Source organism: Phenylobacterium sp. RIFCSPHIGHO2_01_FULL_69_31 (genome assembly GCF_001824475.1).
Lineage (GTDB): Bacteria > Pseudomonadota > Alphaproteobacteria > Caulobacterales > Caulobacteraceae > Phenylobacterium.
This window is the reverse complement of the sequence record NZ_MHXN01000014.1, coordinates 1-108,692: the sequence shown is the minus strand read 5'-3', so window position 1 is coordinate 108,692 and position 108,692 is coordinate 1. Positions and strand designations below refer to the sequence as shown.

Annotated in this window: 118 protein-coding genes and 1 tRNA gene (1 of these 119 running past the window's edge); 66 read left to right on the top strand and 53 right to left on the bottom strand. The window is 69.2% G+C overall.

All coding sequences use genetic code 11. The features are described from left to right. From A2790_RS09775 to dnaJ, 3 genes are all read left to right on the top strand, one after another. Window positions 1–365, top strand: partial view of a hypothetical protein gene (locus A2790_RS09775; protein WP_293390611.1) — the 3' portion only. It extends 160 nt beyond the left edge of the window; 365 of the gene's 525 nt are visible here — the last part of the coding sequence; the start codon falls outside the window, past its left edge; its stop codon occupies window positions 363–365. Between the two features lie 207 nt (window positions 366–572). Then, the gene (gene dnaK / locus A2790_RS09770) at window positions 573–2,483 is read left to right on the top strand and encodes a molecular chaperone DnaK (protein WP_293390608.1); all 1,911 of its coding nucleotides are present in this window, start codon (window positions 573–575) and stop codon (window positions 2,481–2,483) included. A gap of 203 nt (window positions 2,484–2,686) precedes the next feature. Further along, complete coding sequence (gene dnaJ / locus A2790_RS09765) at window positions 2,687–3,850, top strand: molecular chaperone DnaJ (protein ID WP_293390605.1); 1,164 nt, start codon at window positions 2,687–2,689, stop codon at window positions 3,848–3,850. Window positions 3,851–3,856: 6 nt separating this feature from the next. On the opposite strand, the gene A2790_RS09760 is transcribed toward dnaJ, so the two are convergent. After that, window positions 3,857–5,788, bottom strand: coding sequence for a PQQ-binding-like beta-propeller repeat protein (locus tag A2790_RS09760; RefSeq protein WP_293390602.1), 1,932 nt, complete (start codon window positions 5,786–5,788; stop codon window positions 3,857–3,859). Between the two features lie 124 nt (window positions 5,789–5,912). On the opposite strand from A2790_RS09760, the gene A2790_RS09755 reads away from it, so the two are divergent. Then, window positions 5,913–5,989 (top strand) — tRNA-Arg (locus A2790_RS09755). A 14-nt stretch (window positions 5,990–6,003) separates the two neighbouring features. On the opposite strand, the gene A2790_RS09750 is transcribed toward A2790_RS09755, so the two are convergent. Then, window positions 6,004–6,420 carry a DUF6766 family protein gene (locus A2790_RS09750; protein ID WP_293390600.1) on the bottom strand — a complete coding sequence of 139 codons (417 nt, stop codon included), beginning with the start codon at window positions 6,418–6,420 and terminating at the stop codon, window positions 6,004–6,006. A gap of 337 nt (window positions 6,421–6,757) precedes the next feature. Here A2790_RS09750 and A2790_RS09745 point away from each other — a divergent pair, with 337 nt between their 5' ends. From A2790_RS09745 to A2790_RS09730, 4 genes are all read left to right on the top strand, one after another. After that, on the top strand, window positions 6,758–9,127 hold the full coding sequence (locus tag A2790_RS09745; RefSeq protein WP_293390597.1) for a TonB-dependent receptor: 2,370 nt from the start codon (window positions 6,758–6,760) through the stop codon (window positions 9,125–9,127). 63 nt (window positions 9,128–9,190) lie between these two features. After that, window positions 9,191–9,904 (top strand): HupE/UreJ family protein, encoded by a 714-nt coding sequence (locus tag A2790_RS09740; protein ID WP_293390594.1) that lies wholly within the window; start codon window positions 9,191–9,193, stop codon window positions 9,902–9,904. Then, window positions 9,901–10,566, top strand: coding sequence for a hypothetical protein (locus A2790_RS09735; protein WP_293390592.1), 666 nt, complete (start codon window positions 9,901–9,903; stop codon window positions 10,564–10,566). Before A2790_RS09740 ends, A2790_RS09735 begins: the two co-directional genes overlap by 4 nt. A 68-nt stretch (window positions 10,567–10,634) precedes the next feature. Continuing rightward, a complete protein-coding gene (locus A2790_RS09730) occupies window positions 10,635–11,171 on the top strand; it encodes a hypothetical protein (RefSeq protein WP_293390590.1) in 537 nt (178 codons plus the stop codon). Here the strand turns inward: A2790_RS09730 and A2790_RS09725 are convergent, their stop codons facing one another. Beyond that, window positions 11,172–11,699 (bottom strand): hypothetical protein, encoded by a 528-nt coding sequence (locus A2790_RS09725; protein ID WP_293390587.1) that lies wholly within the window; start codon window positions 11,697–11,699, stop codon window positions 11,172–11,174. Window positions 11,700–11,932: 233 nt separating this feature from the next. Between A2790_RS09725 and A2790_RS09720 the strand changes: the two genes are divergently transcribed. Together A2790_RS09720 and A2790_RS09715 are read left to right on the top strand one after the other, a co-directional pair. After that, window positions 11,933–13,315 carry a cystathionine beta-synthase gene (locus A2790_RS09720; RefSeq protein WP_293390585.1) on the top strand — a complete coding sequence of 461 codons (1,383 nt, stop codon included), beginning with the start codon at window positions 11,933–11,935 and terminating at the stop codon, window positions 13,313–13,315. After that, complete coding sequence (locus A2790_RS09715) at window positions 13,312–14,484, top strand: cystathionine gamma-synthase (protein WP_293390583.1); 1,173 nt, start codon at window positions 13,312–13,314, stop codon at window positions 14,482–14,484. Before A2790_RS09720 ends, A2790_RS09715 begins: the two co-directional genes overlap by 4 nt. A 61-nt stretch (window positions 14,485–14,545) precedes the next feature. On the opposite strand, the gene A2790_RS09710 is transcribed toward A2790_RS09715, so the two are convergent. After that, window positions 14,546–16,912 (bottom strand): transketolase, encoded by a 2,367-nt coding sequence (locus tag A2790_RS09710; RefSeq protein ID WP_293390580.1) that lies wholly within the window; start codon window positions 16,910–16,912, stop codon window positions 14,546–14,548. A gap of 232 nt (window positions 16,913–17,144) precedes the next feature. Here A2790_RS09710 and A2790_RS09705 point away from each other — a divergent pair, with 232 nt between their 5' ends. After that, on the top strand, window positions 17,145–18,659 hold the full coding sequence (locus A2790_RS09705; protein ID WP_293390577.1) for an MFS transporter: 1,515 nt from the start codon (window positions 17,145–17,147) through the stop codon (window positions 18,657–18,659). On the opposite strand, the gene A2790_RS09700 is transcribed toward A2790_RS09705, so the two are convergent. Beyond that, the gene (locus A2790_RS09700; RefSeq protein WP_293390574.1) at window positions 18,660–19,415 is read right to left on the bottom strand and encodes a hypothetical protein; all 756 of its coding nucleotides are present in this window, start codon (window positions 19,413–19,415) and stop codon (window positions 18,660–18,662) included. A 21-nt stretch (window positions 19,416–19,436) separates the two neighbouring features. Further along, complete coding sequence (locus A2790_RS09695) at window positions 19,437–19,808, bottom strand: VanZ family protein (RefSeq protein ID WP_293390571.1); 372 nt, start codon at window positions 19,806–19,808, stop codon at window positions 19,437–19,439. A 73-nt stretch (window positions 19,809–19,881) separates the two neighbouring features. Here A2790_RS09695 and A2790_RS09690 point away from each other — a divergent pair, with 73 nt between their 5' ends. From A2790_RS09690 to A2790_RS09680, 3 genes are read left to right on the top strand one after another with little or no spacing between them, the layout of a single operon-like run. Beyond that, a complete protein-coding gene (locus tag A2790_RS09690) occupies window positions 19,882–20,541 on the top strand; it encodes an HAD-IA family hydrolase (protein WP_293390568.1) in 660 nt (219 codons plus the stop codon). Further along, the gene (locus A2790_RS09685) at window positions 20,538–20,831 is read left to right on the top strand and encodes a 4a-hydroxytetrahydrobiopterin dehydratase (protein WP_293390565.1); all 294 of its coding nucleotides are present in this window, start codon (window positions 20,538–20,540) and stop codon (window positions 20,829–20,831) included. Before A2790_RS09690 ends, A2790_RS09685 begins: the two co-directional genes overlap by 4 nt. Window positions 20,832–20,843: 12 nt before the next feature. After that, window positions 20,844–21,620: an SDR family oxidoreductase gene (locus A2790_RS09680; protein ID WP_293390562.1), complete on the top strand. Its 777-nt coding sequence runs from the start codon at window positions 20,844–20,846 to the stop codon at window positions 21,618–21,620. Here A2790_RS09680 and A2790_RS09675 read toward each other — a convergent pair whose 3' ends face one another. Further along, a complete protein-coding gene (locus A2790_RS09675) occupies window positions 21,621–22,019 on the bottom strand; it encodes a hypothetical protein (protein WP_068876414.1) in 399 nt (132 codons plus the stop codon). 87 nt (window positions 22,020–22,106) lie between these two features. Between A2790_RS09675 and pseB the strand changes: the two genes are divergently transcribed. Together pseB and pseC are read left to right on the top strand one after the other, a co-directional pair. Then, window positions 22,107–23,156 (top strand): UDP-N-acetylglucosamine 4,6-dehydratase (inverting), encoded by a 1,050-nt coding sequence (gene pseB, locus A2790_RS09670; protein ID WP_293390556.1) that lies wholly within the window; start codon window positions 22,107–22,109, stop codon window positions 23,154–23,156. A gap of 13 nt (window positions 23,157–23,169) precedes the next feature. Further along, window positions 23,170–24,339, top strand: a complete 1,170-nt coding sequence (gene pseC, locus A2790_RS09665; protein ID WP_293390553.1) for a UDP-4-amino-4,6-dideoxy-N-acetyl-beta-L-altrosamine transaminase — start codon at window positions 23,170–23,172, stop codon at window positions 24,337–24,339. A 9-nt stretch (window positions 24,340–24,348) separates the two neighbouring features. Here pseC and A2790_RS09660 read toward each other — a convergent pair whose 3' ends face one another. Continuing rightward, window positions 24,349–25,206: a LysR substrate-binding domain-containing protein gene (locus A2790_RS09660; RefSeq protein WP_293390550.1), complete on the bottom strand. Its 858-nt coding sequence runs from the start codon at window positions 25,204–25,206 to the stop codon at window positions 24,349–24,351. Window positions 25,207–25,287: 81 nt separating this feature from the next. Between A2790_RS09660 and A2790_RS09655 the strand changes: the two genes are divergently transcribed. Then, window positions 25,288–26,166, top strand: a complete 879-nt coding sequence (locus A2790_RS09655; protein WP_293390547.1) for a hypothetical protein — start codon at window positions 25,288–25,290, stop codon at window positions 26,164–26,166. Between the two features lie 21 nt (window positions 26,167–26,187). Here the strand turns inward: A2790_RS09655 and A2790_RS09650 are convergent, their stop codons facing one another. Then, complete coding sequence (locus A2790_RS09650) at window positions 26,188–27,900, bottom strand: hypothetical protein (protein WP_293390545.1); 1,713 nt, start codon at window positions 27,898–27,900, stop codon at window positions 26,188–26,190. 146 nt (window positions 27,901–28,046) lie between these two features. Here A2790_RS09650 and A2790_RS09645 point away from each other — a divergent pair, with 146 nt between their 5' ends. The 5 genes from A2790_RS09645 to A2790_RS09625 are packed head-to-tail and all read left to right on the top strand — an operon-like array spanning window position 28,047 to window position 31,541. After that, window positions 28,047–28,769, top strand: coding sequence for a response regulator transcription factor (locus A2790_RS09645; protein WP_293390543.1), 723 nt, complete (start codon window positions 28,047–28,049; stop codon window positions 28,767–28,769). Next, on the top strand, window positions 28,738–30,369 hold the full coding sequence (locus A2790_RS09640) for a stimulus-sensing domain-containing protein (protein ID WP_293390541.1): 1,632 nt from the start codon (window positions 28,738–28,740) through the stop codon (window positions 30,367–30,369). The genes A2790_RS09645 and A2790_RS09640 overlap by 32 nt, the downstream gene beginning before the upstream one ends. Next, a complete protein-coding gene (locus A2790_RS09635) occupies window positions 30,366–30,800 on the top strand; it encodes an HPr kinase/phosphorylase (protein ID WP_293390539.1) in 435 nt (144 codons plus the stop codon). Before A2790_RS09640 ends, A2790_RS09635 begins: the two co-directional genes overlap by 4 nt. A gap of 60 nt (window positions 30,801–30,860) precedes the next feature. Continuing rightward, complete coding sequence (locus A2790_RS09630) at window positions 30,861–31,265, top strand: PTS sugar transporter subunit IIA (RefSeq protein WP_293390537.1); 405 nt, start codon at window positions 30,861–30,863, stop codon at window positions 31,263–31,265. Beyond that, window positions 31,266–31,541: an HPr family phosphocarrier protein gene (locus tag A2790_RS09625; protein ID WP_293391417.1), complete on the top strand. Its 276-nt coding sequence runs from the start codon at window positions 31,266–31,268 to the stop codon at window positions 31,539–31,541. It begins immediately after the preceding gene. A gap of 5 nt (window positions 31,542–31,546) precedes the next feature. On the opposite strand, the gene A2790_RS09620 is transcribed toward A2790_RS09625, so the two are convergent. From A2790_RS09620 to bioB, 4 genes are all read right to left on the bottom strand, one after another. Next, complete coding sequence (locus A2790_RS09620) at window positions 31,547–31,972, bottom strand: endonuclease domain-containing protein (protein ID WP_293390534.1); 426 nt, start codon at window positions 31,970–31,972, stop codon at window positions 31,547–31,549. A gap of 131 nt (window positions 31,973–32,103) precedes the next feature. Beyond that, complete coding sequence (locus A2790_RS09615) at window positions 32,104–32,865, bottom strand: ABC transporter permease (protein WP_293390532.1); 762 nt, start codon at window positions 32,863–32,865, stop codon at window positions 32,104–32,106. Next, window positions 32,862–33,788 carry an ABC transporter ATP-binding protein gene (locus A2790_RS09610; RefSeq protein WP_293390529.1) on the bottom strand — a complete coding sequence of 309 codons (927 nt, stop codon included), beginning with the start codon at window positions 33,786–33,788 and terminating at the stop codon, window positions 32,862–32,864. Before A2790_RS09610 ends, A2790_RS09615 begins: the two co-directional genes overlap by 4 nt. A 181-nt stretch (window positions 33,789–33,969) precedes the next feature. After that, complete coding sequence (gene bioB / locus A2790_RS09605) at window positions 33,970–34,956, bottom strand: biotin synthase BioB (RefSeq protein WP_293390526.1); 987 nt, start codon at window positions 34,954–34,956, stop codon at window positions 33,970–33,972. 154 nt (window positions 34,957–35,110) lie between these two features. On the opposite strand from bioB, the gene ahcY reads away from it, so the two are divergent. From ahcY to A2790_RS09590, 3 genes are all read left to right on the top strand, one after another. After that, window positions 35,111–36,502, top strand: coding sequence for an adenosylhomocysteinase (gene ahcY, locus A2790_RS09600; RefSeq protein ID WP_293390523.1), 1,392 nt, complete (start codon window positions 35,111–35,113; stop codon window positions 36,500–36,502). A gap of 74 nt (window positions 36,503–36,576) precedes the next feature. After that, complete coding sequence (locus A2790_RS09595; protein ID WP_293390520.1) at window positions 36,577–37,422, top strand: PfkB family carbohydrate kinase; 846 nt, start codon at window positions 36,577–36,579, stop codon at window positions 37,420–37,422. Next, entirely contained in the window at window positions 37,419–38,546 is a 1,128-nt protein-coding gene (locus tag A2790_RS09590; protein WP_293390517.1) for a serine hydrolase domain-containing protein, read from the top strand. Before A2790_RS09595 ends, A2790_RS09590 begins: the two co-directional genes overlap by 4 nt. Window positions 38,547–38,734: 188 nt before the next feature. On the opposite strand, the gene A2790_RS09585 is transcribed toward A2790_RS09590, so the two are convergent. The 3 genes from A2790_RS09585 to A2790_RS09575 form a co-directional block, all read right to left on the bottom strand. Beyond that, window positions 38,735–39,079 carry an outer membrane beta-barrel protein gene (locus A2790_RS09585; RefSeq protein WP_293390514.1) on the bottom strand — a complete coding sequence of 115 codons (345 nt, stop codon included), beginning with the start codon at window positions 39,077–39,079 and terminating at the stop codon, window positions 38,735–38,737. A 138-nt stretch (window positions 39,080–39,217) separates the two neighbouring features. Further along, complete coding sequence (rarD, locus tag A2790_RS09580; RefSeq protein WP_293390510.1) at window positions 39,218–40,156, bottom strand: EamA family transporter RarD; 939 nt, start codon at window positions 40,154–40,156, stop codon at window positions 39,218–39,220. Between the two features lies 1 nt (window position 40,157). Beyond that, window positions 40,158–41,189, bottom strand: coding sequence for an aspartate-semialdehyde dehydrogenase (locus tag A2790_RS09575; RefSeq protein WP_293390508.1), 1,032 nt, complete (start codon window positions 41,187–41,189; stop codon window positions 40,158–40,160). Window positions 41,190–41,371: 182 nt separating this feature from the next. On the opposite strand from A2790_RS09575, the gene A2790_RS09570 reads away from it, so the two are divergent. Then, window positions 41,372–41,770, top strand: a complete 399-nt coding sequence (locus A2790_RS09570; RefSeq protein WP_293390505.1) for a PaaI family thioesterase — start codon at window positions 41,372–41,374, stop codon at window positions 41,768–41,770. 4 nt (window positions 41,771–41,774) lie between these two features. Here the strand turns inward: A2790_RS09570 and A2790_RS09565 are convergent, their stop codons facing one another. Continuing rightward, complete coding sequence (locus tag A2790_RS09565) at window positions 41,775–42,539, bottom strand: DUF1080 domain-containing protein (RefSeq protein WP_293390502.1); 765 nt, start codon at window positions 42,537–42,539, stop codon at window positions 41,775–41,777. Further along, complete coding sequence (locus A2790_RS09560) at window positions 42,539–42,949, bottom strand: EVE domain-containing protein (RefSeq protein ID WP_293390499.1); 411 nt, start codon at window positions 42,947–42,949, stop codon at window positions 42,539–42,541. The genes A2790_RS09565 and A2790_RS09560 overlap by 1 nt, the downstream gene beginning before the upstream one ends. 117 nt (window positions 42,950–43,066) lie before the next feature. On the opposite strand from A2790_RS09560, the gene A2790_RS09555 reads away from it, so the two are divergent. After that, complete coding sequence (locus A2790_RS09555) at window positions 43,067–43,984, top strand: bifunctional helix-turn-helix transcriptional regulator/GNAT family N-acetyltransferase (RefSeq protein ID WP_293390496.1); 918 nt, start codon at window positions 43,067–43,069, stop codon at window positions 43,982–43,984. Between the two features lie 141 nt (window positions 43,985–44,125). On the opposite strand, the gene leuB is transcribed toward A2790_RS09555, so the two are convergent. Genes leuB through leuC form a run of 5 tightly spaced genes read right to left on the bottom strand, consistent with a single transcriptional unit; the run spans window position 44,126 to window position 48,364 of the window. Then, window positions 44,126–45,178, bottom strand: coding sequence for a 3-isopropylmalate dehydrogenase (gene leuB / locus A2790_RS09550; protein WP_293390493.1), 1,053 nt, complete (start codon window positions 45,176–45,178; stop codon window positions 44,126–44,128). A gap of 15 nt (window positions 45,179–45,193) precedes the next feature. After that, window positions 45,194–45,496, bottom strand: a complete 303-nt coding sequence (locus A2790_RS09545; protein WP_293390490.1) for a putative quinol monooxygenase — start codon at window positions 45,494–45,496, stop codon at window positions 45,194–45,196. Then, window positions 45,493–46,104: a 3-isopropylmalate dehydratase small subunit gene (gene leuD, locus A2790_RS09540; protein ID WP_293390487.1), complete on the bottom strand. Its 612-nt coding sequence runs from the start codon at window positions 46,102–46,104 to the stop codon at window positions 45,493–45,495. Before leuD ends, A2790_RS09545 begins: the two co-directional genes overlap by 4 nt. After that, on the bottom strand, window positions 46,104–46,958 hold the full coding sequence (locus tag A2790_RS09535; protein ID WP_293390484.1) for a VOC family protein: 855 nt from the start codon (window positions 46,956–46,958) through the stop codon (window positions 46,104–46,106). Before A2790_RS09535 ends, leuD begins: the two co-directional genes overlap by 1 nt. Continuing rightward, window positions 46,955–48,364, bottom strand: a complete 1,410-nt coding sequence (gene leuC, locus A2790_RS09530; protein WP_293390481.1) for a 3-isopropylmalate dehydratase large subunit — start codon at window positions 48,362–48,364, stop codon at window positions 46,955–46,957. Before leuC ends, A2790_RS09535 begins: the two co-directional genes overlap by 4 nt. Before the next feature lie 127 nt (window positions 48,365–48,491). On the opposite strand from leuC, the gene A2790_RS09525 reads away from it, so the two are divergent. Both A2790_RS09525 and A2790_RS09520 read left to right on the top strand, forming a co-directional pair. Continuing rightward, window positions 48,492–48,770, top strand: coding sequence for a hypothetical protein (locus tag A2790_RS09525; RefSeq protein WP_293390478.1), 279 nt, complete (start codon window positions 48,492–48,494; stop codon window positions 48,768–48,770). A 28-nt stretch (window positions 48,771–48,798) separates the two neighbouring features. Next, entirely contained in the window at window positions 48,799–49,701 is a 903-nt protein-coding gene (locus A2790_RS09520; RefSeq protein WP_293390475.1) for a LysR family transcriptional regulator, read from the top strand. A gap of 85 nt (window positions 49,702–49,786) precedes the next feature. On the opposite strand, the gene rplS is transcribed toward A2790_RS09520, so the two are convergent. From rplS to A2790_RS09505, 3 genes are read right to left on the bottom strand one after another with little or no spacing between them, the layout of a single operon-like run. Then, on the bottom strand, window positions 49,787–50,194 hold the full coding sequence (gene rplS, locus A2790_RS09515; RefSeq protein WP_293390472.1) for a 50S ribosomal protein L19: 408 nt from the start codon (window positions 50,192–50,194) through the stop codon (window positions 49,787–49,789). A gap of 21 nt (window positions 50,195–50,215) precedes the next feature. After that, complete coding sequence (gene trmD, locus A2790_RS09510; protein ID WP_293390469.1) at window positions 50,216–50,926, bottom strand: tRNA (guanosine(37)-N1)-methyltransferase TrmD; 711 nt, start codon at window positions 50,924–50,926, stop codon at window positions 50,216–50,218. A 39-nt stretch (window positions 50,927–50,965) separates the two neighbouring features. Next, window positions 50,966–51,568: a hypothetical protein gene (locus tag A2790_RS09505; protein ID WP_293390467.1), complete on the bottom strand. Its 603-nt coding sequence runs from the start codon at window positions 51,566–51,568 to the stop codon at window positions 50,966–50,968. An 84-nt stretch (window positions 51,569–51,652) separates the two neighbouring features. On the opposite strand from A2790_RS09505, the gene A2790_RS09500 reads away from it, so the two are divergent. Both A2790_RS09500 and A2790_RS09495 read left to right on the top strand, forming a co-directional pair. Next, window positions 51,653–52,540 carry an acyl-CoA thioesterase II gene (locus A2790_RS09500; protein WP_293390464.1) on the top strand — a complete coding sequence of 296 codons (888 nt, stop codon included), beginning with the start codon at window positions 51,653–51,655 and terminating at the stop codon, window positions 52,538–52,540. Window positions 52,541–52,606: 66 nt separating this feature from the next. Then, the gene (locus A2790_RS09495) at window positions 52,607–53,479 is read left to right on the top strand and encodes an acyl-CoA thioesterase II (RefSeq protein ID WP_293390461.1); all 873 of its coding nucleotides are present in this window, start codon (window positions 52,607–52,609) and stop codon (window positions 53,477–53,479) included. A 128-nt stretch (window positions 53,480–53,607) separates the two neighbouring features. Here A2790_RS09495 and rimM read toward each other — a convergent pair whose 3' ends face one another. From rimM to A2790_RS09475, 4 genes are all read right to left on the bottom strand, one after another. Next, window positions 53,608–54,114 (bottom strand): ribosome maturation factor RimM, encoded by a 507-nt coding sequence (gene rimM, locus A2790_RS09490; RefSeq protein ID WP_293390458.1) that lies wholly within the window; start codon window positions 54,112–54,114, stop codon window positions 53,608–53,610. A gap of 11 nt (window positions 54,115–54,125) precedes the next feature. Continuing rightward, complete coding sequence (gene rpsP / locus A2790_RS09485; protein ID WP_293390455.1) at window positions 54,126–54,671, bottom strand: 30S ribosomal protein S16; 546 nt, start codon at window positions 54,669–54,671, stop codon at window positions 54,126–54,128. Between the two features lie 24 nt (window positions 54,672–54,695). Next, a complete protein-coding gene (ffh, locus tag A2790_RS09480; protein ID WP_293390452.1) occupies window positions 54,696–56,210 on the bottom strand; it encodes a signal recognition particle protein in 1,515 nt (504 codons plus the stop codon). A gap of 165 nt (window positions 56,211–56,375) precedes the next feature. Then, on the bottom strand, window positions 56,376–56,633 hold the full coding sequence (locus A2790_RS09475) for a hypothetical protein (RefSeq protein WP_293390449.1): 258 nt from the start codon (window positions 56,631–56,633) through the stop codon (window positions 56,376–56,378). A 191-nt stretch (window positions 56,634–56,824) separates the two neighbouring features. Between A2790_RS09475 and A2790_RS09470 the strand changes: the two genes are divergently transcribed. From A2790_RS09470 to A2790_RS09460, 3 genes are read left to right on the top strand one after another with little or no spacing between them, the layout of a single operon-like run. Continuing rightward, on the top strand, window positions 56,825–58,003 hold the full coding sequence (locus A2790_RS09470; RefSeq protein WP_293390446.1) for a GAF domain-containing sensor histidine kinase: 1,179 nt from the start codon (window positions 56,825–56,827) through the stop codon (window positions 58,001–58,003). A gap of 59 nt (window positions 58,004–58,062) precedes the next feature. Further along, window positions 58,063–58,599: a methylated-DNA--[protein]-cysteine S-methyltransferase gene (locus A2790_RS09465; RefSeq protein WP_293390443.1), complete on the top strand. Its 537-nt coding sequence runs from the start codon at window positions 58,063–58,065 to the stop codon at window positions 58,597–58,599. Continuing rightward, window positions 58,596–58,991: a DUF4345 family protein gene (locus A2790_RS09460; RefSeq protein ID WP_293390441.1), complete on the top strand. Its 396-nt coding sequence runs from the start codon at window positions 58,596–58,598 to the stop codon at window positions 58,989–58,991. The genes A2790_RS09465 and A2790_RS09460 overlap by 4 nt, the downstream gene beginning before the upstream one ends. On the opposite strand, the gene A2790_RS09455 is transcribed toward A2790_RS09460, so the two are convergent. Continuing rightward, entirely contained in the window at window positions 58,955–60,343 is a 1,389-nt protein-coding gene (locus A2790_RS09455) for a hypothetical protein (protein ID WP_293390439.1), read from the bottom strand. The genes A2790_RS09460 and A2790_RS09455 overlap by 37 nt on opposite strands. A 136-nt stretch (window positions 60,344–60,479) precedes the next feature. Here A2790_RS09455 and A2790_RS09450 point away from each other — a divergent pair, with 136 nt between their 5' ends. Together A2790_RS09450 and A2790_RS09445 are read left to right on the top strand one after the other, a co-directional pair. After that, on the top strand, window positions 60,480–61,331 hold the full coding sequence (locus tag A2790_RS09450; protein WP_293390437.1) for an aspartate/glutamate racemase family protein: 852 nt from the start codon (window positions 60,480–60,482) through the stop codon (window positions 61,329–61,331). 20 nt (window positions 61,332–61,351) lie between these two features. After that, window positions 61,352–61,879, top strand: a complete 528-nt coding sequence (locus A2790_RS09445) for an SRPBCC family protein (protein ID WP_293390434.1) — start codon at window positions 61,352–61,354, stop codon at window positions 61,877–61,879. On the opposite strand, the gene A2790_RS09440 is transcribed toward A2790_RS09445, so the two are convergent. Then, window positions 61,855–62,580, bottom strand: coding sequence for a pyridoxamine 5'-phosphate oxidase family protein (locus tag A2790_RS09440; protein ID WP_293390431.1), 726 nt, complete (start codon window positions 62,578–62,580; stop codon window positions 61,855–61,857). The two genes, A2790_RS09445 and A2790_RS09440, sit on opposite strands and share 25 nt — an antisense overlap. Next, a complete protein-coding gene (locus A2790_RS09435) occupies window positions 62,577–62,783 on the bottom strand; it encodes a hypothetical protein (protein ID WP_293390428.1) in 207 nt (68 codons plus the stop codon). The genes A2790_RS09440 and A2790_RS09435 overlap by 4 nt, the downstream gene beginning before the upstream one ends. A 92-nt stretch (window positions 62,784–62,875) precedes the next feature. Here A2790_RS09435 and A2790_RS09430 point away from each other — a divergent pair, with 92 nt between their 5' ends. Continuing rightward, window positions 62,876–64,321 carry a PLP-dependent aminotransferase family protein gene (locus A2790_RS09430; protein WP_293390425.1) on the top strand — a complete coding sequence of 482 codons (1,446 nt, stop codon included), beginning with the start codon at window positions 62,876–62,878 and terminating at the stop codon, window positions 64,319–64,321. Window positions 64,322–64,330: 9 nt separating this feature from the next. Here the strand turns inward: A2790_RS09430 and A2790_RS09425 are convergent, their stop codons facing one another. Together A2790_RS09425 and A2790_RS09420 are read right to left on the bottom strand one after the other, a co-directional pair. After that, entirely contained in the window at window positions 64,331–64,867 is a 537-nt protein-coding gene (locus tag A2790_RS09425; RefSeq protein WP_293390422.1) for a carboxymuconolactone decarboxylase family protein, read from the bottom strand. 119 nt (window positions 64,868–64,986) lie between these two features. Next, window positions 64,987–65,544 carry a peroxiredoxin gene (locus A2790_RS09420; protein WP_293390420.1) on the bottom strand — a complete coding sequence of 186 codons (558 nt, stop codon included), beginning with the start codon at window positions 65,542–65,544 and terminating at the stop codon, window positions 64,987–64,989. Window positions 65,545–65,725: 181 nt separating this feature from the next. Here A2790_RS09420 and A2790_RS09415 point away from each other — a divergent pair, with 181 nt between their 5' ends. Continuing rightward, the gene (locus A2790_RS09415) at window positions 65,726–66,622 is read left to right on the top strand and encodes a hydrogen peroxide-inducible genes activator (RefSeq protein WP_293390417.1); all 897 of its coding nucleotides are present in this window, start codon (window positions 65,726–65,728) and stop codon (window positions 66,620–66,622) included. Between the two features lie 20 nt (window positions 66,623–66,642). On the opposite strand, the gene A2790_RS09410 is transcribed toward A2790_RS09415, so the two are convergent. Beyond that, window positions 66,643–67,077, bottom strand: coding sequence for a nuclear transport factor 2 family protein (locus tag A2790_RS09410; protein WP_293390414.1), 435 nt, complete (start codon window positions 67,075–67,077; stop codon window positions 66,643–66,645). A 32-nt stretch (window positions 67,078–67,109) separates the two neighbouring features. Further along, window positions 67,110–67,682, bottom strand: coding sequence for a VOC family protein (locus A2790_RS09405; protein ID WP_293390411.1), 573 nt, complete (start codon window positions 67,680–67,682; stop codon window positions 67,110–67,112). A gap of 209 nt (window positions 67,683–67,891) precedes the next feature. On the opposite strand from A2790_RS09405, the gene A2790_RS09400 reads away from it, so the two are divergent. The 5 genes from A2790_RS09400 to A2790_RS09380 all read left to right on the top strand — a co-directional run bounded on the left by A2790_RS09400 (window position 67,892) and on the right by A2790_RS09380 (window position 71,840). Then, on the top strand, window positions 67,892–68,347 hold the full coding sequence (locus tag A2790_RS09400) for a PadR family transcriptional regulator (protein ID WP_068878271.1): 456 nt from the start codon (window positions 67,892–67,894) through the stop codon (window positions 68,345–68,347). Between the two features lie 68 nt (window positions 68,348–68,415). After that, window positions 68,416–69,237 carry a diaminopimelate epimerase gene (dapF, locus tag A2790_RS09395; protein WP_293390406.1) on the top strand — a complete coding sequence of 274 codons (822 nt, stop codon included), beginning with the start codon at window positions 68,416–68,418 and terminating at the stop codon, window positions 69,235–69,237. Then, window positions 69,234–70,136, top strand: coding sequence for a signal peptidase I (lepB, locus tag A2790_RS09390; RefSeq protein WP_293390403.1), 903 nt, complete (start codon window positions 69,234–69,236; stop codon window positions 70,134–70,136). The genes dapF and lepB overlap by 4 nt, the downstream gene beginning before the upstream one ends. Continuing rightward, window positions 70,117–71,397 carry a tRNA (N(6)-L-threonylcarbamoyladenosine(37)-C(2))-methylthiotransferase MtaB gene (mtaB, locus tag A2790_RS09385; RefSeq protein ID WP_363080683.1) on the top strand — a complete coding sequence of 427 codons (1,281 nt, stop codon included), beginning with the start codon at window positions 70,117–70,119 and terminating at the stop codon, window positions 71,395–71,397. Before lepB ends, mtaB begins: the two co-directional genes overlap by 20 nt. After that, window positions 71,394–71,840: a GFA family protein gene (locus A2790_RS09380; RefSeq protein ID WP_293390400.1), complete on the top strand. Its 447-nt coding sequence runs from the start codon at window positions 71,394–71,396 to the stop codon at window positions 71,838–71,840. The genes mtaB and A2790_RS09380 overlap by 4 nt, the downstream gene beginning before the upstream one ends. Here the strand turns inward: A2790_RS09380 and A2790_RS09375 are convergent. Then, window positions 71,837–72,463, bottom strand: coding sequence for a trimeric intracellular cation channel family protein (locus A2790_RS09375; RefSeq protein ID WP_293390397.1), 627 nt, complete (start codon window positions 72,461–72,463; stop codon window positions 71,837–71,839). The genes A2790_RS09380 and A2790_RS09375 overlap by 4 nt on opposite strands. A 59-nt stretch (window positions 72,464–72,522) precedes the next feature. On the opposite strand from A2790_RS09375, the gene ftsY reads away from it, so the two are divergent. After that, window positions 72,523–73,467, top strand: a complete 945-nt coding sequence (gene ftsY / locus A2790_RS09370) for a signal recognition particle-docking protein FtsY (RefSeq protein ID WP_293390395.1) — start codon at window positions 72,523–72,525, stop codon at window positions 73,465–73,467. Beyond that, window positions 73,464–74,045 (top strand): inner membrane-spanning protein YciB, encoded by a 582-nt coding sequence (locus A2790_RS09365; protein ID WP_293390392.1) that lies wholly within the window; start codon window positions 73,464–73,466, stop codon window positions 74,043–74,045. Before ftsY ends, A2790_RS09365 begins: the two co-directional genes overlap by 4 nt. Here A2790_RS09365 and A2790_RS09360 read toward each other — a convergent pair whose 3' ends face one another. The 5 genes from A2790_RS09360 to A2790_RS09340 form a co-directional block, all read right to left on the bottom strand. Next, entirely contained in the window at window positions 74,046–74,234 is a 189-nt protein-coding gene (locus A2790_RS09360; RefSeq protein WP_293390390.1) for a hypothetical protein, read from the bottom strand. Window positions 74,235–74,688: 454 nt separating this feature from the next. After that, a complete protein-coding gene (locus tag A2790_RS09355) occupies window positions 74,689–75,207 on the bottom strand; it encodes a DsbE family thiol:disulfide interchange protein (RefSeq protein ID WP_293390387.1) in 519 nt (172 codons plus the stop codon). A gap of 63 nt (window positions 75,208–75,270) precedes the next feature. Further along, window positions 75,271–75,408, bottom strand: a complete 138-nt coding sequence (gene ccmD, locus A2790_RS09350; RefSeq protein ID WP_363080679.1) for a heme exporter protein CcmD — start codon at window positions 75,406–75,408, stop codon at window positions 75,271–75,273. Next, window positions 75,408–76,136: a heme ABC transporter permease CcmC gene (ccmC, locus tag A2790_RS09345; protein WP_293390385.1), complete on the bottom strand. Its 729-nt coding sequence runs from the start codon at window positions 76,134–76,136 to the stop codon at window positions 75,408–75,410. The genes ccmD and ccmC overlap by 1 nt, the downstream gene beginning before the upstream one ends. Window positions 76,137–76,177: 41 nt before the next feature. Beyond that, the gene (locus tag A2790_RS09340) at window positions 76,178–76,783 is read right to left on the bottom strand and encodes a Spy/CpxP family protein refolding chaperone (RefSeq protein ID WP_293390383.1); all 606 of its coding nucleotides are present in this window, start codon (window positions 76,781–76,783) and stop codon (window positions 76,178–76,180) included. Between the two features lie 152 nt (window positions 76,784–76,935). Between A2790_RS09340 and A2790_RS09335 the strand changes: the two genes are divergently transcribed. Then, entirely contained in the window at window positions 76,936–77,379 is a 444-nt protein-coding gene (locus A2790_RS09335) for a nuclear transport factor 2 family protein (protein WP_293390380.1), read from the top strand. Here A2790_RS09335 and ccmB read toward each other — a convergent pair. Further along, complete coding sequence (gene ccmB / locus A2790_RS09330) at window positions 77,376–78,041, bottom strand: heme exporter protein CcmB (protein ID WP_293390377.1); 666 nt, start codon at window positions 78,039–78,041, stop codon at window positions 77,376–77,378. The genes A2790_RS09335 and ccmB overlap by 4 nt on opposite strands. Then, the gene (gene ccmA / locus A2790_RS09325) at window positions 78,038–78,637 is read right to left on the bottom strand and encodes a heme ABC exporter ATP-binding protein CcmA (protein WP_293390373.1); all 600 of its coding nucleotides are present in this window, start codon (window positions 78,635–78,637) and stop codon (window positions 78,038–78,040) included. The genes ccmB and ccmA overlap by 4 nt, the downstream gene beginning before the upstream one ends. A gap of 198 nt (window positions 78,638–78,835) precedes the next feature. Here ccmA and acnA point away from each other — a divergent pair, with 198 nt between their 5' ends. Together acnA and A2790_RS09315 are read left to right on the top strand one after the other, a co-directional pair. Next, window positions 78,836–81,529, top strand: a complete 2,694-nt coding sequence (gene acnA, locus A2790_RS09320) for an aconitate hydratase AcnA (protein WP_293390370.1) — start codon at window positions 78,836–78,838, stop codon at window positions 81,527–81,529. A gap of 164 nt (window positions 81,530–81,693) precedes the next feature. Then, on the top strand, window positions 81,694–82,386 hold the full coding sequence (locus A2790_RS09315; protein WP_363080675.1) for a DUF1223 domain-containing protein: 693 nt from the start codon (window positions 81,694–81,696) through the stop codon (window positions 82,384–82,386). On the opposite strand, the gene A2790_RS09310 is transcribed toward A2790_RS09315, so the two are convergent. Further along, window positions 82,383–83,126: a hypothetical protein gene (locus A2790_RS09310; RefSeq protein ID WP_293390365.1), complete on the bottom strand. Its 744-nt coding sequence runs from the start codon at window positions 83,124–83,126 to the stop codon at window positions 82,383–82,385. The genes A2790_RS09315 and A2790_RS09310 overlap by 4 nt on opposite strands. A gap of 340 nt (window positions 83,127–83,466) precedes the next feature. Here A2790_RS09310 and A2790_RS09305 point away from each other — a divergent pair, with 340 nt between their 5' ends. Further along, window positions 83,467–83,802 carry a DUF2794 domain-containing protein gene (locus tag A2790_RS09305; RefSeq protein ID WP_293390362.1) on the top strand — a complete coding sequence of 112 codons (336 nt, stop codon included), beginning with the start codon at window positions 83,467–83,469 and terminating at the stop codon, window positions 83,800–83,802. A gap of 170 nt (window positions 83,803–83,972) precedes the next feature. Here A2790_RS09305 and A2790_RS09300 read toward each other — a convergent pair whose 3' ends face one another. After that, complete coding sequence (locus A2790_RS09300; RefSeq protein WP_293390359.1) at window positions 83,973–84,725, bottom strand: Bax inhibitor-1/YccA family protein; 753 nt, start codon at window positions 84,723–84,725, stop codon at window positions 83,973–83,975. Window positions 84,726–84,841: 116 nt separating this feature from the next. Between A2790_RS09300 and thpR the strand changes: the two genes are divergently transcribed. Both thpR and A2790_RS09290 read left to right on the top strand, forming a co-directional pair. Further along, on the top strand, window positions 84,842–85,378 hold the full coding sequence (thpR, locus tag A2790_RS09295) for an RNA 2',3'-cyclic phosphodiesterase (protein WP_293390356.1): 537 nt from the start codon (window positions 84,842–84,844) through the stop codon (window positions 85,376–85,378). A gap of 121 nt (window positions 85,379–85,499) precedes the next feature. Further along, complete coding sequence (locus A2790_RS09290) at window positions 85,500–86,660, top strand: hypothetical protein (protein ID WP_293390353.1); 1,161 nt, start codon at window positions 85,500–85,502, stop codon at window positions 86,658–86,660. Between the two features lie 6 nt (window positions 86,661–86,666). Here A2790_RS09290 and A2790_RS09285 read toward each other — a convergent pair whose 3' ends face one another. After that, on the bottom strand, window positions 86,667–87,893 hold the full coding sequence (locus tag A2790_RS09285) for a hypothetical protein (protein ID WP_293390351.1): 1,227 nt from the start codon (window positions 87,891–87,893) through the stop codon (window positions 86,667–86,669). 119 nt (window positions 87,894–88,012) lie between these two features. Between A2790_RS09285 and A2790_RS09280 the strand changes: the two genes are divergently transcribed. Continuing rightward, window positions 88,013–88,555 carry a GNAT family N-acetyltransferase gene (locus tag A2790_RS09280; protein ID WP_293391413.1) on the top strand — a complete coding sequence of 181 codons (543 nt, stop codon included), beginning with the start codon at window positions 88,013–88,015 and terminating at the stop codon, window positions 88,553–88,555. Window positions 88,556–88,559: 4 nt separating this feature from the next. Here the strand turns inward: A2790_RS09280 and A2790_RS09275 are convergent, their stop codons facing one another. Continuing rightward, complete coding sequence (locus A2790_RS09275) at window positions 88,560–89,327, bottom strand: LytTR family DNA-binding domain-containing protein (protein WP_293390349.1); 768 nt, start codon at window positions 89,325–89,327, stop codon at window positions 88,560–88,562. A 388-nt stretch (window positions 89,328–89,715) separates the two neighbouring features. Here A2790_RS09275 and sucC point away from each other — a divergent pair, with 388 nt between their 5' ends. The 10 genes from sucC (at window position 89,716) to A2790_RS09225 (ending at window position 99,715) form a co-directional block, all read left to right on the top strand. Then, window positions 89,716–90,915, top strand: a complete 1,200-nt coding sequence (gene sucC, locus A2790_RS09270; RefSeq protein ID WP_293390347.1) for an ADP-forming succinate--CoA ligase subunit beta — start codon at window positions 89,716–89,718, stop codon at window positions 90,913–90,915. Between the two features lie 3 nt (window positions 90,916–90,918). Further along, window positions 90,919–91,797 carry a succinate--CoA ligase subunit alpha gene (sucD, locus tag A2790_RS09265; RefSeq protein WP_068877916.1) on the top strand — a complete coding sequence of 293 codons (879 nt, stop codon included), beginning with the start codon at window positions 90,919–90,921 and terminating at the stop codon, window positions 91,795–91,797. 82 nt (window positions 91,798–91,879) lie between these two features. Continuing rightward, window positions 91,880–94,831: a 2-oxoglutarate dehydrogenase E1 component gene (locus A2790_RS09260; RefSeq protein ID WP_293390345.1), complete on the top strand. Its 2,952-nt coding sequence runs from the start codon at window positions 91,880–91,882 to the stop codon at window positions 94,829–94,831. 55 nt (window positions 94,832–94,886) lie between these two features. Continuing rightward, complete coding sequence (gene odhB, locus A2790_RS09255) at window positions 94,887–96,104, top strand: 2-oxoglutarate dehydrogenase complex dihydrolipoyllysine-residue succinyltransferase (RefSeq protein WP_293390343.1); 1,218 nt, start codon at window positions 94,887–94,889, stop codon at window positions 96,102–96,104. A gap of 152 nt (window positions 96,105–96,256) precedes the next feature. Further along, on the top strand, window positions 96,257–96,643 hold the full coding sequence (locus A2790_RS09250) for a hypothetical protein (protein ID WP_293390341.1): 387 nt from the start codon (window positions 96,257–96,259) through the stop codon (window positions 96,641–96,643). Between the two features lie 12 nt (window positions 96,644–96,655). After that, entirely contained in the window at window positions 96,656–97,087 is a 432-nt protein-coding gene (locus tag A2790_RS09245) for a response regulator (protein ID WP_293390339.1), read from the top strand. 165 nt (window positions 97,088–97,252) lie between these two features. Further along, complete coding sequence (lpdA, locus tag A2790_RS09240) at window positions 97,253–98,659, top strand: dihydrolipoyl dehydrogenase (protein WP_293390337.1); 1,407 nt, start codon at window positions 97,253–97,255, stop codon at window positions 98,657–98,659. Beyond that, window positions 98,641–99,081 carry a GNAT family N-acetyltransferase gene (locus A2790_RS09235; RefSeq protein WP_293390335.1) on the top strand — a complete coding sequence of 147 codons (441 nt, stop codon included), beginning with the start codon at window positions 98,641–98,643 and terminating at the stop codon, window positions 99,079–99,081. Before lpdA ends, A2790_RS09235 begins: the two co-directional genes overlap by 19 nt. Window positions 99,082–99,173: 92 nt before the next feature. Then, on the top strand, window positions 99,174–99,455 hold the full coding sequence (locus tag A2790_RS09230) for a hypothetical protein (protein WP_293390333.1): 282 nt from the start codon (window positions 99,174–99,176) through the stop codon (window positions 99,453–99,455). A 14-nt stretch (window positions 99,456–99,469) separates the two neighbouring features. Further along, a complete protein-coding gene (locus A2790_RS09225; RefSeq protein WP_293390331.1) occupies window positions 99,470–99,715 on the top strand; it encodes a hypothetical protein in 246 nt (81 codons plus the stop codon). Here the strand turns inward: A2790_RS09225 and A2790_RS09220 are convergent, their stop codons facing one another. Genes A2790_RS09220 through fsa form a run of 3 tightly spaced genes read right to left on the bottom strand, consistent with a single transcriptional unit; the run spans window position 99,716 to window position 101,979 of the window. Further along, entirely contained in the window at window positions 99,716–100,642 is a 927-nt protein-coding gene (locus A2790_RS09220; RefSeq protein WP_293390329.1) for a tyrosine recombinase XerC, read from the bottom strand. Further along, window positions 100,627–101,310: a DUF484 family protein gene (locus A2790_RS09215; protein WP_293390327.1), complete on the bottom strand. Its 684-nt coding sequence runs from the start codon at window positions 101,308–101,310 to the stop codon at window positions 100,627–100,629. Before A2790_RS09215 ends, A2790_RS09220 begins: the two co-directional genes overlap by 16 nt. 15 nt (window positions 101,311–101,325) lie before the next feature. Next, window positions 101,326–101,979, bottom strand: coding sequence for a fructose-6-phosphate aldolase (gene fsa, locus A2790_RS09210; protein WP_293390325.1), 654 nt, complete (start codon window positions 101,977–101,979; stop codon window positions 101,326–101,328). Between the two features lie 73 nt (window positions 101,980–102,052). Between fsa and A2790_RS09205 the strand changes: the two genes are divergently transcribed. Next, complete coding sequence (locus tag A2790_RS09205) at window positions 102,053–104,209, top strand: primosomal protein N' (RefSeq protein WP_293390323.1); 2,157 nt, start codon at window positions 102,053–102,055, stop codon at window positions 104,207–104,209. Window positions 104,210–104,239: 30 nt separating this feature from the next. Here the strand turns inward: A2790_RS09205 and A2790_RS09200 are convergent, their stop codons facing one another. Continuing rightward, window positions 104,240–105,031, bottom strand: a complete 792-nt coding sequence (locus A2790_RS09200) for a TerC family protein (RefSeq protein WP_293390321.1) — start codon at window positions 105,029–105,031, stop codon at window positions 104,240–104,242. Between the two features lie 504 nt (window positions 105,032–105,535). Between A2790_RS09200 and A2790_RS09195 the strand changes: the two genes are divergently transcribed. The 3 genes from A2790_RS09195 (at window position 105,536) to A2790_RS09185 (ending at window position 108,543) form a co-directional block, all read left to right on the top strand. Then, window positions 105,536–106,219 carry a CHAP domain-containing protein gene (locus tag A2790_RS09195; RefSeq protein ID WP_293390319.1) on the top strand — a complete coding sequence of 228 codons (684 nt, stop codon included), beginning with the start codon at window positions 105,536–105,538 and terminating at the stop codon, window positions 106,217–106,219. Between the two features lie 60 nt (window positions 106,220–106,279). After that, window positions 106,280–107,233, top strand: coding sequence for a magnesium transporter CorA family protein (locus A2790_RS09190; protein WP_293390317.1), 954 nt, complete (start codon window positions 106,280–106,282; stop codon window positions 107,231–107,233). Between the two features lie 95 nt (window positions 107,234–107,328). After that, complete coding sequence (locus A2790_RS09185; RefSeq protein WP_068876424.1) at window positions 107,329–108,543, top strand: pentapeptide repeat-containing protein; 1,215 nt, start codon at window positions 107,329–107,331, stop codon at window positions 108,541–108,543. The last annotated feature ends 149 nt before the right edge of the window (window positions 108,544–108,692 follow it).

The window sequence follows — 108,692 nt, the reverse complement described above, 5'->3', positions numbered from 1 at the left end:
CGGTCCCTTTCTGGAGCCGGGCTTTCGTCGCGGGTCCCAGCCTGGTGGTGTGGCCCGCCGCGACGCTTCCGCCGGACTTCTCCGCCCCGGGCGTCCCGCTCGGGCTTCAGGGGGTGTTCGTGCACGAACTGACCCACGTCTGGCAGGCCCAGAACGGGATTTCGCTGATTTTGGCAAAGATCAAGGCGGGCGACAGCGCCGCCGCCTATGCCTACGACCTTGCGGGCGACCGGGAGTTCGCGGCGATGAACATCGAGCAGCAGGCCATGGTGGTGGAGCACGCCTTCCTCGCCTCGCGGGGCGACCAGACGCCGCATCCGGCCGAGCTCTACGCCGCGGTCAGCGTCCACTGGAGGCAAAGCTGAGTCATGTCCCTGATCGTATTGGGGGCTTTCACACTTGCAGCCCCCGCAATTTCCCCCATATCGGCACTCGACGCTGGTCACCGCAAACCTAACGACGGTGACCGGACGGGAGACATAATCGAACCGGGGGCGTCGCAATCCCGCGGGCGCTTCATTAGAAGGCCCCACCGCGACGTTCGCCAAGCAAGGAGCGAGTAGACCTAGGCTATGAGCAAGATCATCGGCATCGACCTCGGCACGACCAACTCGTGCGTGGCCATCATGGACGGCAAGACGCCGAAAGTGATCGAGAACGCCGAAGGCGCGCGGACCACCCCTTCGGTGGTGGCCTTCATGGACGACGGCGAGAAGCTGGTGGGCCAGCCCGCCAAGCGTCAGGCCGTCACCAATCCGACCAACACCCTCTTTGCGATCAAGCGGCTGATCGGCCGCAACTTCTCCGACCCGATGGTCGAGAAGGACAAGGGCATGGTGCCCTATGAGATCGTCAAGGGCGGCAACGGCGACGCCTGGGTCCGCGCCCATGGGAAGGACTATTCCCCGCAGCAGGTGTCGGCCTTCATCCTTCAGAAGATGAAGGAAGCGGCCGAGCAGCACCTCGGCGAGAAGGTCGAAAAGGCGGTGATCACCGTCCCGGCCTACTTCAACGACGCCCAGCGCCAGGCCACCAAGGACGCCGGCAAGATCGCCGGCCTGGAAGTGCTGCGCATCATCAACGAGCCGACGGCCGCCGCGCTGGCCTACGGGCTCGAGAAGAACGACGGCAAGAAGATCGCGGTCTACGACCTGGGCGGCGGCACCTTCGACGTCTCGATCCTGGAGATCGGCGACGGCGTCTTCGAGGTGAAGTCGACCAACGGCGACACCTTCCTGGGCGGCGAGGACTTCGACCTGCGGATCGTCGACTATCTGGCTGACGAGTTCAAAAAGGAACAGGGCGTCGACCTGCGCAAGGACAAGCTCGCCCTGCAGCGCCTGAAGGAAGAGGCTGAAAAGGCCAAGAAGGAACTCTCCAGCGTCACCCAGTACGAGGTGAACCTGCCCTTCATCAGCATGAACGCGTCCGGCCCGCTGCACCTGAACGTGAAGCTGTCGCGCGCCAAGCTGGAAGCCCTGGTCGAGGACCTGATCAAGAAGACGGTCGGCCCCTGCGAGCAGGCGCTGAAGGATGCGGGCCTGAAGAAGTCCGACATCGACGAGGTGATCCTGGTCGGCGGCATGACCCGCATGCCCAAGGTCGTCGAGACCGTGAAGGAGTTCTTCGGCCGTGAGCCCCACAAAGGCGTGAACCCGGACGAGGTCGTGGCCCTGGGCGCCGCGGTCCAGGCCGGCGTGCTGGGCGGCGAGGTCAAGGACGTCCTGCTGCTGGACGTCACGCCGCTGACCCTGGGCATCGAGACCCTGGGTGGCGTGTTCACCCCGCTGATCGAGCGCAACACGACGATCCCGACCAAGCGGTCCCAGACCTTCTCGACCGCGGACGACAACCAGTCGGCCGTGACGATCCGGGTCTTCCAGGGCGAACGCCCGATGGCGGCCGACAACAAGATGCTGGGCCAGTTCGACCTGGTCGGCATCCCGCCGGCGCCGCGCGGCGTGCCGCAGGTCGAGGTGACCTTCGACATCGACGCCAACGGCATCGTGAACGTCTCGGCCCGCGACAAGGCTACCTCCAAGGAGCAGTCGATCCGCATCCAGGCCAATGGCGGCCTCTCCGACGCGGACATCGACGCCATGGTCAAGGAAGCCGAGTCCAACAAGGCCGACGACGAGAAGCGCAAGGCGGCGGTCGAGGCCAAGAACCAGGCCGACGCGATCATCCATTCGTCCGAGAAGGCCCTCGCCGAGCACGGCGACAAGGTCTCCGAGGCCGAGCGGACCGCCATTCAGACGGCGCTGGACGACCTGAAGGGGTCGCTGGAGTCGGGTGATGCGGAAGCGATCTCGGCGAAGACCCAGACCCTCATCCAGGCTTCGATGAAGCTTGGCGAGGCGATGTACAAGTCCCAGCAGGGCGACGCCGACGGCGCCTCGGCGTCGGACACGGGCGCCGCCTCGGACGACGTCGTCGACGCCGAATTCGAGGAAGTCGACGGCGACGGCAAGAAGTCGGCGTGACAACGCGCCCCATGGTTCCGGAGAACGTGAAATGCGATCACGGACCATGGGGACGTCGCCGCCGCCTTCGCGGGACGCAAGCGCCGAAAAGCGCTGTATCTTTGAAGGGATACCCCCCGGTCACTCGGCTGTGTTAAGCCTTGCAGACGGCCGGGGGGCCACCCACCTCAACTCACAACAGTTTCAGAGCTTCTGACGTTTCCATGCGGGACTATTACGAGATCCTGGGCGTCGAGCGCGGTTGCGACGAGAACGCGCTGAAGGCCGCCTTCCGCAAGCAGGCGATGGAGCACCATCCCGACCGCAATGGCGGCTGCGAGGAGGCGTCCGGCCGCTTCAAGGAAGTCAACGAGGCCTATTCCGTCCTCAGCGATCCGCAGAAGCGCGCGGCCTACGACCGCTTCGGCCATGCCGGCGTCAACGGCCAAGGCGGGTTCGGCGGCGGCAACGGCCAGTTCCACGACGTGCACGACATCTTCAACGAGGTGTTTGGCGACGTCTTCGGCGACATGTTCGGCGGCCGGGGCGGCCAGCGGCAGCGCGGCGGGCCCGCGCGCGGGTCGGACCTGCGCTACGACCTGGAGATCACCCTCGAGCAGGCCTATGCGGGCGCCGAGGTCGAGATCACCATTCCGATCACCATGGCCTGCGAGACCTGCGAGGGCTCGGGCGCCAAGCCCGGCACCGCGCCGACCCAGTGCACCACCTGCCATGGCGCCGGCCGCGTGCGGGCGAGCCAGGGCTTCTTCTCCATCGAACGCGCCTGCCCCCGATGCGGCGGCTCGGGCCAGATGGTCATGGACCCCTGCACGGACTGCCGGGGCGCCGGGCACGTGCGCAAGCAGAAGACCCTGGCCGTGCGCATCCCGGCGGGCGTCGACGACGGTGCGCGCATCCGGCTCGCCGGCGAGGGCGATGCGGGCCAGCGCGGCGGACCGCGCGGCGACCTCTACATCTTCGTCTCCGTGGCGCCGCACGAGCTCTTCGAGCGCGACGGCCTCGACCTGCTCTGCACGGTGCCGGTGCCGATGTGCGTCGCGGCCCTCGGCGGCGAGATCGAGGCGCCTTGCCTGCTGGGCGGCGAAACGTGCGACGGCGCCTGCAAGATCGAGGTCAAGGTCCCGGAAGGCGCCCAGACCGGCAAGACGGTGCGCGTAAAGGGCCGCGGCATGCCCTCGCTCCGCTCGCGCGAGCGCGGCGACCTGGTGGTCGAGCTGTTCGTCGAGACGCCCACCAAGCTGACGGCCCGCCAGAAGGAGCTGATGCGCGAGCTCGCCGACATCTGCAGCGAGCAGCAGCATCCCAAGGCCGCCGGCTTCCTGGGCAAGGCCAAGAAGTTCTGGAGCGCGGCCGCCGGGCAGGCGTAGCGTCGCCTACTTCTTCGGCCGGTACGCCACGAGCACATTGCCCGCCTGCTGCCCGAAGCTCGCGTAGCCCGAGCCGATGAACAGCAGGCCGCCGCCCGCGAACGGGCCTGCCGCATCGATCGACCCACCCGCACCGGCCACCTTGTTCACGCCCTGGAACGGGACCGCCGTGTCGTGCGTCGCCAGGAGCTTGCCGCTGGCCGCTTCGAACACATAGACGCGCCCGTCCAGCCCCCCGACCACGACGGCGCCGTCGATCACGACGGGCGGCGCCGAGATTCCGAACTTGCCCGCACAGCTGGGGACCCGGGCTTGGCGGCCGTTTGCGCAGTCAGGCGTCGCCTTCCACGACCAGGCGACCTTCCCCGTCGCCGCGTCCACGGCGTAGAGCCCCGCGGCATTATCTTTCTCCGGCACGTTCGGGTCGGCGATGGGCACGTAGACCCTCTTCTCATCGGCGGCGATGCCCCAGTGGACGCCGCCCAGCGCCGTGCCCTTGCCGAACTGCGTGTGCCAGACCTTCCGGCCCTGGGTGTCGAGGGCCCAGACGTCGCCCGATTTCTGCCCGCCCAGGATCAGGGTCTTGCCTCGCCCGCGCCAGATCACCGGGCCGCCGCCGAAGTCGTGGTCGCGCAGTACGCTGCCTTCAGCGGCGAAGAAGCAGTTCGGGCCCGGCGGCCGCCCGCCGGTCGGCGAGCCGATGGGGCACGACATGTTCCACACGTCGTTCTCCAGGGCCTGGAATACCCACTTCTGCCTGCCCGTCGCCAGGTCGATGGCGACCATGGCGTCGCTGGTGTTCGTCGCGGGCGGCGAGGTGTTCTCGCCGGTCGAGGCGTAGACGACGCCGGCCTTCAGATCCACCGACGGGCTAGACCAGATCGGCGCGCCGGAGGGGCCATAGGTTTCGACCCCTTGCGAGGTCTTGCGGCCCAGCGGCTTGGCGTCGGGCATGGTGTGCCAGGTCCACAGGACCTTGCCGTCGGCGGCGTTCAGCAGCGCCACGGCCCCGTGCGCCTTGCAGCATTCGAAGGTCGGCCGCATGGAGTTGGCCACGTCGATCGCCGAGATCGGCACGACGATCTTGTCGCCCGCGAAGATCGGCGAGCCCGAGAGCGGCACCGTCTTGTCGTGCCGGGGATCGACCTTCCAGGCGACCTTGCCCGTCTTGGCCTCGAAGGCGATCAGCTGGCCCAGCCCATCCCCCCCGACCACGGCCCAGGGTCCGTCCTTGCCCAGCCGGCCGTAGGCGAGACTGGCGCGCACGCCGCCTGGCGTCGCCCACTTCACGCAGCCGGTCTGGGTGTCCAGCGCCACGACATAGCCGGCCTGCCCGGCCGGATAGAAGAGGGTGTCGCCCACGACCACGCCCTGGCCGCGCAGGCCGGAGGTCCGGGGCATGACGAAGGACCACGCCACCTCCAGCTTGGCGAGGTCGCGGGTGTTGAGCCCGGCCTGGGCCGCGCTCATCCGGCGGGTGTTGTCCGTATCGACCCCGAAGCCCACCTGCGCCGGCCGCGCCGTCAGGTTCACCGCCTGGCGGTCGGCGGGGCAGCGGTTGTCGTCGATCCACCCGGTCCCCTGCGGGCCCTCGGGCGCGGCCAGGTAGCTCACCACGTCGCGGATCTGCCGCCGGTCCATGCCATCGCCGATCGGCTTCATGACGCCGGTGGTCAGGGCTGCCGTCAGCGTCTGGGCGCTCATCTTGCGCAGCGAGGCCACGGCGGCTGCCCGGCTGCCCGCCTCGGGCGCGCTGTGGCAGCCCGCGCAGAACTGGTCGTAGACGGCCTTGCCGGGGTGCTCGACGACGTCCGTGGCCTGCGCCTGGGCGAGGTTCGCGACGCCAATCCCGGTCAGGGCCGTCGCGACGGTCAGCGCGCCCACGCTTGCGAATGGCTTCCAGACGCCCATGAGTTTCCCCCAAAACATACCGGTCATTCGACCGCATTCTGAGGGCGGAAGCTACTCCTGGCGCGCTCCGGGCGAATTGCCCCGCTGAAATCCGACGCGAGCGGTTTGCGGCGGCGCGCCCTTTCGGCTAGAGACACCCTCCGCTGAAGACGCACCCGTAGCTCAGCTGGATAGAGCGTTGCCCTCCGAAGGCAAAGGTCACACGTTCGAATCGTGTCGGGTGCGCCACTCCTCCCTATCCTCTAGCCGCCCTTGCCTTCCGGGTAGACGGCGTCGTGAGCGTGCGGCTGGGCGTGCCCGTGGGTGCGGAGGTAGCGTTCGTCTAGTTCCGCGATGATCTGCTCGCCGCGCTCCTTGCCCACCAGCGTCAGCAGCGCGTCGATCTTCGCCTCCGTCCGGTCGTCGTTCTCCTTGGAGGAGGGCGACCCGACGTAGAGGAAGTAGGCCAGGCCCACGACCTGCCAGAGCAGTTGCAGGAACTCCGACTGCCAATTCTCGAAGGTGTCGCGTCCCATCTCCATCAGGTAGGGACCGAGCTGTGCGACTTCGCCGTGCGCCTTCTGTTCGTCGACGAAGGCGAACCAGCCGAACAGCCAGTGCAGCAGGAACGACCCGAGGAAGAACCCGGCGGTCAGCCAGGCATAGGCATAGCGCTTCATCGAAGATCCTCCGTTCTGGTGCGCGCAACACCACCGGGCGAAGCCGGTTCCGCGGTTGACGGGCGCACCGCGGCGTATCCCCAGTGCTCCCGCCGAGAAGAGGGCCGCCTTCGAGCGGAAGGTTACCGCTGGCGGCGTCGACCGGCGGTCCTGGGTGGGGGCCCTGAAGGACCTCTCCACCGAAGCGGGGCTGCCCCAGGCCTGTTGCCCGGCCGCAACAACTCGCCCCACAAGCGTGGCCACTCGCGCAAGCCGGCTGCCATTACGACGTTTTTTTGACTACGCCTGCGCCACAAACAGGCAGCGACACAAGCTGCAGTTGCGGAAGGACGTCGTCATGAATAACCGGAAGTTTGCATTGAGCGTGCGCGCCAGCGCCCTCGCCCTCCTGATTGGCCTGCCCGCCGGTCAAGCCGTGGGCGCCGAGGCCGAGACCGAGGTGCAGGAACTGGTCGTCACCGCGCGGAAGCGGGACGAGCAACTGATCGACGTGCCGTTCTCGGTGGCCGCCCAGAGCGAAGCCGTGATGCGCAGCCGCGGCATCACCAACGTGGAAGAGCTGTCGCGCACCGTGGCGAGCTTCTCGGTCCAGAACCTCGGCCCCGGCCAGAGCCAGGTCGCCATCCGCGGCATCTCCGCCGGCCAGATCGTTCGCGACCAGCCGGGCGTGAAGGAACAGGTGGGCGTCTACCTGGACGAATCCGTGATCTCGATGTCGCTGTTCACGCCGGACCTCGACCTGTTCGACCTGAACCGGGTTGAGGTGCTGCGCGGTCCCCAGGGCACGCTGTTCGGATCCGGCTCGCTCTCGGGCACGGTCCGCTACATCACCAATCAGCCGGACCTCGGCGCGTTCTCGGGCACGATCGAGGCGACCGCGTCGACGGTCACCGGCGGCTCGACGGGGGGCAACCTCAAGGGCTCGGTGAACATGCCGCTGAGCGAGCAGGCGGCGCTTCGCCTGACCGCCTATGTGGAGAAGTTCCCGGGCTTCATCGACGCCGTCCAGCCCGACGGCAGCGTGGACAAGGACGTCAACGACGGCGAGCGCTACGGCTTCCGCGCCGCCCTGCTGTTCAAGCCGACCGAGAACCTGTCGATCACCCCGCGGGTGCTCTACCAAAAGATCGACGTCGACGGATTCAACCGCGTCGACATCTTCAACATCCTCGGCAACGAGTTCACCACCACCCGCCCGCGCGTGCAGTTGGGCGGCACCAAGCAGTTCACCCAGCTCAAGGAGAAGTTCGAGGACGAGTTCCTGCTGGGCGACCTGACCGTCCAGTACGACATGGGCGACCTGCGCTTCACCTCGGTGACCAGCTACAGCGACCGCGACGTCCTGGTCTTGCGTGACGCCGGCGCCCTGACGAGCTCGATCACGGGCGGGTCCATCGGCCTGCCCCCGGCGGTCTACACGATCGACTCGCCGCTGTCGGACACCACCGACGCCAAGACCTTCACCCAGGAGGCCCGCGTCGCCTCGACCGGCGAAGGCCCGCTGCAGTGGGTGCTGGGCGCGTTCTACTCGCACATCGACCGCGACTACGCGCAGGACCTGTTCGTGCAGGGCTTCAGCGCCGCCAGCGGCATCCCCAGCGCCAGCGACGTGGCGCCCACGGACCACCTCTACTTCTCGACCGTGCCCTACAAGCAGAAGCAGTTCGCGGTCTTCGGGGAAGCGACTTTCTCGGTCACCGACCGGCTGGACATCACCGGCGGCCTGCGCTGGGCGGACTACAAGGAAACCCGCACCCTCACCTTCGACGGGATCTTCGCCGACAAGACCATCGCGGTGCCCGGCAAGACCAAGGCCGACGCCTTCGCGCCCCGCGTGATCGTGGCCTATGAGGCGACGGACGACGTCACCTTCAACGCCCAGGTGTCGAAGGGCTTCCGGCTGGGCGGGATCAACGACCCGCTGAACCGCCCGCTCTGCACTCCGGCCGACTTCGCCACCTTCGACGCGCTCTCCTCGCCGAGCTTCAAGAACGAGACGGTGTGGAACTACGAGGCCGGCATGAAGGCCCGCCTGGGCGGCGGCCGCGGCTCGCTGACGCTGGCCGGCTTCTACGCCGACATCAATAACCTGCAGGCCACCATCGACGCCGGTTCGTGCTCGTCGCGGATCATCGCCAATGTGAAGAGCGCCAAGTCGGTCGGCTTCGACGCCGAGTTCGCCTATCGCATCACGGACAACTTCGATATCGCGGCGACGGCCTCCTACAACGACGCCGAACTCACCTCGAGCCTGAACGACGCCGCCGGCAATCCCATCCAGGGCCTGCGCGACGGCAATCGCCTGCCCACCGTGCCCAAGTTCCAGGGCTCGGTCAGCGTGGGCTACGAGCGCGAGATGGCCTCCGGCCTGGACGTGTTCTCGAACCTGACGTGGCAGCACGTCGGGAAGCGCTACACCCAGGTCTCCGACCAGGAGAACAACCCCCGCACCGTGGCGCTCTTCCCGAACGTGGGCGCGACCACCGCCACCTCGCTGATCTTCCCGCTGGAGCTGCCGTCCTACGACGTGCTGAACCTGCGGATCGGCGTGCGCGGCGAGGGCTGGGAGGCGGCGGCCTTCGTCAACAACCTGGGCGACGAGCGCGCCAAGCTCTCCATCGACCGCGAGCGCGGCCTGCGCGCCCGCTACGGCTTCCTGACCAACCCGCCGCGCACCTACGGCGCCACGGTCCGCAAGTCGTTCTAAGGCTTGGGCGGGGCGAGGCGGAAACGCCTCGCCCCGTTCTCGAACGTGCGGTATCCCCGGGGCATGGGGAGAGGCCTGTCCGCAACACGCGCCGCCGCCGCGGCCCTCGGCCTGCTGGCGCTGGGATGGGCCGGCGCCGCCTTGGCTCACAATATCGGCGGGACCGACGCAGCCTTCGTGGCGGCCACCCGGGGCCCCGACCCGATCCCCTTCATGTACCTCGGCGCCAAGCACATGGTGACCGGCTACGACCACCTCCTGTTCCTGGTCGGGGTGATCTTCTTCCTGTGCCGGCTTTCGCAGGTGGCGCTCTACGTCAGCCTGTTCTCGCTGGGTCATTCCATCACCCTGCTGGCCGGGGTGTTCTTCGACATCCACGCCGATCCCCACCTTGTGGACGCGGTGATCGGCCTTTCGGTGGCCTACAAGGCGTTCGAGAACCTGGGCGGCTTTCGCATCGTGTTCGGCGTCCAGCCCGACCCGCGGGCGGCGGTGCTGGGCTTCGGCCTCATCCACGGCTTCGGCCTGGCCACCAAGCTGCAGGCCCTGAACCTCAATCCCGAGGGCCTGCTGGCCAACCTCATCGCGTTCAACGTCGGGGTCGAGATCGGACAGTTCCTGGCGCTGGCCTTGATCCTCGCCGCCATGTCCCTGTGGCGCCGCACGTCGATGTTTGGGTCCACGGCGGCCGGCGCGAACGTGATGCTGATGCTGGCTGGCTTCGTTCTCGCCGGACACCAGCTGGCAGGCTACATCTTTGGCGGAGCGGCCTCATGAGCGAACCCAACCGATCTTCGCCGCCGAACGCCCCGATGCGCCGGGGCCGGTTGGTTGCCGCGACCCTGGGCAGCCTGGCCCTCGCAGCGCTGATCGTGCTCGGCGCGATCCTGCCGGCCGAATTCAACCGCGACCCCCTGGGCCTGGGGCGGCTGTCTGGCCTGTCGCGCCTGTGGGCGCCCGAGGATCGGTTGGTGGGCGGCGAGGCCGCCGGCGTGGCGAGGGCCCGCGAGTACGACGCTCCGTTCCGCACCGACGTGATCGAGATCCCGCTGGGCGACTTCCTGGCGGGCGCCGACCGGTCCGAGCTTGAGTACAAGGTGCGGATGAGGAAGGACGCCACGCTGATCTATTCGTGGGAGGTCGTCGGGACGGACGAGCCGCGCGATTTCCACTTCGACCAGCACGGCCACACGACACCGAAGCCGGGGGAGGCGATGACCGTCGCCACCCACCGGCAGGCCTTCGGCCTCAAGCAGCACGGAGCCCTGACGGCGCCGTTCGACGGCATCCAGGGCTGGCAGTTCTCGAACTCCAGCGAGAAGCCCGTGGTGGTGAAGCTGCGCCTCGCCGGCTTCTACGAACTGATCCCGCCCGGCCAGGCGGGCAACGAGGCGGGCGTCATCGCCAATGTGCCGGCCGACCGGGCCCGCCCGCGATAGGCGCCCGACGGCTCTGCAATACGTTCGCCGCAATTGCAGGGCTGAGTGGCGGCGAAGGAGACCAGCGTATGCGTATCCGCCCTGCCCTGCTCGCGGCCTTGATCGCCGCGCCGGCCATTGTCGCCGCTCCGGCCTGGGCGCAAGAGACCGACGCGCGGGAAGCCGACGCGCCGGTAGCCACCGCCTCCCAGGCGCCGCCGCCCATGAGCACCGCCGAGCAGATCGACGCCTTCATCAAGAGCTCGTCCCTGCCGGACCCGCGTCGTGACGAGGCCCTGGACGGCGTCGTGGCCAGCGACGACCGCAGGCCACACGGTGAAGTGGGCGTGGCGGTCGGCACCGGCGGCTACCGCAGCGTCTACGGCCGCACCGACATCCCGGTGGGCGAGAACGGGCGGGTCAGCTTGGCCTTCGAGGACACCCGGAACGGCTACAGCTATGGCGGCTACGGTCGCGACTGGTACGGCGGCCCCTATGGCGGCGGGCTGGGCCTGGGTGGCCTGGAGCGCCAGCGATGCGACCTGGAATCGATGAGTCCCGCCCGGCCTCTGGACGCCACGGGCGGGCCGAACGGCCGCTGCGTGCGAGCCACGCCGGGCTGGTGACTACTTCGCCTTTGCGTCCGGGATCGGGGGCAGGGGATCGCCCTCGGCCGGCCCGTTGGCCTTGAGTTCGGGCTGGACGATGAACTGTTCGTGGCAGGCGACGCAGACCTCGTAGAGCCGGCCCCCCTCGTCGAACACCGCCTGCTTGTCGTGCCTCTCGGCCGCGGCGCGGGCGATCAGGGCCCGCTCGCTCAGCATCTGGGCGTACTTGTTCCAGTCGGCCTCCGGCGCCCGTGTGCGGCCGGGCAGCTGCATGATGTTCCCGGCTTCGACCAGCATGGTCGCCCCGGTGACCAGCACGTCCCAGCCCTCGTCGGTGGTGGGCGACAGGTCGCGCTCTCCCGCCTCGGTGATCTCCGTGCCGGAGCCCTTCCAGTACATGAAGGCGGCCGGGTCCACGAAGTGGCCCATGAACTCGGTCATCGGCACGCTGTTGTTGAACTTGGCTCCGCCGGTGGCCGCATCGGTCTTGGGTTGGCAGGCGCTCAAAAGGGCGGCGCTGGCCGCAAGGACGAGGAAGCGTTTCAAGGGGCCGGACTCCTGGTGTCGTCTGCAGAATGCAGGCCGCGACCTTAACCGCCGCTTGCCGGGTCACCACCGTACGGAACCGTTACATTGCCGCGGGACGGCGCGGCCTGCGGGCGTCGCAGCTAGACTGTTCTTGCCGTCGGGGATGGAAACTCGGGTCGAGCGTTTCCCTTTTTGTACATCGTGCGCAATATGCGCCCACCGATCTCCCTGACTCGATCCGGATGCCGCCTTTGACCGACCAGCCTTTGCCGCCGCCCGCGGCCACCGCCCTCGACCTGATCGGCCGCACGCCGATGCTGGAGCTGACGGGCTTCGACACCGGGCCGTGCCGCCTGTTCGTGAAGCTGGAGAGCGCCAATCCCGGCGGCTCGATCAAGGACCGCGTCGCCCGCTCGATGATCGAGGCGGCCGAGAAGGACGGATCGCTGAGGCCCGGCGGCACGATCGTCGAGGCGACGGCCGGCAACACCGGCCTGGGCCTGGCTCAGGTGGGCCTGCTGAAGGGCTACAAGCTGCTGCTCGTGGTGCCCGACAAGATGGCGCGGGAGAAGATCCAGCACCTGCGCGCCATGGGCGTCGACGTGCGCATCACCCGATCGGACGTCGGCAAAGGTCATCCCGAGTACTACCAGGACATGGCCAAAGCGATCGCCGCCAAGCTGAACGACGCCGTCTACATCAACCAGTTCTCGAACCCCGCGAACCCCAAGGCGCACGAGACAACCACCGGCCCGGAGATCCTGGAGCAGATGGAGGGCGACGTTGACGCCGTCGTGGTGGGGGTGGGGTCCGGCGGCACGCTGACGGGCCTGGGCCGCTTCTTCGCCAAGGCCTCGCCGAAGACAAAGATGGTGCTGGCCGACCCGGTGGGTTCGATCCTGGCGCCGCTGATCGAGCGCGGGGAGAAGGTCGAACCCGGCGCCTGGGTCGTCGAAGGCATCGGCGAGGACTTCATCCCCGACAACTGCGACCTGGACCTGGTGGCCAAGGCCTATGAGATCTCCGATACGGAGAGCATCGCCACGGCCCGCCTGCTGTTGACCAAGGCCGGCATCCTGGGCGGCTCGTCGTCCGGCACCCTGCTGGCGGGCGCCCTGCGCTACTGCCGCGACCAGACCGAGCCCAAGCGCGTGGTGACGCTCGTCTGCGATACGGGCTCGCGCTACCTCTCCAAGGTCTACAACGACAGCTGGGTCGCCGAGCAGGGGCTGGTCGACCGGCAGCTTCACGGCGACCTGCGCGACCTGATCGCGCGCACGCCGGGCGATGCGGTCACGGTGGGCCCGGGCGACACCCTGCTCACCGCCTATAACCGCATGCGTCAGGCCGACGTCAGCCAGTTGCCGGTGATCGACGATGGCCGCCTGATCGGCCTTATCGACGAGAGCGACCTCCTGGAGGCCGTCGAGGATCGCCGCCAGGACGCCCGCTTCCGCCAGCCGGTCTCGACGGCCATGACCGCGAAGCTGCACACCCTGCAGGCCGGCGAGCAGCTGGACTCGCTGCTTCCGATCTTCGAGCGTGACGAGGTGGCGATCGTGATGGAGGGCAAGGAGTTCCTCGGCCTCATCACACGCATCGACCTGATCAACTATCTGAGGAAAGCCGCTTGAGCTCCGACCCCCATGGCAGGAACCGCCTGGATTTCGCCACCCGCGCCATCCACGGCGGTCAGGAGCACGATCCGACCACCGGGGCGGTGATGCCCCCGATCTACGCAACCTCGACCTATGCGCAGTCGAGCCCCGGCGTTCACACGGGCTTCGAATATTCGCGCAGCCAGAACCCCACCCGCTTCGCCCTGGAGCGCGGCCTGGCGGACCTGGAAAGCGGGACCAAGGGCTATGCCTTCGCCTCGGGCCTGGCGGCCATCGCCACCCTGCTGGAGGCGTTCGATGCGGGCGACCACATCATCGCCAGCGAGGACCTTTACGGCGGCTCGTTCCGGCTGTTCGACAAGGTGCGGCGCCGGTCTTCGGGGCTGGAATTCAGCTTCGTGGACCTGGCCGACGTGAGCGCCATCGAGGCGGCGATCACGCCCCGGACGCGCATGGTCTGGGTGGAGACGCCCACCAACCCCCTCCTGCGCCTGGCGGACCTCGAAGCCATCGCGGCCCTGTGCAAGCGCCGCGGCCTGATCGCCGCAGCGGATAACACCTTCGCCAGTCCGTACGTCCAGCGGCCGCTGGAATTCGGCTTCGACGCGGTGATGCATTCCACCACCAAGTACATCGGCGGCCATTCGGACGTGGTCGGCGGGGCGCTGGTGGTGGGCGAGAACGCCGAGCTGCGGGACCAGATCACCTTCCTGCAGAACGCCATCGGCTCGGTGGCTTCGCCGTTCGACAGCTTCCTGACCCTGCGCGGCATGAAGACCCTGGCGCTCCGCATGCAGCGGCATTGCGAGAACGGCCAGGCGATCGCCGAATGGCTTGAGGCGCGGAGCGACGTGGCCAAGGTCATCTACCCCGGCCTGCCGAGCCATCCGCAGCATGACCTGGCCAAGCGCCAGATGTCCGGCTTCGGCGGCATGATCACCGCCGTGCTGGACCGCGACCTGGAGGGGACGAAGCGGATGCTGGAGCGGACCGAGCTGTTCACCCTCGCCGAGAGCCTGGGCGGCGTGGAGAGCCTGATCGAGCATCCGGCGATCATGACCCACGCCTCAATCCCGGCCGAGACGCGCGAGCGGATCGGCATCTCCGACGGGCTGATCCGGCTCAGTGTCGGCGTTGAGAACGTCGACGACCTGATCGCGGACCTGGAACGGGCGCTGACCTGATCGGCCATGATTCCATATATGTGGAAGAAAGCGCCATATATGTGGTGCGGCCGACTACATATCAGAGAAACAGGTCGGCCGCGGCTTCGAGGATAGCGTCCACGTCCAGGCGGTAGTGGCGATAGAGGTCGGGCAGGTCGCCCACCTGGCCGAAGCTGTCGAGGCCCAGCGAGCTGACCCTCTGGCCCCGGACGCCGCCCAACCAGGACAGCGTCGCGGGCGAGGCGTCGACCACGGTGACGAGGCCCGCGCCCGGTCCGAGCTGCGAAAGCAGGGCCTCGGCATGACTTTGGCGGCGGCCCTCGGCTTGCCAGCGGCTGCGGCGGCAGGACATCCAGTCGCGGTGCAGGAGGCCGGGCGAGACCACGTTCAGCACCCCCAGGCCCGGGATGTCGTCCGCCAGCTCCTCGGCCGCCGCCAGCACCTCCGGCGCCACGGCGCCGCAGAACACGATGGCCGCCTCCGCGCCGGACCCGGGAGCCTTCAGCCAGTAGGCGCCCTTCAGCGCATCCTCTCGCCAGGCGTCGTCTGCCCGCGCCACCTGGGTGAGCTGACGGGTGGTCAGGCGCAGATAGACCGAGCCGCCGTCCTCGGCCTGCATGTGCTGGAACGACCAGCGCATAACCTCGGCCAGCTCGTCGACGAAGGCGGGCTCGAAATAGGTCAGCCCCGGCTGGCCGATGCCGATCAGCGGCGTGTAGATCGACTGGTGCGCCCCGCCTTCCGGGCCCAGGGTCAGGCCGCTGGGCGTGGCGACCAGCATGAACCGGGCGTCCTGGTAGCAGGCGTAGTTCAGGGCATCGAGGCCCCGGCTGATGAAGGGATCGTAGACCGTCCCGATCGGCAGCAGCCGCTCGCCGAAGAGCGGCGCCGAGAGGCCGAAGGCGGCCAGGTTCAGGAACAGGTTGTGCTCGGCGATGCCCAGTTCCACGTGCTGGCCGGCCGTCTTGCCCGCCCATTTCTGCGGGGAGGGAATCTTGGCGTCGCGGAACACGTCGGCCGTCTCGCGCCGGCGGAACAGGCCGCGCTGGTTCACGAAGCCGCCAAGGTTGGTGGAGACGGTCACGTCGGGCGAGGTGGTGACGATCCGGTCGGCCAGCGGATGGCCGCTCTTGGCGAGGTCCAGCAGGATCCGTCCGAATGCCTGTTGCGTGGACTGTTCGGCGCCGTCCGGACTGGGGAACTCGGCGCGGCTCGGCACCGGCACCGGCTCGGCCGCGAAGCGGCGTGTGGCCGGCTGGGCGAAAGGCGCGGCGGCGACGAACGCCTGCACCTCCGCAGCCGCCTCCGGCGTCAGCCCGGCCAGCGGCTCCCACTCCTGGCCCTCCGTCACCCCCATGGATTGGCGCAGGGCCTCGACCTGCGCCGGCGTCATCAGGCCGGCATGGTTGTCCTTGTGGCCCTGCAGCGGTAGGCCGAAGCCCTTGACCGTGTAGGCGATGAACAGGGTCGGCGTGTCGTCCTGCGCCGCGTCGAAGGCTTCGGTCAGGGTCTCGATGCAATGGCCGCCCAGGCCGATCATCAGCTGGTGCAGGGCCTCGTCGTCGAAACTCTCCAGCAGGGCACGCACCCCCGCCTGGCGGCCGATGTCGGCCATCAGCCGCGCGCGCCAGGCCGATCCGCCCTGATAGGTGAGGGCCGCGAAGTCCGCATTGGGACAGCTCTCGATCCAGGCCTGGAGCGCCTTGCCCCCCGGCCGGGCGAAGGCGCGCATCTGGGCCTTGCCCCACTTCAGCGTCACCACCCGCCAACCGGCGGTCTCGAAGATGTCGTCGAAGCGGTCGAACATCCGATCGGCCGTGGTGGCGTCGAGGCTTTGCCGGTTGTAGTCCACGATCCACCAGCAGTTCCGGATGTCGTGCTTGTAGGCCTCGATCAGGCACTCGTAGATGTTGCCCTCGTCCAGTTCGGCGTCGCCCAGGGTGGCGACGAAACGGCCCCCCTGCCCCGGCTTCAGCAGCCCGTGGCCCTTCAGATAGTCCTGCATCAGCGAGGCGAAGGCGGTGATCGCCACACCCAGGCCGACCGAACCGGTGGAGAAGTCGACGTCGTCCTTGTCCTTGGTGCGCGAGGGATATGACTGGGCGCCGCCGAAGCTGCGGAAGTCCTCGAGCTGCTGCCGGCTCTGGCGGCCCATCAGGTATTGCGCGGCGTGGAACACCGGGCTGGCGTGCGGCTTCACCGCCACCCGATCCTCCGGGCGCAGGGCGTGGAAGTAGAGCGCCGTCATGATGGTGGTCATCGAGGCGCAGGACGCCTGGTGGCCGCCCACCTTCAGCCCGTCGCGGCTCGCGCGCAGGTGATTGGCGTTGTGGATCGTCCAGGTGGCGAGCCAGCGCAGCCGCTCGTCGATGCGCTTCAGCAGCTCGACCTCGCGCTCGGCGCCGCGATTGTGACCGGTGGGGGCGGCGGGTCGGGTCTGGGGCATGGAAAGCGCGGCCGTCCGTCGTTCGTGGAAAGGAACTTGCGCCACATCCAGATCTCGGGGCGCATCATCATCGCCAGTAGCAGACTTCAGGGTCGAATGTGAGGGCCTTGCGCCGACCGGTGACGGGGGCGTCATGTTTCGAAGACCGGGTACGCAGCGATTGACGATGCCGCCACGTTAGGGTTCGCTGGTCCGGAACGCGCCTTCAGAGCGCGGCGGAGGACCAAAGCGCATGACCCAGGCCGCGCCGGCGACGACCGACCGTCTTTCGCTGAAGACGAAGCTGGGCTTCGGGCTCGGCGGAGCGGCCGAGACCGTCGCCCTCTATTCGGTCTCCAGCTTCGCGCTTCTCTTCTACAGTCAGGTCAAGGGCGTCGACGCCCATCTTGTTGGCCTGGCGATCTCCATCAGCCTGATCCTCGACGCCTTCTCCGACCCGATCATCGGGTCGCTATCGGATCGGACCCATTCCCGGTGGGGGCGGCGCCACCCCTATCTGTTCGCCTCTGCCATTCCAGTCGGGTTATCCGTCTGGGCGATCTTCAGCCCCCCCGCCGGCCTCAGCGAGATGGGCATGGTCATCTGGCTGGGTGTGGCGGTCGTCCTGATGCGCCAAGCGATGACGTTCTTCTACGTGCCGCATCTGGCGCTGGGGGGCGAGCTGTCCGGCCACTACACCGAACGCTCGAAGGTCATGGCCTACTACAGCTTCTTCAACTGGGCTGGCGGGTCGCTGACCACCATCCTGGCGCTCCGCCTCTTCTTCCCGACGACGCCGGAGTTCCCGCGCGGTCTGCTCAACCCCGTTCCCTGGTCCGCCTATGCCGTGACGATCGGGATCATCACCACGGTCGCATTGACCGCGTCCGCCTGGCTCACCCGGGACCGGATCCCCTTCCTGCCCAAGCCGGCGCCGGACACGCCGAAGTTCAGCGTCCTCGAGTTTGGCCGCGACCTCGGTAAGGCGCTCTCCAACATCAATTACGTCTGGCTTCTGGCGGCCTATTTCTTCGTGGCCTTGATGATCGGCCTGCGCGAAGGACTGCGCCTCTACGCCGCCACCTTCTACTGGGACCTGAGCAGTGAGACCTTGAGCTGGTTCGTACTCGGCAGCCTCGCCGGTTACCTGACCGCCTTCGTCTTCGCGCCGCGGCTGCACGGCCGGATCGACAAGAAGCGCACGATCATCTACGCGGCCCTGGCCTATTCCCTCGTGCCGCCGATCCCGCTGGTCCTCGGCATGATGGGCATCCTTTCGCCCTCCACGCCCGGTCTGGCGCCGCTCCTGATCGCCTTCGCTGCGGTGCAGTACGGCGCCATCAGCATTCTCCAGATCAGCGTCATGTCCGCCCTTGCAGACATCGCGGACCAGAACGAGCTGAAGTTCGGCGTGCGTCAGGAGGGGGTCCTCTACGCCACCCGCACAATGGCCGGTAAGATCGACCTGGCCGTCGGGACCGCCGTCGCGGGCGTGGTCATCACCCTCATCCAGTTGCCCAAGACCGCCAAGAGCGCCGCCGATGTGCCGCCCGACGTGCTGTTCAACCTGGCGCTCTGGGACAGCGTGATGGCCGCCATCCCGGGCCTGATCGCGGTGGGCTTCTACTCGCTCTACGGCATCAACCGCCAGAGCTACGAGGCGACCCGGGCCGCGCTCATGGAGAAGCGGGCTGCGCTCCAGACGGCGGCGCCGCCCGAGCCGCCGCCCAAGGGGGGACTGGCGCCCTCGCCTGTCCCCGCCGAGTGATCAGCCGCCGCGCAGCGCCTGCATGAGGCTGCCGGTATAGGCCGCGTGGCCGACGTGGGTCAGGCGGGCCTCGAAATCGGCCCAGATCTCGCCGCCCAGGTCGCGCCAGCGGCGGCAGAAGGCGTAGTCTTCCGAGAGGTATTGGCCTGTTTCGGGCTCGATCATGGTGTCGAACACCATCACGGCCTCGGGCGCCTGGTTGTCGGCCATATCGCCCATCTTGGCGCGCAGCTCGGGGTGGGCGTCGACGATCCGCTGCATCGCCCCGCGGCTGATCATCAGGAAGCCGGTGCCGCCATAGGCGACGCGCGCAAACCCGTCGTTGACCTCGACGCTTTTGTCCGGCGTCGGCAGGAAGCGGACGACGTAGCCGATGCCCGCCGCCTGCAGGTCGGACGCCCCGGCCTTCGCGGCGGTGCGCACCTTCTCCCAGTCGATCTTCTTCAGCGGACAGACCGCCGCGATCACGTCCTTGTCGGCGTCCAGCAGCCGGAAGACGTTCTCGGGCCGGAAGCCGATGTCGGCGTCGATGTAGAGGATGTGGGTGGCTTGCGGGTGGCTCAGGAACTGGGCCGCCAGGCGCGAGCGGCCACGGGTGATCAGGGCCTCGCCGCCCATCATGTCCACGTGCAGCCCGACCCCGCGCTCGCGGCAGGCCTCCTGGAGTTTCAGCAGCGAGCTGACGAAGTGGAGAGTGAGCTGGCCGCCGTAGCAGGGCACGGCGAGATAGATGTACGGCTGGGGCGCGTCGGACATGACCCCCTCATAGAGGCCGCGTCAGGCGGCGTCGATGATCCGCGGCGCGAGGCGGCGGAGCACCAGCCAGGCGACGCAGGCCAAGGCTACGCCGATGGCGTCGGCCAGCAGGTCCTTCGGGTCGCCGTGACGCCCGAACGGCATTGCCGCCTGCAGCACCTCGATCACCACGCCGTAGGCCAGGGCGAACGCCGGAATCGCCAACCGCCGCCGGGGGGCCAGCACGAAGCCGCTCAAGGTCAGGACGAACCAGGCGGCCATGTGCTCGAACCGGTCGCCCGTGCCCGGGTCCGGCAGGTCCTGAGACGGGGTCACGCAGAGGACGAGGAGGATGAGGGCGGCCAGGGCGTACAGCCCGAGCCGGACGCGCCTGGGAAACCGGGACGGAAGCATCGGCCCTTACTTGCACGTCCGCCGCCCGCTCTCTAGCGTCCGGCCGCTCAAGAATTGGCTGAGGAACGGTGCAGTGGCGGTCGAGGCGGTGATCTGGGACTTCGGGGGGGTGTTCACCACCTCGCCCTTCGAGGCGTTCAACCGCATGGAGGCCGAGCGGGGCCTGCCCAAGGACCTGGTCCGGCGCGTGAACTCGACGAACCCCGACAGCAACGCCTGGGCCCTGTTCGAACGCAACGAGATCGATGCGGCGCGCTTCGACACCCTGTTCCTCGAGGAATCCACGGCCCTGGGCCATCCCCTCCGCGGCGCGGACGTGCTGCCGCTCCTGAACGGCCAGCTTCGGCCGCGGATGGTGGCGGCGCTCCAGGCGTGCAAGCAGCGCTTCAAGGTGGGTTGCATCACCAACAACGTGGTCTCGATGCACAGCCCCGGCCAGGACACCACCCAGCGTTCCGCCGGCGCCATGGCCCAGGTGATGCCGCTGTTCGACGCCATCATCGAGAGCTCGAAGGCCGGCGTCCGCAAGCCGGACCCGAAGATCTACCTGATGATGTGCGACCTCCTGGCCGTGAAGCCCGAGGCCTGCGTCTACCTCGACGACCTGGGCATCAACTGCAAGCCGGCGGCCGGCCTGGGCATGACCGCGATCAAGGTGGTCGACGTGGACCAGACCCTGGCCGAGCTGTCCGCCGCCACGGGTCTGGCCTTCGGTGCGGAGCAACCGGCGTGACGCGGCCGACGAAGATCGGGGCGACTGCGGCGCTGGCCCGGCTGGACGGCTGGGCGAAGGTTGAGGGCGACCGCGACGCGATCCGGAAGACCTATCGGTTCGACGACTTCAACCAGGCGTTCGGCTTCATGACCCGCGTGGCCCTGATGGCCGACAAGCTCGACCACCACCCCGAATGGTTCAACGTCTACAACCGCGTGGACGTGCTGCTGGCCACTCACGACGTGGATGGGGTGAGCGAGCTGGACGTCAAGATGGCCGCCTTCATGGACGAGGCGGCGAAGGCGTAAGGGAAAAAGAACATGGCGGGACGCGTCGCGGGCAAGAAGGCCTTCATCACCGGCGGGGCGCAGGGGCTGGGCGCCGCCTTCGCCCGCAAGCTGGCGTCGGAGGGCGCCAAGGTGTCGGTGGCCGACATCAATGCCGAGGGCGCAAAGGCCGTGGCCGCGGCGATCGACGCCGAGTTCGGGGCCGGCACGGCCTTCGCCTTCCCGCTGGACGTCACCAAGGAAGAACAGTGGATCTTCGCGCTGGAAGAGGCCGACGAGGCCATGGGCGGCATCAGCGTCCTGGTGAACAACGCCGGCATCAGCCGGGGCGGCAATATCGAGGAGCTGAGCTACGAGGACTGGAAGCTCGTGATGAGCGTGAACGTGGACTCGGTGTTCCTCGGGACCAAGCACGCGCTGAAGTACCTACGCCAGAACCAGCCTGGGTCGATCATCAACATCTCCTCGATCGCCGGCGTCATCGCGGGCCACAACACGCCCGTCTACAACGCCTCCAAGGCGGCGGTCTGGCTGCTCTCCAAGGGGATCGGCCTGCACTGCGCCAAGCAGGGGCTCAACGTCCGCTCGAATTCGATCCATCCGACCTTCATCGACACGCCGATCCTGGATCCGCTGCGCCAGCGGTTCGGCAAGGAGGAGGCGGAGGCCAAGCTCGCGCGCCAGGTGCCGCTGGGCCGCATCGGCCAGCCCGAGGACATCGCCAACGCGGTGCTCTACCTGGCCTCGGACGAGAGCGGCTTCATGACCGGCGCCGAGCTTCGCCTGGACGGCGGCATCAGCGCGATGTGATCAATTGACGACGATGGCGCCCAGCAGGACGCGGGCGCCGGGCCGGCCCAGGATGGCGTCGGTCTGCCGCTGCAGGGCCTGGCCGATGTAGTCGGCGCTCGGCGGGACGCCGGGGCCGAGGCCGGCGGCGTAGGATTGGATGGTCTGGACATAGGCGGCCCGCAGCCGCGGCGTGGACTGCTCCACCCGCGTGCGCAGGGCCTCGTCCGGCACGTCGAGGCCGCAATCCACCGACAGCACGCCGCGTCGGCCGCTGGCGCGCAGGGTGGTGCCGAGCAGGGGCTGGACCGGCACGTATGAGCCGCCGCCCGACTTCTTCTTCTCGCCCCCGCTGGACGCGCGCGCGGCCGCCGGAAGGGCGGCGAGGGCGGCAAGGCTGAGGAACAGGCGGCGATCCATGGCCTCGGATATCGCCGATCATGGTTAGCGGTCTCTTTACGCGGCGCGGTCATGGTGCCGGCAGACAGGCTGCCTGCGGAGCGCCCCTTGGGCCGATTTGCGCCGACCAAACTCGACCTCGACGGCAAGGTCATCCTCGTCACCGGCGGCACGGGCTCGTTCGGGCGCCGGTTCATCGAGACCGTGCTGGAACGCGCCAGCCCGCGAAAGCTGATCGTCTATTCGCGCGACGAACTGAAGCAGAGCGAGATGCAGATCGACCTCGCCGAGCGGTTCGGGCCGGAGAAGATGTCGGTGATGCGCTTCTTCCTGGGCGATGTGCGCGATCGCGAGCGCCTGGCGCTGGCGTTCCGCGGCGTCGACGTCGTGATCCACGCGGCGGCGCTGAAGCAGGTGCCGGCGGCCGAGTACAATCCGTCCGAGTGCATCCACACCAACATCATGGGCGCCGAGAACGTGGTCCGCGCCTGCCTCGCCAACGGGGTGAAGAAGGTGGTGGCGCTGTCCACCGACAAGGCCTGCAACCCGGTGAACCTGTACGGCGCCACCAAGCTGGCCTCGGACAAGACCTTCGTGGCGGCCAACAACCTTTCCGGCGATATCGGGACGCGCTTCTCGGTGGTCCGTTACGGCAACGTCGTGGGCTCCCGCGGCTCGGTGATCCCCTTCTTCCAGCGCCTGATCCAGCGCGGCGCGACCGAGCTGCCGATCACCGACCCGCGCATGACCCGGTTCCTGATCACCCTGGAGGAGGGCGTCGACTTCGTGCTGTCGTCCCTGGACCGGATGCACGGCGGCGAGGTGTTCGTGCCCAAGATCCCGTCCATGAAGATCACCGACATCGCCACCGTCATGGCCCCGGGCCTCGCCACCAAGGTCATCGGCATCCGCCCCGGCGAGAAGCTGCACGAGATGATGATCTCGGCGGACGATGCGCGGAACACGGTCGACCTGGGCGACCGCTACGCTATCGAGCCCGCCTTCGTGGAGTACACCCGCAAGCCCCTGGAAGGTGGTCGGCTGCCGGACGAGTTCAGCTACGCCAGCGACACGAACGACGACTGGCTGGACGGCCCCGGCCTGCTGGCCATGCTCGACGACGGCAAGCCGCGCCGCCGCCGGCGCGCCGACGACTGAGCCTGCGACCCACATGGCCGACCCCATGCTGCCCTACGGCCGCCAGACCATCGAGGACGACGACATCGCGGCGGTGGCCGAGGCGCTGCGCGGCGACTTCCTGACCACCGGCCCGACGGTCGAGGCTTTCGAACGCGCCTTCGCCGAGACGGTGGGGGCCAGGCATGCGGTGGCCTGCGCCAACGGGACCGCGGCTCTTCACCTGGCCATGCTGGCGCTGGACGTGAAGGCGGGCGAGGCGATCGTTGCGCCGTCCATCACCTTCCTCGCCACCGCCAACTGCGCGCGATACGTAGGCGCGGACGTCGTCTTCGCCGACGTGGATCCCGATAGCGGGCTGATGACGCCCGCGACCCTGGCCGAGGCTATCGGACGTCTGCAGGGCCGCAGGCTGCGCGCGGTCCTGCCCGTGCACCTGCGTGGCGACGCCGTCGACCTTCCCACCCTCGCCGGTCTCGCCGAAGCCGCCGGGGCCGTCCTGGTGGAGGACGCGCCGCATGCCGTCGGAACGACGATGCACTTCGGCAATACGACGGAAACAGTCGGCGATGTGCGCAATTCCGCCATGGCCACCTTCTCGTTTCACCCCGTGAAGACGATCGCCACAGGCGAAGGTGGCATGGTCACCACCAACGACCCGGCCCTGGCCGAGCGCCTGAGGATCATGCGGTCGCACGGCATGGTGCGGCCGGAAGGCGCGGACCCGTGGTGGTACGAGATGCCCGAGCCGGGGTTCAACTACCGTCTGCCCGACATCCTTTGCGCCCTCGGTCTGTCGCAGCTGAAGAAGCTGCCGCGCTTCGCCGCCCGCCGCCGCGCCCTGGCCGCGGCCTACCGAGAAGCCCTGGCCCCGCTCGCCCCGCTGGTGCGGCCGGCGGCGCAGCCCGCCTGGAGCGACCCGGTCCTGCATCTCATGACCGTGCTGATCGACTTCGACGCGGCCGGGCGCTCGCGCCGCGACGTGGTGGAGGCGCTGAAGGCCCGCGGGATCGGCAGCCAGGTCCATTACATCCCGGTCCATCGCCAGCCCTACTACCGCGAGCTCTATGGCGATCTCGACCTTCCCGGAGCCGAGGCCTGGTACGCCCGCTGCCTGTCCCTGCCGCTCTACCCCGGCATGGCGGACAGTGACGTGGCGAAGGTCGTCGGCGCCTTGCACGAGGCGCTGGGCGGGCGCGCCTAGGAGCGATCTTCAGGCTGGGCGGTCGACGTCCCCGAGCAGCCATTCGACAAAATCGCGCACGGCCGCCCGCGCGTCGCCCTCGCGCCACGCGACATGGAAGGCCTCGGGCCCCTCCACGCACCCGGCGAAGGGCTGGACGAGGGCGCCGTCGCGCAGGGCGGCCGCGAACATCCGCGGCGCCAGCAGGGCGACGCCGTGCCCCTGCATGACCGCCGAGGCCATCAACTCCTGGGTGGCGAACTTCATCGGCAGGACATTGAGGCGCGGCGCCTCTACGCCCATGAGCGAAAACCAGCGCGGCCAGCGGTCGTCCGGCAACAACGGGAAGCCGGCGAGGTCCTGAGGGCCCGCCAGGCGCCGCCCGGCCACAAGGGCCGGGCTCATCATCGGGCTGCCCTCGACGGGGAACAGGGGCCGGGCCTCGAGCCCCGGCCAGGCGCCCGCGCCCGCGCGGATGGCCACGTCGAACCGGGTGGAGGGCAGGAGGAGGGTCGAGGCCTCCACCGTCACGGCCGGTCCCCTGATCCGGTCGCCAAGCCGTGGCGCTAGCCATCGGACCGCGAAGGTTGGCGGGGCCGTGACCCGCAGGAGGCCAGCTTCGGCGCGGCAGGCCTCCACGGCGCTGGCGACGGCTCCGAACGCCTCGCCCAGGGCTCGGGTCAGCGCTGTGCAGGCCTCCGTCGCGATCACCCGCGGCCCCCGCCGATGGAACAGCGTCACCCCGAGGTCGGCTTCGAGGTCCCGGATCCGGAGGCTAACGGCCGCGGGGCTCACGTGCAGCTCCCTCGCGGCGCGGCTGAAACTCTCAAGCCGGCCGCTGGCCTCCAGGAAGCGGAGAGACTCGAGTGAAGGGGTGCGGGCGGTCACCGGGCCATGTTAAGCACCGCTTGAAATAGGCGCCCAGACGTTTGTTTTGAGATCGTCCGCGGGCGTCCGACATTGGCCCGCATGAGGTCACGTTCCCATCTGGGCCTGAAAGCCTGCGCGCTCGTCGTCGCCACGCTGCTGACCGGCGCCTCCCGGGCCACGCCCGCCCTGTGGGCGCCCGAGGCGCTCTCCAGCGCGGAGTATGACGCGACGCCAACCTTCAGCGCCGACGGTGCGGAGGTGTTTTTCATGCGGGCGGACGCGGGGTTCCGCACCTATCGCCTGATGCACGCGCGGTGCGAGGCGGGGCGATGGACGCCGCCGCAACCCGTCGCCTTCGCCGCAAGGCCGCCGGCCATGGACGCCGACCCCTTTCTCACTGCGGACGGGCGGCGCCTCTACTTCATCTCCACGCGTCAGGCGCCCGAAAAGGAGGCGTTCGACATCTGGTATGTCGACCGGAGCCCAAGCGGGAGGTGGGGCGAGCCGGTCCGAATGCCGGAGCCCATCAACGCCGAGGGCTCGGAACTGCTCCCCCGCATGGATGCGGCCGGCGCGCTGTACTTCGGGTCCGACCGCCCCGGCGGCCTGGGAGGCGGCGACATCTACGTAGCCCGCCAGGGGCAAGACGGGGCGTGGACCGTCCGCAACGTCGGCGCCCCGGTCAGCACGCCGCATTTCGACTACGAGGCCGAGGTCTCGCAGGACGGAAAGACCCTGGTCACGGTCTCGGATCGCGGCGATCGCTCACACCTCTACGTCTACGTCCGCCGCGGCGAGGCGTGGGTCGAGACCGGACGCGTCCCGGCGCGGAACGACGTTTTCCAGGTGGGGCCGGCGCTCTCGCCCGACGGCGCCACGCTCATGTTCGCCCAGGCGCACGGGGCGCGCTCCGGGGAGTTCTTTACGTACGTCTTGAAGCCGGGCGGCAAGCCCTGGCCGGTCACCTGCGGCCGATGACGCCCTCGCCGGCCGCGACTCCTAGGCCGCCAGCCCGGCGGCCTGGATGAGGTCGCGGACCTGGCGCATCTGGTCGGGCGCGTTGGCAAGTTCGACGCGCGTCTCGTCCAGCTTGAACAGCCTCAGCGCCTCGGCCCGGGCTCGGTTGGCGGCGGGTCCCAGCGGGGCGTTCTCGCCCGAAGCCAGCCGGAGGAGCAGCGTCAGGCGGTGGAGCAGCGGGGCGTTGGCCCGGGCGACCGTCTGCGACAGGCGCGCATGGGCCTCCACGTGGCCACCGATGTCGCCCAGCTTTTCCTGGATCGGCTCGAAGTCCTCGGCGACCAGGCCGCAACGGCCGACGGCGCGGTGCAGCGCGGCCAGCTGGCCGAGCCGCGCGCCGGGGTTCTCGTCGCTGGCGGTCATTTCCTTCTCGAAGCGCAGCGAGCCGATGACGGCCTTGAGCCAGCCGCCGGCCTGACGCTTGTTGGCGGCGCCGATGACATTCTCGGTCAGCCAGATCAGCGCCTCCACCTCCTGCTGGGACGTCATGCCCGAGCCGAGGTAGGCCTCCACGAAGTCGCCGGTGACCAGCATCTTGGAGCGGGCGATGAAGGCGGACTGCACCTCTTCCAGCGGCAGCAGCTTGCCGGCCGACGCGGTCAGCGACATGGCCAGCGCGCGCAGCACGTCGATCTCCCGCGCCGCCTCGCCCGGGCAAAGCCGCCGGGGTCCGGTGAGCTCGCGCAGGATGCGCCGGCCGATGGCGGCCCGCGTGTCCTGGAAATTCTCGCCGCCCAACCATTGGGCCAGGCGCACGGCCAGCGGCGACAGCGGCGGCATCACCTTGGCCACCGAGGCCTCGACCTGGATGAGCCGCTCGACCGAGTCGTAGGCGGCCAGCCGGGTCATGGCGGCCAGATTGGCGCCCAGGTCGCGGCCCTTGCCGAGGATGTCGGTGATGCCAGGCTTGGCCTCGAGGATCTCGGCCAACGGCTGCTGGACGATGCTGAGGGCCAGGCCGCGGGCGAGGCCCTTGGCCGGAGCGGCGTCAGCCAGGTCGATCAGGCGCGTGACCTTGTCCGACCAGTTGGTGGCGGGGGCGATGGAGGCGGCGACGCCCGCGCCCAGCAGGTAGCCCCGCTCGGGGTCCTGGGCGAGGCGCTCGGCGGCGGCGCTGAAGCCTTCCTTGTCGACGTCGGGCAGCGTGCCCTTGCGCGCGTCCTTCAGCAGGCGGTCGACGGCGCGCTCGATCAGGCTGTGGAAGATGCGGATCAGCTCGTGCACCGACATCGATCGGGCATGGGCCTCCGGAATGGCGATCTTCTGGACGGCGTGCTGCAGGTCGACGCCCGAGGCTTCCAGCTTCTCGACCAGGTCCGGGCGGTGCAACAGCTCGAACGGCGTGGCGTTGTTACGCTCGAGCCAGGTCTCCAGCAGGCGGCCGATGCGTTCCCGCGCATGCAGGGTATAGAGGTCCTGCGGCGTGACGCAGAGCGGTTGCGGCTCGGCCTGCGGCTTGACCTTACCCTGGGTGTCGGCCGCCCCCAGCTTCTGGATGACGACCGATTGGAACTCCCGGCTCTCCTCGTCGAAGACCTCCTTGGTCACCTTCACGGCGGCCACGCGGCCTTCGGACATGAGCTCCTGGGCGGTCGACAGGGCGGCGGCGCGATTCTCGGTGGCCAGGTCGAGCGTCCACGGCGCGCCGGGCGTCTTCCGTATGAAGACCTCGAAATGCACTCTCGAACCACCCATCTACGCATCCCCCCACGAGGGAATCACGTTCTCTCAAACAGCTTAAGGCCGCGTTGACTTTGTTTGCCTTTTGCCGTGGCCCCATTGAGGCCACGGTGAAGGCTCAATACCTTCCCGCACTTCGGTTAAGGAGAAGTCCACCTCAGATGGCGAAGATCACCTTGGTCGACGATGACGAAAACATCGTCACGTCCGTCAGCCTGGCGCTCGAAAGCCACGGCCACGCCGTGAAAGCCTACTACGACGGGGCGTCCGGCCTGGCGGCGCTGGAAAACGATCCGCCGGATGTGGCCATCCTCGACGTGAAGATGCCGCGCATGGACGGCATGGAGGTCCTGCGCCGCCTGCGCCGGACCCAGGACACGCCCGTGATCATCCTGACGTCGAAGGACGAGGAGATCGACGAGATCCTCGGCTTCAACCTCGGGGCCGACGACTACATCCACAAGCCGTTCAGCCAGCGCCTGCTGATCGAGCGCGTGAAGGCGGTCCTGCGCCGGTCTGGCCGGGGCGAGGGCGACGATGCCGCTGGCCCGGCCTCGGCCTCGGCCGCAGAGGTGGCGGCCCGAGCGCTCAAGCGCGGCAAGCTCACCCTGGACCCGGCCCGCCACGAGAGCCTGTGGGACGGCAAGCCGGTGAAGCTGACGGTCACCGAGTTCCTGCTGCTCCAGTCGCTGGCCCAGCGGCCCGGCTTCGTGAAGAGCCGCGACAACCTGATGGACGCGGCCTACGACGATCAGGTCTATGTCGATGACCGCACCATCGACAGCCACATCAAGCGCATGCGGAAGAAGTTCCGCGAGGTGGATCCTGAGTTCGACGCGATCGAAACCCTCTATGGCGTCGGCTACCGCTACCGGGAATCCTGAGCCGACGGCGGGCGAGGCGGCGGCTGGCGCCAGCGCGCCCCGGGTCCGCCGCGCGCGGTTCCGCGGGCTGCCGGGGTCGCGCCTCGGCCGGCTGATCCTGGCGCTCAACCTGCTGGGCCTGGCGGTGCTTATCGTCGGGGCGCTGGTGCTGAACGAGCTTCGCCAGGGGCTGGTGAACGCGCGCATCGACAGCCTCTCGACCCAGGGCGAACTGATCGCCAGCATCCTCAACCAGGCCGCCACGGTGGGCGAGCCCGAGCCCGCCATGGACGCGGCCCTCGCCACCGAACTGCTGCAGACCCTGTCCAACCCGAGGGCCCAGCGCGCCCGGCTGTTCGACAGCCAAGGCCGCCTGGTGGCCGATAGCGACTGGATGGCCGACGCCGTCGAGCGGCGCGAACTGCCGCCGGCGCGCGGAAGCGAGAACGAGGAGCGGGGCTTCAGCCTGATGCCCCGGCCGGCGCGCCCGACCACCAGTCAGGTCGAGGCGACCCTGGCCCGCGAGGTGGGCGTGGCGCTGCAGGGCCGGCGCTGGGCCGGCATGCGCCAGAGCGACACCGGCCAGCGGGTGGTCTCGGTCTCGATCCCGATCCAGCACGTCCGCGCGGTGCTGGGCGTGGTGACGCTGGAGGCCAGCGACGTCGACGCCATCATCGCCCAGGAGCGCCGGGCGCTGATCCCCTTCATTCTGATCGCCATCTCCGTGACCGTGGCCTCGTCGCTGCTGCTGAACAGCCTGGTGGCCCAGCCGGTGCTGCGGATGGCGCGGGCCGCCGACCGGGTGCGTCAGGCCCGGGCGCGGGCGATCTCGCTGCCCGACCTGGCCAAGCGGGACGACGAGGTGGGCGACCTGACCCGCAGCCTTGAGGCCATGACGCACTCGCTCAGCGAGCGCATGGACGCCATCGAGAGCTTCGCCGCCGACGTGGCGCACGAGATCCGCAACCCGCTCACGTCGCTCCGCTCGGCGGTGGAGACCCTGGACCTGGTCAGCGATCCGGCGGCGCGCGAACGGCTGCTGAACGTGCTGAAGAACGACGTCCAGCGGCTGGACCGGCTGGTCACGGACATCTCGAACGCCTCGCGCCTCGACGCCGAGCTCTCCCGGGATCAGCCACGGATCATCGACCTCGGCCGCCTCATCGGCGACATCGTGGCGCTGTACCAGGCGACGGCGAAGCCCGGCGACGTCCAGGTCCGATTCACCCCGCACCAGGGCATGGAGGCCGTGACCGTCATGGGCCGGGAGGGCCCACTCGGCCAGATCGTGCGCAACCTGATCGACAACGCCCGCTCGTTCAGCCCCCCGGGCGATGCCGTGAGCGTCGGCATGTTGCGGGTGAAGGGCGAAGCGATCGTCACCGTCTCGGACAACGGGCCGGGCATCCCGCCGGAGAACCTGGAGACGGTCTTCGAGCGCTTCTACACCTCGCGTCCCAAGGGCGCCGCGTTCGGCGGAAACTCGGGCCTCGGTCTCTCCATCGCCCGCCAGATCGCCACGGCCCACGGCGGCACGCTGCGCGCCGAGAACCGCACGGGGGCCGAGGGCCGCGTCCTGGGCGCCATGTTCGTGCTGACCCTGCCCGAGGCCGCGCCTTGATCCGCCATGCGGGCCTGGTCGCGCGCCGGGTCGGGGGGCTCTGGCGGGGGGTGCTGATCGAGGGACCGTCGGGTTCCGGTAAGAGCGACCTGGCGCTGCGGGCCCTGGACCAGGGGTTTCGCCTCGTAGCCGACGACCGGGTGCTGACCTGGGCTTCGGATGGGCGGCTGTGGGGTCGGGCTCCGGATGCGTTGCGCGGCCTGATCGAGGTGCGGGGCGTCGATGTGATAGCGATCGAGCCCTTGGGCTTCTGCGAGATCGCGGGACTCGTCCGCCTGGAAGCGCCGGAGCGGATGCCCGATCCCGCAACCGAGACGATCCTTGGAATTCCAATTCCACTTCTGGCGGTTGCGCCGTTCGAAACCTCGGCTCCTGCGAAACTAAGCCGCGCGATGCAGGCCTTTGACGCGGCGCACAAGAGGCGTATCTAGCTCGGCTCGCGCCTCTCCTCGGGCGCCGTCACGGGTGGGGATACCCTTGGATTGTCGGGCATGATCGGCCTCGTGATCGTCACTCACGGCCGGCTGGCGCAAGAGTTCATCTACGCCATGGAGCACGTGGTCGGCCCGCAGGCCGCCGTGGAGGCCATCTGCATCGGTCCCGAGGACGATATGGAGCGTCGCCGGCAGGACATCCTGGCCGCCTGCGGGCGGGTCGAGTCTGGCACGGGCGTGATCCTGCTCACCGACATGTTCGGCGGCACGCCGTCGAACCTGGCCATCTCGGTGATGGAACAGACAAAGGCCGAGGTCATCGCCGGCCTCAATCTTCCCATGCTGATCAAGCTCGCCAGCCTCCGGACCCGGGTGAGCCTCGAAGATGCTGTTGCCGCGGCGCAGGAAGCCGGGCGAAAGTACATCTCCGTGGCGTCTTACGTCCTGGCCGGAGAGAAGTAACTGAGCGAAGCAGGTCGCACCGTCGAGATCGTCAACAAGCGGGGGCTGCACGCCCGCGCGTCGGCGAAATTCGTGAAGCTGGCCGCGGCGTTCGACGCCGAGGTCAAGGTCTCCAAGGACGGCCAGACCGTCGACGCCCGCTCCATCATGGGCCTGATGATGCTGGCCGCCGCCCCCGGCTGCTGCATCGACATCGCGGCCGAAGGCCACCAGGCGGAGGAGGCCGTAAAGGCCCTGGCCGATCTCGTCGCCGCCCGCTTCGAGGAAGACGAGTAGGGGGGCTATCTCAGTTCCTCCCCCTTCGGGGGAGGTGTCGCCGAAGGCGACGGAGGGGGCTTCCACTCAGAACCCGGATCATCACCCTCCGCAGCGGACACAATCATCTGCACGGCGTCATCGACGTCGTCGAGGATGCAGGAGGCGGGAATTCGGAGTGTTCGAATGCCCTTCTCCGCAACCCATCCGTCACGTCGCTCGTCCTTCCGAGCTTGTCGGCCCATTCCGTGCGATGCGCCGTCGATCTCCACGCAAAGACGAACCTCGTGGCAGTAAAAGTCGAGCACATAGGGCCCGAGCGGATGCTGTTTTCTGAAGTGAAATCCGCCAGCCTTCCTGCCTTTGATCGCGCGCCAGAGCAGTCCTTCTGGGAGGCTGAGCCGCCTGCGGAGGGTCCGGGCGAAGTCGCGGGTATCGTGTCGCGCCTGCATGTCGCAAGGCTAGATGTTCTTTAATTGTTCTTCAAGATGCGTGGCTCTGAATACGCGTTCTGCGTGGAAGCCCCCTCAGTCAGCTCCGCTGACAGCTCCCCCGGAGGGGGAGCAATTGGAGCGACGCGATCTCAAGTCTTCAGCCGCCACCCCGTCCGGAAGATCCAGGTCACCGCCGCCAGGCACAACGCCAGGAAGCCCAGCGTCGCCGCAAGGCTGACGCCGACGCCGACGTCCGAGACGCCGTAGAAGCTCCAGCGGAAGCCGCTGACCAGGTAGACCACGGGGTTGAAGAGGGCGATCGTCTTCCAGACGCCCGGCAGCATGTCGATGGAATAGAAGCTACCGCCCAGGAACGTCAGCGGCGTGATCACCAGCGTCGGGATGATCGACAGCTTCTCCCATCCATCGGCCCAGATGCCGGTCAGGAAGCCGAACAGGCTGAAGGTCACCGACGTCAGCACCAGGAAGGCCAGCATGACGAAGGGGTGGTTGATTTCGTACGGCACGAAGATCCGCGCCGTGGCCAGGATCACCAGGCCCAGCACGACGGACTTGGTCGCCGCCGCGCCCACATATCCCAGCACCACCTCGGCGGCCGAGACGGGCGCTGACAGCACCTCGTAGATCGTGCCGGCGAACTTCGGCATGTAGATCCCAAACGAGCCGTTGGAGATGCTCTCGGTCAGGATCGACAGCATCAGAAGGCCCGGCACGATGAAGGCGCCGTAGCTGACGCCGTCGATGGAAGGCATGCGGCTGCCGATCGCGGCGCCGAAGACGATGAAATACAGCGACGTCGTGATCACCGGGGCGGCGACGCTCTGGACGATGGTCCGGACCCACCGGTGCATCTCGAAGAGGTAGATGGCGCGGACGGCGTGGGGGTTCATGCGCGGGCCCTCACGAGGCTGACGAAAATATCCTCGAGCGAACTCTCCTGGGTCCGGAGGTCCTTGAAGTCGACGCCGCGCTCGGCGAGCCGCTTCATCAGCTCGGCGATGCCGGTGGTCTCGGCCTGGGCGTCGAAGGTGTAGACCAGCTCCGATCCCTCGGCGGCCAGTTCAAGCGCATAGGTTTCGAGCCCCGCCGGCAGCGCCTGCAACGGCTCCTGCAGGTGCAACGTGAGCTGCTTCTTGCCGAGCTTGCGCATGAGGACGTCCTTGTCCTCCACCAGGATCAGCTCGCCGCGGCTGATGACGCCGATCCGGTCGGCCATCTCCTCGGCTTCCTCGATGTAGTGGGTGGTCAGGATGATGGTCACGCCCTGCTCCCGCAGGCCCCGGACCATCTCCCACATGTCGCGGCGCAGCTCGACATCCACGCCGGCGGTGGGCTCGTCCAGGAACAGGATCGAGGGCTCGTGGCTGAGCGCCTTGGCGATCATCACCCGCCGCTTCATGCCGCCCGAGAGCGCCATGATCTTGGTGTCCTTCTTGTCCCAGAGGCTGAGGTCCTTCAGGACTTTCTCCAGGTAGGCGTCGTTCGGTGGGCGGCCGAACAGGCCGCGGCTGAACTTCACCGTGTCCCACACCTTCTCGAAGGCGTCGGTGGAGATCTCCTGCGGCACGAGGCCGATCTTGGTCCGCGCGGCGCGAAAATCCTTGAGGATGTCGTGACCGTCGGCGGTGACGGTCCCTGCGGTCATCCGCACCAAGCCACAAACGATGCCGATCAAGGTGGTCTTGCCGGCGCCGTTCGGACCCAGCAGGGCGAAAATCTCGCCCTTGCGGATCTCGAGGTCGACGCCCTTCAGGGCCTGGAACCCGCCGGCGTAGGTCTTCGCCAGGCCCTGGATGGATATGATCGGCTGCACGCGCTCTCCTCGAAGCCACCCAGATAGGAGCCGGAGGACGGCTGAGCTAGGGCCGTCCCGACAACTCCTGTTCGGCACACCCGTGGACCCAAACCCCCGCTCGCTTCGCGAGCTCCCCCAAGGGGGAGGGGGTTGAAACCCCGGGAGTCTCCGCGCCCCACGGGAGCTGGCTGGGCGGCTCTTAAGCCGCCGCGCTGCCCATCGGACGCATCTTGAGATCCGCCAGCAGGACGTCGTCGTTGTCGCGCCCGGGGTTGTTTGTCGTCAGCAGGCGGGCGCCCACGAAGATCGAATTGGCGCCGGCCAGGAAGCAGAGGGCCTGCAGTTCCTTCGACATGTGCTCGCGGCCGGCGGCGATGCGGACCATAGACTTCGGACAGACGATCCGCGCCACGGCGATCATGCGCACGAACTCCAAAGGTTCCACCGCCTTGGAGTCCCCCAGGGGCGTGCCGGGGATCGGCATCAGGTCGTTGATCGGCAGGCTGTCCGGATGCGCGGGCAGGGTGGCGAGCTGGTGTAGCAGCCCCGCCCGGTCGCGGCGCGTCTCGCCCATGCCCACGATGCCGCCGCAGCAGGTGGCCATGCCGGCGTCGCGGACGGCCGCCAGGGTGTCCAGCCGGTCCTGGTAGGTCCGGGTGGTGACGACCTTGTCGTAATAGTCCGGGCCGGTGTCGAGGTTGTGGTTGTAGTAGTCGAGGCCGGCGTCCTTCAGCGCCTTCGCCTGGTCGGGCGTCAGCATCCCAAGGGTCGCGCAGGTCTCCAGGCCCAGCGCCTTCACGCCTGAGATCATCGCGGCCACCTTGGGCAGGTCGCGGTCCTTCACGTCGCGCCACGCCGCGCCCATGCAGAAGCGCTGGGCGCCGCCCGCCTTGGCGTCCCTGGCTGCGGCGATCACGGTCTCGGCGTCCAGCAGCTTCGAGGCTGCCACCCCCGTCTTGAACTTCTGGCTCTGTGCGCAGTAGCCGCAGTCCTCCGGACAGCCGCCGGTCTTGACCGACAGGAGCTGCGAGAGCTGCAGTTCGGTCGGGTCGAACCAGCGGCGGTGGACCTCGGCGGCCCGGAACACCAGCTCGGTGAACGGCAGCTCGAACAGCGCCTCAACCTCCTCCAGCGTCCAGTCGTGGCGGGGCTGGGCGGGATCGGCGATACGCACCGGCGCATTCATGGTCTTTACTCCACGGAAGGAGGCGCCCGGATAGACCGGTCACGCTGCGGCGGGCAACGGCGGTCGTATAAAGAGTTCTTTATATGAAAGTTGATCCCTCGCGGGCGCACGGCTATAGGGGCCGTCAACGCTGCCATTCCGATCAGGATCGAAGATGACCGACTATGTCGTGAAGGACCTGTCGCTTGCCGACTGGGGCCGCAAGGAAATCGAAATCGCCGAAACCGAGATGCCGGGCCTGATGGCCACGCGCGCCGAGTTCGGCAAGTCGCAGCCGCTGAAGGGCGCCCGCATCGCCGGCTCGCTGCACATGACGATCCAGACCGCGGTCCTGATCGAGACGCTGCAGGCCCTGGGCGCCGAGGTCCGCTGGGCCTCGTGCAACATCTTCTCCACCCAGGACCACGCGGCCGCTGCCATCGCGGCCAAGGGCACGCCGGTGTTCGCCATCAAGGGCGAGACGCTGGTCGAGTACTGGGAATACGCCCACAAGATCTTCGAGTGGCACGACGGCGGCTATCCGAACCTGATCCTGGACGACGGCGGCGACGCCACCCTGCTCTGCGTCCTGGGTCCCAAGGCCGAGAAGGATCCCAGCCTCCTCAACAATCCGACCAACGAGGAGGAGGAAGCCCTCTTCGCCGTGATGAAGCGGTACCTGAAGGAGAAGCCGGGCTTCTACAGCGCCATCCGCGACGCCTGCCGCGGCGTGTCGGAAGAGACCACCACGGGCGTGCACCGCCTGTACCAGATGCACGAGCGTGGCGAGCTGCCGTTCACGGCCATCAACGTCAACGACAGCGTCACCAAGTCGAAGTTCGACAACCTGTACGGCTGCCGCGAGAGCCTGGTGGACGCCATCCGCCGCGGCACCGACGTGATGCTGGCCGGCAAGGTGGCGGTGGTCCTGGGTTACGGCGACGTGGGCAAGGGCTCGGCCGCTTCGCTGCGCAACGGCGGCGCCCGGGTCATGGTCACCGAAGTCGATCCGATCTGCGCCCTGCAGGCGGCGATGGAGGGCTACGAGGTCGTCACCATGGAAGACGCCGCCGACAAGGGCGACATCTTCTGCACGGCCACGGGCAACAAGGACGTGCTGACCGTCGACCACATGCGGAAGATGAAAAACAACGCCATCGTCTGCAACATCGGTCACTTCGACTCCGAGATTCAGATCGCCGGCCTGCGCAACTTCAAGTGGGACGAGATCAAGCCGCAGGTCCACCACGTGGAATTCCCCGACGGCAAGAAGATCATCGTCCTGTCGGAAGGGCGCCTCGTGAACCTGGGCAACGCCACCGGCCACCCCAGCTTCGTCATGAGCGCCTCCTTTACCAACCAGACCCTGGCCCAGATCGAGCTGTGGGTGAATGGCGCGAAGTACGAGAAGAAGGTCTACACCCTGCCCAAGCACCTGGATGAGAAGGTGGCGATGCTCCACCTCGACAAGCTGGGCGCCAAGCTGACCAAGCTTAGCCAGGAACAGGCTGACTATATCGGCGTCACGCCGGAGGGGCCGTTCAAGCCCGAGCACTACCGCTACTAGTTTTCGCCAGGCCTTTACCGTCTCGGTAGAAAGAAGGCTGGTTCAGCTTTGCTGTTTGGGCTAGGGGCATCGATGTGCCTCTAGCCCTTATCCTTTCGTCCTTCGTCGCGGCCTCCCGCATCGGCGGGGCGGCGCAGCAGTACGTGCTCGCGGCGCACAAGATCGACCCGGTGCTGGCGCCCACGGTCATGTTCGGCCGCACGCCCGCGCGCGGCGGCCAGGGCGAAGTGACCTCTCCGGAGGTGTTCCGCCGCATGCTGGGCGACATCGAGGCCGACGCCCTGTTCGGCCTCGTGGATCTGATCATCACCGGCCATTTCTCGGATCCGGAACAGGTGGAGATCGCCGCCGGCGTGATCGAGAGGGTGCGCGGCGCCGAGCGGAGCGACGCCTGGGGCGCGCGGCCCCTGGTGTTGGTGGACCCCATCCTCGGCGATGCTCCGCGCGGCCTCTATGTGAAGTACGAGGTGGCCGAAGCGGTCGAGAAGCGCCTTGTGCCGCAGGCGGACTGGATTACGCCCAATCTCTGGGAGCTTGGATTTCTCGCCGACCGCGAGATCGCCACGGCCGCCGATGCGCGCGACGCCGTTCGCGCGGTCGGCAAGCCGGCCCTGGTGACCTCGGCGCCGGCCGGTCCGGGCGAGATTGGCCTGCTCTACGTGGACAAGGAAGAGGCCGTGCTGTTCGCCCATCCCAAGCGGGAAACCGCGCCCAATGGGACCGGCGACCTGGTCACCGCCAGCTTCGGCGCAGGCCTCGTGGAGGGACGCGACCCCCGTGACGCCGCCGAACGCGCCGCCCGGGCGGCCGCCGAGGTTGTGGCCATGGCCGAGGCGTGGAAGTCGAACGAGCTTCCCATCGTCGCCATGGCCGATCGGATCGTGAATCCCACCGCGGAAGTGCGTATTGAACGCCTATGAGCGTTGAGATTTCCGGCTTCGCGCCGGCGCGGTTCGCCGGGGTCAAGGACGTGTTCGCCGCAAGCTTCGCGGCCGGCGAAGAACTGGGCGCGCGCTTCACCCTGGTGGAGGCGGGCGAGGTGGTCCTGGACATCTGGGGCGGCTTCGCCGACCGCAAGCGCACGCTGGCGTGGGACCAGCGCACCCTGGCCCCGGTCTTCTCCACCACCAAGGCTGTCGCGGCCCTGATGATCGCCCGGCTGGTAGACGCCGGGAAGCTGGACTACGGCCAGACCGTCGCCAGCGTCTGGCCCGCGTTCGCCCAGGCCGGCAAGGACCAGGTCACCATCGAACAGGCCATCTCGCACCAGGACGGCCTGCCCGGGTTCGCCGAGCCCATGGACCCCGGCCTGTGGACGGACTGGTACGCCATCTGCGCGCGGCTCGCCGCCATGGCGCCCATGTGGCCGCCCGGCACAGCCAGTGGCTACCACCCGGTGACGGTCGGCTATGTGGTGGGCGAGATCTTCCGCCGGGTGGATGGCCGCACCATCGGGACCGCCTTCCGCGAGGACATCGGCGCCCCCTTTGGCCTCGATCTATGGATCGGGCTTCCGGACGGCGCCGACGCGCGGCTTGCCGAGCTCCAGCGGCCCACCGCGGTTCCCGAGTTTGGCGAGATCAATGAGCCCACCCGCGCGGCCTTCCTGGCCCCCTGGTCGTCCGCCGCCGGCAAGGCGGGCGCCGACTACCGCCGCATGGAGGTGCCCTCCACCAACGGCTACGCCACCGCCGAGGCGTTCGCGAAGCTGATGGGCGCCCTGGCCAACGACGGCTGGCTGGACGGCGGCGAGATCCTGTCGCCCCCCCTCATCGCCGAGGCCGCCCGCGAACGCATCCGCGGCCAGGACCTGGTGTTGCCCTTCGTGATGAGCTGGGCTGCGGGCTTCATGCGCAACGAGCCGAACTTCCCGTGGGGCCCGGGACGCGAAGCCTTCGGCCATTCCGGCTGGGGTGGCTCCTGCGCCTTCGCCGACCCCGAGCGGAAGCTCGGCGGCGCCTACGTCATGAACAAGCAGGGCGTCGCCCTGATGGGCGACGCCCGTCCCAGGCGCCTGATCGAGGCAGCCTGTACCGCGCTCTAGAAGCGGCGCGTGTAGGCGACGGCCCAGACGTCCTGAGCGCGGCCGTCGTTGTAGTCCTGGCGCACATAGTCGAACCGGACCCCGTTCTTCTCATCGAAGACGTACTGGCCGCCGACGCCGATATTGAACGACGTATCGTCGTGCTTGTAGCGCAGCGCGGTGGTCGCAGACCGGCTGTCGACGCCATATCAAGTCTGGCCATACCCTACCCTCGCGAAGAGGTCGGCCTTCGGGGACAGCGGCAGGTAGCCCACCGCGTAGGCCGCGATCTCGTGCCGAAGCGTCGTCTTGACCGTGGAGGGCGCCTGTGTGTTCAGCGAATTGTCGGTACGGGATTTCACGCCGTTGGCGAACTCGCCCTCGACACCGAAATTCGGCCCGAAGCGTGCGCCCAACCGAAGCTGCACGGCCCCCAGATCGCTCTGGTTCTTCTCTGTGTAGCCGATCGATCCATAGATCTGCGGGCTGTTGAGGGTTTGCGCCTGGGCGGCGCCGGCGGCGGCCGCCAGTGCGGCGACGAGGATGAGCTTCACGGACATGCTCCTGACTGGCCGGAACATCCGGCGCAGGTCAGATCGGCGGCGAATGGCTCAGCTTTGGGACCGGAAGCGGGCGCTCCTGAGGCGGGTTGAAACGCGTGTTGCGCCGAGCCTTCGCGGCGCGGCCCCGCCCTACTCGGCCGCCGCCGCCTCCGCGGCCTGGCGGGTGGCGAGCGCAATCGCGCGCGAGCGGCGCCAGGCTCCGTAGAGGAACACAGCCGCGCCGCACCAGATGAAGGCGAACGAGATCGCCCGGGCCGGCGTGAAGGCTTCGCCCTGGGTCAGGCCGATGACGAAGCTGATCGTCGGGGCCAGGAACTGCAGAAAGCCCATCGCCGACAGCGGGATGCGCCGGGCGGCCCACGAAAACAGCACCAGCGGAACCGCCGTGATCGGCCCGGAGGCGATGAGCCACAGGGCGGTCGGGACATCCTGGGTGAAGTGGCCCTGACCCTGCATTTCCAGCCAGGCGATGAAGACCACACTGGGCAGGCCCAGCACCAGGCATTCGACCAGCAAGCCCGTCTGGGCGTCGGCGGCGACCTGTTTGCGGACCACGCCGTAGCCGGCGAAACTGAACGCCAGGATCAGCGACACCCAGGGCAGGTGTCCCAGCGCCACCGCCTGGAAGACCACGCCGACCAGAGCCAGGCCGATAGCCAGGAAGCCGATCCGGTCGATCCGCTCGCGGAAGATCAGGGCGCCCGCGGCCATGTTGACCAGGGGGTTGATGTAGTAGCCCAGGCTGGTCTCCAGCAGCCGGCCGCTGGTCACCGCGCCGATGAACACCACCCAGTTGATGGCGATCAGGACGGACGAGAGGCCCAGCCAGGCCAGCACCCGCGGCTGGCGCAGCACGTTCGCCACCTGCCGCGCCTGTCCGGCCAGCAGCACGAAGATGGCGGCGGCCGGCACGCTCCAGACGATCCGCTGGGCCAGGGTCTCCCACGGACCGACCCCCAGCTTGCCGATGGCCTGGAACGCCAGGGGCACGAAGCCCCAGATGAAGTAGCAGAGGATCCCGGCCGAAAGCGCCAGGCGAGCCTCGCCGGACGCCTTCGGCGAGGTCATCCTAGGCCAGCGCCTTGGTGCGGATCAGGCCGCGCTCATGGAGCAGTTCGGCGATCTGCACGGCGTTGAGCGCCGCGCCCTTCCGCAGGTTGTCGGCCACGACCCACATGTTGAGGCCGTTCTCGACCGTCGGGTCGTTGCGGATCCGGCTGACGAAGACCGGGAATTCGCCCTGGGCCTCCTTCGGCGTGATGTAGCCGGTGGAGTCGCGCTTATCGATCACGATCAGGCCGGGGCTCTCGCGCAGCAGGTCGCGGGCCTCGTCCTCGTCGAGCGGCTCGTGGAACTCGATGTTCACGGCCTCGGAGTGGCCCACCATGACGGGCACGCGAACGCAGGTGACCGTCAGCTTGATGGCCGGATCGATCATCTTGTGGGTCTCGTTCCACATCTTGGCTTCTTCGTCGGTGTAGCCGTCGTCCTGGAAGGCGCCGATGAAGGGGATCACGTTGAACGCGATCTGCTTGGGGAATTTCTTGGGCGGGGTCGCGCCCAGGACATAGACGTTCTTCGTCTGGTCGAAGAGCTCGTCCATGCCTTCCTTGCCGGCGCCGGAGACCGACTGGTAGGTCGAGACCACGACGCGCTTGATCCTGGCCCGGTCGTGCAGCGGCTTCAGGGCCACCACCAGCTGGGCGGTCGAGCAGTTGGGGTTGGCGATGATGTTCTTGCGGTTCGCCCACTCCACGTCGTCGGGGTTCACCTCCGGCACGACCAGCGGCACGTCCGGGTCCATGCGGAAGGCGGACGAATTGTCGATCACGATCGGGCCGGCGGCGCCGATCTTCGGCGACCATTCCTTCGAGAAGCTGCCGGACACGCTCATCAGCACCAGGTCGACGGTGGAGAAGTCGAACTGCTCCACGTCCTCGCACTTGACGATCTTCTCGCCGAACGAGACTTCCACGCCGATGGATTTGCGCGAGGCGATCGCGTGAATCTTCTCCACGGGGAATTTCACTTCCTCGAGGATGTTCAGCATCTCGCGACCCACGTTGCCCGTGGCGCCGACGACGGCGACCCGGTAACCCATTGGCGTCTTCCTTATGAACTTGAGGGAGCGTCCCGTTACGCCTTGCCGCCCCTCAAGGCAACCAAGCGAACCTGACGCATCATTCAGATAGGCTCACGCCCGTCGGATGGAAGATGCCTGCCGGTCATGACGTGCGAGGTCATGGTCCTGTGCAGGTCCGGCGGCTAAGCCGAGATCAAATCGTGGAGGAGACCGCCTTGGGCGACACCGGCATGCCTTTCGCCAACCTCATGGGCGTCGAGATCGTGGAGCGGACCAAGGAGCGGGTGCGCGGCCGGCTCGTCGTGCGCGAGGACCTCTGCACCGCCGGCGGCATCCTGCACGGGGGCGCCTTCATGGCCTTCGCCGACGCCCTGGGCGCCATCGGCGGCGTGCTGAACCTGCCCGAGGGCGCCCGCACGACCACGCTGGAGAGCAAGACGAACTTTCTGGGCGGCGCCCCCGTCGGCTCGACCGTGGAAGGCGAGGCGACGCCCCTGCACGTTGGCCGCCGCTCCTCGGTCTGGCAGACCCGCATCACCAACGGCGAGGGCAAGCTGCTCGCCCTGGTGATCCAGACCCAGATGACGATCCAGGCCTGAACTCTCAGTCCAGCGGCCGCACCCAGATGTTCCGAAAGCTCACCGGCCCGCCGCCGGCGTGGGCCTGCAGCTTGATGGGCGCGCGGCCGTGCGGCGCGTACGCCGGCTTGCCGATGAAGCGGGTGGGGCCGGCCAGGGCGACGTCGTTCTGCACCAGCACGCCGTTGTGGAAGGCGGTGACCTTGGCGGGCGTCTTCAGCATTCCGTCGGGCGCGAAGGTGGGCGCGGTCCAGACCACGTCGTAGACCTGCCATTCGCCGGGCGGCCGCATGGCGTTCGCGAGCGGCGGGGCCTGCTTGTAGAGGCTGGCCGCCTGGCCGTTCACGTAGGTCGCGTTGCGGTAGGAATCGAGGATCTGCAGCTCATAGCCCGCATCGCCCGGGCCGGTGGAGGCCAGGAAGACCCCACTGTTGCCGCGCAGCTGGCCCGACCCCGCGACGCCGGCCGGGACCCGCCACTCGATGTGGAGCTGATAGCTGCCGAAGGTCCGCTTGGTTTCGACGTTGCCGGCGGCCAGCTTCACGACCATGGCGCCGTCCTCGACGCTCCAGCCGGCCGGGCCCTTGTCCTTCACGGCGACCCATTCGCTGAGGTCCCGGCCGTCGAACAGCACGATCGCGTCGGAGGGCGGCGCGCCGGCCTCCGCGCCGGGCGTGACCACGGGCGGGACGGGGCTGTGCGCCTCGGTGTCCTCCGGCTTCTGGGCGCAGGCAGGTCCCGCCAGCCCGACCGCCGCGGCGATGGCCGCCAGCCGCATCCAGCCGGCCATCAGCCTTCCGCCATCTTCAGGATCGCCGCCCATTCGTCCGGCCGGACCGGCGAGACGGACAGGCGCCCCTGCCGGATCATCTCCAGGGATGCGAGGGCCGGGTTGGCCTTCATCGCCTGCAGCGTCACCGGCCGCTTCAGCTCGCGCACCGGCGCCAGCTCGACGGCCACGAACCGGCCGGCGGGATCGGTCTCGTCCGGAAAAGCCTCCTTCACCACCTTGGCCACGCCGACGACGGCCAGCCCCTCCTGCGAGTGGTAGTAGAGCACTTCGTCGCCGACCTTCATGGCCTTCAGGTGCAGGGCGGCGGCGTTGTTGCGCACGCCGTCCCAGACGGTCTTCCCGTCGCGCACCAGGTCCGCATAGGCGTATTTCGCCGGCTCCGACTTCACCAGCCAATAGGCTCCCATGGCGTCCCTCGCTGCTTCCGGGACGGGACCATGGCATGGCCGATGTGATGGCGACTAGGCCCGAAACGGCCCGCAAAGATACTTGACTAAGTCAAGCAACTGCGACCCCAATGGGCCATGGCCCAGATCGACACCGTGGCGGCGGTCCGCCGCTTCAACCGCTTCTACACCCGCGCCATCGGCGTCCTGGAACGCAGCTACATGGGCGGCCCCTACACCCTGGCCGAGAACCGGGTGCTGTATGAGATCGCCCACGGCGCCGGGGTCACCCCCAGCGCGATCGCCCAGGCCCTGGACCTGGACGCGGGGTATCTCAGCCGCATGCTGGGGCGGTTGGAGCGCGACGGACTGGTGGCGCGGGCCCGCTCCCCCAGCGACGGCCGCAGCGTGACCCTGAACCTTACGCCGCAGGGCGAGGCGTTCTTCGCCAGCCTGAACGCCCGCACCGTCGAGCGGGTCGAGGCCATGATCGGCGACCTGTCCTCGCCACAGAAGGCGGAGCTGGCCGGCGCCCTGGACACCGCCCAGGCCCTGCTGGCGCCCCAGGCCGCCAAGCCGCCCATCGTGCTCCGCCCCCACGCCGTCGGCGACATGGGCTGGGTGACCGAGCGCCACGGGGTGTTCTACGGCCAGGCCTATGGCTGGGCGCCGAAGATCGAGGCCGTGACCGCCCGCATCTGCGCCGATTTCCTCGACAACTTCGATCCCGACTGGGAGCGCTGCTGGATCGCCGAGCGCGGGGGCGAGCGGGTGGGCTCGGTGTTCATGGTCCGCGAAAGCGAGGGCGTGGCCCGCCTGCGGCTGCTGCTCCTGGAACCGTCGGCCCGGGGCGAGGGCCTCGGCAAACGGCTGGTGGACGAGTGCATCGCGTTCGCCCGCGAGAAGGGCTACCGCGAGATCGTGCTCTGGACGCATGAGGTCCTGACCGCGGCCCGCGCCATCTATGCCGCCGCGGGCTTCCAGCTCGTCGACAACTACGTTCACGACGACTTCGGCAAGCCCGAGGTGTCGGAGACGTGGAGGCTGCGGCTGTAGGATTGAGCCGGCCCAACGCCCCCTCCACCACTTCGTGGTCCCCCTCCCCCGCTGCGCAGGGGAGGAGCGAGACGTGGCCCACCCGCGCCTCCCCGTGCAAACGGGGGAGGTGGCAGCGAAGCTGACGGAGGGAGCGCTGGCCTAAAGCGCCGCCAGCACAGCATCGCCCATCTGCGCGGTGGAGAGCGTGCCCCCCAGGTCGCGGGTACGGGCGCCGCTCTCCAGCGCCTTCTCGACCGCGGCGAACAGGCGGTCGGCCTCGGCCGGGCGGTCCAGCGACCAGCGCAGGGCCATCTCGAACGACAGGATCGCCGCCAGCGGATTGGCCACGCCCTGGCCGGCGATGTCGGGCGCGGAGCCGTGGATCGGCTCGTAGAGGCCCGGCGTGCCCGGCAGGCCCAGGGCCGCCGAGGGCAGCATGCCCAGCGATCCCGTCAGCTGGGCCGCCGCGTCCGACAGGATGTCGCCGAACAGGTTGTCGGTGACCATGACATCGAACTGCTTGGGATTCTTGACGATCTGCATGGCCGCGTTGTCGGCCAGGATGTGCTCCAGCTCGACGTCGGCGTACTCGCGCTTGTGCAGCTCGGTGACCACCCGCCGCCACAGCAGGCCGGAATCCATGACGTTGGACTTCTCGGCGCTATGGACCTTGTTGCGGCGGCCGCGGGCGAGCTCGAAGGCCACCCGGGCCACCCGCTCGATCTCGGCGGTGGTGTAGACCTGGGTGTCCACGGCGCGCTGGCCGCCGCCGGGCAGGTCCTCGATGAAGCGGGGCTCGCCGAAGTAGATGCCGCCGGTCAGCTCGCGAACGATCATGAAGTCCAGGCCCTCGACCAGTTCGCGCTTCAGGCTGGAGGCGTCGGCCAGCGGCTGGAAGCAGAGCGCCGGGCGCAGGTTGGCGAAGACGTTCATGCCGGCGCGCAGGTTCAGGAGGCCCGCCTCGGGGCGCTTGTCGCGCGGCGCGTCCACCCACTTCGGCCCGCCGACGGCGCCCATCAGCACGGCCTTGGCGGTCTTGGCGGCGGCCAGGGTCTCGTCGGTCAGCGGCACGCCGTGGGCGTCGTAGCTGCAGCCGCCGAACAGCCGCTCCTCGATGGCGAGGTCGGGCGTGAGCTTCTCCGCCACGCGGCGCACCTGCGCCGTCACTTCGGGCCCGATCCCGTCGCCGGGCAGGAGCAGCAGGTCGGTCATGGATATCCCCGAAAGCTAGAGCGCGCGTTCCGCGGCGACCTCGTAGAGCGAGAGGCGGCGATCGGAAACCCCGAACTGCGGCCAGGCCGCGCGCCAGGCGGCCATGTGCGGCTGCTGAAAATGCGCCTGGAGGGCCGCTTCGTCGCGCCAGGCTTCGAATACCCGGATGAGGCCGGGATCCTGGACATCGACGGCGTAGGAATAGGTCAGGCACCCGTCCTCGGCGCGGCTGGCGGCCAGCATCGCCTCCATGTGCGGACGGAAGGCCTCGATGTTCTCCGGCGGCACGCGCACCGTGCCGGCGATCAGGATGCTCACGCGCGCTCCAGCCAGGGCCGGTCCAGGGCGCGCTTCTGCTCATAGAGGTCGATCGCGGGCGCCGCCTGCAGCGTCTCGCCGATGGCGTCCAGGCCCTGCAGCATCTTGGCCTTGCGCTGGGCGTCGATATCGAAGCGGAAGACCGCGCCCGACGGGGAGGTCACCGTCTGGGCCTCCAGGTCGATGCTGGTGACGTGATTGCCGCCGCGGGCCTCGTCCATCAGCTGCTGCACCTCGTGGGCCTTGAGCACCACCGGCAGCAGGCCGTTCTGGAAGCAGTTGTTGTAGAAGATGTCCGCGAAGCTGGTGGAGATCACGCACTTGATCCCGAAGTCCATCAGCGCCCAGGGGGCGTGCTCGCGCGAGCTGCCGCAGCCGAAGTTGTCGCCGGCGATCAGGACGCCCGCGGCTTTGTAGGCCGGCTGGTTCAGGACGAAGTCGGGCTTCTCCTTCCCCTGCTCGTCGAAGCGGTACTCATAGAACAGGCCCTTCGCGAGTCCCTTGCGCTCCACCGTCTTCAGGAACTGCTTGGGGATGATCTGGTCGGTGTCAATGTTGGCCAGCGGCAGGGGCGCGGCCTTGGCGTCGAGGCGGGTGAAGGCTTCCATCAGGCGGTTTCCAGCTGGGGCTCGGCGCTGAGCAGGATCGTCGGCACGCCCGCGGGGGCGTTGCGGATGGTGAAGACGTGGGTGCCCGGCTTGCGGCCCGTCCGGACCTCCGAGACGTCGAAGCCGGCGGTCGCAATGCGTGCCTGGGCCGCGTGCGGCTCGGCCACGCGCCAGGCCAGGCCTCCCGAGCGGTCGGGCTCGTCGGTCGGCGGCGCGCCGATGCGGGCGCCCATCTCGATGACGGTCCGGCCGACCTTGAAGAACAGCTGGCGCGCATTCCACTTGGGGTTCTCGCGGTCCAGCCGCAGGTCGAGGCCGAGCTTGGCGCCATAGATAGCCAGGGCGCGGTCGACGTTCGGCGTCATCACCACGACGTGGTCGAGCTCGGTGACCGGCGCCTCATCCGCCGGCGTCGCCTGGGGCCAGGGCTGGGCGGGTTCGGCCATCAGCAGGATTCGCATGCCGCCCGTGGCGGCCAGGTCGAGACGGGAGCCGACCCACTCGCGGACTCGGCCGTCATCTGCGGTCGTGCTCACGGGCGCGGGGTCGGTCGTCGGGATGCCCCGGCGGTTCAGCAGCTTCACGTCGGCGGCGAGGTCGTCGCTGGCGAAGGCCAGGGCCCAGACGCCCTCGCCGGAGGCGTCCAGGTGCGCCCGCACCCCGTCCGCAAAGGCGCCCCCGCCCTCGGGCGCGATCAGGTCCAGGGCCATGTTGGGGAACTGGAACCAGGCTTGGCGCACCCCGCCGCCCCGGCCGATCCACTCGGGCGTGACGCCGAAGAGGCGCCCATAGCCGTCGACCGCTGCGTCCAGGTCGCGGACCGCGAGGGCGACGTGGTCGAGACCCGTAATCACAGGAAGTCCCGCACGTCGGCGATATGGCCGGCGATGGCGGCGGCCGCGGCCATGGCGGGGCTCATCAGGTGGGTGCGGCCCCCGCGGCCCTGGCGGCCCTCGAAGTTGCGGTTCGAGGTGGAGGCGCAGCGCTGGCCGCTGGTCAGGCGGTCGGGGTTCATGCCGAGGCACATCGAGCAGCCGGGTTCGCGCCATTCGAAGCCGGCGGCCTTGAAGATCTCGTCCAGGCCCTCTTCCTCGGCCTGGGCGCTGACCAGGCCCGACCCCGGAACGATCATGGCGCGGACGCCGGGGGCGACCTTGCGGCCCTCCGCGATCTTGGCCGCGCTGCGCAGGTCCTCGATCCGGCTGTTGGTGCAGGAGCCGATGAACACTACGTCGACCTTGGCCTCGGTGATTGGCTGGCCGGCGGACAGGCCCATGTATTCCAGCGCCCGTTCCGCCGAGGCCCGCTTGTCCGGGGTGTCGAAGCTGTCGGGCGAGGGCACGGTTCCGGTGACCGGGATCACGTCTTCCGGGCTGGTGCCCCAGGTGACGGTCGGCGCGATCTTGGCCGCGTCCAGCACGATCTCGCGGTCGAAGACGGCGTCTTCGTCGGTGAAGAAGGTCTTCCAGTAGGACAGGGCCATCTCCCAGGCCCCGCCCTTCGGCGTGGACGGTCGGCCCTTCAGATAGGCGAAGGTGGTCTCGTCGGGCGCCACGAGGCCAGCGCGGGCGCCGCCCTCGATGGTCAGGTTGCAGAGGGTCATGCGGCCCTCCATCGACAGGGCCTGCACGGCCGAGCCGGCGTATTCGATCACATAGCCGGTGCCGCCGGCGGTGCCGATCTCGCCGATGACCGCCAGGGCGTAGTCCTTGGCGCCGACGCCGGGGGCCGGCTCGCCCTCGATGCGGACGCGGAAGTTCTTGGCCTTCTTCTGGCGCAGCGTCTGGGTGGCCAGGACGTGCTCGACCTCGGAGGTGCCGATGCCGTGCGCCAGGGCGCCGAACGCGCCGTGGGTGGAGGTGTGGCTGTCGCCGCAGACGATGGTCATGCCGGGCTGGGTGCGGCCCTGCTCGGGTCCGACCACGTGGACGATCCCGTTCCGGATGTCGCCCATGGGGAAATATTCGATCCCGTAGTCCGCGACGTTCTTGCCCAGGGTCTGGAGCTGCAGCCGCGCCTCCTCGTCGGCGACGGCGTCGACGCCCAGGGCTTGGCCCTCGGTCGGGACGTTGTGGTCGGCGACGGCCAGGGTGCGGTCCGGCCGGCGCACCGCGCGGCGGTTGGCGCGAAGGCCCGCGAAGGCCTGGGGCGTGGTCACCTCGTGGATGAGGTGCAGGTCGATGTAGAGGATCGCCTCGCCGTCCTGCGTGTCGACGACGTGGGCGTCCCAGATCTTGTCGTAGAGGGTCTTGCCGGCCATGGCCGTGCATGTAGGTCCGCCGAGGCGGGGTCGTCTAGTGCTGCAACGCCGCATTTCATTAGATTGCTAATCAATAAGAAGGTGATCCGGGCTTTGGCCGGAGGCCGGATCGCGGGATACAGCCCTCATGGATGAGACGCCGGTCGGGGTGTTCGTGGTGACGCTGGAGGGGGTGGAGAACGGCGTCCCGCCGCCCCTGACCATACTGGCCTTCGTTGCTGTGTATGACGCGGCCGCGGCCGAGACGGTCGCCGTGCGGGAGGCGGAACGCGACGGCTTCGCCCAGGTCCGCGCCCTGCGCACCGCCGAGGTGATCGACGCTGCCGCCATGCCCGAGGACTTCCGCGAGGCCCTAGCCAATGCCCGGCGCTACGGCAGCTGGCTGATCGTTTACGAGCAACCCTGACGTTTTGCCGCGGGCGCCGGAAACCAGTATGCATACGGGTATGCCGAACACGCCCGACTGGGACCTGATGCAGAGCCTTCACGCGGTGCTGGAGGCCGGCAGCTTCTCGGCCGCGGCGCGCCTGCGACGCCTGACGCAGCCGACGCTCGGACGGCACATCGACCAGCTGGAGCGCCAGCTCGGGGCGCCCCTGTTCCTGCGCAGCCCCCGCGGCCTGCAGCCCACCGACCTGGCCCTGGCGTTCCGCCCGCACCTGGCCGACATGGCCGCCGCCGCGGAGGCGGCGGGTCGGGATGCGTCCGGCGTGGCCAGCGGGGAGGGGGGCGTGGTCCGCCTGGCGGCCAGCGAGATCGTGGGTATCGAGGTGCTGCCCGAGATCCTGGCCCGTTTCCGCCGCGCCCATCCCGGCGTCGACGTCGAGCTGACCTTGTCCAATAAGAACGAGGACCTGAACCGCCGCGACGCCGACGTGGCGGTGCGCATGTCCCGCCCCACCCAGAACAGCCTGGTGGCGAAGAAGGTGGGGGAGCTCAGCCTCGGCTTCTACGCGACACCGGACTACATCGAGCGCCACGGTCTGCCGGCCGACTTCGACGAGCTGGCCGGCCACACCCTGATCGGCTTCGACCGGGAGTTTCCCGAGATGGTCAGTGAAATGTCCATCGGCCGGCCGATCACCCGCGACCTCTTCGCCCTGCGCACCGACAACCACGTGGCCCAGCTGGCGGCGCTGCGGGCGGGCTTCGGCATCGGGACCTGCCAGCGGCAGATCGGCGAACGCTTCGGCCTGGTGCCCGTGATGCCCGACGCCTTCTCGTTCGGCCTGGATATCTGGATCTGCATGCACGAGACCCTGCGGGGAAGCCCGCGCATGCGCTTGATGTTCGACCACCTCGCCAAGGAACTCGGCGCCTACGTGGCGAAGGCGTAGGCGGGAAGGGCCTGGCGGCGGACATGGAAACGGCGGCCGGATCGCTCCGGCCGCCGTCCTGTCGTTCCGATGCTCGAAGCGGCTCTTAGGCCTCTTCGGTCTCCGGCGCGGCTTCGGTCGTCTTGGCGGCCATCTGGCGCTCGGCGATCCGGGCCGACTTACCGCGGCGGTCGCGCAGGTAGTACAGCTTGGCGCGACGGACGACGCCGCGACGCTTCACCTCGATGGAGTCGATGTTCGGCGACAGGATCGGGAACACGCGTTCCACGCCTTCGCCGAAGGAGATCTTGCGGACGGTGAAGTTCTCGTCGACGCCCTGGCCGGCCCGGGCGATGCAGACGCCCTCGTAGGCCTGGACGCGCTCGCGCTCGCCTTCCTTGATCTTCACGTTCACGCGGACGGTGTCGCCCGGGCGGAATTCAGGGATCTTGCGCGTCGCCAGCAGGCGGTCGGCTTCTTCCTTGCGGAGGGTTTCGATGATGTTGGCAGCCATTGTCGTCATCCTTACCGGGCTTCAATCGCCCTTTGCCTGTTGATTGGCAGGTCGCTGCGCCCACAAGTCCGGCCGCCGCTCCTGCGTGGTCTCTTCCCGCTTCGCCTGCCGCCACTTGCGGATGTCGCCGTGGTGGCCGCTCAGCAGGACCTCGGGGATGTCCAGCCCTTCGAACGTCCGCGGCCTCGTGTACTGCGGATGTTCGAGGAGCCCGTCCTCGAAGCTTTCTTCACTAAGGCTCATCGCCTGTCCCAGGACCCCCGGAACCAGCCGTACGCAAGCCTCGATCGCCACCATCGCCGCCGCCTCGCCACCGGCGAGGACCGCGTCTCCGACGGAGACCTCCTCGAACCCGCGGGCGTCGAGCACCCGCTGGTCCACCCCCTCGAACCGCCCGCACAGGACGATCAGTCCCGGACCGGCGGCCCATTCCTTCACGCGCGCCTGGGTGAGAGGGCGACCCCGTGCGCTCATGTACAAAAGCGGCCGTTCCCGCCGCTCCACGCTGTCGAGCGCAGAGGCGATCACGTCCGCCCGCATCACTTGTCCCGGACCGCCACCCGCAGGGGTGTCGTCGAGGAAGCCGCGCTTATCTGTGGAAAAGCCCCGAATGTCCACCGTTTCCAACGTCCAGAGCGCGGCCTCTCGCCACGCCGTCCCGATCAGGGAGACGCCCAGCGGGCCCGGAAACGCGTCCGGAAACATGGTCAGGACTGTGCAGTCGAACGACATGGCGGGTGAAGGCGCTGTTCAGGGCCGCGCCGTCAAGCCTCAGAAGAACCGGGCGTAGTAGGTATAGCGCTCGGCCAGGCGCTCGCCGCGGTCGATGCAGAGGGCGCCGCGCCGGCTGACGCAGGGGGTGTCGTCGTAGCGGACGCCGGCCTTCAGGCCGTAGGCCTCGGCCCAGGTGAAGTCGATCACGCCCCGTTCCGCCGGCCGAAAGCGGAAGCGCACGCCGTCCCGCTCGCCCGAGATCCAGCCCCGGCGGTTGGGAAGGCCGCCGATCCGGCCGTCGCGCACCTCGGCGGCGATCGCCTCGTAGGCCGGGCGGCGCGCCTGGAAGTTCAGCCGCACCCCGAGATCGTAGATTGGCGGGGACAGCGGGATCAGCGCGCCGCAGAAGGTCATCAGGACAGTCGGCGCCAGCCAGCCAGTCACGGGCTCACGCATCATGTGCCAGAAGCTCCAGGCCAGCAGCGCAGGCGGCGGAACCACATAGAGCGCCAGCAGCAGCATCGGCGCCACGGACGGAGGCGTGACCTCCATCAGTCGCGCGGCCGCCAGCATCACGGAGACGGCGAGCACCATCCACGCCACCAGCACGGCGGCGAGCCGTGTGCGCCACACGGGTCGGATGTAGGGGCTCTCTCCCATCACCTCAGGATGACGGTGCTCGCCGCGCCCGCGCAAGGGCGGCTGCGCCTTGCCGCCGGGCGCCCCGCAGCGTAATCGGCCCGCATGAGCGAGCCCCAGACGCCGGAAACCGAAGGCCAGGACGAGACCCTGGTCGAGACCCTGCAGCTCGAGCGGATCGAGATGAACCTGTTCCGGGGCACGACGCCGGACAACTCACCCGGCCGGATCTTCGGCGGCCAGGTGATCGCCCAGTCGCTGCTGGCGGCCTACGAGACCGTCGAGGGCCGGGTCTGCCACTCGTTGCATTGCTATTTCATCCGCCCCGGCGATCCGACCGTGCCGATCGTCTTCGAGGTGGACCGCAGCCGTGACGGCGGCAGCTTCACCACCCGGCGCGTGGTGGCGGTCCAGCACGGCAAGCAGATCTTCAATCTCGCGGCCTCCTTCAAGGATCCGGAGGAAGGCTTCCATCACCAGGCGCCCATGCCGGCCGGCCCGCACTGGAGCGAGCTGAAGGACCAGATGGAGGTCATGCGCGAGCTGATGAAGGACGCGCCCGAGCAGGCGAAGCGTTGGCTCTCGCGGCCCATGCCCATCGAGATGCGATCCAAGGACGCGCGCACCTACTGGATGGATGGTCCCAAGGAGCCGGTGGCGCAGAACTGGTTCCGCTGCCGCTCGCCCATCGGCGACGACGCCCACATGCACCAGGTGATCCTGGCCTACGCCTCCGACATGAACCTGCTGTCGACCGCCATGCGGCCGCACGGGGTCCATTGGCAGACGCCGGGCTTCCAGTCGGCCAGCCTGGACCACGCCATGTGGTTCCACGCCCAGGCCGACTTCAACCAGTGGCATCTCTACGTCCACGACAGCCCCTCGGCGTCGGACGGCCGGGGCCTGATCCGGGGCCAGATCTTCGCCGAGGACGGGACCCTGGTGGCGTCGGTGGCCCAGGAGGGCCTGCTGCGGATGAAGACGGCGAAGTAGAGCTTCACACCCGCCCGCTCGGAGCGTAAGGCACGCGCCTTCGCGACTGCAGCAATCGGGAACGCCATGACCGGCCAGACGCTCGCCGAAACGCTCAAGCTGGAGCGGCTGGAAGTGAACCTGTTCCGGGGCACGACGCCCGACGAGGAACAGCGCCAGAGGATTTATGGCGGCCAGGTGATCGCCCAGTCGCTGCTGGCGGCTTACGAGACGGTCGAGGATCGGGTCTGCCACTCGCTGCACTGCTATTTCATCCGCCCGGGCGACCCGTCGATCCCCATCGTCTTCGAGGTGGACCGCTCGCGCGATGGCGGCAGCTTCACCACCCGGCGGGTCATCGCCGTCCAGCACGGCCAGCAGATCTTCAACCTGGCCGCCTCGTTCCAGGTGGCCGAGGACGGCTACGAGCATCAGGCCGACATGCCGGACGCGCCGGGCTGGGACGACGTCGAGGGCGACGCCGAGATGCGCAAGCGGCTGCGCGCCGAGGCTCCCCCCGAGGACCAAGATTGGATCGACCGCGAGCAGCCGATCGAGATGCGCACCGTGGGCGGCCGGTTCGACATCGCCGCGCCTGAGCCGCGCGAGCCGAACCAGCAGGTCTGGTTCCGCGCTCGCCACCCGATCGGCGGCGACCCGCACATGCACCAGGTGATCCTGGCCTACGCCTCGGACATGAGCCTGCTGGGCACCGCGGTCCGCCCCCACGGGGTGAGTTGGCGCACGCCGGGCTTCCAGTCGGCGAGCCTGGACCACGCCATGTGGTTCCACCGGCCGACCGATTTCAACCAGTGGCACCTCTATGTTCAGGAGAGCCCCTCCGCCTCCGGCGGCCGGGGCTTCAACCTGGGCTACATCTACCGCGCCTCGGATGGCGCCCTGGTGGCGAGCTGCGCCCAGGAAGGCCTGATGCGGATGCGCAAGCCGAGGGCGAAGTGACTCAGAGCAATTGCTCCCCGTCGGGGGAGCTGTCGGCGACTGCCGACTGAGGGGGTCCGCTCAAAAGCTCGGGATGACCCCCTCCACCGCTTCGCGGTCCCCTCCCCAACGGGGGAGGAATTGGGGTGCTACTCCACCTCGTCCGGCTTTACGCCCACGACCACGCCGTCGGCGACGCGCACTTCGGGGACGGCTTCGCGGGTGAAAGGTAGGTACCAGGTGGCGCCGCCTTCGACGGGCGAGACCTCCAGCAGGTCGCCGGCGCCGAAGTCCTGGACGGCCTTGATGCGGCCCAGGGGCTCGCCCGCGGCATCGACCACCGACAGGCCGACCAGGTCCGTGACGTAGAACTCGTCCTCGTCAGGCTCGGGCAGCTTGTTCCGGGAGATGTAGAGCTTGAGGCCGCGCAGGGCTTCGGCCTGTTCGCGGGTCTCGATTTCCGTCGCGCGGGCGACGATCCCGCCCTTGGCGGGGCGCCCGGAGGTGAGCGTGAGGCCGACCGAGCCGTCCTGACGCTTCAGATCCCTGTAGTCCAACAGCGCCAGCGGCTCGGCCGTGAAGCTGGTGATGCGGACCTCGCCGCGGACGCCGAAGGCGCCCGCAACGCGGCCCACCTGGATGAGATCATCGCTCATCCAGACGCGCCTCAGGCCTTGTCTTCGCCTTCGGCCGCAGCGGCCGGAGCCTCTTCGGCGGGAGCTTCGGCGGCCGGAGCTTCTTCAGCGGCGGCTTCAGCCGCGGGCGCTTCTTCGGCAGCAGCTTCCGGAGCGGCTTCGGCGGTGGCCGGAGCTTCCTCGGCGACCGGCTCTTCCACCGGCGGCGGGTTGGCGGCGGCTTCGGCGGCGGCCGCGGCGCGGTCGGCTTCCTTCTGGGCCTTCTCCTCGGCGCGTTCGGTGGCCTTCTTGCCCGGCTTGCCCTTGTTCGGGTTGTTGCCGGCTTCCCACTTGGTCACGCCGATCTTGCCCAGCTCGCGGGCGACGCGGTCGGTCGGCTGGGCGCCCTTGGCCATCCACTCCTGGATGCGCTCGACCTTCAGCACGACGCGGTTCGGATCGTCCTTCTTGAGCAGAGGGTTGTAGGAGCCGACCTTCTCGATGAAGCGGCCGTCGCGGGGCGAGTGGCTGTCGGCGACGACGATCGAGTAGTAGGGGCGCTTCTTGGCGCCGCCACGGGCGAGACGGATCTTCAGCATTGTCGTAAGTCCTTGGTCTGAAATCTATTTCTTGAACGGATTGAAGCCCGGCGGCAGGCCGCCACCGAGGCCGGGAAGTTTCGGCATGCCGCCGGGCATGTTCTTGAGCTTGGCGGCCATTTCCTCGAGCTGTTCGGGCGTGGGCTGCTGGCCGCCGGCGGCCATCTGGCCCAGCTTGCCCATGTCCATGCCGCCCGCGCCGAGCATCTTGGCCATCTGGCCGAAGCCCTTGCCGCCGTTCTTGCTCAGCGACTTGAAGGCGTCCGCCATCTGGCGATGCTGTTTCAAGAGGCGGTTCACCTCGGCCACGTCCACCCCGGCGCCGGCGGCGATCCGGCGCTTCCGGGAGGCGGCCAGGATGTCGGGCTTCTTCCGCTCCTGTTTGGTCATCGACGAGATGATGGCCACCTGGCGGTCGAAGGTCTTGTCGGTCAGACCGCTCTCGGCGATCTGCTTCTTCATGTTCCGCACGCCGGGCAGGAGGCCCATCATGCCTTCCATGCCGCCCATGCGCTTCATCTGGGCGAGCTGGTCGGCCATCATGTCGAGGTCGAACTGACCCTTGGCGAGTTTCTTGGCCGTGGCTTCCGCCTTGGCCATGTCCAGTTCCTGGGCGGCCTTCTCGACCAGAGCGACCACGTCGCCGCGTCCCAGGATCCGGCCGGCCACGCGGGCCGCGTCGAACGCGTCCAGGCCGTCGATCTTTTCCGATACGCCGAGGAACTTGATCGGCAGTCCGGTGACGGCGCGCATCGACAGCGCGGCGCCCCCGCGGCCGTCGCCGTCGGCCCTCGTCAGCACCAGGCCGGTGAGCGGCAGGCGTTCGTGGAAGGCCTTGGCGGTGCGGACGGCGTCCTGGCCGGTCAGGGCGTCGGCGACCAGCAGGGTCTCGGAGGGGCTGGAGATCTTCGCGATCTCGGCCGCCTCGCTCATCATCGCCTCGTCGATGGTGGTGCGGCCGGCGGTGTCGAGGATCAGGATGTCGAAGCCCTGGAGCTTCGCGGCCTGCATGGCGCGGCGGGCGATGTCGGGAGCCGACTGTCCGGCGACGATCGGCAGGAAGTTCGCGCCAGCCTGTTCGGCCAGCATGCCCAGCTGCTCCATGGCGGCGGGGCGGCGGGTGTCCAGCGAGGCCAGCAGGACCTTCTTGCGTTCCTTGACGAGGCGCAGCGCCAGCTTGCCGGCGGTGGTGGTCTTGCCCGAGCCCTGGAGACCGGCCATCAGGATCACGGTGGGCGGGTTCAGCGAGAGGTTCAGCCCCTCGGGCTCGCCCTCTCCGCCCAGCATCTCCACCAGGCCGTCATAGGTGATCTTGACCACCTGGTCGGCGGGGCGGACCGAACGGATCACCGCCTCGCCGGTGGCGCGTTCCTTAGCCTTTGCGATGAAGTCGCGCACGACCGGCAGGGCGACGTCGGCCTCGAGCAGGGCCACGCGCACCTCGCGCATCGCCTCGTCGATATCCTTTTCGGACAGCACGCCACGGCCGGAGAGCCGGTCGAAAACCCCTGTCAGCCGATCTGTCAGCGCGTCGAACAAGTCGAACTCCTATGGCCCAAACGCAGTCGACCCCCGTGCACGATTGCGTGGACGGGGGGCCTCGCCGCCCTCGTCCCAGATAAGACCTGGGGGTCGTGGCGGTAGAGGGCGCTGACCGAGGTTGCGCCGGAAGGGGCGGCTTATGCGCTCAAAGCGAGGAAAAGGTCAAGGAACGGGGTCATCCGGTCGCGGCGACAGGCTCTCGACCCGCTCGCCGGAGATCGACACGATGTTCACGCCCAGCCCGATCTCGATCTCGCCCCCGGCCCGGTGGGTGACGACGATCTCCGGCTTTTCCACACCCGTGGATTCGAACCGGATATCGACCCGCCCACCCGTCAGCACCTTCGCCGCGTAGTCCCATGGCCGGATCACCACGATGCTCTCCTGTGGCTGTTCGTTGACGTAGGAAAAGCTGGGCATGCGGTCCTTCCGGTGAGGCTTGCCAGTTGCCGCCCGCGGCTCCCGCCCTGTCAAGGACGCCTGCGCTCCTCTGTCGCATAGCCGACAAATACGAGGAATTTCAGTGACTCCCGGGGCCGCGCAAGCCTACGGTTCGACGGGGCCGCGACAGGCCAGGGAGACCCGACATACCGCCCTCGATCGAAGATGATGTGGCGGCGATTGTCCGGATCGACGCCGTCCCCAGGATCCTCGAGGTGATCTGCCGCACCACCGGCATGGGCTTCGCCGCAGTGGCGCGTGTCACCGAGGATCGCTGGGTCGCCTGCGCCTTGCGCGACGAGATCGACTTCGGCCTCCAGCCCGGCGGCGAACTCAAGGTCGAGACCACCATCTGCAACGAGATCCGCGCGTCGGGCGAGGCGGTGGTCATCGACCATGTGGCCGACGACGCGATCTTCCGCGGCCACCCAACGCCGGCGCTGTACGGCTTCGAAAGCTATATCTCGGTCCCGATCCGGGTGCGAGGCGAGTTCTTCGGCACCCTCTGCGCCATCGATCCCCGCCCCGCGCGCCTGAAGGACAGCCAGGCGCGGGCGATGTTCGACCTTTTCGCCGAGCTGATTGCGAGCCAGCTCGACGCCGAGCGGCGGCTGGCCCAGAGCGAGGCGGCGCTTCTGGACCAGCGCGAAGCGGCCGAACTGCGCGAGCAGTTCATCGCCGTGCTGGGTCACGACCTGCGCAACCCCCTGGCGTCCATCGACGCGGCGGGCCGCCTGCTGCGCAAGACGCCGCTGGATTCCCGCGCCCAATCTCTGGTGTCGGCGATGCAGGGCAGCGTGCAGCGGATGGCGGGCCTGATAGACAATGTGCTCGACCTGGCCCGAGGCCGCCTGGGCGGAGGTTTCGTCGCCGAGCGTCGGCCGGAGCCGGAACTGGCCCGGACGCTGGAGCAGGTGGTGGCCGAACTGCGCCTCGCCCATCCGGAGCGCCGCATCGAGGCGGACATCCGGCTGGACCGCACGGTCAACGCCGACGGCCGGCGCCTGGCGCAGTTGCTGTCGAACCTGATCGCCAACGCCATCACCCACGGACACGAGGCGGCGCCGATCCGCGTCCAGGCGCTCGTCACGGGCGAAGCCCTGGAGGTATCGGTGGCCAACAACGGCGACCCGATCCCGGAGGCGGCGAGAAACCAGCTCTTCCAGCCCTTCACCCGGGCCATCTACCGGCCGAACCAGCAGGGGCTGGGGCTCGGCCTGTGGATCGCCTCCGAGATCGCCCGCGCCCATGCCGGCACGCTGGAGGTGACCTCGGACGCCGCCGAGACCCGGTTCACGCTGCGCATGCCGTTGGAGCCGGTGGCGGCGGTCGCGGAGTCCGCAGTCTAGCGGCGATCCATGTCCGAAAGCCGCGAGCGGTTATCGGCGAACGCGACTATCTTTGCAGCATGATCCAGTACGCCCTCTTCGACACGGCCATCGGCCACGCGGGCATCGCCTGGGGCGAACAAGGCCTGGTCGGCGTCCACCTGCCCGAGCGGGATCCGGAGACGGCCCGACGGTCGTTCCTGCGGCGGTTTCCCGAAGCGGTCGAGGCCACCGTCCCGGCCGGGCTCGACAAGACGGTCGGGGACATCCGCGCCCTGATGCGCGGCGAGAAGCCCGACCTCCTCGATGCGCCCATCGACCTGTCGCGGGCGCCCGAATTCCACGCCCGGGTCTACGAGATCGCCCGGGCGATCCCGCCGGGGGAGACCTTGACCTACGGCGAGATCGCCGCGCGGCTGGGCGACAAGCTGCTGGCGCGGGACGTCGGCCAGGCCCTTGGCAAGAACCCCTGGCCGATCGTCGTGCCCTGTCATCGGGTGACGGCGGCGGGCGGCAAGCCGGGCGGATTCTCGGCGCGGGGCGGGGTGAACACCAAGCTGAAGCTGCTGGGTATCGAGGGCGCCAAGGCGGCGGCGCAGGCGGACCTGTTCGCTTGAGCCCCGCCATCGAGCGTCGCCTGCTGCAGGCTTCTGTCGCGGTCGCCGGGATCGTGCCGGTGGGCGGCGGCCTGTGGGGGGTGCTGGGCGGCATGAACACCGTCGGCGTCACCGCCGCCAGCCATGGGCGCTACCTCTCCGGCCTGCTCCTGGGCATCGGCCTTGTGTTCTGGTGCTCGGTCCCGGCCATCGAGCGCCGCGGCGCGGTCGTTCGGACGCTGGCCGTCGTCGTGTTCGTCGGCGGCCTCGCGCGGCTGGCGGGCGTGCTGGAAACGGGCGCGCCGGGCGCGGTGGCGTTTCCGCTGGTCATGGAACTGGGCGTGACGCCGGCGCTGGCCCTGTGGCGGGAGCGGGTTCAGCGGGGGCTCGGCCCGCCCCTGACGCCCTCGTAGCGCCCCGCCGCCTCGGCGACGTCGCCCGGCTCGCCCTTGAGCGGGCCGCGCAGGAAGGCGTCCAGGATATCCACAGCCGCCCGCTGGGTCGCCGCGGCGCCACGTTCGCCACCCATGACCTGGGCGACTGCCCAGCGCCCCGGCGGGCTGAAGAAGTGGTCGGCGTCGGTGAAGCTGAAATGGTTCGCGCCGCCGATCGCATAGCGCCAGCCGCCGGCCGGGACCTGCGACAGGACGGCCTCGGTGGCCTCGACGTAGCGGGCGCGAAAGCCGGTTCCATCATGGTCGCTTTCCAGCAGCAGCAGCGGTCCCTGCAAGGCCTCGCCCCGCACCGCGCCATAGAGCATGCCGTCGATATCGGCGACGGCCTTGATCCGCGGGTCGTCGCTCGCGGCCAGGACGGCGGTGGCGCCGCCGAACGAGTGGCCGGCCGCGGCGACGCGGTTGGCGTCCAGCCGTCCTGCGAGGCGCGGACCCATCGCCCCGGGTCGGGCCAACTGGTCGAGCACGAAGCGCAGGTCGGCGGCGCGGACCGGGATCTGGCGCTCCATGTAGGCGATGCGTTCGGTCCCGCGGCCGTAATACTGGGCCGGCCCCGCGGCGCGGCCGTCGGCGAGCTGGGTGACGGCAGCTTCGTAAGGATGGTCCACCGCCAGCACGACGTAACCCCGGCTCGCCAGGCCCGCGGCGAGGCCGGTGTAGAACGCCCGCGGCGCTCCGTAGCCCGGCGAGAAGATCACCACCGGCCAGGTTCGGCGGGCGTTGGAAACGGGTGCGTTGGGCGTGGCGTGGGTGTCGGTCTCGCCGAACCGCCGGAACACGAAGCTGGGGAACGCCATGATGGGACCGGGCAGGCGACCCAGGCCGTCCAGATAGGGTGTCCCGCCGCCACGTGGATTGCCCGCCGGGCCGGGGTCGGCCGGGTACCAGGCCTGGACCACCACATTCCGGCGGTCCGCCGGGTCCGGCGTCGTCGCCTCCTCGCGGCTGGCGTCCACCCAGCGAAAGACCTGCTCACCAATGGGGTGCGGCCCTCGGGGCTGCGGCAGCACGGGCGCCGGCAGCAGCGCCCACGAGGCGAGGGCGGCGCCGATCAGGATCGCCAATCCCACGCCGCCCGCCCAACGCGACACAACGCCCGCCCGGCGGACGGGCAGGGCGGTGGCGGCGAGCAGCAGGTAGCCGGGGACGAACTGCCAGGTGAACCCCTTCAGGGCGTACTGCGCGCCGGCTACCAGGACGAGGCCCACGCACAGCACCGCTCGCGCCTGGCGGCCGCGGTTCGGCGCGGCCAGCCGCCAGACGGCCGCGGCGATCAGGCCCGCGAGCAGGATGGCGTCGATCGGCAGCATGGACGTTCGCTCCGGGCCCAAGGGGTCCGCCACACTCCGGGCCGACCGTGCAGTTCTGAACCGGAAGGTGTCATGGTCCGGCGCCGCGCGTCACGCCGTCGGTGACACCCTCGCCGACGCCCGCTAACACCGGATCATGAGCATCGGCGTGTTCGATTCCGGGGTCGGCGGCCTGACCGTCCATCACCGGCTGGTGGAGCGGTTCCCCGAGGCGGACTTCATCTACCTGGCCGACCAGGCCAACGCGCCGTATGGCGGGCGGTCCGGCGAGGAGATCGTCGAGCTGACCAGGGCCGGCTGCGTGCGCCTGTTCGAAGAGGGCTGCGACCTGGTGGTCCTGGCCTGCAACACCGCCGCCAGCGTGGCGCTGCGCCGCCTGCAGCAGACCTGGCTGCCCGGCTATCGCCGCGACCTCGGCCGGCCGGTCAACGTCCTGGGCATCGTGGTGCCGACCATCGAGGCGGCCACGGGCCTGCCCTGGGAGCATGAGGCCCAATGGCGCGAGGAGAAGGCCGAGAAGCTGGAGATCCTCGGCGTCTTCTCCACCCCGGCCACCACGAGGAGCCGGGTCTACGAGATCGAGATCGACAAGCGCCGGCAGGACGTGGCGGTCTTCTCCGAGCCCTGCCCCGAGCTGGCGCGGATGATCGAGGCCAACGCGCCCCGGGACGAGCTCGCCGCCACGATCCAGGGCCACGTGAGGGCGCTGGCCACCCGGATCGGCCGCAATCCCGACCGCGCGATCCTGGGCTGCACCCACTACGAGATCGTGGCCGACCTGTTCCAGGCCGCCCTGCCGCCCGGCACGCCCCTGATCCGACAGCCGGACGCCACGGCCGATGCGCTGGAGCGCTACTTCGCCCGCCATCCGGAATTCCAGCCGGGCACGGGCGCCGTTCGTCGCTTCCTGACCACCGGCGAGCCGGGCGCCCAGAACAGCCTGGTTGAGACATTCTGGGGAGGACCGCTAAGCTTCGAGCCGGCCTGAGGCAGGCCGGGGGCGAAACGATGCGATCGATGGTTCTGGCGGCGCTGGCCGCCGTGGCGTTCACCGGCGCGGCGCGCGCCGAGGTGGTCGAGACCGGAGCACAGGGCTTCCGCCTGAAGAGCGTGGTGCAGATCGAGGCTCCGCCGGCCCGCGTCTACCAGGCGATCGGCGAGATCGGGCGCTGGTGGGATGGCGCGCACAGCTATTCCGGCAAGGCGGAGAACATCACCCTGCCGCTGCAGGCCAACGCCTGCTGGTGCGAGACCATTCCAGGGGGCGGCAGCGTCCGGCACGGCGTGGTCGTCCTAGCCTGGCCCGAGCAGGGGATGATCCGGGCGGACGCGGCCCTGGGGCCGCTGCAGGACGAGGGGGTCAACGGCGCCCTCTTCTTCCGGATGAAGCCGAAGGACGGCGGGACGGAGCTCACGATCACCTACAACGTGGGCGGCGCGCGCGACTTCGTCCTCAAGGCGGCGCCCCAGGTCGACGGCGTCCTGACGGGAGGCTGGGCCCGGCTGAAGCGCTACGTCGAGACCGGCAAGCCGTAGGCCTGGGCCGCGGCCGTCAGCGCCGAGTCCAGCCGGGTCCCCTCCGCATACGGCGCCAGGTCCGCGGTCGGCGGCCCGCCGCTGCCCATGCCGGGCTCGGGCAGGGGCGCGCCGATCCGCGTCTCCACCGGAAACACGCCGCACCAGGCCGCCCAGGCGTCGTCGGCGGGCAGGTCGGTCACGCCGGTGTCCTTGATCTTCGCCGAGGCCTCCTCGATCTCCATCTCCACGAGGGCGATACGGCGCAGGTCGTCGTCGGTGGTGGGGCGCAGCTTCAGCGGCCGGCCCGCGTAGAGGCGGCCGATGAAGGCGTCCATCGCCGCCCGCACCTCCGCGAGGTCGCTCACCAGTCGGGCCCGGCCGAAGGCCATCACGGACCGGTAGTTCAGCGAATGGGTGATGCCGGAGCGGCCGACCACGAAGCCGTCCAGGAAGCTGACGGTCACGCAGACCGGCGCGCCCTCGGCCACCGTCGCCAGCATCCGGCTCGCGGCCGCGCCGTGCCAGTAGAGCTTGCGGTCTTCGCGCCAATAGGCGGTGGGGGTCACGAACGGCTGGCCGTCGATGACGTAGCCCACATGCGCCATGATCCCGGCGTCGAGCACGCCGTAGACCGCGGCCTCGTCGTAGTGGCCGCGCTGGGGCCGCCGCCGGACCTGCGAGCGCGCCGTGGGCGTGAAGGAACCGTCGGGCGGGCTCATGGCGCGGGTTCCGCGGGCGGGGTGGCCGCAGGAACCCGCGCCACGACGGGCGGCGGCTCGGGGAGAAGCGCCGCCACCGGCAGGGGCGTCAGTAGGCGAGGCAGGGCCAGGGCGACGAGGCCCACTGCAAGGGCGTAGGCCAGCGTCGTCATCGCGAGGCGGCGCAGCGCGTCGATTATCGGGTGGTCGTGGGTCGTCGGCATGGCCGCCTCCTTTCGGATTGGCGGGCTAAGCCGTATGTGGTCTGCTGGATAGGTCCACTTCCAACGATCTGGACAGACCATTCGGAGAGTCAATGAGCTGGGCTGACGTCTATCCCTGGGCCGCGCCGGAGACGGGGCGGCCGGTGATCCGGCAAGTCTACGACCAGGTGCGGAGCGCCATTCACACCGGCGCGCTCCGGCCGGGCGGCCGCCTGCCGTCCAGCCGCGACCTGGCTTCGCGGCTGGGTGTCGCCCGGGCGTCGGTGGTCGCGGCCTACGACCAACTCCTCGCCGAGGGCTATGCGGAGGGGCGGACCGGCTCGGGCACCTACGTCTCGCAGGACCTCTCGGGGGTGCTGGACCTGAAGGCCTCGCCGCAGGCTGCAGCCCCGCCGGTCCCGCCCGAGCGCATTCCGGACGTGGCGGGTTTCCCGGCGCCGCGCTCCACCGAGCCGATGACGTTTTCGAACGGCCGCACTCTGATGGACGCCCGCGCGCTGGACGCCTGGGCCGCCTCGACCCGGCGCGCGCTACGCACCCTTGGGCCGGATCACTTCGGCTATTCCGAGCCGGCCGGCGATCGGCGGCTGCGCGCGGCGGTGGCGGACTATCTGCGCGCCGCCCGCGGCGTGGTGTGCGAGCCCGATCAGGTGATCGTCACCTCGGGCGCGCAACACGCGGTCGACCTGACCTCGCGCCTGCTGCTGAAGCCGGGAGATAAGGTCTGGCTCGAGGATCCTGGCTATCCGCAGACCTGGCATGCCCTCACCTCCGGCGGCGCCCAGGGCGTGCCTGTGCCGGTGGACCGTTCGGGACTGGTCGTTCAGTCGGGGATCGCGTTCGCGCCGGACGCCCGCGCCGCCTTCGTGACCCCCTCGCACCAGTTCCCGTTGGGTGTGGCGATGTCGATGGGCCGGCGGCTGGAATTGATCGCCTGGGCGCGCGCCGCGGGCGCCTGGATCGTGGAGGACGATTACGCCTCGGAGTTCCGCTACGCCGGCGCGCCGCTGGCGTCGCTGCAGGGCCTCGATGGCGGCGAGCGGGTGATCTACGTGGGCACCCTGAACAAGTCGCTCTTCCCAGGGCTGCGGCTGGGTTACTTGGTGGCGCCCAAGGCGCTGGTGGAGCCGTTGTCGGCGCTGCGCCGCCTGGCCGACCGCCAGCCGCCCAGCCTGACCCAGGCCGTGACGCTGGACTTCATGGAAAGCGGCCAGTTCGCCGCCCACATTCGCCGCCGACGGCTAGCGTACAAGGCCCAGCGCGATGCGCTGGCCGAGGCGCTCGCCAGGCGGATGGGGGATGTCCTGGAGCCGGACGTTCCCGACCAGGGCATGCACCTGATCGCCTACCTGAAGGACGGCCGTTCGGACCTGGAGGCCGAGGCCCAGGCGGCGGCCCGGGGGGTGCTGACCCGGGCCATCAGTCCGCTGCACCACGCCGCCACGCCGCGCCATGGCCTGCTCCTCGGCTTCACCGGCTTCCCGGCCAAGGCGATGGACGCCGGCGTGGCGCGGCTGGCGGCGGCGCTAGGCGCCTGACGTCCTGGTTCAGGCCGCCAGGGCGGCCTCGGCGGCGATCACGCGGCTCGCGGCGTTGACCACGGCGGCGATGCGGAGCGCGGCCTGGATGCTCTGGGTCGGCACGCCGTGCTTCTTCAGCTCGGCCTCGTGCGAGTCCAGGCACATGCCGCAGCCGTTCACGGCCGAGACGGCGGTGGACCACAGCTCGAAGTCGGCCTTGTCGACGCCCGGGTTGGCCAGGATGTTCATCCGCAGGCGAGCGGGCAGGGTCTTGTATTCGCTGTTCGAGAGCAGGTGCAGCGAGCGGTAGTAGACGTTGTTCATGCCCATGATGGCGGCCGCGGCCTTGGCGGCGCTCTTGGCTTCGGACGAAAGGCCGGCGGCGTCGGCGGCGGCTTCGATGGCCTGGACCACGGTCGGCACGCCGAGGGCGTGGGCGGAGGCGACGAAGGTGCCCCACTTCTGCTGGTCGGTCAGCACGGTCTCGGAGGCCAGGCTGCCGAGATTCAGGCTGATGTCCTTGGCATAGGCGGGCAAGCCGTCGCGCAGGGCGTCGAGGGACATGGTGGTCTCCGGAAATGTCTGGGAGGCGCGCATCGGCGCGCGGGGCAGAAAATCCGGGGGCGCTCTGGGGGGAGAAGGGCGAGCGCCCCCGGACAGGCTAAAGGCTGCGCGGTGTGTGCTTACGCGGCCTTCAGGGTCTCGCCGCCAACCGAACGGTTGCACGGGCAGAGCTCATCGGTTTGCAGCGCGTCGAGGACGCGGAGCGTGTCCTGCGGGTTGCGGCCCACGTTCAGGTTCGTGACGTAGACGTGCTGTACGACATTGTCGGGGTCGACGATGTAGGTGGCGCGCAGGGCGACGCCCTCTTCCTCGTTCAGGACGCCCAGGTCGCGGGCGAACTTCCCGGAGTTGTCGGCGAAGTTCCAGATCGGCAGCTCGTTGAGATCCGGATGCTCGCGGCGCCAGCCGAGCTTGGAGTGCTCGTTGTCGGTCGAGCCGCCCAGGACCACGGCGTCGCGGTCGGCGAACTCACGGTTCAGGCGGGCGAACTCGGCGATCTCGGTCGGGCAGACGAAGGTGAAGTCCTTGGGGTAGAAGAAGATGACCTTCCACTTGCCGGGGAAGCTTTCCTTGGTGACGGTCTCGAACGCGCTCTCGCCGTTCTCCTCGTGGCGCATGAACTTGGGCTTCACACCCACGATCTTGAAGTCGGGCAGCGTCTGGCCAACACCCAGCATATGACTCTCCTTGAAATGCGTCGGCGGCCACAAGGGGAGGAGGGCCGCCGTGGCGGTGAGATAGGGGGCGTCGGCCGACAATTCCAATCGATAGTTTTTGGATATGGAATAGGTTGTGTCTATACTGAGCCGGACCCGCTGATGCGCGCGAGCGATCGCGCGGCCGGGACGAGGTTCGCGAATGCTCCCGACGATCCGTCAGCTCCAGTACCTCAAGCTGCTCGCCGAGCACGGCGCGTTCGGCAAGGCGGCCGAGGCGGCGCACGTCACCCAGCCCACCCTGTCAGCGGGGATCCAGGAGCTGGAGCGGACGCTGGGCGCGCCGGTGGTGGACCGGGCCCGCACGGGCGTGATCCTGACTCCGGTGGGCGAAGAGGCCCTGCGCCGGGCCACGGTGATCCTCAATGAGGCCGAGGAACTGGTCGAGGCGGCCAAGAACGCCGGCCAGCCGCTGACCGGCCGGTTCAGGCTGGGCGTCATCCCGACGATCGCCCCGTTCCTGCTGCCGGGAGCCCTGCCGCTGCTGCGCCAGAAGTTTCCCAAGCTGCGCCTGTTCCTCCGCGAGGACCTGACCCAGCGCCTGATCGTCGAGCTCAAGGCCGGCCGGCTGGATGCGGCGCTGATCGCCCTGCCCTTCGACATGGCGGGACTGGAATGGGCGCACGTCGCCGACGACGAGCTGCTGGCGGCGCTGCCGGCCGATCACCCTCTGGCCAAGCTGAAGACGGCGTCTCCGGAGGCGCTGGAGCAGGAGAACATGATCCTGCTGGAGGACGGCCATTGCCTGCGCGAGCATGCGTTGTCGGCCTGTAAGCTGAACCCCCCGCGCGTCGGCTTGGGTGAGGAGCCGTTCGCCGCCACCTCTCTGCCGACGCTGGTGCAGATGGTCGGCTCGGGACTCGGCGTCACCTTCCTGCCCCAGATGGCTGTGAGCGCAGGGCTTGCCGACGCGGCCCACGTGGCCGTCCGACCCATCGAGGCCGAACATCCCGCCCGGGAGATCGTCGTCGCCTGGCGCGCCGGCTCGAACCGCCGCGCGGAGGGCAAGCTCCTGGCCGAGGTGCTGAAGGAAGTCTGAGGCCCGGCTGATCGCGCCGCCTAGGCCAGGCCCAGCGCCCGCAGCACCGCGCCCTGGTCGAAATAGGGGCGCTCGCAGATGATCTTGTCGCCGCCGGGCGGAAACTCGAAGGTCGCCGCCATCCGCACCCGGAAAGCCTTGCCGGTCGGCTCGGCCACGCGCCCCTGGCCGAGGTTCAGCGGCCCCAGGTGGGTGCCGGTCAGGAAGAACTCCACCAGCACGGTGTCGCCGCCGTGGGCGATGGCGATGATCTCGTTGGCCTGGTCCGGGAAGGGCGTTCGCGAGGCGGCGAAATAGCCGCGGACCTGGGCCTCGCCATCGAACACCTGGCCCGCGCCATACATCTCGTACCGGGGATGCTCGAAGGTGGCGATCACGGCGTCCCAGTCGCACACGCACTCCAGGGCCATGTGGTCGCGCACCGTCTTCAGGCGACGCTCGGCAAGGTCGGTCACAGGGTGGTTCCTTCGGTGGTTCGGGTCGGAGGTCAGGAGATCGCGCGGATCGGATCGGCGCCGTCCCAATCCTGGGCGGCCTTGCGGATGTGCTCGAAGAAGCGGCCCTTGTTCCCGCTGATGTCCGAGATCTCGATCATCGCCCCGGGATGCGGAGCGGTCGTCTCGAAATAGGCGAAGCGGCCCTGCTCGCCGCCGATCTGGCCCTCGTGCCCGACCTTGTGGCCCTTAGCGAGCGCCCGGTCGTAGAGCTCCTGGTAGTCGTGGGTCCAGTAGGCCAGATGCTGCAGCCCCTCGTGGCCGGCGTCGAGGAATTCCCGATAGAGCGATGGGGCGTCGTTGGTCTGCTGGATCAGCTCGATCTGCAGGTCACCGGAGTTGGCCAGCGCCACGCTCATCATCATGGGGGAGTCCGCGCCGCGGTGGCGGAACCAGTCGGTCTTCACGCGCTCCACGAAGAACCACGGGCCGACGCCCACCACATGGATCCAATGGTCCATCGCCGCGCGGATGTCGCTCACGACGTAGCCGTTCTGGCGAATGGGTCCGAACAACCGGCTCATGCCGCAAAGCTTGCTCACCGCAACGCCGACGTCCAGACGCATCACTATCGATACGATTTAGACCGTATCGAAAACCGCTTGTGGCCCGATGTTGTTTCGATGTATCTAAATATCAGACATATCGAAATAGGATCGAAAATCGAATGCATAGACACTTTCACAATCACGGCGACCGGGGCTTCCATCGCAGTCGGTATGGCTGGGGCGGACGTCATGGCGGCGAAGGCCGTGACCATCGGCGGGGCGGCCGGATGGGTCGCTTCTTCGAACACGGCGACCTGAGGTTCGTGATGCTGGCCCTGCTGGAGGAGCAACCCCGGCACGGCTACGAGCTGATCAAGGAGCTGGAGGAGCGGACCGGCGGCGCCTATCGCCCTTCGCCTGGGGTGGTCTATCCGACCCTGGCCCTGCTGGAGGACGAGGGTCTGATCCGGCAGACGGAGGCGGAGGGCGGGCGCAAGCGCTTCGAGATCACTGACGACGGCAAGGCCGAGCTGGACCGCAACCGCCCGTCGGTGGATCAGGTCTTCGGCCGGATGGACGAGGCGGCGCAGCACGCCGCCCCCGGCCGCCACCGCGTGGGCCGGGCGATGATGAACCTGGGCATGGCGCTCAAGGCGCGCATGTCGCGCCCTGTGAGCCCGGAGGACTTGGACCGGATCGTCGCCATGATCGACGATACCGCCTCGGCCGTGGAGAGGACCTGAGCGACCGCGGGCCGGGTCTCCTCGCCCAGGGTGCGACGGCCGGCGCTTTCCCCTATATAGCCGCGACCATGAGCCGTCCGTTTCTCAAGATGAACGGGCTCGGTAACGACTTCGTCGTCGTCGAGACCCGCAGCGCCCCCTTTGCCCCCACCGCGGACGAGGTGCGCGCGATCGCGGACCGCAAGTCCGGCGTGGGGTGCGACCAGCTCATCGTCATGGAGAAGGCCGACGACGCCGACGCCCGGGTCCGGTTCTGGAACGCCGACGGCGAGGAGGTCTCGGCCTGCGGCAACGGCACGCGCTGCGTCGGCTGGTTGCTGATGCAGGCGTCCGGCAAGGACGAGGCGGTGATCGAGACCAAGGCCGGCCGCCTGATCGCCACGCGGGCCGGCGACCGCCTGGTCAGCGTCGACATGGGCGAGCCGGGCCTCGACTGGACCCAGATCCCGCTCGCCGAGGCCCACGACACCGCCGCCCTGGACGTGGTCCTCTACCACCACGCCGACCTGATGGCGCCGCCCGGCTGCGTCTCCATGGGCAATCCGCACGTGGTGTTCTTCGTCCCCGACGTCGAGGCCGTGCCGATCGCCAGGATCGGTCCCGCGGTCGAAAAGCATCCGCTGTTCCCCGAGCACGTGAACGTCGGCTTCGCCCAGGTGCTGGACCGCCACCGCATCCGCCTGCGGGTCTGGGAGCGGGGCGCGGGCCTCACCAAGGCCTGCGGCACGGGCGCCTGCGCCGCCCTGGTGGCCGCCTCGCGCCGCGATCTCGTTGGCCGTCACGCCACCATGGTCCTCGACGGCGGCGAGCTGCACGTCGAATGGCGCGAGGACGGCCACGTGGTCATGACCGGGCCGGCGGCGGTCGACTTCATGGGCGAGCTGCCTTGACGGAGACCTACGCCCCGCGGCCGCGCCGCTGGTGGATCGCCCTGTTGCTGAACGCCGCCTTCCCACCCGTGGGCTACGCCTACGCCGGCGCCTGGAAGATGGTGGCCGTCACCGTCGTCGGCCTGATGGCGGGCGCCGTCGCGCTGAACGAATGGACGCTGGCCTCGCCGCCGGGCGTCTACCGGTACGGCCTGCAGGGCCTCATCGCCGGCGCAGCCATCGCCGCGGGGATGTTCGGGCTGCATGCCGCTTGGCTGGCCTGGCGCGCCCCGCCGAAGGCTGGACGGCCCAGCAAGCTGGCGCTTCTCTATGTGGCGCCGTGGGTCGTGCTGGTGATCGCCAACATGCTCTACGGGTCGTACGGCCCCCACCCCACCTACAGCATGGCCTCCGCCGCCATGGAGCCGACATTGAGGGCCGGCGACATCGTCATGGTCGAAGGCGCGCGGGCCGACTGCGGCCGCGCCGCCGTCAAGGTCGGCGACGTGGTCGTCTTCCGCCGGCCCAACACGGCTGCGCCCTATATGCACCGGGTCGTGGCGGGTCCCGGTCAGACTGTCGAGATGCGAGATGGCTTGCTGGTGATCGACGGAAAGGCCGTCGCGCGCCGCGCCCTGGGCTCCGTCGAACTGCCGAACTCGCCGCTGCGCGTCACCGAATTCGAAGAAACCCTGCCCAACGGCGCGCGCCACCGGATCTACGACCTGGGGCCCACCGGCGACCTGGATCAGATGGCCGCGACGACCGTACCCGCCGGTTCGTGGTATCTGATGGGCGACAACCGCGACAACGCCGCGGACTCCCGTGTGGATGGACCGGCGCCGGGCCGGGACATCTGCGCGGTGGCGCTGAAGACCGTTTATGCGAAGGACCAGAGCCGTGTCGGCCGACGCCCCTGACGCCAAGACGGACGTCGACATCGTCACGTTCGGCTGCCGGCTGAACGCCTATGAGAGCGAGGTCATCCGCAAGCGGGCGGCGCAGGACGGCCTCGCCGACGCCATCGTCTTCAACACCTGCGCGGTGACGAACGAAGCCGTGCGCCAGGCCCGCCAGGCGATCCGCAAGGCCCGGCGCGAACGTCCGGGCGCGAAGCTGATCGTTACCGGCTGCGCCGCCCAGATCGACCCCGCCGCCTTCGCCGCCATGGCCGAGGTCGATCTGGTCCTGGGCAACGCCGAAAAGAGCCAGGCCGGCGCCTATGCGCCCCAGCCGCAGGGCGGCGAGCCGATGCGGGTCCGCGTCAACGACATCATGAGTGTCCGCGAGACCGCCGGGCACCTGATCGACGGGCTGAAGGACCGGGCGCGGGCCTATGTGGAGGTCCAGAACGGCTGCGACCACCGCTGCACCTTCTGCATCATTCCCTACGGCCGCGGGAACTCGCGCTCCGCCGCGGCCGGCGAGGTGGTGGAACAGGTGCGCCGCCTGGCCGCCGAGGGCTACCGCGAGGTCGTGCTGACGGGCGTGGATGTCACCAGCTGGGGCGCCGACCTGCCGGGCCAGCCGACCCTGGGCCAGCTCGTGGCGCGGATCCTGAGGCTGGTCCCCGACCTGCCGCGCCTGCGCCTGTCGTCGATCGACGCGGCCGAGATCGATCCCGACCTGATGCGCTGCCTGGCGGAGGAGCCGCGGCTGATGCCGTATCTGCACCTGTCGCTGCAGGCCGGCGACGACATGATCCTGAAGCGGATGAAGCGCCGCCACAGCCGGGCCGACGCGCTGAAGCTAGTCCGCGAGGTGCGCGCCGTGCGCCCCGACGTGGCCTTCGGCGCCGACCTGATCGCCGGCTTCCCAACCGAGAGCGACGAGATGTTCGAGAACTCGATCCGGCTGGTCGAGGAGGCGGAGCTCGCCTTCCTGCACGTCTTCCCGTTCAGCCCGCGCCCCGGCACGCCGGCCGCGCGGATGCCGCCGGTGAAGCGCGACGTGGTCAAGGCCCGGGCCGCGCGGCTGCGGGCGGCGGGCGAGGCGGGCCTGGTCCGGCACCTGGAGCGCCAGGCGGGCCGCACCCTTTCGGCCCTGATCGAGCGGCCGGGCGTGGCGCGGGCCGAGGACTTCACGGAGATCGCGTTCGAGGGCGAGGCTCCCGTCGGCGGCGTCGCGGCGATGCGCGTCACCGGCCACGACGGCCGGCGGCTCACGGCGGTGGCGGCATGAGCCGGTCCGGCGGCTGCCAGTGCGGGGCGGTCCGCTTCCGCGTCGAGGGCGACCTCGGCCGCGCCAGCATCTGCCACTGCCGCATGTGCCAGAAGGCCTTCGGCGCGTTCTACGGGCCGTATGTCTCGATGAAGCCCGAGCAGGTGACCTGGACCCGCGGCGCGCGGAAGCTGTTCGCCAGCTCCAACCTGGTCAGCCGGGGTTTCTGTGGGGACTGCGGCACCCAGCTCACGTTCGAGGGCGCGGGCTTCTTCGATATCGCGATCGGCGCCTTCGACGATCCGACCGATATCCGGCCCACCATCCAGATCGGCCTGGAGGCCAAGCTTCGGTGGGTCGACGAGCTGGGCTCGCTCCGCACCCAGTCTCCCGAAGCGCAGGCCAAGATCCGCGCCTACCAGGCGCAGGTGGTCTCCCACCAGCATCCCGACCACGACACCTAGGTCGGCGGCGTCCGTCCCGGGAACCCGGGCATCTGCCAGCCGAACAGGATCGCGCCAGACCGCACCGCGAAGGCCGCCAGGAAACCCATCGTTCCGCTGACCGCCAGCGGCAGGTCCAGTGCGTGCAGCCCGACGAAGACCCCCGCGCCGACCAGGGCCGGGGTGACGTAGAGCTCCCGGCGCAGCAGGATCGAGGGTTCGTGTGCCAGCACGTCCCGCAGCACTCCGCCGAAGGTGGCGGTCAGGACGCCCATGATCACGGCGGAGACCGGCGGCACGCCCAGCGAGGTCGCTTTCAGCGCGCCCACCACGGCGTAGGCGGCCATGCCCAGGGCGTCCAGCCAGAGCAGCAGCCGCTCCCGACCCTGTCCCCAGCCCAGGATCCAGATGGCGAGCGCGGCGGCGAGACACGCGACGATGTACTCCGGGCGGCCCACCCAGAAGACCGGCGCGTCGATGAGGAGGTCGCGCAGGGTGCCGCCACCGACCCCGGTCACCGCGGCGAAGAAGCCGAAGGTGATGATGTCGTGCTTGCGCCGGGCTGCAGCCAGCGCGCCCGAGGCGCCGAACACCGCCACGGCGGCATAGTCCAGCACGGTCAGGGTGGCGGCCAGCGGGTCCATCCGGCCCTTAGTGCGGTGGCGCGTGACGGCGCGCAAGGAGGTCGCTAGAAGCACCCCCCATGGCAGACCCCAAACGCGGCTGGTTCGCGCGCCTTACCGAAGGCCTGACCAAGTCCTCCAAACAGATGGGCGAGCAGATCGCCCAGGTCTTCGTGGCCAAGGAGCCGCTCACCCAGGCCAAGCTGGACGAGCTGGAGGAGATGCTCATCGAGGCCGACCTCGGCCCGCATTCCGCCGCGCGCATCACCGAACGCTTCGCCGCCGAGAAGTTCGGCAAGGACGTGGACGAGAGCGAGATCCGCGAGGCGCTGTCGGTCGCCATCGGCGAAGAACTGTCCGGCCGCCAGGGCGCGTTCGAGCCGCTGTCGGGCCCTAGGCCCTATGTGGTGCTGTTCATCGGCGTGAACGGATCGGGCAAGACCACGACGCTGGGCAAGGTCGCCACCGACCTCACCCGTCAGGGCGCCAAGGTCCTGGTGGTGGCGGGAGACACCTTCCGCGCCGCCGCCGTCGAGCAGCTGAAGATCTGGGCGGAGCGGGCGGGCGCCGACTTCATGGGCCGCCCCACGGGATCGGACGCCGCCGGCCTCGCGTTCGATGCGGTGCAGAAGGCGCGCACCGAAGGCTACGACGTGGTGCTGATCGACACCGCGGGCCGGCTGCAGAACAAGCAGGGCCTGATGGACGAGCTGTTGAAGATCATCCGCGTGGTGAAGAAGGTCGATCCGGACTACCCGCATGAGACGCTGCTGGTGCTGGACGCCACGGTCGGCCGTAACGCCCTGGCGCAGGAGAACATCTTCGGCAACCAGATCGGTGTCTCCGGCATCGTCATGACGAAGCTAGACGGTACGGCGCGGGGCGGCGTCCTGGTGCCGGTGGCCCAGGCGTCCGACAGCCCCATCAAGCTGATCGGCGTTGGCGAGGGGGTGGACGACCTGCAGCCCTTCGACGCCCGCGCATTCGCCCGCTCGCTTGTGGGCCTCGAGGAACCTATCCGATGAGTGCTGAGAACCGGCGGCACTGGGTCCGCTACTTCGTGGACTATGCCGCCCTGGCCGCCTTCCTGGCTGCCTTCCTGGTCACGCGCGATATCCAGAAGGCCACGTGGGGCCTGGTCGTGGGCTCGATCGTAGCGATCGCCGTCGGGTTCGCCGTGGAGCGGCGTATCGCGCCCCTGCCGCTTTTCGTCGGCGGCGCGGGCCTGGTGTTCGGCGGCGCCTCGCTGTTCTTCCATGACCCGCGGATCCTGAAGGTCAAGCCGACCATCGTGAACACGGCCATCGGCCTGCTGCTGCTCGGCGGCCTGGTGCTGAAGAAGCACCCCTTGAAACTGGTCCTCGGCGAGGCATTCGCGATGCCGGACGCCGTCTGGCGGCGGCTGACGTTGAACTATGCCGGCTTCTTCCTCGGCCTTGCGGCGCTGAACGAGTTCGTCTGGCGCACCCAGACGGACGAGACCTGGGTCTACTTCCGCTTCCCGGGCATGATGATCATCACGGTGGTGTTTTCCATCGCCCACGCGCCCCTGCTCATGAAGTACGTCAAGGCCGAGGACCTGCCCCCGCCACCCACCGAATAGCTATTTCGGGAAAGTGATGTTGCTGGGGCGCAGGTGCGGCGTCTGCAGCCGGTTGTAGTCGGCGTCGGGGAGGCTACCCACGATCATGCCGAGGATATCCGCCCCTCCCGCCTCGCGGGGCGGCGGTTCGCCGTAGAGCTGCTGCCACAGGGCGGCAGCCTCTTCGTAGATGCGATCTTCCCGTCCCATGGGCCTGTTCAGCTGCTGGTTGCACGCAAAGAACCCGCGGGGGACGTACGTCGTTCCTTGATAAATTACAGTTAATTTCGACGTTTAGGCGCGCAACCCGATTGTGGCGCCTAGACCCTTATGTCGATCAGCGAGCCCGGGCGGAGGATTTTCTGCCCCGGGTCCGCCGACGCAGCTGCGGCCTCGACCCTCGCGGATGGCGCGGCTGCCGCTACAGGGGCTGAGGCCGCCGCCGGCGCAGCAGCAGCGGACGCTCCCGGGCGCTGTGCCTGGCCAAGGGCGTCGAAGAATGCGCGTTGCGCCGCCAGCTTCCCGCCGTCCTGCGGCTGGGGGCGGGCCTGCGTCTGCGGGTACAGGTTCGGGCGGATCGTGGTCACACGAGGCTCTGCGGTCTAGCGGGCGGTATGGTTAACGGGCGATGCGCCCAAACTGCCGCTTACGCCTCAACGCAGGGTTAACGCGCCAGTTTCGCGAGCTTCGCGGCTTCGGCGTCGGTGAGCGGCCCGGTGTGCTTGGCCAGGACCTTGCCGTCGCGGCCGATGACGTAGGTCTCGGGCACGCCGGTGACGCCGAACTCGACGCCCGCGCGACCGTCGCGGTCGACAAGGGCGCTGGTGAAGGGATTGCCCAGCCGGGTCAGGAAGGCCTGGGTGTTTGGCGGCGCGTCCTTGTAGGCGATCCCCACCACGCGCACCCCGGCGCCCTTCATGCCCATCAGGACCGGGTGCTCGATCTCGCAGGGGGCGCACCAAGAGGCGAAAAAGTTCACCACCATCGGCCCCTCGGCGGCGGCGTCGCGGATCCGCACGGGCTGGCCGTCGGCGAGGCCGGGCAGCGTCACGTCGGGGGCCATCTGACCCACCAGGGCCTGCGGCTGGTACTTCGCATCGCCCCGTTGCAAGGCGTAGAAATAGAACAGCCCGCCCAGCGCCACGAGGGCGACGATCGGCAGGAACGCGAGCCAGCGGCTCATCCTACTTCGTTTCCTTCGGAAGCTTCGACGGGCCGGGTCCTGCGTAGCCTTGGCGAAGCAGGATCATTTGCGGGTCAGCTCCTCATAGCGCTTGCGCCAGCGGCGGGCGTGGTTGAGCGAGAACCCGATCATGCCGGCGAAGACCAGCCCGGTAATCACGAAGGCCGGCACGATGAACTCGGCGTACTTGAAATCGAACATCAGCCCCTCGCGGCCCGCAGCGCCGCCGCCTCGGCCCGCCGGCGCCACACCTCACCCCGGATGCGCAGCAGCCAGAGCGATCCGAAGGCCGACATGTAGGCCAGCGCCATCAGAAGCAGCGGGACCCAGAACACCGGCGGCATGGCCGGCCCGCCCTCGCGGAACAGGGAAGAGCCCTGGTGGATGGAATTCCACCACTCCACGCTGAAGTGGATGATCGGCAGATTGATCGAGCCCACCAGCGCCAGGATGGCGGCGGCGCGCGCGGCCTTCTGCTCGTCGTCCATCGAGGCCCTGAGCGCCATGTAGGCGATGTAGAGCAGGAACATCACCAGGACGGACGTCAGCCGCCCGTCCCACTCCCACCAGGTGCCCCACATGGGCCGGCCCCAGAGCGATCCGGTGACCAGGGCCAGGAAGGTGAAGGCGGCGCCCAGCGGCGCTGCGGCCTGGGCCGCGCAGTCGGCCAGGGTGTGGCGGAAGATCAGCGCCAGGAAGCTGGCCCCGCCCAGGCAGACATAGGCGAACATGCTGATCTGGGCGGCCGGCACATGGATGAACATGATCCGGACCGTCTGGCCCTGCTGGTAGTCCTCCGGGGCGGTGAAGCCCAGGTAGAGGCCCGCTGCGCCGAGGGCCAGGGCGATGAGCCCGAACATCGGAGTCGCCCACCGCGAGAACGCCATGAAGCGGTCCGGATTCGACAGGAAGGCGGGCGCCCAGCTCATGCGACCGGCATAGAGTCAGCGCGCCCGCCCTGCAAGTGAGGCTACAGCCTGGGTGGTCGCGGCGGCTCGGGCGGCGCCGGCGGCGGCGGCATGTCGTGGGCCGCCGCGATCCGGTGCGGGATGACCATTGGGCCCATGCTGGGTCCCACCATCATCAGCATCGGCATGGCGTCGAACGCCGCCTTCTGCTTGGCGTCCAGCTGGCCATAGAAGGCCTTGATGGCCGCGATCCGGCGGTTGGCCTCCGCCTGCTGCTCCGCCATCCGGGCCTGCATGTCGTCGAGACGCTCCAGCGTGGTGCGCCGGGCGTCGCGGTCGAACTTCACCATGTGATCGTGGCGGCCGCGGTCGTCGTGCGTCGCCTCCAGGAACGCTTTGAGGGCCGGCTCCTGGTCGGGGCGCAGCTGCAGGATGTCGGAGAGGTGGTCCATCCGACCTGTGTGTCCCGCGCCATGGTGATGGTCGCCCTGGCGGTAGATGTGCACGTGGCGCCGCTCGACCTGTTCCGGCCGCGCGCCCGGCCGGGCGGTGGCGGCGGTGTCCTCGGCCGCCTCTCGTCGGGCGGTGTGTTCGCTCTGGGCCAGGGCGGTCCCGGCGATGAAGGTAAGGGCGACCCCGGCCAGCAGCCGGATCATGGGTTTGGACATCGTCGTCTCGTCTCCCGTGGGTGGTTCCCTTCGAAGGACCAAGCTCAGGCGGAGGATGCGGCTGAAAAGCGGCAGGCGGGATTAAGCTTTCTTCATGTGCTTCCGAGGTTTGGACGCGGCATATGGCCCAGCTTGAGACGAGGAGACCCGCCATGATCGCCGCCCTGCTCGCCGCCGCCGCCGTGGCGACGGCTACGCCGCAGCCGCAAGCCGCCGCGCCGATGGATCCGGCCGCCGTGAAGGCCATCGAGGCCGTGGCGTACGACTATGTCGACGGCCAACTGGAGGGCGACCCAGCCCGGGTGGCGCGTTCGCTGCACCCCGACCTGGCCAAGCGCGCCGTCACCACGAACCCCGACGAAACCCTGGCCCTTCGCCGGATGACGAAGGAGGAGCTGGTCGACCTGACGAAACAGGGCGTGCTGAAGACCCCGAGAGAGCAGTGGAGCCGGTCGGTCCGCGTGCTGGACATCGTCGGCAACGCCGCCGTGGCCCGCGTCGAGACGCCCTGGTTCGTCGACTATTTCCACCTCGGCCGCTTCGGCGAGCGCTGGGTGATCGTCAACGCGCTCTGGTATCCGAAGCCGCGGAACTAGCTCAGCGCGTTCCGGCAGGCGGCGGCCATGGCCAGCGGCCCGAAGGCGACGGCCGCGGCGGCGTAGGCGCCCAGGAAGGCCATGCCGCCGGTCCAGGGCAGGCCGGCCGCGAAGTTCGCCAGGGCCCCGCCGCCGAAGATCACCGGCGGCACGAACAGGGGTAGCACGATCACCGCCGTCAGCAGGCCGCCGCGCCGGGCGCCCAGGCTGAGCGCCGCGCCGATCCCGCCGATGAACGCGAATGCGATCCCGCCCAGCAGGGCGCAGGCGAAGATCAGCGGGGCCAGCGCGGGGCTGGCGCCGAGGGCGATGGCGGCCACCGGGGCCCCCAGCGCCAGCGGCGCGCCCGTCGCCAGCCATTGGCCGGCGCACTTCACGAGGCAGGTCAGTTCCAGCGGCACGGGCGACAGCAGCAGGAGGTCCAGGGCGCCGTCCTCGTAGTCGCGCTCGAACATGCGCTCCAGGGACAGGAGCGAGGCTAGCGCCAGGGCGACCCAGGCGGCGCCCGTAGCGATGGCGGCCAGCCGGTCGTGCTGCGGACCGATCGCCAGCGGCAGGAAGGTCGCGACCCCGGCGTAGAAGCCGAGCGCCACCAGCGGCCCGCCGCCCCGGCCCCAGGCCAGGGTGGTCTCGCGCACGATCAGGGCGGCCAGCCGGGTCATGCGACAAGTTCAAGGCTGCGGGTGGCGGCCGGAAGCGGATCGTGCACGGCGGCGAGGATCAGGCCGCCACGGTCGAGGTGGCGCTGCATCAGGACTCCGACCGCCACGCGCCAGCGGGCGTCCAAGGGGCTGAGGGGTTCGTCCAGCAGCCAAAGCGGCCGGGGCGCCGCCAGCATGCGGGCGATGGCTAGCCGCCGGCGCTGACCGGCGGACAGGCGACGGACTTCCAGGTCGAGCAGCGGAACGAGCTCCAGGGTGTCGGCGGCCTCGCGGAGGGCGTCGTCGTTCCCGCCGCCCCACCGCGTCCAGAATGTCAGCTCCTCGCGCGCCGTACGGGACGCCTTCAGCCCGTCGGCATGCCCCAGCAGATGCAAGTCGCCGCGGGCGTCGGCAGGATCGACGCCCCCGAACCCGACGTCTCCCGCTTCCAGTCGCACCAGGCCCGCCACTGCCCGCAAGAGACTGGTCTTGCCCGAACCGTTCGGGCCGGTGAGCGCGCAGGCCTCGCCCGCCGCCAGTTCCAGGTAGACGCCCTCGAACAGCAGCCGCCCGCCGCGCCGGACGGCAGCGTCCCGGATCGATAGCTGCGTGATCAAGCGGTCATCCAAGGTTTTGGGCAGGTTCTTAGGCGCGCGCATGGACGCCGCGATAGGTCGGGTCTATGAAGCGGCGGCCGCCGACGCTTGGGGGGAACCAACGCCGCGCGGGGACGAACGCTGTGTGTCCGTCTCTGATAGAGCGCGCGATCCCCTTTGGGTGTTCGGCCGGCAGCGAGCAGAAAGGATCTCCTTAATATGGCGTCTGTGGACACCCTCAAGACCCGCCGTCAGCTGACGGTCGGCGACAAGACCTACGCTTACTACAGCCTCCCGGCCGCGGAGGAAGCGGGACTTTCGGGCGTGTCGCGCCTGCCGATCTCGATGAAGGTGCTTCTCGAGAACCTCCTGCGGAACGAAGACGGCGTGTCCGTCGGCCCCGACGACCTGAAGGCCATCGCCGCCTGGATCGACAACAAGGGCTCCGTCGAGCACGAGATCAGCTTCCGCCCGGCGCGGGTGCTGATGCAGGACTTCACCGGCGTGCCGGCGGTGGTCGACCTGGCCGCCATGCGCGACGCCATGACCGCCCTGGGCGCCAACCCCGAGAAGATCAACCCGCTGAACCCCGTCGACCTGGTGATCGACCACTCGGTGATGGTGGACTACTTCGGCACCGCCAAGGCGTTCGGCGAGAACGTCGACCGCGAGTACCAGCGCAACATCGAGCGCTACAACTTCCTCCGCTGGGGCTCCTCGGCGTTCAACAATTTCCGCGTGGTGCCGCCCGGCACCGGGATCTGCCACCAGGTGAACCTTGAGTACCTGGCCCAGACCGTCTGGACGAACGCCGACGAGGGTCCGGAAGTCGCCTATCCCGACACGGTGGTCGGCACCGACAGCCACACCACCATGATCAACGGACTGGCGGTGCTGGGCTGGGGCGTGGGCGGCATCGAGGCCGAGGCGGCCATGCTGGGCCAGCCGATCCCGATGCTGATCCCCGAGGTGATCGGCTTCAGGCTGGACGGCGCCCTGCCGGAAGGCGCGACCGCCACCGACCTGGTGCTGACCGTCACCCAGATGCTCCGCAAGAAGGGCGTCGTCGGCAAGTTCGTGGAATTCTACGGCCCCGGCCTGGCCTCGATGACCCTGGAAGACCAGGCGACGATCGCCAACATGGCCCCGGAATACGGCGCCACCTGCGGCTTCTTCCCGGTGACGCGGGCCACCATCGACTACCTGGCCGCCACTAACCGCGCTCCCGAGCGGGTCGCGCTGGTCGAGGCGTACGCCAAGGCCCAGGGCATGTGGCGTGAGCCGACCGATCCGGATCCGGTGTTCTCCGACACCCTGGAACTGGACATGGCGACGGTCATGCCGTCGCTGGCGGGCCCCAAGCGTCCGCAGGATCGCGTGCTGCTGTCCGACGCCGCGCCCGAGTTCAAGTCGGCCCTGACCGGCGAGACCTTCGGCAAGCCGGACAGCCTGGCCGAGCGCTTCAAGGTCGAGGGCGAGAACTTCGACATCGGCAACGGCGACGTGGTGATCGCCGCGATCACCTCGTGCACCAACACGTCGAACCCCTCGGTGCTGATCGCCGCCGGTCTCGTGGCCAAGAAGGCCGTCGAGAAGGGCCTGAAGGTGAAGCCGTGGGTGAAGACCTCGCTGGCCCCCGGCAGCCAGGTGGTCACCGACTATCTGAAGGCCGCCAAGCTGGACAAGAGCCTGGACGCCCTGGGCTTCAACCTGGTGGGCTATGGCTGCACCACCTGCATCGGCAACTCCGGCCCGCTGCCCGAGGCGATCTCGGACGCGATCCAGAAGAACGACGTGGTCGCCTGCTCGGTGCTCTCGGGCAACCGGAACTTCGAGGGCCGGGTGAACCCCGATGTGCGCGCCAACTACCTGGCCTCGCCGCCGCTGGTGGTGGCCTATGCGCTGGCCGGTTCGATGCAGATCGACCTGGTCAACGAGCCGCTCGGCGAAGGCAAGGACGGTAAGCCCGTGTTCCTGAAGGACATCTGGCCGACCTCGGCCGAGGTGACGGCGCTGCAGCGCAAGCACGTGACCAACAAGATGTTCGCCACCCGCTACGCCGACGTCTTCAAGGGCGACAAGAACTGGCAGGGCATCAAGGTCAAGGGCGGCCAGACCTACGACTGGGACATGGGCTCGACCTACGTCCAGAACCCGCCCTACTTCCGCGACATGCAGATGGAGCCGTCGGCGGTCACGGATATCGTCGAGGCCCGCGTCCTGGCGGTCTTCGGCGACTCGATCACCACCGACCACATCTCGCCGGCCGGTTCGATCAAGACCACCTCGCCCGCGGGCCAGTACCTGATCGAGCGCCAGGTGCCGCCGTCGGAGTTCAACGGCTACGGCGCCCGCCGCGGCAACCACGAAGTCATGATGCGCGGCACCTTCGCCAACATCCGCATCCGCAACCGGATCACTCCGGACGTGGAAGGCGGCGTGACGAAGCACTTCCCGTCGGGCGACCAGATGTCGATCTACGACGCGGCCATGCGCTACCAGGGCGAAGGCCGTCCGCTGGTGGTGTTCGCCGGCAAGGAATACGGCACGGGCTCGTCGCGCGACTGGGCCGCCAAGGGCACGAAGCTGCTGGGCGTCCGCGCCGTGGTGGCCGAGAGCTTCGAGCGGATCCACCGGTCGAACCTGGTCGGCATGGGCGTGCTGCCGCTGCAGTTCCTGCAGGAAGGCTGGCACAAGCTGGGCCTGACCGGCGAGGAGATCGTCACGATCCGCGGCCTGACGGAGCTCGCGCCCCGCAAGCAGCTGATCGTCGAGATGTACCGTCCGTCGGACGGCCGCATCGCCCGCTTCCCGGTCCGCTGCCGGATCGATACGCCCACCGAGCTCGAGTATTTCAAGCACGGTGGCGTCCTGAACTACGTCCTGCGCAGCTTGGCCAAGCCGGCGGCGTAAGCGACGGGGCAACCTTCACCCTCAGGGGTGAATGTGTTGCTCGAGGCGTTGGATCGAGGGGGCTGTGCGGCGTCGGCCGCGCGGCCCCCTTCTTCGTTGCGGCAACTCACGGCTTCTTGAGATTTACAGGCCCCGGAACACGCCCTAAGCCGGTGGCGATGCGGATGGCCGCGCTTTTCAGCTTGATCCTGCTCGCCTGGCCGGCGGGTGCGGCGGCGGCCAAACCGCCGGTGCTCGTGGAGCTGTTCACGGCCCAGGGCTGCGGGTCCTGCAACGACGCCAACGACCACATCGCCAAGCTGGCCGACCGCCCCGGCGTGATCGCGCTCACCTTCTCCGTGGACTACTGGGACTACCTCGGCTGGACGGACACCTTCGCCAAACCGGAGTACGCCGAGCGGCAGAGGGCCTATGTCACGCGGCTCAAGCTGCGCGAGCCCTACACGCCGCAGGTGGTCGTCGACGGCCAGGAGGAGGCGCAGGGGCTGAAGACCGCCGAGGTCGACCGCCTGGTCCGCGCGGCGGCGACCGCGGCGCGCAATCCGCCGGACATCCGCTTCGTCGGCGCGCGCCGGGTGGACGTGGGCTCGGGTCGGCCGCCCCGGGGCGGCGGCGAGGTCTGGCTGATCCGCTACGATCCGCGCACGGTCGAGGTGGCGGTGCGGGCCGGCGACAATCGCGGGGAGACCGTGTCGCAGAGAAACGTGGTGCGCGAGATCCGCCGCCTCGGGGCCTGGCGCGGCCGGCCCCAGGCCTACCGGATCCCCGCCGCCTCGGACGATGGCCTGGCGACCCTGGTGGTCGTGCAGGCCCCGCGCGGCGGCCGCGTCCTGGGCCTGGCTCAGCGCCGGTCCTAGGGGGCCACTCCCGTCGTTGTGGCGAGGAACGTGTCCACCGCTTCGACTGTCGGCATCGCCAGCAGCGCAGCCGAATACTGGATGCTGAACTCGCAGATGGCGCGCTGGTCGTCGGCATCCGTCACGCCGGCGAACTTGCCGGCCAACCGCACGATCCGCATCCGGGCGTCGTCACTCGATAGTCCGTCGTAGGCTGTTATCGCCAGTACCCGCAGCTTCTCCGGCGGCAGGGGCCTGATCGTGCGCTGCACCGGCCTGGTCGCCGGCTGACGCAGCATCGCGGCGGCCCAGGCCTGTTCCGCCTCGATCTCGGCGGCGGGGATCACATTCTGCATGATGCGTTCCATCTTCAGCAGACCTAAAACGGTCATGCAGTCAGCCGGCGACGACGCGACCGCCTCTGCCTGCCGCTGGCCGATCCGGACGGCCTCCAGGACGTATGTCCCCTCCGCCTTTGGCATCTCGCTGCTGAGTAGCGCGACGTAAGTGTCTCGAATGGCGCTTTGGATGCCCGCCATCGTCTGACCCTTGGCCATGCCTTGTTCCAAGGCGTCCAGCGCGGCTTTGTAGGTCGCGGGATAATAGGCCTCGAGGACGCCAAATACGGGATTCTCGCCGAGGCTCTTGGCCAACTCGGAACGCGCGCTCGGCGGCGGCTGCGCTGTGACCTTCGCCGGCGTCGCGAGTACACAAACAACCGCGAGGGCCGCGGCAGCGCGCGCCCAGTGAAGCTTAGACATGCGAAACATCCCCCGTTCGCGTGCAGGTTCGGATGAACCGCGCTACTCGGCAAGCGCGACCGCACGCAGGACAAACCCGCGCGGCTGGAGAGTGACCGCGCGGGCTGTCGCTTGGGGAAGGTAGTTTGGGTGTCGGTTGGCCAACCGCCGATCCAGGGGGGCTGGGGGGGCTGTTCAGGATCCGGGACCGACAGTCTCTGACCAACCGACCCTCGCAATATCGGGGGCCCATCGGGCGGGCGCTGGACCGAAATAAGGTCATTTCGGGGCGCAAGCTGAGCCGGCGGCGCGGCGATTTCGGGGGTGGCCCGACGCAGGAAATTCATTCAGGCTCAGGGAGATGGCATTCGACCCGAGCTACTCGGCCCCGCGCCAGGCCGGTGTGTTCTTCGAGCGGCGCGAGCTGGAGCGCCTGCTGCGGCTCTACGGGCGCATGGTCGCCGCCGGCGAATGGCGCGACTACGGGATGGATAGTCTCAAGGACTGCTGCGTGTTCTCGGTCTTCCGCCGCAGCGCCGAGGCGCCGCTCTACCGCATCGAGAAGCATCCGGCCCTGGCCCGCAAGCAGGGCGCCTGGGCCATCGTCGGCGAGGGTGGCCACGTCCTGAAGCGCGGCCACGAGCTGGAGCAGGTGCTCCGTTTCTTCGACAAGGGACGCTTCTCCGTCGTGGAGTGAGGCGCGTTGGCCCGAGCGAGGGGCGGTGTCGCCGTGGGCGACGACCGCGGCTTCTCCACCCGGAGCGGACCCCTTCAGTCGGCGTTCGCCGACAGCTCCCCCGACGGGGAGCAATAAAAAACCCCGGCGGTCGCCCGCCGGGGTCTTCCGTTGAGTCGCCTGTGCGAGACTTAGCGGCGGTCGCCGAACAGCTGCAGCAGGAATTGGAACAGGTTGATGAAGTTGATGTAGAGGCTGAGCGCGCCGAAGTTGGTCGCCACGCCCATGGCCGCCTGGTCGCCGCCCAGCTCGTAGTAGGTCATCTTCAGGCGCTGGGTGTCGAAGGCGATGAGGCCCGCGAAGATCAGGACGCCCAGCACGCTGACGATGAAGCTCATCATCGAGCTTTGCAGGAAGATGTTCACCAGCGAGGCGATGATCAGGCCGATCAGGCCGATAAGCAGGAAGCTGCCCATCGCCGTCAGGTCCTTCTTCGTGGTGTAGCCGAAGAGGCTGAGGCCACCGAAGGCGGTCGCCGTGATCAGGAACGTCTGGAAGATGGAGGCGCCGGTGTAAACCAGCGTGATCGCGCCCAGGCTGGCGCCCATCATGGCCACGATGGCCCAGTAGTAGATGCCGGAGCTGCGGGGGGTGGCGTTCCGCAGGCCGAACATGCCGAACATGATCAGCGCCAGCGGGCCGAACGCGACGACGTAGCCCAGGGGCTGGAAGCCGGCGAGCCGGCCGTCCGCCGTGACGCGGTACAGCAGCTGCTGCACCGGCTCGACCTGGCCGGTGATGTAGGCCAGGACGGCGGAGACCACGAGGCCCAGCGCCACCTTGTTGTAGACGCCGAGCATGAAACTGCGGAGGCCCGCGTCCACCGACATGTCGGCGCGATCCGCCGGGATCGAGCGCGCGTAGCCGCGGTTGAAGTCGCTCATTTGAGCAAGGCCCTATGAAGCGCGTCCCAAACCGGACGCAGGTGAAATATCGTTTCGGAGCGTGTCGGACGCAAGGCCCATCGCGCACGATACGGTGAACGCGTTAGGATACATGTATGATCCGCCTCTTCGCAGCAATCTCGATTCCGCTTGAGATCGGCCAGGCGCTCCAGGCCCGGCAGTCGGGGATCGACGGCGCGCGCTGGCGGCCGCTGGAGGCGCTGCACGTGACGTTGCGCTTCTTCGGCGAGATCCGCCAGGACATCGCCCGCGACCTGGACGCCGAGCTGATGAGCATCGCCGGTCGCCCCTTCGAGATCACGCTTGCGGGCGCCGGCTCGTTCGGCGACGGCGAGGGGGTCAACGCGGTCTGGGCCGGGGTCGAGGAGAGCGCCGCGTTGCGGCGACTGGCCGAGGCCTGCGAGGGCGCGGCGCGGCGGGCGGGCCTCAAGGCGGAGAAGCGGAACTATCGCCCCCACGTCACCCTGGCCTACCTGCGCCGTCCGGACCCCGCCGAGGTCGGCGCCTGGATCCAGGCCAATAACCTCCTGAAGTCGCCCCCAATCACCGTCGACCGCTTCGGCCTCTACTCGAGCACCCTCGGCCGCGAGGGCTCGCACTACCGCCTGGAGGCGGAGTACCCGCTGGGCTAGGGGCAGGCCCGGCGAGAGCCGATTTCATCTTGCCGGAGGCGGCGCCGGTCGAACGGCGCGGGCCCGTGCGCCGCGCCGCTGATAGGTGAGGCGCCGTCCGCAGCCACGAGAAGCGATCGCCTTGCGTCCCGTCACCGCCCTACTCACCATCGCCATGCTGGCCACCGCGCTGCCCTCCGCCGCTCAGGACGCGCGGGTCTACACCCCGACGGGGGACGGCGGGCGATACGTGAAGCTGCTGGACCCGAAGACAAGGGTGGCGGGCTACCACCCGGCGGCGGTCGAAGGGTTTCGCGCCGGCGTGGGCCGGGTGATCGCCCAGATCGACGCGATGCCGGCGGTGAACAGGCCGCCGCCGGGGATCTGCCACCAGCTGAACTCCTGGATCGAGCTCCATGGCGCCCTCGACGCCCGGGTGTTGAGCGGCAGCGTGGAGGTGATGCGACCGCTGGAGTATCGCAACGGACGCTGCATCAAGACCAACAACGCGTTGCTGATGATCGGCCTCAACCGCATTTCGGACCTCGTTGGGCCGAGAGAGGCGCACCTGGCCGACGTCGAGGGGCAGGCCGGCCGCGACTGGTACGTGCTGCGTCTGCAAAGCCCGGAGGCCGGCCGCATCGAGCTGGCGCGTGGCGGCTATCGCGTGGTGGCGCTGACGCGGGCCGCCACGCCCCTGTTCACGGTGGTCAGCGCAGAACGGTACGCCGCCGAACAGGTCCGCCGGGGACGCGCCGACGCCGCCGAGGTGTCGGCCCAGCAGGCCGCCGGACGGATCACCGCGGCCGATGTCGCGCGCTTCCGGCGGGAGGAACGGCCTCGCCGAACCGCAGAGTTCGAGGCAGGGCTCCGCGACGTGGCCGGCAGCTTCACGCCCGAGAAGCTGGCCGAGATGCGGCGCGCCCATGCCGAAGGCCTGGATCTGGCGGAGCGGACGATGGAAGAACAGCTGCGGCTGCAGCAGCAGGCGGACGAGCGCGGCCCGTCTGTCGACCCCCAGCAGCAATACTGGCTCCAGGCCTTGTCGCAGGTGCGCGGTTCAGGACGGCCCGCCTGCCTGGATTTCAGCGGACGCATCACCACGCTGGCCCGGCCCGAGGCTTGCCGCCTCGGCCAGACGGTCATGGAGATCAACCCCGCCTATTACGACGCTGCTCGGCCGGGCGACCTGCAGCTCGTTACCCTGGTGACGCCGGAGCGCCCGGACAGCCAGTCCGCGCCGTCGCGGGACGCCATCTGGCGCGATCTCGACATCGCGAGCCTGGCCAGGCTCGTCCGATAGAGCCCCTCAGTTCTCGCGGGCGTCGCGGGTGAGGTCGTTGAGTTCGGAGATGCGGGCGACGTAGACGTCCTCGACGGCCCAGGGCGCTTCGCGGGCGGCGGCGGCGCGGGCCTGGAGCCAGCGGTCCTGCTGGCGGCGGAGGGCCGAGGCGGGGACGCCGGCGGCCTCGGCGTTGCGGTAGGCCCGCTGGAGCTGGCGGTCCCGGGCGCTCAAGGACCGGTCCGCGCAGACCGCGGCCTCGCCGGGGTCGGCCGAGGCGCAGGCGTCGTTGCGGGCGACGCGCATGGGCCCCTCGCCGCGGACGACGGGCTTGCGGGGCGGCGGCGCCTTGGCGGCCGGCTTGGCGCGGGTCGAGGCCTTCTCGACCGCGGGCTTCTTCGGCGATTTGGCCTGGGCGAGCTGGGTCTTCGGCTTGGCCTTGGCTTTGGCCAAAACCTTCGTCCTTGCGGCCTCGGCCTTCTTGGCCCTGGCGGCCGCCTCGGCCTTGGCGAGCTTCGTCGCCTTCTCCGCCTTGGCCAGTTTGGCGGCCTTGGCCTTCTCGGCCTTCTGCGCCATTGCGCGTTTCTCCGCCCGGGCCGCTTCGGCGCGGGCCTTTTCGACCTTGAGCTTCTCGGCTCTGACCTTCTCAGCCTTGGCTTTGTCGAGCTTGGCCAACCTGGCGGCCTTGGCCTTCCTGTCCGCCTTCTCCGTCCTCTCCGCCTTGGCTTCGGCGATCTTCCGCGCCGTGGCCTTGGGTTTCGCCTCGGCCTCGGCGTGCTCGATCCTGGGCTTCTCGACCCTGGGCTTCTCGACCTTGGGGGCTTTCGGCGGCCCGACCGTCTCCACCTTGGGCTCCGGCTTCGGCTCCACCTTCACCGCCGGAACCAGCAGCGGTTCGGCGGCGACCATGGTGTCGACCTTCATCAGCCCGGCGCTCGGCCGGCGCGGGGCGGCGAGCTGAGGCGCGGCATCGCCCGGCAGCACCTCCAGCAGCGGACCGATGGGGGCGGGGACGTCCTCGACGATGATCTGCAGGGCGGGCCGGGGCGCATCCTCGGGCGCGATCGCGGGGGCGGCGGCCAACGTCTGGGGCGGCGGGGCCGGGCGGGCCCAGAGGCCCAGGCCCCCGCCCAGGGTGAGCGCACCCACGACGCCCGCGGCCATCACCCGCCCGGACGCGCCTGAGCGGCGAGCCTCCGTCGCCGACGGGTCGGGGATCTCAAGCGGCCGGTCGTCGAAATCGTCCTGCGTCATGCGGAGCCCCCTGGTACACGGGTCCCTCGACGCAGCGGGCAGGGGCTTGGCGACGGCGCACGCGCCGTCCAGGTTCCACCCCAACCTCGAACTCTCTCCCAACTCCAGATTGAGGCAAAATCGTGCCGTTGGAAATCCCTACTCTTGAGACAGAACGCCTCATTCTGCGCGCGCCCGAGCCCGGCGATTTCGAGGCCTGGGCGGCGTTCTGCGCCGACGAGGAGGCCGCCCGCTTCATCGGGGGCAAGCAGGACCGCATCGGCGCCTGGCGGATCATGAGCGTGATGTCGGGCGCCTGGATGGTGCGCGGCTTCTCGATGTTCTCGGTGGTGGAGAAGGCGACGGGCAATTGGGTGGGACGCGTCGGGCCCTGGCAACCCGAAGGCTGGCCGGGGACCGAGGTGGGCTGGGGCATCGCGCGGGCCGCCTGGGGCAAGGGCTACGCCACAGAGGCGGCGGCGGCGACCATCGACTGGGCCTTCGATGCGCTGGGCTGGACCGAGGTGATCCACACCATCGAGGCGGCCAACGTGAATTCCCAACGCGTCGCCCAGCGGCTGGGCTCGACCATCCTGCGCCAGGCCGTGCTTCCCCCGCCGATGAGCGTGGCCGTGGATTGCTGGGGGCAGAGCCGGGAGAGCTGGCTGGCGCGGCGGCGTTGAGGCCTCAGATCCAGCCGCGCTCGCGCAGCTGTCCGGCATAGGTGCGGCTGACCGGAACCTCGGCGCCGTCCTTGAGCGTCAGCACGGCCCGGCCGTCGCCGCGGCGGGCCTCCGTGATGGCGTCGCGCGCGACCCACCAGGAGCGGTGGACCTGGGCCCCTTCGATGCCCTCCAGCTCGGCGACGGCGTCCGCCAGGCGCAGGAGGATCAGGTCCTGGCCCTTGGAGGTGTGCAGGCGCAGGTAATGGTCCTCGGCCTCGACGGCCCAGATCTCGGCGCCCCGCAGCTTGAGCGGAAGGCGCTCGAGGAACCGGGGCGGCTGCGGGCCGGCGGCCGTGGTCGCCGCCTCGCGCCGGCTCTCGATCAGCATGTTGATGGCGGTGATCGCCAGGGACACCAGGAGCACCGGGCCGAAAAGCACCCACACCCGACCGATCCGCATGGGCGAGCCCAGGAACTGGGTGGTCGCCCACCAGACCACCAGGGTGAAGGGAATCGACATGACGAGCGCCGCGACGGCGGCGTCCAGCCATAGGTTGTCGGTGCGCCGGCGACCGTTGGGGAAGAAGAACCGCGCCACCACGGCGCCCCATGCATAGCCGGCCAGCATCAGGCCCATCCAGTAGGCCAGGCGGGCGCCGAGCGGGGTGTCGTCCGTCCCGAAGGCGCCGGTGAAGGTGAGGAACAGCCCCGAGACCAAGGCGACCGCCAGGCCGCGCAGCCAGCCGCGCGCCTCCTCGTAGGGGCCGAGCCTGAGCAGGAGACGCTTCATCGGGCGGCCGTCCGCGATGTGCGAGCAACGCCCGGCGGCGGTTCGCGAAGCTCCGGCGTCACCTCACGCATCCCCGTTCGACCCGCGTTTCGAGCGCCGTCATGTCCTGGCTCGACCGGGCCGCGCCGTCGCCGCCCGCCATGCCGGGATAAAGGAAGTCGCCGGTTTCGCAAAAGGGGCCAGGCGGTCCCGGAGGGCCCGGCGGACGACCCGCCCCGGCCGAGCGCGCTCCCTCGGAGAGAGCAAGCTGTTGACCTGGCGTGAGCTTCATGCGCGCCAGGGCGGTTTTCAGCCGCTCACGCGGTTGTCATCCCGTGAGGGGGCGCTATAAGCCGCCTCACTCGCCGCCAGGGGCGAGCCTTCCCTTGCAGTCGCCCCCAAAGGCCTCATGAACATCCACGAACACCAAGCCAAAGCCGTCCTCGCGGAGTTCGGCGTGGCGGTCCCGCGCGGCTATGCCGCGTTCTCCGTCGACGAAGCGGTCGAGGCGGCCAACAAGCTCGGCGGGCCGGTCTTCGTCGTGAAGTCCCAGATCCACGCCGGCGGGCGCGGCAAGGGGCGTTTTGAGGGCCTGGGTCCGGACGCCAAGGGCGGGGTCCGGGTGGTCAAGAGCGTCGAGGACGTGAAGACCAACGCCGCGGAGATGCTGGGCCGGGTGCTGGTGACGCACCAGACGGGGCCCAAGGGCAAGCAGGTGAACCGCCTCTACATCGAGGAAGGCGCCGCCATCGCCAAGGAATTCTACCTGTCGCTGCTGGTCGACCGCGAAACGAGCCGGGTCTCGGTCGTGGCCTCCACCGAGGGCGGCATGGACATCGAGGAGGTCGCCCATTCGACCCCCGACAAGATCGTGACCTTCACCGTCGACCCGGCCACCGGCGTGTTCCCGCACCACGGCCGCACCCTGGCCGGCGCGCTGGGCCTGAAGGGCGACCTGGCCAAGCAGGCGGCCAAGCTGCTGGAGCAGCTCTATGCCGCCTTCGTCGCCAAGGACATGGCGATGCTGGAGGTCAACCCGCTGATCGTCACCGCCGACGACCAGCTGCGCGTCCTGGACGCCAAGGTCAGCTTCGATTCCAACGCCCTGTTCCGCCACAAGGACGTCGTCGCCCTGCGTGACGAGAGCGAGGAGGACCCGAAGGAGATCGAGGCCTCCAAGTACGACCTGAGCTACATCGCCCTGGACGGCGAGATCGGCTGCATGGTCAACGGCGCGGGCCTGGCCATGGCCACCATGGACATCATCAAGCTCTATGGCGCCGAGCCGGCCAACTTCCTCGACGTGGGCGGCGGCGCCAGCAAGGAGAAGGTCACCGCGGCCTTCAAGATCATCACCGCCGACCCGAACGTGAAGGGCATCCTGGTCAACATCTTCGGCGGCATCATGCGCTGCGACATCATCGCCGAGGGCGTGGTCGCGGCGGTGAAGGAAATGGGCCTGAAGGTCCCGCTGGTGGTGCGCCTCGAGGGCACCAACGTCGAGCTGGGCAAGAAGATCATCAACGAGAGCGGCCTGAACGTGATCGCCGCCAACGACCTCTCGGATGGCGCCGAGAAGATCGTCAAGGCCGTGCGGGGCGCTGCGTAAGACATGTCGATCCTGATCAACAAGAACACCCGCGTCATCTGCCAGGGCATCACCGGCGCCCAGGGCACCTTCCACTCGGAACAGGCCATCGCCTACGGCACCAAGATGGTCGGCGGCGTGACGCCCGGCAAAGGCGGCACGACCCACATCGGCCTGCCCGTCTACGACACCGTCGCCGAGGCGGTGAAGCAGACCGGGGCCGACGCCTCGGTGATCTATGTCCCGCCGCCCTTCGCCGCGGACTCGATCCTGGAGGCCATCGATGCCGAGGTGCCGCTGATCATCTGCATCACCGAGGGCATCCCGGTGGCCGACATGGTCAAGGTGAAGCGCTCGCTCAGCGGCTCGAAATCCAGGCTGATCGGCCCCAATTGCCCCGGCGTGCTGACCCCCGGTGAGTGCAAAATCGGCATCATGCCCGGGAACATCTTCAAGAAGGGCTCGGTGGGCGTTGTTTCCCGCTCGGGCACCCTTACCTATGAAGCCGTTTTCCAGACCTCGCAGGTGGGTCTCGGCCAGACCACGGCCGTGGGCATCGGCGGGGACCCCGTGAAGGGCACCGAGTTCATCGACATGCTCGACATGTTCCTGAAGGACCCGGAGACCGAGTCGATCATCATGATCGGCGAGATCGGGGGCTCGGCCGAGGAAGACGCGGCGGAATTCATCAAGAATTCACCGAACAAGAAGCCAATGGTCGGCTTTATCGCGGGACGCACCGCGCCGCCCGGTCGGCGCATGGGTCACGCGGGTGCGATCATCTCCGGCGGCAAGGGTGGCGCCGAGGACAAGATCGCGGCCATGGAAGCTGCGGGCATCCGCGTGTCGCCGTCCCCGGCGGCTCTCGGGACCACGCTTCTGGACGTTTTGAAGGGCGCGTAAGCGCCACACATTCGTATTGGGGCGGTCCGCGCTCGGCTCCTTCTTCCGAAGTCCGTGGGCCCGCCCGCGGAAGGCGAAGGACATGGCGGACGACGCAGGCCTCATCAACGAAGTGATGGCCGAGACCTCTTTCCTCTACGGCGGCAATGCGGCCTTCGTGGAGGACCTCTACGCGAAATGGGCGGCCGACCCGAATTCGGTCGCCCCGTCCTGGCAGGCGTTCTTCGCCTCGCTGCTCGACGGCAAGTCGGATGTGGCCCGCGCCGCCGGCAAGCCGGCCTGGGCCAAGGTCGAGACTCCCCACGCCCGCCCCGACTGGATGAGCGCCATCGACGGCCTGTGGCCCGCCGTCGAAGCCAAGCTCGGCAAGGCGATCGAGGACAAGAAGCCCACCGCCTCGGTGGACGAGGTCCGCGCCGCCACCCTCGACAGCCTGCGCGCCATCATGATGATCCGCGCCTACCGCATGCGCGGCCACCTGAAGGCCAACCTGGACCCGCTGGGCATCGCCACCACGCCCGGCGACGCCTCCGAACTGGACCCGGCCACCTACGGCTTCGCCGAAGCCGACTTCGACCGGCCGATCTTCCTGGACTTCGTGCTGGGCCTGGAGACGGCCAGCATCCGCGAGATCCTGGAGATCCTGCGCCGCACCTACTGCGGGAATGTGGGCGTGCAGTACATGCACGTCTCCGATCCCAAGGAGAAGGCCTGGCTGCAGGAGCGGATCGAGGGCCGCGACAAGGAGATCGTCTTCACCAAGGAGGGCAAGGTCGCCATCCTGAAGAAGCTGATCGAGACGCAAGGGTTCGAGCAGTTCCTGCACCGCCGCTTCCCCGGCACCAAGCGCTTTGGCCTGGACGGCGGCGAGGCCATGGTCCCGGCGCTGGAGCAGATCATCAAGCGCGGCGGCGCCATGGGCGTGAAGGACATCGTCCTGGGCATGCCGCACCGCGGGCGCCTGAACGTGCTGGCCGCCGTGATGGGCAAGCCGTACCACATCATCTTCCACGAGTTCCAAGGCGGCTCGGCCGTGCCCTCCGACGTCCAGGGCTCGGGCGACGTGAAGTACCACCTGGGCGCCTCGTCGGACCGCGAGTTCGACGGCAACAGCGTGCACCTGTCGCTGACCGCCAACCCCAGCCACCTGGAGATCGTCAACCCGGTGGTGATCGGGAAGGTCCGCGCCAAGCAGGCCTTCACCCTGCGCGAGCAGCCGAACGCCGGCCGCGGCCACGTGCTGCCGCTGCTGCTGCACGGCGATGCGGCCTTCGCCGGCCAGGGCGTGGTGGCCGAGTGCTTCGCCCTGTCGGGCCTGCGCGGCTACGGCGTCGGCGGGACCATGCACTTCGTGGTCAACAACCAGATCGGCTTCACCACCAGCCCCAAGAACAGCCGCTCGTCGCCCTATCCGACCGACGTGGCCCTGATGGTGGAAACCCCGATCTTCCACGTGAACGGGGACGATCCCGAGGCCGTGACCTTCGCCGCCAAGGTGGGCACCGAGTACCGCCAGCTGTTCGGCAAGGACGTGGTCATCGACATGTTCTGCTACCGGCGCTTCGGTCACAACGAGGGGGACGACCCCACGATGACCCAGCCGCTGATGTACGCGAAGATCAAGGGCCACCCCTCGGTGCGCGACCTCTACGCGGCGCGCCTGGTGGGCGAGGGCGTCTGCAGCCAGGCCGACGTCGACGGCTGGATCGCCGACTTCGACAAGTTCCTCGATCAGGAGTTCGAGGCCGGCAAGCAGTACAAGGCCAACAAGGCCGACTGGCTGGACGGCAAGTGGTCGGGCCTGAAGCTGCCCACCGGCGACGAGCGGTTCGCCACCGGCGTGGCCAAGCAGAAGCTGCTGGACCTCGGCCGCAAGCTGACCACGGTCCCCGAGCGGATCACGGTCCATAAGACCGTTGAGCGCGTGATCGCCGCCCGCCGGGAAGCCATCGAGGCGGGCGTGGGACTGGACTGGGCTACGGCCGAGAGCCTGGCCTTCGCCAGCCTGCTGGACCAGGGCTATCCGGTGCGCCTGAGCGGCCAGGACAGCGTGCGCGGCACGTTCAGCCAGCGCCACTCGGGCATCATCGACCAGAAGACCGAGGAAGTTTACTTCCCGCTCCGCAACCTGGGCCCCGGCCAGGCGCACTTCGAGGTGCTGGACTCAGCCCTTTCGGAAGAGGCGGTGCTGGGCTTCGAGTACGGTTTCTCGCTGACCGACCCGGACACCCTGACCCTGTGGGAAGGCCAGTTCGGCGACTTCGTGAACGGCGCCCAGGTGGTGATCGACCAGTTCATCAGCTCGGGCGAGCGCAAGTGGCTGCGCATGAGCGGCCTCGTGATGCTGCTGCCGCACGGCTACGAGGGCCAGGGGCCCGAGCACTCGTCGGCGCGCCTGGAGCGCTTCCTGCAGCTCTGCGCCGAAGACAACATGCAGGTGGTCAACTGCACCACCCCGGCGAACTACTTCCACGTCCTGCGTCGCCAGCTGCTGCGGGAATACCGCAAGCCGCTGATCGTCATGACGCCCAAGAGCCTGCTGCGCCACAAGCGCGCGGTGTCCGACCTGGCCGACCTGGCCGAGGGCACCGGGTTCCACCGGGTCATGGTGGACGGCGCCGAGGCAGGCTGCGACGTGGGCGGCGTGACCCTGAAGCCCGACGCCGAGATCAAGCGGGTCATCGTCTGCTCGGGCAAGGTCTACTTCGACCTTGTGGAACAGCGCGCCAAGACCGGCCGCGACGACGTCTACATCCTGCGCCTGGAGCAGTTCTATCCCTGGCCGCTGAAGTCGCTCACCAACGAGCTGAAGCGGTTCAAGAACGCCGAGCTGGTCTGGTGTCAGGAAGAGCCCAAGAACATGGGCGGCTGGCAGTTCGTCGACCCCTGGCTGGAGCTGACGCTGGAGCGCATGAACGTGAAGGCCAAGCGCGCCCGCTATGTGGGTCGTCCGGCCTCGGCGTCGACCGCCGCCGGCCTGATGAGCCGCCACCTGAAGGAACTCGAAGCGTTCCTGACGGAAGCCTTCGCCTAGACTTTCCGCTATCTCACTTCTGTTTGTGTCCGAGACCCAAGGAGCCGATCCCCCAATGGCCGACATCATGACCCCCGCCCTCGGTGAGTCCGTCACCGAAGCCACCGTGGCGCGCTGGGCGAAGAAGGCCGGCGATGCGGTCCGCAAGGACGAGATCCTGGTGGAGCTGGAAACCGACAAGGTGAGCCTGGAAGTGGCCGCCCCCTCGGACGGCGTGCTGAGCGAGATCACCGCCGAGGAGGGCGCGACCGTCGAGCCGGGCGCGGTGCTGGGCAAGATCAGCGAAGGCGGCGGCGCCGCCGCAGCTCCGAAGGCCGAAGCGCCCAAGGCCGAGGCGCCCAAGCCCGCGCCGAAGCCGGAACCCGCCCCCGCCCCGGCCGCCAAGGCGGCGGCGGAGCCGGTGCTGGCGCCCTCGGCTCAGCGCATCGCCGCCGAGAACAACCTGGAGCCGGCCGCGATCGCCGGCACCGGCAAGGACGGCCGCGTGACCAAGGGCGACGCCCTGGCCGCGCTGGAAGCCCGCGCCAAGGCCCCGGCCCCCGCGCCCGCGCCGGCCGCACCCCGCGCCATCCACGAGCGCGAGGAGCGGGTGAAGATGACCCGCCTGCGCCAGACCATCGCGCGCCGGCTGAAGGAAGCTCAGAACAGCGCCGCCATGCTGACCACCTTCAACGAGGTGGACATGACCGAGGTCATGGCGCTGCGGAACGCCTATAAGGACGTGTTCGAGAAGAAGCACGGCGTGAAGCTGGGCTTCATGTCCTTCTTCGTGAAGGCGGTGATCCACGGCCTGAAGCAGGTGCCGGACGTCAACGCCGAGATCGACGGCACGGATGTCATCTACAAGAACCACTACGACATCTCGGTCGCGGTCGGCACCGAGAAGGGCCTGGTGACGCCGGTGGTCCGCGACGCCGACGCCATGAGCCTGGCCGACATCGAGAAGGAGATCGGCGCCCTGGGCAGGAAGGCCCGTGACGGCCAGCTCGCGATGGAGGATCTGCAGGGCGGCACCTTCACCATCTCGAACGGCGGCATCTACGGCTCGCTGATGTCGACGCCGATCCTGAACCCGCCCCAGTCGGGCATCCTGGGCATGCACAAGATCCAGGAGCGGCCGATGGTGGTGAACGGCCAGATCGTGGTGCGACCCATGATGTACCTGGCCCTGAGCTACGATCACCGCATCGTCGACGGCAAGGGCGCGGTCACCTTCCTGGTCCACGTCAAGGAAGCCATCGAAGACCCGCAGCGCCTGTTGCTGGACGTCTGACAACTCTAGGTATTCCCAGGACTTTTCGCGGCGATCCCGAGACGGATCGCCGCACCTGGGCCATATCCACAGCCGATCGCGAACGGCGTTTCCCACAATTCACCAACAATTAGCCGTCCCCTGGGAAGGCTCTCTTCAAAGGGAGACTTTCCATGGACGCGCCGACGATCAGCCGGACCTTTGCCCCCAGCCTGGCGATGACGCTCGACGTGCTGGCCGCCGAGATCGAGCTGGCCGGCGCCCGCTGCATCTTCCTCGACCGGGTGATCGGCGAGGTCATGGAAAAGCTGTGCGAGAGCGAGCGCGCGCGGCTCCTGGAAGGGATGCACGGCGTCGACCTTCTCGCCCAGCACTTGACCAGCCTGTCGGCCTTCGCCCGCGGCCTGAGCGCGGCGGTTCCCGAAGAGGCGACGGTGGCGGTGGGCGGCGCGCTCTCGGAAGTGACCCTGGGCGCGCTGGTGGAGCGCATGACGGCGGGGCTGGGCGGCGAGGCGGACGACGCCGATAGCGCCGACGCCGGCGACCTGGACCTGTTTTGAGGAGCGTGGCGGATGCAGTTCGACGGTCGCGCCTCCAAGGTCATGGTCGTGGACCACGACCGAACCAATCTCGAGATGCTGCAGATCCGCCTGGACGTGGCGGGTTTCCATCCAATCGCTATCCGCCACGGCCGCGAGGCCCTTGAGATGCTGGCGAACACCCGGCCCGACGCCGTGATCCTGGAGCGCAACCTGCCGGACATCGACGGCATGGAACTGCTGCGCGCCATGGCGGCGCTGCCCGGCCGCCCCGCGCCGATCCTGCTGGTGGGTCGCAATATCGCCGCCGAGGACGTTCGCGCCGGCATCGAGCTGGGTGTGCGCGACTGTCTGGCCAAGCCGTTCAGCGGCACGGCGGTGCTGGAGCGGCTGACGCGGATGCTGAAGCGGACAGCGCCCACGACCACCGCGCCCGCGCGGCCGGCGGTCTACATCAACGCCTGAGCGGCTCGGAGGCGGCGGCCGGCTGACCTCGGTGCGCCCAGGCCCCGAGCCGAGGGCGCAGGTTCGCGTCAAATCGTTTCCGGCGGACGCACCAACGCAAAACCGGACTCCACTTTTGCGGAACGCACACTAGGTTGCGCGCCCATCTGAAGGCGCAGGCGCATCATGGCAGACCCCACTCCCTACGACGTGATCATCATCGGCGGCGGCCCCGGCGGCTACAACGCGGCCATCCGCGCGGGCCAGCTCGGCCTGAAGGCCGCGTGTATCGAGGATCGCGCCACGCTGGGCGGCACCTGCCTCAACGTGGGCTGCATGCCGTCGAAGGCGCTGCTGCACGCCTCCGAACTGTTCGCCGCGGCCAACGGCGAGTTCGCCACCCTCGGGATCGAGGTCACGCCCAAGCTGAACCTGCCCCAGATGATGAAGCAGAAGGCGGAGTCGGTGACCGCCCTGACCAAGGGCATCGAGTTCCTGTTCAAGAAGAACAAGGTCGATTGGGTGAAGGGCCGCGGGCGGATCGCCGGGCCGGGCAAGGTCGAAGTGACGGCGGCGGACGGCGCGGTCACGACCCTGCAGGCCAAGGACATCGTCATCGCCACCGGCTCGCAGCCTTCCGGCCTGCCCGGCGTCGAGGTCGACCAGCAGCGCATCGTGGATTCCACGGGCGCCCTGGAGCTGCCCGAGGTTCCCGGCCACCTGGTCGTGATCGGCGCCGGCATCATCGGCCTGGAACTGGGCTCGGTGTGGCGCCGCCTGGGCGCCAAGGTGACCGTGATCGAGTTCCTGGACCGCATCACCCCCGGCATGGACGCCGAGATGGCCAAGACCTTCCAGCGCTCGCTGACCAAGCAGGGCATGGAGTTCAAGCTCGGGTCCAAGGTGACGGGCGCCAAGACGTCCAAGACCGGCGTGACCCTGACGTACGAGCCCGTCGCCGGGGGCGCGGCCGAGACGCTGGCGGCCGACTACGTGCTGCTGGCCATCGGCCGGCGGCCCTACACCGAGGGCCTGGGCCTGGAGACCGTGGGCGTCACCCCCGACAAGCGCGGCTTCATCGAGACCGACCACCTGCGGACCTCGGCCGCCGGCGTCTGGGCGATCGGGGACGTGACCTACGGCCCGATGCTGGCCCACAAGGCGGAAGAGGACGCCGTGGCCTGCATCGAGATGATCGCCGGCAAGTATGCCCACATCGACTACAACCTGGTCCCGAGCGTGGTCTATACGACCCCGGAAGTGGCCTGGGTCGGCAAGACCGAAGAGCAGCTCAAGGCCGAGGGCCGCGCGTACAAGGCGGGCAAGTTCCCCTTCACGGCCAACAGCCGCGCCAAGATCAACCACGAGACCGAGGGCTTCGTGAAGGTGCTGGCCGACGCCGCGACCGACGAGATCCTGGGCGCCCACCTGATCGGGCCGCAGGTGAGCGAGATGGTCGGCGAGTTCGCGGTGGCCATGGCCTTCCGTGCGGCGTCCGAGGACGTGGCGCGCACCTGCCACCCGCACCCGACCCGCTCGGAAGCCCTCCGTCAGGCCGCGATGGGAGTCGAAGGGTGGACGATGCAGGCCTGACGCCTGGCCTCGTCCTGCGCCGCGCGCGGGTAGACGAGCTGGCGACCTGCGCCAGCCTGTACGTGCGCGTCCTCACGGACACCTTCACCTGGATTCCGCCGGAACGGCACCGGGCCGAGGATTTCCTGGCCGCCGCCCGCGACGAGGAGATCTTCGTGGCGGTGGAGGGGGGCCGGATCGTGGGCCTGGCGGCGCTCTACCGGCCCCAGGCGTTCCTGCACTCGCTGTACGTGACCGAGCGCGGCCGGGGGATCGGCAAGGCCCTGCTCCGCCACGTGCTGGCGGCGGCGGGCGGGAACCTGTCGCTCAAGTGCCAGGCCGCCAACAAGGGCGCCCAGGCCTTCTATGCCCGCGAGGGATTCCGCTGCATCGAGGCCGGCGAGGACGGCGGCGTGGCCTGGCTACGGTTCGTCTCCGGCTGACTGAGCCACCGACGGTCATGTGGCCGAAACTTAATTTGGCGATGCGGTCATACGATGGCAGCCTACTGCAGCTTGCGTAAAGGGAGGCTGCAATGCTGGCGCTGCTCGCCGCCGCGACCATGACCGCGACCGTCGCCGCCGCGCCCGCGGCGGGCCGTGCGCCGGTGCTCATGGAAGACGCGCCCTCCGCGCAGGCCTGCAAGACGAACGGCCGCTTCGAAATCGCCGACCCGGCGCTGCTCTATCGCGACGACGGCAAGGCGAAGATGTCGGTCCTGAGCCGGCTGCCCAAGGCCAACCATGAGAAGGCGGTCCTGCGGGAGGTCGAGGGCTGCGCCGCGCCGCTGGTGGTGGGTTACGAGGTGGGGCGCTAGTGGATCCGGTTTCGATGCTTATCGCCGTCACGCTGGCCTCCGCCCAGCCGTCGGTGAAGGACCTGAACGACGCGCGCACGCCGATCCGCTGTCGGCCCGCGCCCTATTACATCTCGGAGCGCACGGGAAAGCAGGTCCCGCGGATGCTGCTCGACACGCCCAAGGGCCGCTCGATCACCGTGCTCGACAAGCGTGGCCGGCCCTGCCACCTCACCCGCACCCCCAACGAAGGCCGCACGACCTTCCGCAACGCGGACTGATCACGCGCGCGGGTGCGCCTGGTTGTAGGCGCCCAGCAGGGCGGCGGCGTCCACCTCGGTATAGCGCTGGGTCGTCGACAGCGAGGCGTGGCCCAGCAGCTCCTGGATCGACCGCAGGTCGGCCCCCGCCCCCAGCAGGTGGGTGGCGAACGAATGCCGCAGGGCGTGCGGGGTGGCGCTGTCCGGAAGGCCGAGGCGACCACGCAGGGCCTGGACCGTCGCCTGGACGTGGCGGGGCCCCAGGGGTCCGCCGCGCTTGGCGCGGAACAGCGGCCCGTCCGGCTCGAGCGCGAACGGGACCTCGGCGAGGTAGGCGTCCACCGCCTCGCGCACCGCGGGCAGCACCGGGACCATCCGCGTCTTGCCGCCCTTGCCGGTGATGCGCAGGACGTCCGCCAGCGGCGCATCCGATCGCTTCAGCGACAGCCCCTCCGAAATCCGCAGGCCGCAGCCGTAGAGCAGGGTCAGCACCGCCTGGTCGCGGGCGGCTTCCCAGTCCTCCCGGTCAGGGTCGAGGGCCGGCTCGGCCAGGAGGCCGGCGGCCTGATCCTCGGTCACCGGCCGCGGGGCGCCGGGCTTGATGCGCGGGCCGCGGACCAGGCCGATGGCCGCGTTCGGGGCGTCCAGCCGGCGGTCCAGGAAGCGGTGGAAGGTGCGGATCGCCGACAGCGCCTGGCTAAGCGAGCGCGGCGAGAGCGGACGCTCGCCCCCGCGCAGGTGGGCCAGCCAGGCCCGGACCTCGCCGGCCGTGACCTCGGTCAGGCCCTTCACCGACAGGCTCTCGGCCCGGTGCTGTTCCAGGAAGGCGATGTAGCGGCCGGCGGCGAAGCCGTAGGCCTCCAGGGTGCGGGGCGAGGCCCGGCGCTCGTTCGCCAGGTGGTCGAGCCAGGCCATCCGGGCCTGGGCGGCGCTCAGAGCAGCGGCCATCGCTCCGCCGTGCGCTCGACCACGCGCGCCAGGAACGCGACGAGCTCGGCGCCCATGTCGGGGGTGAAGTCGTCCGGGCTCGCCGAGCCGAAGGCCAGCAGGCCCTGGCGCGAGGGCTCCCACATCGCCATGCGGACCATGGCCATGGAGCGTATCTCGCCCGCGTCCGGCGCGAAGAGGCCGAGGGCCGTCGGGGCGAAGCCCATGCGAGCCATGCGGCGGGGCCCGTCCAGGATGAGATCCACCTGACCCTCGACCAGCGATCGCCACCCGGCGGGGGGCAGACCCTCGCACTCCAGGGCGATCATCCCGGCGGCCAGGCCGAAGCGGGTGCGGGCCAGGTCGTCCACCCGGCGGGCCAGGTCGGAAAGGTTGCGCGCGTCCAGCAGATCCACGACCGCGCCATGGGTCTGGGCCTGGGCCGCGAAATTGGCGCGGGCGATCTCCTCCAGCAGGGCGCGCTGCTCGGCCTCGCGCTGATGGGCGGCGTGCACGCGCGCCATCGGGGCGAACTCGACCACGTTGCTGCTGCTGGCCACCGTGAGGCCCAGCTCGGCCAGCAGGCCCTGGTCGGCCTTCAGGAAATCGGGGTTGTCGGCCAGGAAGCGGCGGACCGCGGACGGGTCGATGGGGCTTTCAAACGAGAACTCACCCTGCGACCCGTCCATGTCACCTCAAGCCTCTTACAAGATCGACTGACCGGTCTTGGCCCAGTCAGCCATGAACTGTTGGAGCCCGCGTTCGGTTAACGGATGCTTGAAAAGCGCCTCAAAGACGTCCGGCGGGATGGTCGCGCAGTCGGCGCCCGCGAGCGCGGCCTCGGCCACGTGGGCCGGCGTGCGGATCGAGGCGGCCAGGATCTCGGTGTCGAAATCGTAGTTGTCGTAGATCGCCCGGATCTCGGTGATCAGGTCCATGCCGGTGGCGCCATGGTCGTCCAGGCGGCCGATGAACGGGCTGATGTAGGTCGCGCCCGACTTGGCGGCCAGCAGCGCCTGGGCGGGCGAGAAGCACAGGGTGACGTTGGTCAGGATGCCCTCGGCGGCGAACTCGCGGGTGGCGATCAGGCCGTCGCGGGTGAGCGGCACCTTCACCACCACGTTCGGCGCGACGCCGGCCAGCTTGCGGCCCTCGTCCAGCATGCCGGCGGTGTCCATCGCCGCCACCTCGGCTGAGACCGGCCCGTCCACCAGGCTGCAGATCTCGGCGATGACCTCCAGCATGTTGCGGCCGGACTTGGCGATCAGGGACGGGTTGGTGGTGACGCCGTCGACGAGGCCGGTGGCGGCGAGGTCCTTCAGGACGGCGGTGTCGGTGGTGTCGAGGAAGAGCTGCATATTCTGACCTTGGAGCCTGTCGATCTTGTCTTGTTCAGGCCGCTTGTAGCTGCGAAGCCCTGATCCTCAAACCATGAGCCGCATCGCCTCCGTCCTCATTCCCATGCCGCTGCCGGAGGCGTTCGACTACGCCGAGCCCGACGGCATGGGGCTGGAGCCCGGCGACCAGGTGGCCGTGCCGCTGGGGCCGCGGCTGATCCGGGGCGTGGTGACGGAGGTGCGGGACGGAACCGGCGGCAACCGCCCGCTGAAGCCGGTGGCCGAGCGCCTGGACGAGCCGCGCCTGCCGCCTGGCACGGTCGAGTTCGTGCAGTGGGCCGCCCGCTACGCCGTGGACGCTCCGGGGCAACCGCTGGCCATCGCCCTGCGCGGCGCCCGCGCGCCGAAGCCCCGGCCCATCCGGGTGGTGGAGCCCACCGGCGCGCAGCCGGCGAAGGTCACGCCGGCGCGGGCGAAGGTGCTGGAGGCGGCCGCCACGCCCATGCCGCCCGCCGACCTGGCGCGGGCGGCGGGCGTCTCCGCCGGTGTGGTGAAGGGTCTGCTGGACGAGGGCGTGCTGGCGATCCGCGAGGTGACGGCGCAGGCGCGGTTCGACCCGCCCGACCTGTCGCGGCCGGGGTCGGAGCTCAGCGCCAGCCAGGCGGCCGCGGCCAGCGTGCTGAAGGAGATGGCGACAGCCGGCTTCGGCGTGGCCCTGCTCGACGGGGTCACGGGCTCGGGCAAGACCGAGGTCTATCTGGAGGCCGCCGCCGCGGCCCTGGCCGCCGACCCGCAGGCCCAGGTGCTGATCCTGCTGCCCGAGATCGCCCTGACCCAGGCGGTGATCGCGCGGGTGGCCGCCCGCTTCGGCGCCCAGCCGGGGGAGTGGCACTCCGACGTGGCGCCCCCCGCCCGGCGGCGCGTCTGGGAGGCGGTGGCCGCCGGGGCCTGCCGGATCGTGGTGGGCGCCCGCTCGGCGCTGTTCCTGCCCTATCGCCGACTGAAGCTGATCGTCGTCGACGAGGAGCACGACGGCTCGTTCAAGCAGGAGGACGGCTTCATCTACCAGGCGCGCGACCTGGCGGTGGTCCGGGGCCGGATCGAGGATGCGGCGGTGATCCTGGCCTCGGCCACACCCTCGCTGGAGAGCCTGCGCAACGCCGAGACCGGCCGCTACCGTTGGCTGAAGCTGTCGGCGCGGCACGGGACGGCGCGGCTGCCCGACATCGAACTGGTGGACCTGCGCGAGACGCCGCCCGAGACGGGCCGCTGGCTGTCGCCGCCGCTGGTGCAGGCGATGGCTGAGACCTGGGCGCGGGGAGAGCAGACGCTGCTGTTCCTGAACCGCCGGGGCTATGCGCCCCTGGTGCTGTGCAAGGCCTGCGGCGAGCGCATGACCGCGCCCGACACCGACAGCTGGCTGGTGGAGCACCGCTACACCGGCCGCCTGGTCTGCCACCTGACGGGCTTCTCCATGCCCAAGCCGGCGGCCTGCCCCCACTGCGGGGCCAAGGACAGCCTGGTCTCGATCGGCCCCGGGGTGGAGCGGGTGGAGGAGGAGGCGCGGGCGCTGTTCCCGGAGGCGCGGATCGCAGTGTTCTCCTCGGACACGGTGTTCGACGCCCGCGAGGCCCGGCGGCTGGTGGAGACCATGGCGGCGGGGGAGATCGACATCCTGGTGGCCACCCAGGCGGCCGCCAAGGGGCACAACTTTCCGAAGCTCACCTTGGTGGGGGTGGTGGACGCGGACCTCGGCCTGCGCGGCGGTGACCTGCGGGCGGCGGAGCGGACCTATCAGCTCCTGGCCCAGGCCACCGGACGGGCAGGCCGCCGCGACCGGCCCGGCAAGGCGCTGCTGCAGACCTACGCGCCCGAGCACGCCGTCATGCAGGCGCTGAAGGCGCAGGACCGGGACGCCTTCGTGGCGGCCGAGATGGCGGAGCGGGAGCTGGCGGGCCTGCCCCCGTTCGGCCGGCTGGCGGCGGTGATCGCCTCGGGGCCGGACATGGCGCAGCTGGAGGCCTTCGTGCAGGGCATGGCCCAGGCGGCGCCGAACACGCCGGGCGTCGAGGTCTATGGCCCGGCCGACGCGCCGCTCAGCCTGATCCGCGGCCGACGGCGCAAGCGCTTCCTGGTGCGCGCCGACCGCGGTGTGGACCTGTCGGCCTACATGGCGGCCTGGCGGGCGCGGGTTCGGCCGCCCGGCCAGGTGCGCGTGGCCATCGACATCGACCCCTACAGCTTCCTGTGAGGGCGCTGTTCTCCCTCCCGATGCGGGAGGTCAGTGCAGGGCCTTGTCCGTGACGCTGGGCTTCCTGCGGCGGGCCAGCATGTTGAGGGCCTCGACGCCGGCTGAGAAGGCCATGGCGGCGTAGATGTAGCCCTTGGGCACGTGGACGCCGAAGCCGTCGGCGATCAGCACCGCGCCGATCATCAGCAGGAAGCCCAGGGCCAGCATCACGACCGTGGGGTTGTTGTTGATGAAGTTGGCCAGGGGGTCGGCGGCCACCAGCATGATCCCCACGGTGATGACCACGGCCACGATCATGATCGGCAGGTGGTCGGTCATGCCTACCGCCGTCAGGATCGAGTCGATCGAGAACACCAGGTCCAACAGGATGATCTGGAAGATCGCCGCCCCGACGTTGCTGACGACGCGGGCCTTGGTGTCCATGACGCCATGGGTCTCGCGCGGATCGACCTTCTCGTGGATCTCGGTGGTGGCCTTCCACACCAGGAACAGGCCACCGGCGATGAGGATCAGGTCGCGCCAGGAGAAGGCGAGTTCGAACGTCGGCTCGCCGTGTTCGCCCAGCGGGCCCTGCCAGGGCAGCGAGAACACCGGCTGGGTCAGGCCGACGATGAAGGCGAGAGTCGAGAGGAGCGCCAAGCGCATGATCAGCGCCAGGGCGATGCCGATACGCCGCGTTCTGGCGCGCTGATGTTCGGGCAGCTTGTTCGACAGGATCGAAATGAAGATCAGATTGTCGATGCCGAGCACCACCTCCATGACGATCAGCGTGATCAGGGCGGCCCAGGCGGCCGGGTCTGTCACGAGGGCGGCGATATCCATGGCGGCGGCTCTCCGTTCTGCGCGTACATGTATCTACGGATTTCTACGCGTATGGCTAGGGCGATGATGCGCCAAGCTTCGCCGCCGCATTTTTGTGCACGAGCGGGGGTGCTCACGCGTCCGTGAACGGAGAATTTCTCCTCTTAGGCGAGTCTGCCGAAGACCCGCCGGAGTCCGCCGAGCTCTTGTTTCGGCGTGTTACCGCTGCGTGAGGCCAAGAATAGAAAAAATTACAGGTGATTAAGGTGGGGGCCGAATTGGAGTTAATTTCGGCATAATTACGCGGCGTCGCCGGGCGCAAGGCCAATAGTTTTCTTAATCGCCGGATCGGCGCTTTCGAATTCGAAGGTTTTACTTCGCTCGCTGCGAGCATCGTGGCCGACATGCCTGGGGTGAGTTGTGGATAAACCGTGCGCGACATCCCGCCGCGCGGCGTAAACCCTCTTTTCACTCAACGCGGATACGGTTACCCCTTCACCTCAAGTGTCGGGGAGTCACCGAAGCATGCTCAAACGGACGCGGGCCCTCCTGGGTTCCCTGGCCGCCGCGGCCTTCGTCGCCTTCACGCCCGCCGGGGCGGTGGCCGACACCTATTGGCAATGCGTGCCCTTTGCGCGCCTGATCTCGGGCATCCAGATCTTCGGCGACGCCCGGACGTGGTGGAACCAGGCTTCGGGCAAGTACGAGACCGGATTCCAGCCGCGCGCCGGCGCCGTCCTCTGCTTCAAGCCGACCCAGCGCATGCGCCTTGGCCACGTCGCCGTGGTCAGCCAGGTGCTGACCGACCGTGTCGTCCAGATCACCCACGCCAACTGGAGCCCGATCGGGGGTTCGCGCGGCAAGGTCGAGAAGGACGTCACCGTCATCGACGTCTCGCCCTCGGGCGACTGGAGCCAGGTGAAGGTCTGGTACGATCCCAACCGGGACCTGGGCGGTTCGACCTATCCTACCCACGGCTTCATCTACCCCGACGCCAGCGCGCGGGTGATGGCGGCCTCGGGCATGAGCAAGCTGCAGAACGGCGCCATCGCGGTGGCCCAATCGGCCGCATCGCAGATGGCCGGCGCGGTCCGTCCTGGCCAGGGCGCCCTCAGCGTGCTGAGCCAAGCCGCCGACTCGACCGACCGCATCGCCGCCCTGATCGCGGCCGCGACCCGCGGCGACCAGCCTTCGCCGCCGCCGCGCTGACCCCGCGCGGTTGACGCCGTCACCGACGCACGCCCACAAGAGGGGCGCGGAGACGGCGGCATGCTCAAGACCCTTCGGCGCGGCCACCGCGCCCCACAGCCGGAGGAGGCTGGCCCCGCCTGGCGGCCGGCCGACGACCTGGTCTGGATCGACCTGCTGAAGCCCACCAAGGCGGAGGAGCTGGCTGTCGAGGCGGCGCTCGGCCTGCAGCTTCCGACCGTCGAGGAGATGCAGGCGCTGGAGCCGTCCAGCCGGCTCTACCAGGAATGCGGCGGCACCTTCATGACCGCCACGCTGCTGGCGCGGAGCCATGCGGACGCCCCGTTCCCGACGCCGGTCACCTTCGTGCTGGCCAAGGGCCTGCTCGTGACCCTGCGCTACGAGGACCTCAAGGCCTTCTCCATCTTCGCCGAGCGCGCGCCGGAGAGCGACTTCGCCAGCGGCACGGCCGCGCTGTTGGGCCTGATGGACGCTATCGTCGAACGTCTGGCCCGCACGTTGGACGACATGGGCGACAAGGTGCAGATCGCGTCGAACTCGATCTTCAACAGGCCCAAGGGCGGCAATTTCCGCCCGCTGCTCACCGACCTGGCGCATGCGCAGTCGGTCACCTCGCTCACCCGGGGCAGCCTGAACAGCCTGGCGCGCACGCTGAGCTATGCCGCCCTGGCCAGCGAGATCATGGCCGACCCGGAATGCCGCGCGCACCTGGAGGCGCTGCAGCGCGACGTGCAGTCCCTGACGGAGCACGCGAGCTACCAGTCCTCGCACATCGCCTTCCTGCTGGATGCGGCGCTCGGCCTGATCAACATCGAGCAGAACGGGATCATCAAGTTCTTCTCCGTGGTGGCCGTGGTGTTCATGCCGCCGACCCTCATCGCCTCGATCTACGGCATGAACTTCGACATCCTGCCGGAGCTGCACTGGAAGGCGGGCTACCCTCTGGCGTTGCTGGCGATGCTGGTCGCCGCGGCCATTCCGGTGCTCTGGTTCAAGAAACGCGGGTGGCTCTGAAGCTTCACCACTACGGATTGCGTTCAAGGTTCGCTTAAGGCTGTCGCGCAACCCATCCTTAAGCGCGTCGACGGCATGGTGAACGCGAAGGCCTCATGTCGACCCAAGCACAGCAGCATCACACGGCGCTCGACGCCCATGCGCTCCGCGAGGCGCTCGACGCCCACCAGCGCTATCTGGCGGGGCGCGCGGGCGGCCGACGCCTCAACCTTACCTACGCGGACCTGGCAAACTGCTCGCTGGAAGGCGTGGACCTGCGCGACGCCGACCTCACGGGGGCAAAGCTGTCGGGGTCAACCCTGGCGCGCGCCAACCTCTCGCGGGCGATCCTGTTCGGCGCCGACCTGCGCGAAGCCGACATGCGGCATATCAACCTGAAGCGGGCGGACCTGCGCGGCGCCTGCATGCGCGGGGCGAACCTCGCCGGCGCCGAACTGGCCGGCTGCGACCTGCGCGAGGGCCGGATCGCCCTGCAGGACAAGCTGGACGGCTTCCGGATCCTGCGTCACGAGCACCGGCCGGGCGAGCTGAACTACGCCGTGCTTTCGGGCGCCAACCTCCAGGGCGCGCAGATGAGCGGCGCGGTCGCCATGACCAGCGACTTCACCGACGCCAACCTCTCCGGCGCGATCCTGACCGGCGCCAAGCTGATGCGGGCGGTGCTGGACGGCGCAGACCTGTCGGGCGCGGACCTGGGCGGGGCCGACCTCACGGGCGCCTCGATGAAGCGCGCCGTGCTCACCAACGTGAACCTGAGCCAGGCGCGGCTCGACGACGCCGACCTGTCCGACGTGCTGCGCGCGCCGCCGCCGATCTTCTACATCGACGACAAGTCGCTGACCGAGGTGATGGCCGAGCACGAGCAGTTCTGCGACTCGGGCGGCCGCCAAGGCAAGGTGATGAAGCTGTTCGAGGTCGACTTCCGGCCGATGAAGACCCTCAAGCGGCGGCGGCTGTCCGGCCTGTCGTCGCCCAAGTCGATCTTCTTCGGCATGGACCTGGAGGGCGTCCAGCTCCAGGGCGCCGACCTCACGGGCTGCGATTTCCGGGGCGTGAACCTGCGCGAGGCCGATCTGCGCGGCGCCCGGTTCACCGGGGCCCAGCTGGCCCGCGCCGACCTGCGCGGCGCGAAGATGGGTCCGCTGGCCATCGGCGACAACCGCTTCGTGCGCACCGACTTCAGCCGCGCCTCGCTGCGCGGGGCCGACCTGCGCGGCGCCCACGCCCCGCGGGCCCGCTTCCTGGAAGCCGAGATGGACGGCGCCCGCATCGCCGGCTGCGACCTCACCGGCGCCGAGCTGGAAGTCTAGGAAACCGCTCCTCCCACGTCGCGAAGACGACGGGGGAGGTGGATCGGCGCCACCGGCGCCGAGACGGAGGGGGCGTATGGGGCCCCGCTCTGACCTTCGGGCGAGCGCCCCCTCCACCACTTCGTGGTCCCCCTCCCCCGCTGTGCGGG

What these genes read in the sequence shown, in the direction of transcription:
- dnaK (WP_293390608.1), top strand. Translation starts at nt 573, where the DNA reads ATGAGCAAGATCATCGGCATCGACCTCGGCACGACCAACTCGTGCGTG.
- dnaJ (WP_293390605.1), top strand. Translation starts at nt 2,687, where the DNA reads ATGCGGGACTATTACGAGATCCTGGGCGTCGAGCGCGGTTGCGACGAG.
- A2790_RS09760 (WP_293390602.1), bottom strand. Translation starts at nt 5,788, where the DNA reads ATGACCGGTATGTTTTGGGGGAAACTCATGGGCGTCTGGAAGCCATTC.
- A2790_RS09750 (WP_293390600.1), bottom strand. Translation starts at nt 6,420, where the DNA reads ATGAAGCGCTATGCCTATGCCTGGCTGACCGCCGGGTTCTTCCTCGGG.
- A2790_RS09745 (WP_293390597.1), top strand. Translation starts at nt 6,758, where the DNA reads ATGAATAACCGGAAGTTTGCATTGAGCGTGCGCGCCAGCGCCCTCGCC.
- A2790_RS09740 (WP_293390594.1), top strand. Translation starts at nt 9,191, where the DNA reads ATGGGGAGAGGCCTGTCCGCAACACGCGCCGCCGCCGCGGCCCTCGGC.
- A2790_RS09735 (WP_293390592.1), top strand. Translation starts at nt 9,901, where the DNA reads ATGAGCGAACCCAACCGATCTTCGCCGCCGAACGCCCCGATGCGCCGG.
- A2790_RS09730 (WP_293390590.1), top strand. Translation starts at nt 10,635, where the DNA reads ATGCGTATCCGCCCTGCCCTGCTCGCGGCCTTGATCGCCGCGCCGGCC.
- A2790_RS09710 (WP_293390580.1), bottom strand. Translation starts at nt 16,912, where the DNA reads ATGCCCCAGACCCGACCCGCCGCCCCCACCGGTCACAATCGCGGCGCC.
- A2790_RS09705 (WP_293390577.1), top strand. Translation starts at nt 17,145, where the DNA reads ATGACCCAGGCCGCGCCGGCGACGACCGACCGTCTTTCGCTGAAGACG.
- A2790_RS09700 (WP_293390574.1), bottom strand. Translation starts at nt 19,415, where the DNA reads ATGTCCGACGCGCCCCAGCCGTACATCTATCTCGCCGTGCCCTGCTAC.
- A2790_RS09695 (WP_293390571.1), bottom strand. Translation starts at nt 19,808, where the DNA reads ATGCTTCCGTCCCGGTTTCCCAGGCGCGTCCGGCTCGGGCTGTACGCC.
- A2790_RS09680 (WP_293390562.1), top strand. Translation starts at nt 20,844, where the DNA reads ATGGCGGGACGCGTCGCGGGCAAGAAGGCCTTCATCACCGGCGGGGCG.
- A2790_RS09675 (WP_068876414.1), bottom strand. Translation starts at nt 22,019, where the DNA reads ATGGATCGCCGCCTGTTCCTCAGCCTTGCCGCCCTCGCCGCCCTTCCG.
- pseC (WP_293390553.1), top strand. Translation starts at nt 23,170, where the DNA reads ATGGCCGACCCCATGCTGCCCTACGGCCGCCAGACCATCGAGGACGAC.
- A2790_RS09655 (WP_293390547.1), top strand. Translation starts at nt 25,288, where the DNA reads ATGAGGTCACGTTCCCATCTGGGCCTGAAAGCCTGCGCGCTCGTCGTC.
- A2790_RS09650 (WP_293390545.1), bottom strand. Translation starts at nt 27,900, where the DNA reads ATGGGTGGTTCGAGAGTGCATTTCGAGGTCTTCATACGGAAGACGCCC.
- A2790_RS09645 (WP_293390543.1), top strand. Translation starts at nt 28,047, where the DNA reads ATGGCGAAGATCACCTTGGTCGACGATGACGAAAACATCGTCACGTCC.
- A2790_RS09640 (WP_293390541.1), top strand. Translation starts at nt 28,738, where the DNA reads ATGGCGTCGGCTACCGCTACCGGGAATCCTGAGCCGACGGCGGGCGAG.
- A2790_RS09630 (WP_293390537.1), top strand. Translation starts at nt 30,861, where the DNA reads ATGATCGGCCTCGTGATCGTCACTCACGGCCGGCTGGCGCAAGAGTTC.
- A2790_RS09620 (WP_293390534.1), bottom strand. Translation starts at nt 31,972, where the DNA reads ATGCAGGCGCGACACGATACCCGCGACTTCGCCCGGACCCTCCGCAGG.
- A2790_RS09615 (WP_293390532.1), bottom strand. Translation starts at nt 32,865, where the DNA reads ATGAACCCCCACGCCGTCCGCGCCATCTACCTCTTCGAGATGCACCGG.
- bioB (WP_293390526.1), bottom strand. Translation starts at nt 34,956, where the DNA reads ATGAATGCGCCGGTGCGTATCGCCGATCCCGCCCAGCCCCGCCACGAC.
- ahcY (WP_293390523.1), top strand. Translation starts at nt 35,111, where the DNA reads ATGACCGACTATGTCGTGAAGGACCTGTCGCTTGCCGACTGGGGCCGC.
- A2790_RS09590 (WP_293390517.1), top strand. Translation starts at nt 37,419, where the DNA reads ATGAGCGTTGAGATTTCCGGCTTCGCGCCGGCGCGGTTCGCCGGGGTC.
- rarD (WP_293390510.1), bottom strand. Translation starts at nt 40,156, where the DNA reads ATGACCTCGCCGAAGGCGTCCGGCGAGGCTCGCCTGGCGCTTTCGGCC.
- A2790_RS09575 (WP_293390508.1), bottom strand. Translation starts at nt 41,189, where the DNA reads ATGGGTTACCGGGTCGCCGTCGTCGGCGCCACGGGCAACGTGGGTCGC.
- A2790_RS09565 (WP_293390502.1), bottom strand. Translation starts at nt 42,539, where the DNA reads ATGGCCGGCTGGATGCGGCTGGCGGCCATCGCCGCGGCGGTCGGGCTG.
- A2790_RS09560 (WP_293390499.1), bottom strand. Translation starts at nt 42,949, where the DNA reads ATGGGAGCCTATTGGCTGGTGAAGTCGGAGCCGGCGAAATACGCCTAT.
- A2790_RS09555 (WP_293390496.1), top strand. Translation starts at nt 43,067, where the DNA reads ATGGCCCAGATCGACACCGTGGCGGCGGTCCGCCGCTTCAACCGCTTC.
- leuB (WP_293390493.1), bottom strand. Translation starts at nt 45,178, where the DNA reads ATGACCGACCTGCTGCTCCTGCCCGGCGACGGGATCGGGCCCGAAGTG.
- leuD (WP_293390487.1), bottom strand. Translation starts at nt 46,104, where the DNA reads ATGGAAGCCTTCACCCGCCTCGACGCCAAGGCCGCGCCCCTGCCGCTG.
- leuC (WP_293390481.1), bottom strand. Translation starts at nt 48,364, where the DNA reads ATGGCCGGCAAGACCCTCTACGACAAGATCTGGGACGCCCACGTCGTC.
- A2790_RS09525 (WP_293390478.1), top strand. Translation starts at nt 48,492, where the DNA reads ATGGATGAGACGCCGGTCGGGGTGTTCGTGGTGACGCTGGAGGGGGTG.
- A2790_RS09520 (WP_293390475.1), top strand. Translation starts at nt 48,799, where the DNA reads ATGCATACGGGTATGCCGAACACGCCCGACTGGGACCTGATGCAGAGC.
- rplS (WP_293390472.1), bottom strand. Translation starts at nt 50,194, where the DNA reads ATGGCTGCCAACATCATCGAAACCCTCCGCAAGGAAGAAGCCGACCGC.
- trmD (WP_293390469.1), bottom strand. Translation starts at nt 50,926, where the DNA reads ATGTCGTTCGACTGCACAGTCCTGACCATGTTTCCGGACGCGTTTCCG.
- A2790_RS09505 (WP_293390467.1), bottom strand. Translation starts at nt 51,568, where the DNA reads ATGGGAGAGAGCCCCTACATCCGACCCGTGTGGCGCACACGGCTCGCC.
- A2790_RS09500 (WP_293390464.1), top strand. Translation starts at nt 51,653, where the DNA reads ATGAGCGAGCCCCAGACGCCGGAAACCGAAGGCCAGGACGAGACCCTG.
- A2790_RS09495 (WP_293390461.1), top strand. Translation starts at nt 52,607, where the DNA reads ATGACCGGCCAGACGCTCGCCGAAACGCTCAAGCTGGAGCGGCTGGAA.
- rimM (WP_293390458.1), bottom strand. Translation starts at nt 54,114, where the DNA reads ATGAGCGATGATCTCATCCAGGTGGGCCGCGTTGCGGGCGCCTTCGGC.
- rpsP (WP_293390455.1), bottom strand. Translation starts at nt 54,671, where the DNA reads ATGCTGAAGATCCGTCTCGCCCGTGGCGGCGCCAAGAAGCGCCCCTAC.
- A2790_RS09475 (WP_293390449.1), bottom strand. Translation starts at nt 56,633, where the DNA reads ATGCCCAGCTTTTCCTACGTCAACGAACAGCCACAGGAGAGCATCGTG.
- A2790_RS09465 (WP_293390443.1), top strand. Translation starts at nt 58,063, where the DNA reads ATGATCCAGTACGCCCTCTTCGACACGGCCATCGGCCACGCGGGCATC.
- A2790_RS09455 (WP_293390439.1), bottom strand. Translation starts at nt 60,343, where the DNA reads ATGCTGCCGATCGACGCCATCCTGCTCGCGGGCCTGATCGCCGCGGCC.
- A2790_RS09450 (WP_293390437.1), top strand. Translation starts at nt 60,480, where the DNA reads ATGAGCATCGGCGTGTTCGATTCCGGGGTCGGCGGCCTGACCGTCCAT.
- A2790_RS09445 (WP_293390434.1), top strand. Translation starts at nt 61,352, where the DNA reads ATGCGATCGATGGTTCTGGCGGCGCTGGCCGCCGTGGCGTTCACCGGC.
- A2790_RS09440 (WP_293390431.1), bottom strand. Translation starts at nt 62,580, where the DNA reads ATGAGCCCGCCCGACGGTTCCTTCACGCCCACGGCGCGCTCGCAGGTC.
- A2790_RS09435 (WP_293390428.1), bottom strand. Translation starts at nt 62,783, where the DNA reads ATGCCGACGACCCACGACCACCCGATAATCGACGCGCTGCGCCGCCTC.
- A2790_RS09430 (WP_293390425.1), top strand. Translation starts at nt 62,876, where the DNA reads ATGAGCTGGGCTGACGTCTATCCCTGGGCCGCGCCGGAGACGGGGCGG.
- A2790_RS09425 (WP_293390422.1), bottom strand. Translation starts at nt 64,867, where the DNA reads ATGTCCCTCGACGCCCTGCGCGACGGCTTGCCCGCCTATGCCAAGGAC.
- A2790_RS09420 (WP_293390420.1), bottom strand. Translation starts at nt 65,544, where the DNA reads ATGCTGGGTGTTGGCCAGACGCTGCCCGACTTCAAGATCGTGGGTGTG.
- A2790_RS09415 (WP_293390417.1), top strand. Translation starts at nt 65,726, where the DNA reads ATGCTCCCGACGATCCGTCAGCTCCAGTACCTCAAGCTGCTCGCCGAG.
- A2790_RS09405 (WP_293390411.1), bottom strand. Translation starts at nt 67,682, where the DNA reads ATGCGTCTGGACGTCGGCGTTGCGGTGAGCAAGCTTTGCGGCATGAGC.
- A2790_RS09400 (WP_068878271.1), top strand. Translation starts at nt 67,892, where the DNA reads ATGGGTCGCTTCTTCGAACACGGCGACCTGAGGTTCGTGATGCTGGCC.
- dapF (WP_293390406.1), top strand. Translation starts at nt 68,416, where the DNA reads ATGAGCCGTCCGTTTCTCAAGATGAACGGGCTCGGTAACGACTTCGTC.
- A2790_RS09380 (WP_293390400.1), top strand. Translation starts at nt 71,394, where the DNA reads ATGAGCCGGTCCGGCGGCTGCCAGTGCGGGGCGGTCCGCTTCCGCGTC.
- A2790_RS09375 (WP_293390397.1), bottom strand. Translation starts at nt 72,463, where the DNA reads ATGGACCCGCTGGCCGCCACCCTGACCGTGCTGGACTATGCCGCCGTG.
- ftsY (WP_293390395.1), top strand. Translation starts at nt 72,523, where the DNA reads ATGGCAGACCCCAAACGCGGCTGGTTCGCGCGCCTTACCGAAGGCCTG.
- A2790_RS09365 (WP_293390392.1), top strand. Translation starts at nt 73,464, where the DNA reads ATGAGTGCTGAGAACCGGCGGCACTGGGTCCGCTACTTCGTGGACTAT.
- A2790_RS09360 (WP_293390390.1), bottom strand. Translation starts at nt 74,234, where the DNA reads ATGGGACGGGAAGATCGCATCTACGAAGAGGCTGCCGCCCTGTGGCAG.
- A2790_RS09355 (WP_293390387.1), bottom strand. Translation starts at nt 75,207, where the DNA reads ATGAGCCGCTGGCTCGCGTTCCTGCCGATCGTCGCCCTCGTGGCGCTG.
- ccmD (WP_363080679.1), bottom strand. Translation starts at nt 75,408, where the DNA reads ATGTTCGATTTCAAGTACGCCGAGTTCATCGTGCCGGCCTTCGTGATT.
- ccmC (WP_293390385.1), bottom strand. Translation starts at nt 76,136, where the DNA reads ATGAGCTGGGCGCCCGCCTTCCTGTCGAATCCGGACCGCTTCATGGCG.
- A2790_RS09340 (WP_293390383.1), bottom strand. Translation starts at nt 76,783, where the DNA reads ATGTCCAAACCCATGATCCGGCTGCTGGCCGGGGTCGCCCTTACCTTC.
- A2790_RS09335 (WP_293390380.1), top strand. Translation starts at nt 76,936, where the DNA reads ATGATCGCCGCCCTGCTCGCCGCCGCCGCCGTGGCGACGGCTACGCCG.
- ccmB (WP_293390377.1), bottom strand. Translation starts at nt 78,041, where the DNA reads ATGACCCGGCTGGCCGCCCTGATCGTGCGCGAGACCACCCTGGCCTGG.
- acnA (WP_293390370.1), top strand. Translation starts at nt 78,836, where the DNA reads ATGGCGTCTGTGGACACCCTCAAGACCCGCCGTCAGCTGACGGTCGGC.
- A2790_RS09315 (WP_363080675.1), top strand. Translation starts at nt 81,694, where the DNA reads ATGGCCGCGCTTTTCAGCTTGATCCTGCTCGCCTGGCCGGCGGGTGCG.
- A2790_RS09310 (WP_293390365.1), bottom strand. Translation starts at nt 83,126, where the DNA reads ATGTCTAAGCTTCACTGGGCGCGCGCTGCCGCGGCCCTCGCGGTTGTT.
- A2790_RS09305 (WP_293390362.1), top strand. Translation starts at nt 83,467, where the DNA reads ATGGCATTCGACCCGAGCTACTCGGCCCCGCGCCAGGCCGGTGTGTTC.
- A2790_RS09300 (WP_293390359.1), bottom strand. Translation starts at nt 84,725, where the DNA reads ATGAGCGACTTCAACCGCGGCTACGCGCGCTCGATCCCGGCGGATCGC.
- thpR (WP_293390356.1), top strand. Translation starts at nt 84,842, where the DNA reads ATGATCCGCCTCTTCGCAGCAATCTCGATTCCGCTTGAGATCGGCCAG.
- A2790_RS09285 (WP_293390351.1), bottom strand. Translation starts at nt 87,893, where the DNA reads ATGACGCAGGACGATTTCGACGACCGGCCGCTTGAGATCCCCGACCCG.
- A2790_RS09275 (WP_293390349.1), bottom strand. Translation starts at nt 89,327, where the DNA reads ATGAAGCGTCTCCTGCTCAGGCTCGGCCCCTACGAGGAGGCGCGCGGC.
- sucC (WP_293390347.1), top strand. Translation starts at nt 89,716, where the DNA reads ATGAACATCCACGAACACCAAGCCAAAGCCGTCCTCGCGGAGTTCGGC.
- sucD (WP_068877916.1), top strand. Translation starts at nt 90,919, where the DNA reads ATGTCGATCCTGATCAACAAGAACACCCGCGTCATCTGCCAGGGCATC.
- A2790_RS09260 (WP_293390345.1), top strand. Translation starts at nt 91,880, where the DNA reads ATGGCGGACGACGCAGGCCTCATCAACGAAGTGATGGCCGAGACCTCT.
- odhB (WP_293390343.1), top strand. Translation starts at nt 94,887, where the DNA reads ATGGCCGACATCATGACCCCCGCCCTCGGTGAGTCCGTCACCGAAGCC.
- A2790_RS09250 (WP_293390341.1), top strand. Translation starts at nt 96,257, where the DNA reads ATGGACGCGCCGACGATCAGCCGGACCTTTGCCCCCAGCCTGGCGATG.
- A2790_RS09245 (WP_293390339.1), top strand. Translation starts at nt 96,656, where the DNA reads ATGCAGTTCGACGGTCGCGCCTCCAAGGTCATGGTCGTGGACCACGAC.
- lpdA (WP_293390337.1), top strand. Translation starts at nt 97,253, where the DNA reads ATGGCAGACCCCACTCCCTACGACGTGATCATCATCGGCGGCGGCCCC.
- A2790_RS09230 (WP_293390333.1), top strand. Translation starts at nt 99,174, where the DNA reads ATGCTGGCGCTGCTCGCCGCCGCGACCATGACCGCGACCGTCGCCGCC.
- A2790_RS09225 (WP_293390331.1), top strand. Translation starts at nt 99,470, where the DNA reads ATGCTTATCGCCGTCACGCTGGCCTCCGCCCAGCCGTCGGTGAAGGAC.
- A2790_RS09220 (WP_293390329.1), bottom strand. Translation starts at nt 100,642, where the DNA reads ATGGCCGCTGCTCTGAGCGCCGCCCAGGCCCGGATGGCCTGGCTCGAC.
- A2790_RS09215 (WP_293390327.1), bottom strand. Translation starts at nt 101,310, where the DNA reads ATGGACGGGTCGCAGGGTGAGTTCTCGTTTGAAAGCCCCATCGACCCG.
- fsa (WP_293390325.1), bottom strand. Translation starts at nt 101,979, where the DNA reads ATGCAGCTCTTCCTCGACACCACCGACACCGCCGTCCTGAAGGACCTC.
- A2790_RS09205 (WP_293390323.1), top strand. Translation starts at nt 102,053, where the DNA reads ATGAGCCGCATCGCCTCCGTCCTCATTCCCATGCCGCTGCCGGAGGCG.
- A2790_RS09200 (WP_293390321.1), bottom strand. Translation starts at nt 105,031, where the DNA reads ATGGATATCGCCGCCCTCGTGACAGACCCGGCCGCCTGGGCCGCCCTG.
- A2790_RS09195 (WP_293390319.1), top strand. Translation starts at nt 105,536, where the DNA reads ATGCTCAAACGGACGCGGGCCCTCCTGGGTTCCCTGGCCGCCGCGGCC.
- A2790_RS09190 (WP_293390317.1), top strand. Translation starts at nt 106,280, where the DNA reads ATGCTCAAGACCCTTCGGCGCGGCCACCGCGCCCCACAGCCGGAGGAG.
- A2790_RS09185 (WP_068876424.1), top strand. Translation starts at nt 107,329, where the DNA reads ATGTCGACCCAAGCACAGCAGCATCACACGGCGCTCGACGCCCATGCG.